Raw genomic sequence first — 115,343 nt, forward strand, 5'->3', positions numbered from 1 at the left:
CCTGGTCGTTGCCGGCGCCGGTACTGCCATGCGCGACGGCGGAGGCGCCGACCTTCTTTACGTGATTGGCCACGGCAATCGCCTGCACCATCCTTTCGGCACTGACGCTCAGCGGGTAAGTTGCGTTCTTCAGCACATTGCCGAATATGAGGTATTTGATGCAGCTCTCATAATATTCCCGGGTCACATCTACGCATTCGAAAGACGCGACACCGAGACTCTTCGCACGTGCTTCGATCTGATCGATCTCCGCCTGGCTGAATCCTCCCGTATTGACCGTAAGGGCATGGATCTCGAGATGCTTGACCTTGTTGAGATAAACGGCACAATAGGTAGTGTCCAATCCGCCGCTGTAGGCTAAGACAACTTTATTGCTCATGGCTGAAAAAATGGATTTTTAATGATTACAGATGAAAGAAATGGAACAGCGACTTGATCATACCGCCGCCTCCATTGCCGCCTTTGTTCGACGGCGCGCCAGGTTCCTCCGCATGGTGCTTGAGAAAAGGCGCCAGCAGCTTCCACTGCTTGATGCGCATGAATCGCTCGTATAGTTTGGAATGCTTTTTAAAGTCCTGGGTCGTCTCTTCGGGCTCATAATGGTCCTTCGGATCGTACAACATGGCCGTGCACATACAGTTCTTCCGCTCCTTGCTCATCAGGATCTCATAGTTGACACAGCTCTTGCAACCAGCCCAGAAGGCATCGTCCTGCGTCAGCTCCGAATAGGTCACCGGCTCATATCCAAGCTCCGAATTGATCTTCATCACGGCAAGACCCGTTGTCAGCCCGAAGATCTTCGCATTGGGATACATCTTGCGGCTCAGCTCGAAGATCTTCTTTTTGATCATCTTGGCCAGCCCGCTCTTCCGGAACGGCGGCGAAACGATAAGCCCCGAGTTGGCGACATACTCGCCATGGCTCCAGGTCTCGATATAGCAGAAACCCGCCCAGATCCCATCTTCCGTAAAGGCGATCACCGCCTTCCCCTCCCGCATCTTCTGCTGGATATAATCCGGGCTGCGCTTGGCGATACCGGTTCCCCGGGCCTTCGCCGAAGACGCCATTTCATCGACTATGATCTGAGCGAAATCCTGGTAGGACTCGTCGGCAATAACTATCTTGAATTGTTGTTGTTCCATTGTTCTTCGGATAAATACTCCCCAATAAAAAACTTGAAAAGACAAAAATAGCCGGGCTGAAGATCAGCGCCGCTATTGCACAGGCTGGCAGGAAAAATAGGTATCAACGTCGTACCCAAAAGGGAATTGGCCGAACAGAAAAAACTGGGCACAAAGGCGCAGCAAAAAACCCACGCTGATTGAAGGCGTGCAATACCACGAGCAGTGATATGGGTGAGTTTTTTTTCATTTCAATAGAAGATGAAATTGGTGTAAAAGCTTTTGCCCCGCAAAAATAGGTAAAATCTCCGTTTTTGGACCCTAATTTATTTTTTTAACGTGAAGTTAAACCACTGGGTCCCAATCCGGGGCAACCTATCCGCCGGTTTCCGCATTTTCCGCCGTATGCGACTCATCTCCACCCGGTTGGCCCTTCGCCGCCTCGCCAGGCGCCTCACCCGGCGATCTCGTCCCGCGGCCGCTTCCGGCCGTCACATCTTAAAAGCCGCCGGATCAAATCCGGCGATCACCTTACGGTAGGCACCGAATGGATGGCCGCCGACATCTCGCGGATCAGCGCAGCATCCTTTTCGATGGCATTGCCGACGACTATGATATCCGCCCCCGCCTTGCAGTTGCGATAGGCCTTCTCCGGATCACGGATGCCCCCGCCGACGACAAGGGGCACCTCGATATGGCTCGCCACACCGGCGATCATCTCTTCACGGATCGGATGCCTCGCGCCGCTGCCGGCATCCATATAGATCAGCTTCATTCCAAGCATCTCCCCCGCCATGGCGGTGCAAAGCGCGATCTCATTCTTGTCGGCAGGGATAGGACTCGCATTGCTGATATACGAGACCGTTGTCGGCGCACCGCCGTCGATGACCATATACCCTGTGGAGATGATCTCCAGCCCGCTCTTGCGGACCGCGGGGGCAGAAATCACATGCTGCCCGATAAGCAGTTCCGGATTACGACCCGAGATAAGGGATAGATATAAGAGCCCGTCCGCAAAACGCGATACCTGGGAGGGCGTACCGGGAAAAAGAATAACCGGAATGGAGCAGTGGGTGCGAATTTGCTGGACCACCTCGTCGAGATGGTTGGAAATGACCAGGCTGCCGCCGACAAACAGGTAATCTACCTCCGCACTCACAGCCAGACCCGTCAGCTCCTCAATTTTTTCCGCATCGACATTGTCTGGATCGATCAGTACGGCGAAGGATTTTTTCCCCTCTCTTTTTTTTGCCGACACGGATTCGTAAATGGTCTGCTTCATTAATTCGCTGTTGCCGTTGGTGATACAAAAATGCGAAAAGTTTCTGGCATTTAAGAGTCGTAAAATCCCCTGATAATCGTGGAATATTTACGAAATTAGCACATTTTTGCGATTGAAATGCAAGCATATAACGTAATAAACAACGAGCAACGGCAACAATTTCAACTTCCGGTAGAAGGAGAGATCGGTTTCCTCGAATATCGCCTCCATGATGGAGCGATCGTTCTTATGCATACGGAAGTGCCGGAAAAGCTTGGGGGACGGGGGATCGGCTCGGCATTAGTCGCCGCCGCATTCGATTACGCAAGAAACCATCAGCTGAAAGTAAAGGTTTATTGCCCCTTTGTCAAAAAGTATCTCAACCATCACCCCGAGCTGAACGATCTCGTCCTGCCGCCCTCATCATAACCGGATATACGTGGCCACCTGCAGAATATGATTGTTGGTGGAGGCGCCGCCGGCGCCGGCGATATACTGGTTCATATAACCCATCTCCAGGTCCAGCTGCCGGCTCATCCGGTAACCCGCGGCTATGTATGCCCGGTTTTGATCAAAGGAACCCCCGTCCGCCGTATGAAAGAAGATCTCATTCTGTATCGCAGCGAACATCCCCTTGTCGGAAGCATTGCCCAGCGGCACAACGCCGCGTGTAAAATACCTTAGTCTTCCCGCGGTCCGGTGTCCATCCTTAACCAGTGAATTCCCCTCGGCATGATGCCGTGGAATAAATCGGTGTTCGAGTCGTGCGCGATGGCTGACCGTCGCCCGCACGGCCTTCACCTTATGCGTAAAGACCAACTGCTCCCAAATCCGGTGTTCAGGCAAATAGCCTGTCACCCCATTGCTTATGCGCTGTTGTGGAATCATCGCGTAACCCGACGTAAACGTAAATGCCGGCGACAAATAAAAATTGACCCCGGGTCTTAGTAATAATTGGTTCAGTTGTTGTAACCGATCGGTCGACCGGTATTGCCCGTCAAAATACAACCCGAACTTATCGTTAACTTTGTAGTTGATAAAGGATGCACCCCAACCCATGAATTGGGTCTGGGCTTTTGCCGACGCCCCGGCAAAAAGAATGATTAACAGTATCTTAATTGGTGTTTTCATGCTTCAAAAAGAATAAATAAAAACTAAAGAAAAAGATAAAATTCTTTTGCACAACCCGGTGGAAAATTTTGCTGCGGCAGGAATGCGGAAATAAGATACTTTTAGTTCCCGACCCTCCCGAAAGCAACCGCCCAAAAAATATTTCTTCAATCAAAAGAACTGACCATGGCCGCCAAAAAGCCAACCACGAAAGGGTTGCATTTTACCCGCCGCTTTACAAAGGAGAACGTCAATGTATTCGATCAGTTCACCTATGACTATCGCACCTCTGTCATCCGGAATCCCAGCGGCGAGGTGGTGTTTGAAATGAACAATGTGGAGGTGCCGGCTCAATGGTCGCAGATCGCCACCGACATCCTCGCTCAAAAATACTTCCGTAAGGCCGGCGTACCCCAGGCGGACGGCTCGCTCGGGCGCGAGACCTCGGTAAAACAGGTCGCCCACCGCATGGCCAACTGCTGGCGCGTATGGGGCGAACGCTATGGCTACTTCGCCTCGGAAAAGGACGCGCAGGTGTTTTATGAAGAGCTGGTTTACAGCATCCTCGACCAGGCCTGCGTCCCCAACTCGCCCCAGTGGTTCAACACGGGCCTCCACGAAAGCTATGGCATCACCGGAAAACCCCAGGGCCATTACTTCGTGGACCAGAACGACGGCGTGCTGAAAAAGTCCACCTCGGCCTACGAACGCCCCCAGCCTCATGCCTGCTTCATCCTCAGCGTTGAGGACGATCTTGTCAACGAAGGCGGCCTCATGGACCTCTGGGTCCGGGAAGCCCGGATCTTTAAATACGGCTCCGGCGTCGGCACCAATTTCTCCCATATCCGCGGGGAAGGCGAAAAGCTAAGCGGCGGCGGCACCTCCAGCGGTTTGATGTCCTTCCTGAAGATCGGCGACCGTGCCGCGGGCGCCATCAAATCCGGCGGCACCACCCGCAGGGCGGCGAAAATGGTCTGCCTCGATCTCGACCATCCCGAAGTGATGGATTTCATCAACTGGAAAGTAGAGGAAGAAAAGAAAGTCGCTGCCCTGATTGCAGCAGGTTACCCCAGCGACTACGAAGGCGAGGCCTATCGCACCGTCTCCGGCCAGAACTCCAACAACTCCGTCCGCATTCCCAACTCCTTCTTCGAAAAATTGCGGAACGACGAAGACTGGGAACTGACGGCCCGCCACGACAACCGCGTCATGAAGCGCATCCCCGCCCGCGAAGTGTGGAACCAAATCTCCTATGCCGCCTGGCGCTGCGCCGATCCCGGCACCCAGTACGATACCACCATCAACGAATGGCATACCTGCCCCGCCGGCGGACCTATCCGGGCCTCCAATCCCTGCTCGGAATACATGTTCCTCGACAATACGGCCTGCAACCTGGCTTCTTTCAATCTTCGCCGCTTCTATAACGAAAAGACCAATACGTTCAGCGTTGATGACTTCGAATATACGGCCCGGTTGTGGACCGTCGTCCTCGAGGTATCGGTGCTCATGGCGCAGTTTCCTTCAAAGGAGGTAGCCCAGCTGTCCTACGACTATCGCACCCTCGGGCTGGGCTATGCAAATCTCGGCTCCATGCTGATGATCATGGGCATCCCTTACGACAGCGAAGAGGCCCGCGGCATCGCCGGGGCCATCACCGCCATCATGACCGGCATCGCTTATAGAACCTCCGCGGAAATGGCCGCTGTCCTCGGCGCCTTCCCCCGCTACGAAGAGAACAGGGAAAGCATGCTCCGCGTCATGCGCAACCACCGGCTGGCTGCCTATGACGCCGACGAATATGAAGGGCTTGCCACAAAACCCCAGGGCCTGAAAGCAAAATATTGTCCCGACTATCTTCTCAAAGCCGCAACGAAAGCCTGGGACGAAGCCGTCCAGCTTGGCGAAAAGTACGGGTATCGCAACGCCCAGTCCACCGTTATCGCACCCACCGGCACCATCGGGCTCGTCATGGACTGCGACACCACCGGCGTAGAACCCGATTTTGCCCTGGTGAAGTTCAAAAAGCTTTCCGGCGGTGGTTATTTCAAGATCATCAACCAGTCCGTTCCCCTCGCCCTGAAGAACCTCAACTACACCGACAAGCAGATCGACACCATCGTCAAATATGCCGTCGGTTCGGGAACCTTCGCCGGCGCGCCCGCGATCAATCACCAATCCCTGAGTGAAAAAGGCTTTATCGCCGAAGAGATAAAGAAGCTTGACAGCGCCGTCGGCTCCGCCTTCGAGATCGGCTTCGTCTTCAATGTCTATACCCTGGGCGAAGAATGCCTGCAACGCCTCGGCTTCAAGCCCGAACAATACTACAACTTCGATTGGAGCCTGCTCGAAGCCCTCGGTTTCTCCGACGACGAGATCGAGGCTGCCAACAACTATGTCTGCGGGACGATGACCGTCGAAGGCGCCCCCTTCCTGAAAGAAGAGCATCTGCCGGTATTCGACTGCGCCAACAAATGCGGGAAGAAAGGCGAACGCTATATCCATGCTCACGGTCACATCCGCATGATGGGCGCCGCCCAACCCTTCATCAGCGGCGCTATCTCGAAAACGATCAATCTTCCCAACGAAGCGTCTGTCGAAGACATCGCCGACGCCTACATGCTCAGCTGGAAGCTGGCCCTCAAAGCCTGCGCCCTTTATCGCGACGGCTCCAAGTTGTCCCAACCGCTCAGCACCAAGTCCGACAAGAAAAAGAAAGACGTCGAAAAGGATGCCGCTCAACCCTCGGAAACCCCGACGGCCGCACCATCCGTCGAATCGACCATCGTCGATCTGGGTAAGCTCACCGTACAGGAGCTCCTCGACGAAGTACATAAACGAGTCCAGGCTTCGCCGGATACCAGCCTCAAGCGCGCCCTGGCGATGATCGTCGAACGCCGTACCCTCCCGGCCAAACGCCGCGGCTTTACCCAGAAGGCAAAGATCAACGGCCAGGCGATCTTCCTGCGCACGGGCGAATACAGCGACGGCACCGTAGGCGAGATCTTTATCGATATGGCCAAAGAAGGCGCCACGATGCGCAGCATGCTCAACTGCTTCGCCATCGCGATCTCTATCGGTCTGCAATATGGGGTCCCGCTCGAAGAATTCGTGGAGAAGTTCGTGTTCACCCGCTTCGAACCTTCCGGAATGGTCGATCACCCGAATATCAAGAGCACGACCTCCATCGTCGACTTCATCTTCCGGTCCCTGGCTTATGAATACCTCGGCCGCACCGATCTGGTACACGTTCTCGACCGGCCCGAGGTCGCCAACACCGGCGCCGACGATTGGGATATGCCCGCGGAGGAAATGGATAAAAAGCCGGAGCTCAGCGATGTCCGCATCGTGGCAAAGGCAGGCGGAAATACCGGGGCTACCCAGCCCCAGGCGGCCCACCGGGCCCCCAGACCCGTCGCGGCGACCCGTGCCGATAATGGCCTGGATGCCATCAACGCGGCAGCCAGGAGCATGCAAAGCGATGCCCCGGCCTGTAACACCTGCGGACATATCACCATCCGCAGCGGCACCTGCTATAAATGCCTCAATTGTGGCAACAGCATGGGCTGTAGTTGATTAAATGGCCCTGTAGACCGCAGGCCTGCAGGGCCACTTGTCTTTTACCCCCGGATCCTCAAAAATTGGATTATTTTTTGCAAGCTTTTCGCCGTATTTTTTCGGTGCTTAAATACAGAGTTACCTCTATCAAAAAATACTAATATCTGTATTTGTGCGTTTTAGAAAAAAGATAAATCCTTTCCAACCCTAAAATGAAAAACATGAAACGTCTTTTCGTAGCACTGGTTCTTCTCGTTCTCTGCAGCACCTTATTGTATTCCTGCGCCCGCAGCGTAACTCCAGGAGAAGCCGCAAGCCACCACTACTCGCGGTGCCGGGATATGCGCTAGCGCAACCTCAAAACATTTTTGAAGCCCCTGCCGCCGGCAGGGGCTCTTTTATTTTTCCTTATTTTTACCGCAAATGACTATTCAATTCGGATACAATAAGAAGCAGGTTCTGGATGGATTACGCGGCCATTTTTTTAGCAAACCGGAGATCCGAATCATGGTCATCATGATCAACGTATTCGCAATATTGTCGGCTATCTTGTTCGCACTCAAGAAGATACAGGCCCTTCCATTCCTGGTCTTCTCGCTCCTCTGGTTTTGTCTCTGGGTCTCGGTCCGGCGCCTTCTCCCGCTCAGCATCTACAAACGCTCGGCGACCTTCCAGGACACCTTCACCCTCAGCCTCGAAGACCGCGGCCTGGTGCTGCAAACAAAGAAAGGTCAGCAACTTTGGGAATGGGAGGACTTTACGGCCTTCAAGGAGACCCTCTATTTCTTTCATGTCTATTTCAGCCCGCGCTCATTTTTTATGATCCCCAAGGATTCTTTTAAGGACATCACCGAGATCCAGGCCGCACGGAAAATGCTCAAGGAAAGGATCGGGAAATAGCTACCTTAGGCGGAAAACCTCTCCTATTTCGGCTTATACTTCGCCTCCTCAAAAATGGTTCGCACAGGAGTGGTCATCACTTGCTCCGGACTCAGCTCCTTATGCCCCGCGACATATTTTTTCACTATCTGCCAGCCAACCCAGGCGCCGATATTCCCCGGGGCCGCATCCGGCATTCCCAGCGTCTTCGGACCCTCGCCGATATAATTCTTGATGATATCGGGATCCACCGTATACAGATCGGTAGCCTGCAAAAAGTAGTTCCATACCGCTGCCTCGTTGCCGGCACACCAGTCGAGTTGCGCTTTCGTATACCCCGTCCGGATGCTGTCCGGCACATCGGGCACGAGCTTACCCGCCAGCCAGAAATATCGACCCTTGATGATCATCTGCTCGATCAGCGGCCGGTTGTCGCTGCTGTCGGGAACGATATCCTGCGCGATCGCATTCATGCAATTCGTGGTGATATACTCCGGTTCAAAACGTCGCGAGACATACTGCGGATAAAGGTCCTGTCCCTTGCTTGTAAGATACCACGGGAAGTTCCGCCCGGCATAGGACTGCAGCCCGATCGCCAACGCAAACGAGGTCACCGCGACACCGGGACCGTCGAACGGCCCGATAAATGCTACTACCTTTTGCGGCAACTTGTACTGCGGAAAATAATATTTCACATGCCGGAACCCGTCCCGCAGCTCCTTCTCCAGCCAGTCCAACACGGCATATTTTTGTTCCAGCGAATCGCTCACGCCAAGATAGGTCACCAGGAACTGCCTCGTCGCAGCAAATGCAAGGCGGCTCGTATCGGACAACGGTTCGGCAGCTCCAAGGATGTTCCCGACAAAATCCGGCGTGAACCAGGGGTATTCCTGATCCAGCCGGCGCAGCCCGTTGACGATATCGTTCGAATCGAGATGGAAGAACGCCGTATCGAACCGTTCGATATGCACCTTTCCCACGTCGACGCCCGAAACATCCGCCTTATCATTGGAATTGTTACAGGAAACCAGGCCCACAGAGGCTACAAGAACAAGCGCAAGAATTCTCATTTCTTTTTTTTAACAACTTTTTTTGAGGCCTTTGCCTCGCTGTTGAAGGCAAGCGCCAGATCCACCCAATATTCAAAATCCTTTTTCTTCTTGATCCCTTCCTGGCTGACAAAGACGAACCCCGTCATCGTCCGCCCATTGTGGATCATCGGCCGGCAATAGTCCATCTCCAGCGCCTCCGCATATTTATGCGGCCCGATCCGGCAAAGCATCTCATCCAACCGCACGCAAAGACACATCTTTCCGTTGACCATGAAGCAGATGCCATGGAACATCTTCTTTTCTTCCACATCGGGGAGATGAGACAACGCCTCCCTGATCCGATGGGCAAGTCGTTCATTGAAAGCCATAGCCAAATATAGCACAAACGGACCTTTTCGTTAACTTTGTACCATGAAGATCGCTCTCGCCCAGCAAAATTATCATATTGGCAATTTTGAAGAGAATACCCGGAAGATCATCGCCGGCATCCACCAGGCAAAAGCCGCCGGAGCCGACCTCGTCGTCTTCACCGAACTATGTGTTTGCGGCTATCCTCCCCGTGATTTCCTTGAGTTCGATGACTTCATCGCACAGTCCTACGCGGCCATCGATCGCATCCGTGAAGAAACCGACACGATCGGTGTCATCATCGGCGCACCGGACCGCAATCCCGTCCGCGAAGGAAAGGACCTGTTTAACGGCGCATGGCTTCTTTATGAAAAGGAGATCAAAGGTGTTGCGCACAAAACCTGCCTGCCCAATTACGATGTCTTTGATGAATACCGGTATTTCGAACCGGCGTATGAATGGAAGGTAATTCCCTTCAAAGGAAAGAAGATCGCTCTCGTGATCTGTGAGGACAGCTGGAACCTCGGCGACAACCCGCTCTACAGGGTCTGCCCGATGGATCAATTGATCCGCCAGCACCCCGATCTGATGATCAATATCTCCGCCTCGCCCTTCGATTACGATCATGACGAGGATCGCAAGGAGGTCGTCCGCCAGAACGTGCTGAAATATCATCTGCCGATGTATTATTGCAACGCGGTAGGCTCGCAGACGGAGATTGTTTTTGATGGCGGCAGCGTGGTCTATGACGCCAACGGCAACCTCATCCATGAGATGAAATATTTCGAGGAAGACTTCGCCGTCGTTCCCCTCCCACATCCCGTCCCGCCCCTGTACGAAGAACTGTTACCCGGTCTCTCCGTCCGCACCGACGTGGACGAGGAAGATAATGACGGGCCTGCCGTTCCCCTCCAAAAGATGGGCTCCTCCACCGCGGTTGCACCCTCGGTATTCGACAAGGACATGCGCGTCTCGAAGCAGAACGATCCCGATCGCGTCCTCGAGTATCTCACCGACGAACGAAATATCGGCCAGATCCGCAAGGCGCTGGTTCTCGGTATCCGCGATTATTTCTCCAAGATGGGTTTTAAAATGGCCATCGTCGCCAGCAGTGGTGGTATCGACAGCGCCGTCACCCTCGCCCTCGCCTGCGAAGCCCTCGGCAAAGAGAATGTCCGGGCCGTCCTCCTGCCCTCCGCTTATTCCACATCGCATTCGGTAAGCGACGCGGAGCAGCTTTCCCGCAACCTGGGGAATCCCTACGACATCATCCCTATCCGGGAAGTATATGACGCCCTTATGCATACGCTCGAACCGGTATTCAAGGACTCCCCCTTCGGTCTCGCCGAAGAGAATCTGCAAAGCCGGGCCAGGGGTAACCTCGTCATGGGCATCGCCAATAAGTTCGGGTACATCATGCTGAACACCTCCAACAAAAGCGAGCTGGCTACCGGCTATGGGACGCTTTATGGCGATATGGCCGGCGGTCTCAGCGTCCTCGGCGATGTATACAAGGGACAGGTCTATGCCCTGGCCCGCGACATCAACAGCAATGGCGAAATCATCCCGCATAATATCCTTGAAAAAGCGCCTTCGGCCGAATTGCGGCCCGGCCAGAAGGACAGCGACAGCCTGCCCGAGTATGATATCCTCGACAAAGTTCTCTATCAATATATCGAGCGGCGCCAGGGACCCGCGGCCATCGCGGCGATGGGGATAGAAAAAGCAATGGTTGCCCGGATCCTCCGGTTGGTAAACACCAGCGAATACAAGCGCAACCAGTTCTGCCCTATTATCAGGGTTAGTTGTAAGGCATTTGGCGTAGGCAGAAGAGTGCCTATCGTAGGAAAATATCTGTCATAACCCGGCGGCCCACCGCGAAGGGTATCAATGTTTCAGTTGAACGATATACCTGTACGTGACCCCCAATACGGTAGAGTCGCGATATACGGCAAAACGCACCGAATCCATCGCCAGCACCGTCACCCCTTCCTGCAGGATCGGGTTGAACGAGGCATGGAGCGTCTTGTTGTCCGAGCTCAGCGACCAGGTAAACGACGAGGTCTGCGCTTCATTGGCCATACAATGCAGGCCGCCGGTATTCCATGACCCGGTAAAGTCAGTGTTGAAAGTGTAGATATCATCCCGCTCGCAGAGCGGAACTACCGTCGTGTCGCCGCCAACGTCGATCTTTCCATCATTATTTGTATCAAGACCCGACGTATCATATTTCCAGGGTTTGGCAGTGATAGCCGTAGTAATAGCAACAGTGCTGTCCTGGTGAGTAGGGGTGGGGGCGGGCGGTTTCGAGCTGTTCTTCGAGCAGGAGATGACGATAACGGTCACCAATAATACGGCCGGAACGTAATGCGACGTGCGGATTAAACTTTTCATGGTTTTATTTAAAGGGTTATGCAAAGCTTACACCAAGGTAAACTTAATCCCCAAAAGCCACCATAGTAGATCTACGATCCATCCAAAATCCCACATGTAAGGGTTACCGTTTAAGGATAATGGTGTACCGGGTCTTCGCACCCCCGAATTTCTGATCCGCATAAATCTCAAGCCGCCGCGAAGTCAGCACCCTGACCTTGTAGTACTGGTCCTGGAAATAGATCGTGCTGTCATTGGAGAATGCCCACATAAAGGGGAAACTATCAGGGCTGCCGGCCCTGTTGCGATGCGCAAATTGGGAATATCCCGTCCCATCCTTACAGAAAATAATGGTGTTGTCCTTTTCATTGCCCGCAATTTGCGGGTTCAGGGCGTCAAAACTCGCGTCCTCATCATTAAAACCCGCCCGCTCATACTTCCACGGACTGTTTGTAAGTAGTTCCACATCCTTCCCGGAGGAACCCCGGCCGGAACAACCGGCGAAACAGACAAACGCTGCCAAGCTCACTATAGTCCAATACTTAGGCATCATTTTCGATTAGAAGGTGCGGAGTCACACAAGTTTAAAACTCAGATTGCCGCAACTTATTGTTAACATATGTAATTAATTTCACATCAAATATCCACAATCGGCCAAAACAGACAAAACGGACCAAGGGTCCGTTGGCCAAAGGCCCATCCTTGGCGTTTTGCGCCAGATGTGCTAATTTCCAAACAGCGCATCTGGCGCACATTCCGTAAATTCGGGCCCCAAAGTTAAATGTACATGCTCTATACAGCAGAGGATATCAGACAGTTAAACACGAAGATCCAATACCAGGCGGCCTTCATCGACCGCCTCCGCGACGAGGTCGGCCGCGTGATCATCGGCCAGCATCAGATGCTCGATCGCCTGCTCATCGGCCTGCTAAGCAACGGCCACGTCCTGCTGGAAGGCGTTCCCGGCCTTGCCAAGACATTGACTATTAAATCACTGTCTCAGGCCGTCCATGCCAAATTCAGCCGTATCCAGTTCACCCCCGATCTTCTTCCCGCCGATGTCATCGGGACTATGATCTACAATCAGCAGAAGCACGAATTCGTCGTTCGCAAAGGCCCCATCTTTGCCAACTTCGTCCTCGCCGATGAGATCAATCGCGCCCCTGCAAAAGTTCAGAGCGCCCTGCTGGAAGCAATGCAGGAACGACAGGTCACCCTCGGAGATACCAGCTATAAGCTCGAAGAACCCTTTCTCGTCCTGGCGACGCAAAATCCCCTGGAACAGGAAGGCACCTATCCGCTTCCTGAAGCGCAGCAGGACAGGTTTATCATGAAGATCATCGTCGACTATCCCACCAAACAGGAAGAACAGCTGATCATTCGCCAGAATGTCCAGGGCGCTCAATCCCCGCAGGTGGAGCAGGTGGTGACCATGCAGGAGATCACCCAGGCAAAGGACCTCTCCCGCCAGATCTATATGGACGAAAAAGTAGAACACTATATCCTCGATATCGTCTTTGCCACTCGTACGCCGGAAAAATACAAGCTGGACAAGCTGAAGCCGCTGATCGCCTATGGCGGTAGCCCTCGCGCCAGCATCAACCTGGCCCTGGCCGCAAAGGCGAACGCCTTCCTCAATAAGCGCGGCTATGTCATCCCCGAGGATGTCCGCTCTATTTCGAAGGACGTACTTCGTCATCGCATCGGGCTCACCTATGAGGCCGAGGCGGAGAACGTCAACGTCGAGAATGTCATTGACGAAGTACTGAAAGTGATTCCCATACCGTAATCCAGGAGGCGCCGCATAAAAGCATGCTCACAACCACCGAAATACTAAAGAAGGTACGGGAGCTGGAGATAAAAAGTAAAAGGCTTACCCGTCATCTTTTCACCGGAGAATACCATAGCGCCTTCAAAGGGCGGGGCATGAGCTTCCGGGAAGTACGGGAGTATGCCGCGGGGGATGATATCCGATTCATCGACTGGAATGTCTCCGCCCGGTTCAACCATCCGTTCAGCAAGCTCTTCGAAGAAGAGCGGGAGCTCACCGTTATGCTGCTGGTTGACGTCAGCGCAAGCTCGGTGTTCGGTACGACCCATGCGCGGAAAAAGGATCTCATCACGGAAGTCTGTGCCGTACTGGCCTTCTCCGCAGTCAATAACAATGATAAGGTCGGCGCCATTTTATTCAGCGATAAGGTAGAAGGCTATATCCCGCCAAAAAAGGGTAGGGAACACGTCCTTTATATTGTCCGGCAGCTGCTTACCACCGAGCCCAAACAGAAAGGCACTAATCTGAGCGAAGCGATCAGATTCTTCAACCGCAGCGCCCGTCAGAAGGCCATCGTCTTTTTCCTCAGTGATTTCCTCGATGGCAACGGCGATCAGCGGATGCGCGCCGGCAAGGCCGAACCCGGCTTCGAGGATGCCCTCAAGGTCGCGGGCAAGAAACACGATATGATCGGGATCAAGGTCTATGACAAGATGGATATGCAGCTGCCCGCCATCGGGATGGTCGAAGCGGAAGACTCGGAAACCGGCAACCGGTATTGGGTGGACACCAACGACTACCTCGTACGGAACAACTACCAACAATATTTCTTTAACCACACCGAACAGTGTAAAAGCATTTTCCAGAAGGCCGGTTGCGATCTCCTGCACCTGCGCACCGACGAAGACTATGTCAAGATCCTCCAGCGATTCTTCGTCGGCCGCCACCGGCCCACATAAGCCGACGGAGGAGGCTTTGTCCGATAGGACAGACATTAGCGTTTGTACATGAGACCTTTTAGATCATATATCATCTTTGCATCCTTATGGCTACCGGCCATGCTTCTTCATGCACAGCACAAACCCGCACCCGCGCCCGCCATCGTAAAGGCAACCATCGACAAGGACAGTATCCTGATCGGTCAGCCCATCCAGTTAATGCTGGAAGCAACCGTTCCCGATAATATCCCCTTTGCCTGGCCCGGCACCGACACCCTGCCGCATTTCGAATGGTTGGAAAAAGGGAAGGTAGACACCACCGTGCGGCCCGGCCAGCGGTATTACCGCCAGTACTTCACCATCACCAGCTTCGACTCCGGCAGCTGGGCTATTCCCCGCCTTACCTTCCTGGCCGGTACAAAAAAAGCGATGACCGATTCGATCCGCGTTTTCGTAGGCTACACAAAGCTCGACCCGTCAAAGGATTTCCATGACATAAAGGACATCATCGACGTGCCCAACCCCTGGGCCCGTTGGATCCCCTGGATCGTGGCAGGCATCACCCTGCTCTCGCTGGCCCTCGTCGTCTGGCTGATCCAACGGCGAAAGGTCATCCGCCAGCTTATCACCCGCCAGACGCCCCGGCTGTCTCCTCTCGAGGAAGCCATGAAGCAGCTGGACGAGCTGGCCAAACAGCAACTTCCCGTCAACGGCGCGATAAAGACCTACTACACTCGCCTCAACGAGATCTTCCGCGTCTATCTCTTCCGGCGGCTCGGTATTCATAGCCTCGCCGAAACCAGCGAAGAGCTGATCACCCAGCTGCGCGGGTCCTTCGCCGCTGCCCAGCAGTTCGACTCCGTGGCCGAAACCTTGCGGATGAGCGACTTTGTGAAATTTGCAAAATATCAACCCGGCATCGCCGACTCCGAACACCATTATGAAGTGATCCGCACCGCCATCCTGACCCTGGAACCGCCGCCGCCAAACCCTCAAACCGCCAAATAAAGCAACGTGCTGTACGACTGGTACCAACATATCTATTTTGCTCAACCGGCGTTCTTCGGGCTGCTGGTCCTCGTGCCCCTGCTCGTCTGGTGGGAACTAAAGCGCAGCGGCAGAAACCAGGCTACCGTGATCGTGTCCACCGTCAACGCTTTTCGCGGCGTCCATTCCTGGAAGAGCTTCCTGCGCCCGGTCCTCTTCGTCCTCCGGCTGCTGACCCTTTGTTGTCTCATCATCGCCCTTGCCCGTCCCCAGACCCGCAACGACGAACAGCTGGTCAACGGTGAGGGCATCGACATTGTCCTTTGCCTCGACATCAGCGGCAGTATGCTCGCCCAGGACTTCACGCCAAACCGGATGGAGGCCGCAAAGAACGTGGCGTCCGAATTCATCGACCATCGCCCGACCGATCGCATCGGCCTGGTCATCTTCTCGGGCGAGAGCTTTACCATGTGTCCCCTCACCACCGATCGGAATGTCCTTAAGACCCAGCTCTTCAATGTGCAAAGCGGCCTGCTCGAAGACGGCACCGCCATCGGGTCCGGACTCGCCACCGGGGTCGACCGCCTTCGCAACTCCCCCTCCAAAAGCAAGGTCATCATCCTGCTCACCGACGGTGAGAACAACGGTGGGCTGATCGATCCCAACACCGCGAAAGAGATCGCCAAATCCGTCGGCGTAAAGGTCTATACCATCGGTATGGGAACCGAAGGATTTGCGCCTGTTCCCGTCCAAACGGCAGCCGGGGTGGTCATGCAACGCGAAAAAGTGAATATCGACGAAAAGCTCCTGACACAGATCGCCACGGAGACGGGCGGCCGCTATTATCGCGCAAAGGACAACGAGAGTCTGAAGGGCATCTACGACGAGATCAACCAGCTGGAGAAGTCCAAGATCGAAGTCTCCAACATTCGCCGGTACACCGAACAATTCTTCCCGTTTGCTCTCGCTGCGGCTATCTGCCTGCTGCTCGAGCTGCTCCTCCGCTGGACGTTGCTGCGAAAGTTTCCCTAACTTCACCTGGCATGCAAGGCAAAGTATACAAATCCACCGGATCATGGTATGTACTGAAGACGTCCGATGGCGACACCTGGAACGGCCGCCTGAAAGGCCTCTTCAAGATCGATGACATCACCTCGACAAACCCGATCGCCGTCGGCGATGACGTCGCCTTCGAGCCCGAGAATGAGGAGGAATCCACCGCGATCATTACAGCCATCCATGACAGGAAGAACTATATCAACCGGCAGTCCCCTTCCCATCGCAACCAGCACCATATCGTTGCCGCCAACATCGATCAGTCCCTGATGGTCGTCACCTTGAAGGAACCCCGCACTTCCCAGGGGTTCATCGACCGCTTTCTCGTCACCAGCGAAGCCTACCACGTACCCGCCGTCCTCCTGTTCAATAAGTCCGATCTCTACCGTGCAAAGGAAGAGGCCCGATTCGAAGAATGGAAGGCAATGTATGAGGCCGTCGGCTATCGCGTCTTCCGCATGAGCGCTCTGACCGGCGAAGGATTGGAGGAAATAAAGACATTGTTGGCAGGAAACATCAGCCTGCTAAGCGGTCATTCGGGGGTAGGGAAGTCCTCTTTCCTCAACGCCCTCTATCCCGAATGGCGGCTGAAAACCCAGAATGTAAGCGGATGGAGCGGCAAGGGAACCCACACGACGACCTTCGCTGAAATGTTCGATCTGCCTGGCGGCGGGCGGGTCATCGATACGCCCGGGATGCGCGAATTCGGCCTGGTGGACATCACCCGGCAGGAGCTCTCCGGTTATTTCCCCGAGATGCGGGCGCTCGCGGGGCATTGCCAGTTCAATGACTGTCTTCACCTCGAGGAACCCGGCTGTAGCGTGAAAAAGGCCGTGCAGGAAGGAAGGATCGCGGCCGATCGGTATGTCAGCTATTGTGCGATCCTGGCGAGCATTTGAGCGGTCCCCAACCGTGCCTGAACCACCCCCTCGGGCGGCCCGTCATTCGGCGCCCTTCTTCTCCGGCGAATTCGTCAGATCATGCCCCTGCTGCTTGATCTCCTCCTTCAGCGGCGGCGGTTCTTTTTCATCCACCTCGTCCCCGAACAAATAGCCCCAGGGCTTCAGCGGCTCGATCCGGTCGAAGACGATCTTGGCGATGGCAATGATCGGAATGGCCAGAAAGGTGCCGGGGATGCCCCACACGGATTCCCCGACGATGACGCCAAGCACCGTGATAAAGGCGTTGATCCGCACTTTCGATCCGACCACCACGGGCAACAGCACGTTCGAATCGATAAGATGGATACCCAGGATGGTGCCGATCACCAGCAAAAGCTTGGTCGCGCCGGCAGTTGCAAACGTCACGAGCACGCTCAGCAGCGTGGCCGTAAAGATGCCGATATAGGGAATGACGTTGAACAGACCCGTGATAAGACCCAGCAGGATCGCGTACTTGACCCCCAGTATCCACAAGGCAAGACAGGTGGCTACCGATACGATCGCCATCTCGAGCAGCAACCCCAGGATATATTGCCGGATTCGCGACTGGATCTGTGCGAGGACATCGTAGACGATGACGGAGTTCTCCTCCTTGAATACCGCGACGAGGAACCGGATGATCAGCCGCCGGTAATACAACAGGAAGAACGTGTCGATAAGAATAAAGACCAGGGTCAGCAGGACCGATGAGAAAGAGACTACGACATCCCCGATCACCGAGCTGCCCGTTTCCAGCAGCTTCGAAGTGGCGTTGTTCACATAGGTCATCTGTTGCTTGATGCGGATGTGGAGCTTCGCCGAGATCCATCGCTGCAGATCGGCCACGCTCGTGCTCACCTGCTCTCTGAACTGCGGCCAATCATCCGCCAGAGTGGTGATCTGCTGTCCGACCAGGTACAACAGTCCCGCCAGTGAAAGGACAAGGATCAGAACCGACATCAGCGCCGCCAGGCTACGTGGGAAATGCAGCCGCCGCTCGAAGAAATTCGCCAGCGGAAGCAGCATGACGGAGAACAACAGGCCAAAGGTGAGAGGCACAAGAATCGTCTTGCCGAGCACCGCGATATAGAATAGGGCGATCAGGCTGATCAGCACCATCGCCAGCTTGGTGTAAAAGGGATTCTGTCGGGGGAAAGCAGCCATACCGCAATATACCCAAAAAAGCGGGTCACAGACCAGTCTTTGAAAAAGCAAGACCCGCGAAAGCGGGTCTTGTAGCAAATATTCAGGAAACAGTCAGGCAAACATTCGTAAGATGTAGACGCCCTCCGATACTATCTAGGACATGTATCTGCGGGCCGTATTGATCAGCAACTTACTTTCGAGGAATTTGGCCACCTCTACAACGGCATCATTTTCCTTCCGGGGAGCCTCGCGGAACTTCCGGGGATAGATGGAGATACCGGTGTAAATGTTGTAGTGTAGGGTCAGGATATGCCCCTTGTAAAGGAAGTCCCACATCAGGGAATCGAAATCGTCCGTCTTTTGGGTGAATTTGATATCGAGGTCGTCGGAGAGGATGTTGGCGACTTCATAGAAACGCTTCAATCCACAGTCGTCGTCGATCACGGCTTCGGTACAGCCGAAATCCGTTCTTAGAGTTAGAGGGCTCATAGTGTAGGGATTTTGTAGTTTATATTAGGGTATCGATTTACGGGGTATTGTTGCTATGACTTGAACTTCGATGCTTTCGGGACCTTCTCTCCGCTCAGGATCCGCTCCGCTCCGACATTCTTCCCGTCGCTGGGACAGCCGTACTTCGGCCCAAAAAGGCTACAGGATGAAAATGTAAGGAGAATGAGACAAATGGAAGAGAGGAGAAATATGGTTTTGGGTACTTTCATGGATCGGAATCTAAACGTGTTTAAACCTACAAATATTATCCTGCATTTGCAAGTATCCGTAAGGGTTTTTACCGATCCGGGTAAATTCGCGCCAAAATGTCGAAATTCTGGATTTTACGGTTTTGGCGCGTCATTGGCGTCCTTAAACCAGCCGGCGTAGATAAGATAATGATTCGCAATCCGATCGATCTGTCCGGAGATAAGATCGGGCGGGACGTCCTTGATCTTTCGCGCCGGACAGCCGCCATAGATGGTCCCCGACTCCACCTTCGTACCCTCCAGGACGACCGCGCCCGCGGCAATGATCGAGTTCTTCCCGATCTCGGCGTTATCCATGATGATCGCGCCCATGCCGACCAGCACCTTCTCCCTTAACGTACAACCATGGATAATGGCATTGTGACCGATAGAGCAGGAATCCTCGATGGTGACACTCGCCTTCTTAAAAGTGCCATGTATCACCACTCCATCCTGGATATTCACTTTGTTGCCGATGCGGATGCTGTTGACATCTCCGCGCACTACTGTGTTGAACCAGACGCTGCATTCATCGCCCATCACGACATCCCCGACCACGGTAGCGTTGGGTGCGACAAAACAATTTTTTCCGAATTGCGGAGACTTGCCTTCGACGGGGAGTATCGTAGCCATAGTAGTTGGAGTTTGAGTTTGAATGGTACAACAATATAAGCAAATTTACGAACTTTGCGCTTCCATGAGCACCGGACAAGATTATCATCGCCTGTTTCATCGCCACGTCGCGCAGACCTCCCCGAATCCGCTGGGCCTCGATATCGTGAAGGCCGAAGGCTGTTATCTCTATGACCGGGACGGCAAGGAATACCTGGACCTCATCGGCGGCATCAGCGTCTGCAATACCGGTCATCGTCATCCCCGCGTGGTCGCGGCGATAAAGGACCAGGCCGATCGCTATCTTCATTTGCTCGTATACGGGGAACTGATCCAGACACCGCAGGTGGAATATGCCGCATTGCTCGCCGGACAACTGCCCGCCACCCTCGACTCCGTCTACTTCACCAACAGCGGCGCCGAAGCCACCGAAGGCGCCATGAAGCTGGCCAAGCGCATCACCGGCCGTACGGAGATCGTCGCCTTCAACCGATCGTATCATGGTTCTACGCAAGGCGCCCTCAGTATAATGGGCGACGAATACTGGCGTAACGCGTTTCGCCCCCTGCTCCCCGGTATCCGTCATGTCGAATACAACACCCCCGAAGCGCTGGCCGCCATCACCGACCGGACGGCCTGCGTGATCGCGGAAACGGTGCAGGCCGAACGAGGCGTCTTCGCACCGCAAGCCGCCTGGCTGCGCCTGCTGAGACAGCGCTGCGACGAAACAGGCGCCTTGCTCGTCCTCGATGAGATCCAAACCGGCTTTGGCAGGACAGGGACCCTCTGGGCCTTCCAGGCCTATGACGTGATCCCGGATATCCTGCTGCTGGGAAAAGCCCTCGGCGGCGGGCTGCCCATGGGCGCGTTTATAGCCCACCGCGAGCGGATGTGGGCGCTCACGGGCGATCCTGTACTCGGGCATATTACGACATTCGGCGGTCATCCGCTGTGCTGTGCCGCCGGCCGCGCTTCCATGGAGGTGCTGCTCGGTTCGGGCTGGATAGACGAGGTAGCCCGTAAGGAAGCGCTTTTTCGCCGCCTGCTGATCCATCCGGCAATAAAGACCGTGCGCAGCCGCGGACTGCTTATCGCCGTCGAATACGACAGCTTCGGGCAGAACAAACGCGTGATCGATGCCTGTATCGCCGCAGGCGTTCTCACCGACTGGTACCTGTTCGCACCACACTGTCTCCGCATTGCCCCGCCGCTGTCCATCACCGAAACACAAATCGAAAAAGCCTGCGCAATAATCCTTTCCTCGAGTGATTTTTTTCCTTAACTTACACCCCACGCCTTTCCCATCTGAAAAGGTTAATACCCGTTTCTCTCTCTCCTGCGGATAAGTGGAGCGTCCGCTTTTACGATCACACATTCGACTCCGGATGCAGCCAAGTATTAACCTTAAAAATCAATTTTATGTCCGTCTTTTTTGAAAGAAAGGAATTGTTCGATCAGGTGTTATTGCTGGCCGAAGAGGAGATGCAGGACCCCATCGGCGTATTCGAACGATTCTTCAGCGATTACCGTCTGCACGAGTGCCGTTATATCCTTTGGGCCATGGTGCAAACTTGTCTCACAACGGATAATACGGAATTTGGGAACCCGGAAGAAAGGGCCGACCTCCTGTTGCGCTACAAAGACATCGAACGTCTGCTCGAGGCCTGCACCCTGGTCATAAAAAATGGTAAAAAATGACCCTTCCCGAAAACCAAAGCCCCACTTTTTTCGTATATAGGGGCAGAATGAGAAGAATAATTTGGCTAGGAATTTGATTAGTATGTCCCTGCTTTTTTAGCAGGGATTTTTTTTAATGCAGTGCCTGGTAAGCTAATGCTGCTAAAATTCCTCCGACCACCGGCCCCACCACCGGCACCCACGCGTACGCCCAATCGCTGTCCCGCTTTCCCGGCAACGGCAGTAACGCATGCATCAACCGCGGACCCAGATCACGGGCCGGATTGATCGCATATCCCGTCGGCCCGCCGGGCCCAAGCCCGATCCCCAGCACAAGCAGGCTCACCGGAAGCGCATCGAGCGCGCCAAGACTGCTCCCCGGCGATGAGATGAATAACGCGCCAAAGACAAGCAGAAAGGTCGCAATCCCTTCCGTCATCAGGTTATCCAACGGACTGCGAATGGCCGGCGCCGTACAGAAGACGGCAAGCTTCGCATTGGCATCTTCCGTCACCCCAAAATGCGGCCGGAAACAAAGCCAGGCCAGCAGCGATCCGGTCATCGCGCCAAGGAATTGCGCCGCCAGGTACACAGGTACGATATCCCAGGAGATCTTCCCGATGGCAGCAAAGGAAAGCGTAATGGCGGGGTTCAGATGGGCCTTGCTCGCCGGCGTCGCGCAATAGACCCCGACGAATACAGCCATCGCCCAGCCAAAGCTGATGACGATCCACCCGCTGTTGAAGCCTTTGGATCTCTGCAACACGACATTGCTGACTACGGTCTGGCCCAGCAGGATGATCAACCCCGTCCCGATAAATTCGCCAAAAAAAGGCGTCATGGTGTATAGTTTAAGATGTTATTCGCGCGGGTGCAAGATAACCTTCGGCTATCTTTTTAAAGGCCGCAACCTGCTCCATCTGCCACTCCCGGTCCCTCCCAAGCTCGGACGCCATCATTGCCGCTACCGGTTCCGCACATTCGATCGCCGCCTGCGCATCCAGCAACAGGCTCCGCGTTCGCCGGCTCAGCGCATCCTCGACCGTCATACAAAGCTCTTCCCGCACGGCCCAGATCATCTCCGCCTTCCAATACGGCAGACGCGGATGCAGCTTACCACTCCATTCGGGTCTCTCGGCCGCCAGCGCCCGGATCTTCGCCGCATCGGTGCCGTGATAATGTTGCGGATCGTCAAAATTCACGGGCATCGCCCCATGTATCCGCAGCGTAGCCGTGACACAGGGCCGGTCGGCGAGCTTTCCCCGCGAAATGGCGGTATTCACCGTATCCTCCGCCATCCTCCTGTATGTTGTCCACTTTCCACCCGTGACGGTCACAAGACCCGACTCCGACACCACGATAAGATGATCCCGCGCCAGCTCCGCCGTCTTCCGGCTGCTGCTCTTCACCAGTGGCCGCAGCCCCGCAAAGATGCTGCGGATGTCCCCCGGTCCCGGCGCGCGGCGAAGATACCGGCCGATCTGCTGCAGGATGAAATCGATCTCCTCCGGCAATGCGCGGGGCTCGATATCTATCTTCGTCACCGGTGTATCGGTAGTTCCGATAATGATCTTATCATGCCAGGGTACGGCGAAAAGCACCCGGCCGTCATCGGTATGCGGCACGAGGATCGCCGCCTCTCCGGGCAGGAAATCCTTGTCCAGCATCAGATGCACACCCTGGCTCGGGGCAATGATGGGTTCGTGCGCCGCATCGTCCATCCGCAGGATGCTGTCGGTAAAGACGCCCGTCGCATTGATCACCACCTTCGCGTGGATCGGCCACTCGCTCCCGCCGATCAGGTCCCTCGCCCTGACTCCCGAAACCGCCCCATTGGTCTTCAACAGCTCCTCCACCTTGCAATAGTTGAGTACCACCGCCCCCTGTTCCGCGGCCGTCTGCGCGAGATGTATCGCCAGCCGCGCGTCGTCGAATTGCCCGTCGTGATACAGCACTCCGCCTCTCAATCCCTCCGTATCGAGGGTCGGAGCCAATTGCAGCGTCTCTTCCCGCGAAAGCAGCCTCGACTTGCCAAGCCCCAGACTCCCCGCCATCCAGTCATATACTTTAAGCCCGATGCCGTAATAAGGACCTTCCCACCATTTGTAGTTGGGCACGATGAAGGACTGATCCTTCACGAGATGAGGCGCGTTCTGCCGGAGGATGCCCCGCTCATGCAATGCCTCGGTCACCAGCTTCACGTTGCCCTGTTGCAGATAGCGGACCCCGCCATGCACCAGTTTCGTCGCCCGCGACGACGTGCCCTTTGAAAAGTCATATTGCTCCAGCAGGATCGTGCTGAAGCCGCGTGACGCGGCATCCACCGCCACGCCAAGGCCCGTGGCCCCGCCGCCGATGACACAGATATCCCATTGCTGCGAACCCCTTGCTTCAAGGGCCGAGATCATTTCGGGTCGTTTCATAAGTTAATCTTCATGGTTGGTCCAGGCAATCGCCGCCTTTACGGCCCGCTGCCAGCCTTTCAACAAATCCTGCGCATGAGCCGCATCCATGCCCGGCATGAATCGCCGGTCTTCCGCCCACTGCTGCCGGATGTCCTCCTCGGACGACCAGTATCCGACGCCAAGCCCCGCCAGGTAGGCAGCTCCCAACGCCGTCGTCTCGGTCACCACCGGCCGGACCACCGGCACCTGCAATATATCGGATTGGAATTGCATCAGCAGATTGTTGGCCGTGGCGCCGCCGTCCACCCTCAGCTCCTTCAGCACGATCCCGCTGTCAGCCTCCATCGCCTTCAATACGTCGTAGGTCTGATAGGCGATGCTCTCCAGCGCGGCCCGCGCAATATGCGTCTGCGTCGTACCCCGGGTCATCCCGAAAAGACTTCCCCGCGCATACTGGTTCCAGTGAGGAGCCCCAAGGCCTGCGAACGCCGGAACCATATAGACGCCGCCCGTGTCGGCCACTTCCGATGCCATCGCCTCTACCTGCTGCGACTGCCGGATGAAATGCAGCCCGTCCCGCAGCCACTGTACCACCGCTCCTGCGATAAAGATGCTTCCCTCCAGCGCATATTCCGTCTTGCCGCCCCTCGTCCAGGCGATAGTGGTGATCAACCGGTTCTTCGAGGCCACGGCCTTCGTCCCGGTATTCATGAGCAGGAAACAACCGGTGCCATACGTGTTCTTCACCATCCCTGGCTGAGTACACAGCTGCCCAAACAACGCCGCCTGCTGATCGCCCGCAATCCCTGCGATCGGTATCCCGACGGACCCCGGCGCCATGATGCTGCCCGTATGGCCATACAGCTCGCTGGAAGGCCGCACCTCCGGCAATATTTCCGCGGGAATGTCGAACAGCCGGAGCAGGTCGGCATCCCATTGCCCCGTATGGATATTGAAGAGAAGCGTGCGCGAAGCGTTGGTCGTGTCGGTGATATGCAGCTTGCCCGTCGTCAGCTTCCACACCAGCCAACTGTCCACGGTGCCGAAGGCCAGCTCTCCCTTTTGCGCCCTCGTCCGCGCCCCCGGAACATGATCCAGTATCCACTTGAGCTTGGTAGCAGAAAAATAGGCGTCGATCACCAACCCCGTCCGTTCCGCGATCAACGGACCCACCCCCCTGGCCTTCAGCTCGTCACAGAACTGCGCCGTGCGCCGGTCCTGCCAGACGATCGCCCGGTGGACCGGCCGGCCCGTCGCCCGCTCCCAGACGACGACGGTCTCCCGCTGGTTGGTGATCCCAATGGCCGCAATGTCCCGGGTGGTCAGATTGCTCTTGGCCAGCACCTCTGCCAGCACCCCGTATTGCGAGCTCCAGATCTCCTCCGCGTCGTGCTCCACCCAGCCCGGCTGCGGATAATACTGGGTAAACTCTTTCTGCGCCATCTGACGGATCTGCCCGTTCCTGTCGAATAAAATGGCCCTCGAGCTGGTCGTGCCCTGGTCCAGGGAAAGGATGTAGGATGCTGACATATAACTCTAATCGTGCACCGTTGACGGTTTTCTACCGAAAGTAACCATCCCCGGTGCACGGTCTAATGATGGGCCTTCGGCCAGCGGACCTGTGGCCCGCAATGTAAGGATTTGGCGGGATACCAAATCCTGTTTATATTTACGTAAGCAGTTACGTAATTAAATACAAACATCATGGACTTTTACGATCGGACAGGCAAAATGGCCCTTGGCAGCCGTCTCCGCCGCCTCAGCGAGCAGATGACCGAACAGGCCGCCGCCATCTACGACCTCTACCAGGTCGATCTCCAGCCCAAGTGGTTCCCTGTCTTCTATTCCCTGTCGCCCACCGAAGAAAAATCCATCACCGACATCGCCCGGGAGATCGGCCACACCCATCCCTCCGTCAGCCAGATCGTCCGCGAGCTGGCAGCCAAAGGCTATATCGTGGAAAAGAAGGGGGAGACGGATGGCCGGAAGAACTTCGTCTGCCTGTCCCCCACAGGCCGGCAAACGCGTGAGAAAATGCAGGCCCAGCTCGACGACGTCACCAGCGCCATCGAAAAAGCGATGAAAGAGACCCACCACGATCTCTGGAAGGCCATCGCCGAATGGGAACACCTCCTCGATCAAAAGACGCTCCTCCGACGGGTACAGGAAGAAAAAAAGCGGCGCGAAAGCGAACAGGTGAAAATTGTTGAATATACCCCCGTTTACCAGGAGGTCTTCCGTCGCCTGAACGAAGAATGGATCACGCGCTTCTTCCGGATGGAAGAGAGCGACTACAAGGCGCTCGACCACCCACAGGAATATATCCTCGACAAAGGCGGTTATATCTATATCGCACTCTACAAAGGCGAGCCCGTCGGCGCCTGCGCCCTCATCGCCATGCCCGACGGTGGCTTCGAGCTGGCCAAGATGGCCGTCTCCCCACAGGCCCAGGGCCTCGGCATCGGCTATCTTATCGGCCGCCATTGTATCGAAAAGGCCCGCTCCCTCGGCGCGCCCCGGGTCTATCTCGAAAGCAACACGACGCTCAAACCCGCGATCAGCCTCTACTACAAGCTCGGCTTCCGCAAAGCCGCCGGCCCCCCATCGCCCTACGAACGGGCAAACATTCAAATGGAATTGATTTTTTCCTAAAAAAGACGCCGCAAGTGCCTTTTTAGGAAAATTTTTCCGCCCCAAACTTGCAAAAACCAAAAATCCCCCATTACTTTGTACTTCAAAGTGCTTTTATGACAGGCCAAACACCAACCGAGCAATCCCTCGAAACCCTGCAGGACATCAAGCGCATGATGGAACGCAGCTCCCGCTTCATCTCCCTCAGCGGCCTGAGCGGGGTCAGCGCAGGTGTTTGCGCCCTCATCGGCGCCTGGATCGCGCATGGCTGGCTCTACCTGGACGGCGACGGCTTCGTACGCACACCTTATCGCGACGCCTCCCTGCTCACCAACATGATCATCCTTGCCCTTGCTGTGCTGATCGCAGCCCTCGCCTCCTCTACCTTCTTCACCTGGCGCAAAGCCCGCCGCAGCAAGCTGCCCATCTGGGACCTCACGGCAAAAAGACTCGCGATCAACATGGCCATCCCCCTTGCCGCCGGCGGCTTCTTCGTGCTGGGACTGCTCGACCACCACGGCTGGCAATACGTCGCACCCGCCTGCCTCGTATTCTATGGACTCGCCCTCGTCAACGCCAGTAAATACACTTTAACGGATATTCGATATCTTGGACTTTTGGAAATAGTGCTCGGCTGCATCAACATGTACTATCCCCACCAGGGATTGTACTTCTGGGCCGCCGGGTTTGGCGTCCTGCACATCGTGTACGGACTGATCATGTGGTGGAAATACGAACGAACATGAAGAATCCGATCGGAAATCTAAATAAAGTATTCGATAGTCGCATCCGCATGGGGGTGATGAGCATCCTGTTGGTCAACGAAGAGATCAGCTTCAACGATCTCAAACAGCTGCTCGAACTCACGGACGGAAACCTTGCCTCCCATCTGACCAACCTCGAAGAGAATGGCTTTATAAAGGTTCACAAAGGATTCATCGGCCGTAAAACGAATACCACCTATTCCATCACAAAGGCCGGCGAAAAAGCCTTTAAAGAACACCTCGAAGCACTCGAGAGCATGATCCGGGGAGTCCATAAAACATAATTTTTTTTACCCAAATACTTTGAAATGCAAAGCGCTTTAAGAAACATCTATGTTCGCCCACTGGTCTCTGGCATCCTCGGCTTCACCTTTATGCTGCCGGCCTGTTACTTTCTCCTGACGATCCTCGTCCGTATCCTCTTCGGGTCGACGTCGATGTACTACGACATCTCTCCGTCCTTCCTTCAGTCTCCTTTTCCTGTTTTTGCGCTTCATAAAGCCCAGTTGATCCTCGGCTGTTTATTGCTGGCTGTACTCTTTAACGTTGCCGCCATCCTAAGGCTACGTCTGCTTCAGGGCCCCAGGGGCCTCGGGATAGGCGTAGCCTACCGGCGGTACTGGCTGAACACCGCCATCGCCATTCAAAGCATTCTGCTTTTGGTGGTGCTCATAGCCTATACCTTTGTCCAACACATCCGGTATTAATATGCAACAAGAGAGATTCTCCGTCCGTAGTCGGCTGCTCAGCTTTACCCATGCCTTCCGTGGCATCCGCCAATTTGTCTGGCATGAGCACAACGCCCGTATCCACCTCGCAGCCACCATTTGCGTCGTCATCGCAGCAGTTGCGCTGAAGATAAAAGGAGCGGAAGCGGCCATCCTCGCGATCGTCACAGGCCTTGTCTGGGTCGCGGAGATCGTCAACACGGCCATTGAACACCTCGCGAATCATATCACAAAAGAGCGACATCCCGAAATAAAGATCATCAAAGACCTCGCGGCCGGCGCGGTTCTCGTCGCGGCCATCATCGCCGTCATCGCGGGTCTGTTCATCTTCATACCCAAGATCATATGACAAGCTTTTCTTTTCCATCCGCAACGCTGAGAAGATCCCCGGCAAAGGATTCCTTTGCCGGACATCACGAGAAAGGAGCGCCTTTACTTTCTCCTAAAAAGCGCGCTCCTTTCTTCCTCCGCACCGAGCTCGATCGGTTGCTTACCGTCAGCATCGCCTTTAGCTGTGTGCTGGTGGTCCTTCGTGCCGTGCATACCGACAGGTTCATCTTCCTGTTCATGATCTGGAACTTGTTTTTAGCGTATATACCCTATGCCTTGTCCAACTGGCTGACTGCATCTCCACGTGCAATGCAGCAGCCTTTTTTCCGATATGCGCTTTTCGGCATCTGGCTCCTCTTTTTGCCGAACACCTTTTATATCCTGACCGACCTCTATCATCTGCACGACACCCGTCACCCCCTTTCCCCCGCCTGGTTCGACCTGGCGCTGATCTTCTCCTGTGCCTGGAACGGCCTGTTCCTCGGTGTGCTCTCAATGCGCCAGATGGAAAAGATTTTCCATTTTCCCACCGCTCCCATTATGGCGCTAAACGCCCTCGGCATCTACGTCGGTCGCTATTTGCGCTATAACAGCTGGGACATCATCAGCAACCCCTTCCAACTGACGGCCGATATCTTCGATATGATCATCCATCCCTTTCGTAACAAATACGCCTGGGATATGATCGCCTGCTATACTATCCTGCTGATCATGATCTACCTGATGATGAAAAAGCTCAGTAAGGCCCTCGGATAACTCCTATCACCATAAAATAAACAAGCATGGAAATCAAATCCAGCTTCTGGAACACCTTCCGCATGTTCTTCAAGGTAGGACTCATCGGCGTCATGATCCTGCTGATGCTGATCCCTACAACTTTTATTCAGCAACTCGTCTCCGAACGGCAACAACGCCAGCAACAGGCCGTCGCAGAGATCAACTCCCGGTGGGCCGCACCCCAAACCGTTACCGGTCCGGTTATCGGCATCCCTTACCTGGAGACCGGTACCGATAACGGGAACAAGGTGGAAGTAAAACGCTGGGCCTATTTTCTGCCCGCGAAACTGGATATCCAAACCCACCTGGTCCCGGAAAGACGCTACCGCGGCATCTACCAGGTCGTCGTCTATACGACGGAACTGGATATCCACAGCGACTTCGACAGCCTCCATCTCGACGAGCTGAATCTCTCCCCGGCCAATATGCTCTGGAAAGAGGCCACGGTCTTCTTCGACATCAGCGACCTCCAGGGTATTAGGGAAGACGTGAGGCTCCACCTGGAGGGCGCCTCATCAAACGCGGATCTGACCCTCGTCCCCGCGCGCCGGCCCACCGATCAATTCAAAACGGCCCTCGCCGCGCCCCTGCCCGACTGGCTGCCGTCGGCTACAAAGGAAAACCTGAAGTTCTCGGCCAAAGTGAAACTAAAAGGATCGGTGAATCTCTCTTTCGTTCCCACCGGCCGCGAAACCAACGCACAGGCGACCTCACCCTGGCCCGACCCAAGTTTCACCGGCGCAGCCCTCCCGGACATCCGCACCGTAAAGGACAGCGGCTTCGTCGCCAACTGGAAAATGCTGTCGCTCAACCGCAAGTTCCCGCAACAATGGAAGGAGGGCAACTACAACCTCGAGGAAGCCGCCTTTGGCGTCAGCCTCATCGTGCCGGTCGATGTCTACCAACAGACCACCCGCAGCGTCAAATATGCGATCCTCATCATCCTGCTCACATTCACCGCCTTTTTGCTCATCGAATGGGTCTACGATCGCCAGATCCATTTGATACAATATGCATTGGTCGGCTTGGCACTCTGCATCTTCTATACGCTGTTGCTTTCACTCTCCGAATATCTCGGGTTCAACGGCGCCTATGCTATCGCGGCAGTCGCGACGATCGGTCTCATCGCCTGGTATATCGGCAGCCTCCTGCGCTCCGGCCGCATGTCGCTCTTCATCACCTTCCTGCTGGTCGTGCAATATGGGTTTGTATTTACCCTGATCCAGCTGCAGGACTATGCACTGCTGATGGGCAGCATCGGGCTCTTTATTACCCTGGCGATCGTCATGTATTTCTCCCGGAAGATAAAATGGGAAAAAATGACCACAACCGGTTAATATTCGCGTTTCGTATCTTTAGGGATGAGGGTAAATTCAATACCCATAATCCCATAAATGAAAATAACGGCGGTAAGAACAAAACTATATCAGTGGACAGGACCTGTCACCACCGGTGACACCATCTTCGCCACGCCCGTAAGCCGTCTGCCCTTCCAAAAGGATGCGCAGGCGGCTTACCGGTTCTTTAGCTGGCTGGTCGTCGAGATCACGACGGACGAAGGCTATACCGGCATCGGCAACGCAGGCCTCTGCCCGGACATCACAAAAGCCATCATCGATAGCAAACTAAGATCCCTTCTCGTCGGCGAGAACCCGCTCAACACGGAATATCTCTATGAGAAGATGTACCGCAGCACGGTTGCCTTCGGCCGCAAGGGCGCCGTCCTGGCCGCCATCAGCGCCGTCGATATCGCCCTCTGGGATATCAAGGGCCTCGCGACCAACCAGCCGGTGTTCATGCTGCTCGGCGGAAGAACAAAGGAACATATCGACACCTACTACAGCCGTCTTTACACCCGCAATCTCGACAGCCTCCAAAAGGAGGCGGCCCAATACAAGGCTGAAGGTTTCACGGGAATGAAGCTCCGCTGCGGTTACCCGCTGACGGAGGGGAAGGCCGGGATGAAAAAGAACGTGGAGATGGTCCGGCTCGTCCGCGAAACGGTCGGCGATGACGTCGATATCATGCTCGAAGCTTACATGGGCTTCGACTTCCCCTACGCGAAACAACTGCTCAAAGCGCTGGAGCCCTATAACCTTCGCTGGGCGGAAGAGCTGCTCCTCCCCGACGAGATCCACAACTTTGCAAGACTGAAACAATATACGGATATCCCGCTCTCAGGCGGCGAACATGAGTACACCCGGTTTGGGTTTTACGATCTGATCCAGGCGGACGCCCTCGACATTTTTCAGTTCGACACCAATCGTGTCGGCGGCTTCACGGAAGCGCAGAAGATCTGCACCCTGGCTTACCAACACGGGGTCGAGGTCATTCCTCATGGCGGCCAGATGCACAATCTCCATGTCGTAATGAGCAGCTTTGCCTCACCCATGGCCGAGTATTTTCCAAAGACGGGGATCGAGGTCGGCAACGAGATGTTCTGGTACATTTTTGACGGCGAGGCCGTTGCCCATAAGGGAAAATTACAGCTCGACGACCGCCTCCCCGGCGTAGGCCTGACCCTGAAAAAAGATCCCGAACATTTCACCATCATCGAATAGCACCCATGAGCATCCTCCACCAATTCGATCTGCACGGAAAGACGGCGCTGATAGTAGGCGGCAATCGCGGCCTCGGCCTTTCCATGGCAAAGGCCCTCGCGGAAGCAGGCGCCGGCATCGCCATCGCCGCCCGCGACGACCAAAAGAACAAGGAAGCGCAGGAGACCATCCAGCAGACGACGGAGTCCCGCTGCATCACGGTCGCCATGGACGTCTGCGACGAGAAAAGCGTGGCCACCGGTGTTGAGTCCGTTGCCGCTCAACTGGGCCGGATCGATATCCTCATCAACTCGGCGGGAATCAACATTCGGGGACCCATCGAAAAGCTCTCGCTGGATGACTTTAACAAGGTGCAGCAGGTGAATGTTACCGGCTCCTGGCTCGCCTCCCGGGCCGTCGTTCCCCTGATGAAGCAACAACGCTATGGCCGCATCATCAATCTCGGCTCGATGTTATCCATCACGGCGATCCCCGAACGGACCCCCTACACGACCAGCAAGGGCGCAGTGATCCAGCTGACGCGGGCGCTGGCCATCGAGCTCGCACCTGACTGCATCAACGTAAACGCCCTTCTCCCCGGTCCCTTCGGTACGGAAATGAACCTGCCGCTTTTGAATGATCCCGTCAAATATCAATCCTTCATCTCCCGCATCCCCTTGGGCCGCTGGGGAGAGCTCGATGAGATCGCCGGCATCGCCCTCTATCTCGCAAGCCCGGCCTCGAGCTTCATGACTGGGGCCTGTATTTCCATCGACGGCGGCTGGGTCAGCCAATAAAACGTATTGCTATGTCCAAATCCATCCGACTCGTCCAATTGTTCCACCCCACGCTCCAACGCCGGGTGGCCCTTGTCGAAGAACCCAAACTCCGGCTGCTCGACGGCCCCTCATCGGTATACCAACTGGCATTGCAGGCGATCACTAATAACGTCTCGCTGGTCCAGCTTATCACAACGCTTGCTTCCCAGCGGCTCCTCGACTACGACCCCATCTATGCCGGAACAGCAGAATGGCAGCTGCTGCCTTCCTTCGATCATCCCGAAAACCCTGCCGCCTGCATTGTCTCGGGCACCGGCCTTACGCATAAAAACAGCGCGCTGGGCCGCCAGATGATGCACCAGGCGGCCCCAGCCCTCACCAGCCCGCCTACGGATAGCCTTCGCATGTACCAATGGGGCGTGGAAGGCGGCTCGCCAAAACCGGGCTCCATCGGCACGCAGCCGGAATGGTTCTACAAAGGGACAGGCCATTCGATTAGGGCGCATGGCCGGCCACTGGAGATACCCTCATTTGGAGAGGACGGCGGCGAAGAACCGGAGATCGCGGGGGTCTATATCGTCGACGCGACCGGCAATCCCTGGCGCATCGGCCTTACCACCGCAAATGAATTCTCCGACCATCTCATGGAAAAGCAGAACTATCTCTACCTGGCTCCTTCCAAGCTTCGCACCTGCGCTATCGGCCCCGAACTGGTCATCGGCGGCGAATTCGCCGGTATCGACGGGACGGTCGGCATCCGGCGAAAGCAGGAATTAATCTGGACGAGCCCCATCCACACCGGCGCAAAGAATATGGCGCACAGCCTCGAGAACCTCGAGCATCATCATTTCAAATATCCCGGTCATCGCATCCCCTTCCAGGCGCATATTCATTTCTTCGGCGCAGACGCCTTCAGCTTCAGCAAAGGATTTCCCTTACAGCCGGGAGACGTGATGGAGATCGAATGGAAGGGCATGGGCCGCCCGTTGCACAACCCATTGGAAAAACACCCGCAACCCCAAACCCTGATAAAACCGGGCGTGCTATGAGGTCCAGGATGCGTTGGGTAATGATCAGCCTGGCTTTCCTGGCAACGGTCCTGAACTATGTCCATCGCCTCGCCTTTAACTATCTCAGCGCGGACGGACACCTGCGCGATCTCATCCCCGACGATGTCTTCGGCTACCTGGGCACCGCCTTTTTTATCGCCTACATGATCTCCAACGTATTCTCCGGCTACGTCATCGACAGGCTCGGCGCGAGACTGGGATATATATGCTGTATGCTGTTCTGGACCACCGCGGGACTCTTCCACGCCTTCGCCCGCACCCCGCTGCAATTCGGCATCTGCCGTTTCTTCCTGGGTATCGGCGAAGCGGGCAACTGGCCCGCCGGGCTAAAGCTCACCAGCGAATGGTTCCGTCCGCACGAACGATCCACCGCCTCCGGTATCTTCAACAGCGGATCGGCCCTCGGCGCGATCATCGTGCCGCCGCTGGTAGCCTTTATCGGTTCCCGATATGGCTGGCAGTCCACCTTCGTCATCCTGAGCATCTTTGGTTATATCTGGGTGATCGCCTACCGGCTGATCTATTATACGCCGGCCTCCGCCACTACCGAAAAACCCCAGGAGCGGCGTATTCCACCCCTGACACTTCTTCGCACGCGCTTCGTCTCCACCTTCCTGCTGGCAAAGATCTTCCTCGAACCAGTCTGGTACTTCGTCACCTTCTGGCTCGGCCGCTACCTCGTCGACGTATTTCACTGGGATCTGAAAAAGATCGGCTGGTATGCCGTCCTTCCCTTTCTTATTGCCGACATCGGCAACATCATCGGTGGCTACTTCACCCAACATATTATCCGGCGGGGAATGCCGGTCCCACAGGCGCGAAAACTGTCGATGGTCCTCTCGGCAAGCATCATGTGCGTCTCTCTGCTGGCTGGCCCCTTCCTCATCCACTCGCCCGTCTCGGCGTTGATCGTATTCGGCATGGTTGGATTTGGTTATACCTCCTACACGGCAAACGGCCTCGCCCTTCCCGCCGACGTCGTTCCAAAAAGCGCCACGGCCTCGGCCTGGGGACTGGCCTGTATCGGTAATGGCCTCGGCGGCGCCATCTTCCAATCGGCCTCGGGCATCACCCTGAAATCGTTGTCGGTAACGCATGGCTATACGATGGCCTACAATACACTCTTCTTTGGATTTGGCATCTCCGCACTGATCGGCGTAGCGATCTTTCTCTTCGCCATGGGCCCCATCGCAAAAGACGAGGCCCTGCAGCGCTATGTAGCTACAGGGCCCGAAATAGTTGAGCCGGCTTAGAAATCTACGCCCATCGACACATTCAACACCGGCTTCTGCTGGAAGAACGTGTTCATTTCCCATCCTGCGTCGAACCGCAGGAAATAACCCAGCAGCGTGCTTCTCACCCCAAAACCGTATCCACCGGCAAAAGGTCCGAGACCCCCCGCTTTGACAAATACGGTAAGTCCGCCGTATTGATCGCTCGGATAGGGTATGGTTGGTCTCTTTAGCCCATTATACTTTCCGTTCCAGGCCGTCCCCAGGTCGAAGAACTGGACAAGCGAGAGGTTACGCAGGAAAGCATTATTGATAGGCTTGTTGAACAAGGTCGTGAAAATGGGCAGACGCAGCTCGCTGTTGATCACAAAGGCGTTATTCCCATTGGTCAGATTCTGGTTGAAGCCGCGCAGATTTACCGCCAGCGACTGGAACGCATAGCTCGGGTCCACCGGCTGAGGTTGCTGATTGGCCTTCGGGAACAGCCATCCATCCGTTCCGCCCAGATAGTAGACGATCTTCTTATTCCCCCAGGAGAAGTCCCCGGCCGCCCGCACGGCCCAGATAAAGTTGCGATAAATGGGCAGGTAATGCCTTGCATCAAAGCCGAAATTGTAGGTGTACCTGCCTGCACCGGAGGCGCTGTTCAACTGCGTATTCCAGTCCATATAGACCTTATACCGCAACCCGTTCCAGATATCGGTAGCCTTCAGCAGGGTGTTGTCATAGACATACTCCAGGTGCACAAGCCCGTAGTTCTGCTTGTCCTGCGGCGGGGCCTTCAGTCCCACGGAGTCGATAACGTTCAGCGGCGGGAACCCGGTGATATCCGGCCGCACGATCACCTTGTCCATCCGGTAGCCCACCGAAAGGCGGAGACTCCTCACCTTGTCGAAAGGATACTTGAGCACACCCTGCCACAGGTTCGTATAGGCCTTCGAATCATAGGGATACGCCGTCCCGAGGTCCGGATCGATATAATTCCCCGTCTGGGTTTCGCGATAATAGATCAGGGAGTAATCGAACAGGTGCTTCAGGTAGTCCACCCGAAGGAAATATTCGCTGCTGCCGTCAAAAAAAGAAGAGTTGCCGGGAATAAAAGTCGCCCGTTCGTTCGTGTTGACGATCGGCGACTGGTTCGACCCGCTGCCAAAGAAGGGAAGCCGGATGGCGCCGGTAAACCGGATGTCTTCGAACAGATCGAAGATGGAGGCCTTCAGCATGCCGCTGAACGCATCCTGGCCGCTCAGGTTGATCGGCAGCGACCCGGTGAATGGCTGGTATTTACTCACCAGCACATCATTGTTGAAACCCGCGGTGAAATTGTCCACCGAGAACTTCAGGTTGTAATTGAAAAGCTTCGCCTTTTGCAGCATGGGCACCTCCTGTCTCGCCGCCTGCGCGGGGCGCAGCGCAAAAGGATTGGTATTGTTTGGCCTCCGGTTGGTGCTCGTATCCTTGGACCGGTCGAACTCGCTTTGAAAGAAATCATTGCTCGGCTGGCGATGAAGACTGTCGTTCTTCGGCGGTGCAACGGGTCTCAGCACATTGGCGCCCGCGATCTGCGCCTCGGCCACCGTCTTCTTGCGGTAATCCGTCATCCGTGCGATGACATTGCGCTTTTTTAGTGCGGCTTCATCCACCTTGAGCTTGTACAGGAACTTGATATCCCCCTCCTGGCGCACTTCGCTCACCTGGCCGTTATCCCCCGCACTCCTGGTCTCTGCAAGGCCGCTTTGATAATTGGTGATCGGAAAGACATACGCCGAATCATTGGACAACGACACATAATAGGACGTGTCGGCCTGCGGCTTGTTATAGGCCTTGAGCGTGGAATCCAGGTCGGCGGGAGTCGGGTTGTGCAGAAGTTCGTCACCGATCTTATATACGGTGTCCAGACCGGCGCGCTGCGTATGGAAGAAACCGGCATACCGGTTCGCGATCCCATTCTCGTCACTGACAAAGGTGAAGTGGTTGCTGTTATACTGCATCGGGTAACGGGCATTGCCGTACTTCAGATAGGTCAGTTGCGAGATCTGCTTCTCCTCGTTGTCATTCCAATTGTCGACAAGGAAGATATTGTAGTGATAGTTCGAGGGTAATACGGTGTCCTTCGTGACCGCCCTGGCAGAAGGCCGGTTGGAGGAGTAAATGATCCCCGTCTTGCCCGGGAAGGCGATGAAGGTAGCGTCGAGATCGTCATAGACATCGTTCGTGATCTGCCGGTAGGTCTGCTTGTCGGTGTCGTAAACGTAGATATCCGACTGCCCGTTCCGAACGGCGCTCATGATCATCGTATGATCGTTCAGCATATACTTGAAATCCTGCACCTGCTGAAAGTCAGGCAACTCCTGAACGATCGGCTTGTATTTCCGGACAACATCATAGACGAACAGCCTCGTCTTACCCCGGTCCCAATAGATGCAGGCCAGCCGCGTTCCCTTGGGGTCCCAGGCCAGCAGCGGATAATGCGGGTTGATCTGCTCCTGCAGCGACCGCACCCCGTTCTTCAGCAACACCTTTTCGTTGATGTAATTGTCATACAATATCACCGTATACTTCCCACGATTGTACTTCACCACCGCATAGGTCTGGCTCTTCGGCAGGGGATTCGGCGAAAAATGGAAGAAATCCTTGTGATCGTTGATGTCCTCGGTCACCGATACGGTTCCCTTGGGGAAATTGCGCCGGCCCCGGAGATCCTTTTCATATTTCTCCTCTTCCTCGGCCATAAAATCCTTCAGCACCTCTTTGAATTTCTTCTTGCAAATGCGCATCGACGCATTATTCAGGTTGCGGTATACCCGCGCCAGGTAAAGGAAATAGGTGACGTTTTCTTTTTTATACTTGTCCGCCAGGTAATACCAGAAGGCATGACCCGCAAGATTGGGCCGCTCATAGGCAAACTGGTAGAAGTTCTTGTACCGCCCGGAAAGCATCGCGGATTTCAGCTGATCGTCGAGGAGTGTATTCCAGTTCTCACCTGCATACTCGATATAGCCGTCCGTAAGCCACTGCGGCAGGTCGAGCAGGGCCTGGTTGGCCGCGAATTCTCCAAGGTCATCCCCGAAAAGGATATTTTCAACCAGGATACGGGCAATCCCCTGGCGGATCTGGATGCGGAGATTGTTGTGGTCGCCGTTGAAATACACCACCATCTTGTTATTCACCAGCTTGGTGATCCCCCCCGTCGTCTGCCAGTCCAGGTTGAGCCCGATATTGGACTGCTCCATGTCATTGTAACTGTTGTAAATGACGATATTGGCCCGGCGTTGCAGTCCATATTCCACAAATTTCTCGATGCCCGGAAGCTCTTTTTCAGCCAGCTGCAGGACGAATTTCGCGATGTCCTGCCCACCCTGGTTAAAATACGTGTTGAAATTGGGAGTCTGATAGTATTGCCATTTGAATTTCTTGAATTGCAGGCGGTTTTTACCGAATTCCACCGTGTTCACCTGGGCCTGGAGCGATCCCGAAAAAAAGAAAAAACCAATAAAAATCCAAAGAAAATAGTGGGACTTCAACCTGAACTGATGAAATTGCATACCTGCTATCCTTTAAAGGTTTTAAAGTTATAACAATCCAACCTAAATCCAACCTGCCGGTGAAATTGATTTATATATTAAATTGGGGCCTATGCTTACCGTAAAGTCATTCGCATTCAATCCCGTGCAAGAGAACACATACGTGTTATCCGATCAAAAGGATGCCTGTTGCATCGTCGATCCCGGCTGTTATTTCCCGGGTGAGCGGGCGGCTCTAAAGGAATATATTGAGCAGCAGGGATTAAGCCCAAAGATACTGCTCAACACACATTGTCACCTCGATCATGTTTTTGGGAATAAATTCGTCAGCGAGACCTGGGACTTACCCCTCCATCTCCACGAAAAGGAGGAGGCGCTGCTGGCAGCGGCCCCCGAATGGGGTCAGGCATGGGATATGCCTTTCGAAAATTACCGTGGGGAGCTGATCTTTCTTGTCCCGGGCACCCCCCTCCACCTCGGAGACCAACGCCTCGATATCCTTTTCCTCCCGGGGCACTCCCCAGGTAGTCTCGGGTTCTATTGCGCCGCGGAAGGCTTCCTCATCGGCGGCGACGTCCTTTTCCGCGGAAGCATCGGCCGCACCGACCTTCCTGGCGGCGACCACAAGACCCTGCTCGACAGCATCCGCCGGCAGCTTTGGCCCCTTCCGGACGAAACCGTCGTCTACCCCGGACATGGCGACCCCACTACTATCGGCTGGGAGAAGAAACATAACCCATTCCTGAAGGCACACTAGGCCGCCGCAGGCGGCCGCCCACCCAGGTACTTCCCGATCACCGGCAGCCGCCGGAATTCCTTCCGTTCCACCCGGAGGATGAAGAGACCATAGGCCGCCAGCAAAACCGTGCCCACAATCAAATGAAAGGCCAGGTTGCTCCATAAAGCCGCCAATCCAAGGTAAACGAAATACAGCAGCAGCACGATCACCATATAGGCAATCAGCTTCTTCCAGGCATAGGGCACCGGATATACCTTCTGCCCCCAGACGAATGAGATCACCATCATGCTGCAATAGCAAAGGAAGGTGGCCCAGGCGGAAGCCATAAATCCAAAGGCCGGAATGAACGCATAATTCACGATCAGGGTGATCCCCGCGCCGATCAGCGTAATATAGGCTCCCGGACGGGTGGAGACGGAGATCTTATACCAGATGGAGAGGTTGTAATAAACACCCAGGAATATGTTGGCAAAAAGCAGGATCGGCACGACCTTCAGCCCCACATACATGGACGGGTCCTGCACGAACAGCTTCAGCACGTCCAGATACACCATCACAAAAAGGAAGATCCCGCACACCAGGATCACAAAGAATTTCATCACGCGGGCATAGGTCCGTTGCGCCGACTCCTCCGAACTCTGCCGGAAAAAGAAAGGCTCCGCCCCCATCCGGAATGCCTGTACGAAAACGGTAACCAACAGGGAAAGCCTGTAGCAGGCGCTATAGATCCCTACCTGATAGGTAGCGTAGTCGTTGGTATGCGGGAGCCTCCATTCCAGCATGATCCGGTCAAAGGTCTCGTTGATCATCCCGCCTACGCCCGCAATCGTCAGCGGCAGGGCATAGATCATCAATTCCCGCCATAACGGAACATTGAAGGCCCATCGCTTTACCTTGATCAGGGGACTCAGCAGCAACAGCTGAAATGCATTCTGGATCACATTGGCCAACAGCACATACCCCACATATCCATACCGGGGCTGATAGATCAGGGCGATAATGCTGTTGGGATGCGTCTTCAGCAGCCTGGGACATACCGACAAAAAGAAGAATACCAGCCCGACATAAACGAAAATGCCCGAAACCCGCACAAATGCATACTTCCGGGGCCTTCCCTCGAGCCTCAACCGGGCAAACGGCAGGGCCGACAGCGCATCGAAGGCAATGATCAGCGCACTCAATATGATGTAAAAGGGGTGATTGCCGACATCGAGCGCCCGGGCGATCGGCGTGTGGAAAAGGACAAGGAGCGTCGTGATCACCGTAGTACTACAGATCAGCGAGATCAGCAGGGTCGAATAAAGATCGTCGCTCCGCACCTCTTTTTTGGAGAAGTACCGGAAATAGGCATAATCCAGCCCAAATAACACCGCGATGCTGATAAAGGGAGTGGCAGAATAGACCAGGTTCATCTGGCCGAATTCGGGCGTTCCCCGAAACTTGGCGGTCAGGTAAGGGGTCAGCAGCTGAACGAAGAACTTGGCGAAAATAGAAGTCGCGCCATACCAGACGGTCTCTCCCGCTAATTTTTTTATACTGCTCAAAGGATCTCTTCTTCTTTTATAATGCTGTGCTTCAGCGCAAAAATAACCACTCCGGCCGTATTCTTCACATCCATCTTCTCCAATATCCTTGTCCGGTACCCCTCCACCGTCCGCTTGCTCAGGAACAACAGATTCCCGATCTCCTGCGCCGTATGCTGCCGGCAGATCAGCCTGATGATCTCGCGCTCGCGGTCGGTGAACAGCGGCCCGACGGCTTTCTTATGCGAGTCGAACTTGCTCTTGACGATCAACGACGCCAGATGCGCCGTAGTATGTTTGCAATAGAAGATATTCCCCTCATTGACGGTCAGAATAGCCTCAAGGATCTCCCGCTTGTCGGCGTTTTTCAACAGATAACCCTTGGCGCCCGCCTCCAGCATCTCCACGATAAGGTCTTCCTCCTCGAACATCGATAGGGCGATGATCTTTGTGTCGGGATACCGTTTCAGAATAAGCTTCGCAGCGCCGATCCCATCCAGCCGGGGCATTTTGATATCGGTCAGGACCATATCGGGCCGCGTCGCGTCCACCAGCCGGAGAAGCTCCTCCCCATCACCGGCCTGCCCGGCCAGAGTAACAGCCTCCTGTTTGGATAACATAAGGGCCAGACCATCCCGAAATATCTCATGGTCATCGGCAATGACCAGGCTGATTCTGTTTTTCATCCCGATAAAATTAGGGATTTTTTACGGGAGCATGGGCATGCCCGATGCCCCTCGTCATACCGGGATCTTAATAAAATAGTTCGTTCCTCCGCCTGGCGAGGAATCCAGCGTCAGCACCCCGTTCAGGATCTCGCACCGGCTCTCGAGACTGCGAAGACCCAACCCATGACTGCTCGAAAGCACCTTTTCCTTATCAAACCCTTCCCCGTCATCTTTTGTCAGACAAAGCAGATGCCCGCCCTCTTCGCTGAAGCCGATCTGCAGATTATGGGCATGCGCGTGCTTGATGGTATTGTGCACGATCTCCTGGATCATCCTGAAGATATGTATCTCCTTTTCTTTCGGAACCGTGATCTCCTTGACGACATATAGCTGGATATTCACCGATTGCTTGTTCTTCACCTGCAACAGGAATTCTCGGATAGCCTCCAGCAGTCCTTTGCGCTCGAGCGTGCTGGGCAGCAGATCATGACTGATCCGGCGCATGCTCCCGATGATCTCATCGAGATATCTCCCCGTTTTTTCAAGCACCTCCCGGTCCGCGGCGGACTCTACCTCCACACTGCTGATGTTCAATTTTACCGCCGACAAAAGCGGCCCCAGGCTATCATGGAGATCGCCCGCGATCCTCTTTCGCTCATTTTCCCGGATCGTGATCTCCGCAAAGATCTTCTCTCGCTGCAGCTTCACATACCGCCGGTGATAACGGATGATGGATACAAAGAAATAAACGATGATGATCCCCAGGATTAGAGATACGAAGAGAGTGATATTCAGGACCTTAGCTTCCATGATATAAATATTTCCGAATACGGTCCACACCCTTATTTAAGGGTAAATTTCTGGGGCGGGGGTATGCAAAGCAACGCAATAGCAAAAATAATATTTGTAAGGGCATTTACGTAGCCATGCAGCATTATTATGAACGTGGTGGTGTCTGTTTTACCGCTCCGGCTGGTCTGATACGCCCAGTTGAAGAGGATCGTATAAACAAAATAGATGATAAAGGCAAGGCAGATCAGGAAGGTGGGATTCTTGAACAGCTGGCGATAATCGTGCGTGATCATGAAATTGATGGTGTTTACACTGAAGATCACGATCAGGAAGCAGTACAGCACCTGGAAGTACGGCATGAAATAATCCGCATCCCAGAAGACCACGCGCTCGACCAGCCAGACCAGACAGGGAAGGGCGACAAGAATAGAATACAGCTTCTTTCTGTTCCGCAGCAACCCCCACTCGCGAAACTGCCAGGCGATCAGCAGCCATTCAAAAACCATATAGATGATAATGACCAGGATATTGTGCATCCCCAGTATCACCTGAACGAATGGGTTGATCAGTTCGGTGAATCCTGCCAACAGCATCAGAATAAAAAAGGGCTGATAACCGCCCTTTTTTATTCGGTGCAGATGCGCCAGTCCCGCAATAACGGGAAAATAGACGGATGCGCTAAGAAGAAATAATAGGATGGAGGAGCTCTTCATATCGGTCTGGTTAAAGCCCGCTGGAACCATTGGGACAGGCCGTCGGACATACGCTGCCTACCTCGAATCCCTGACCGCCGTCCGTTGTCAGCTTTAGCGCCTTGGCCCCGCCCGGAAGAGACGTCCCATTCTGATCGACGAGATGATTGATGATATCGTTGCCCAGGCTGTCGACAGGCACCAGCACCATCCTCAGCTGACCGCCGGGATCCCGCCCAAGATAGATGCGGATCCCCTTCGCCTGACCCTGCTTGGGATTGGCCTGCGCAAGAAGATCGTAAAAGATATCCGCCGGGAATTCCTCCGCGCGATCGAGCTTCAGCGAATCGATCTGCTTGGGATCGATACGCCAGGTGTTCGTGTCCAGCACTGACCGGAAAGCCTTCGTATACTGTATCGCCAGATCGATCGGGATAACGTGATTCCGCAGCGTATCCTGGTTGATGGTGGGCTTCCCTCCATCCCCGCCACCGTCGCCATGATGGGGACCGCAACCGGAAACACCTGAAAGAAATAAACAGCCGGCGGCAATGATAAGCGCGCCCGGGATAAGCCGCAGGGACTTCGGGAACTTGTTCATAAATGGATGTTTTTGATTGAGCAACAATATACTGCTTCCGGCGATAGGCCGTATCAGGTAATACCCCCTGAATAAAATAGGTATAACTACGCACGATCTTTACGTAGCTCTTCGCTAGGGGGTCTGCAAAGGAGGACGGACATTTGTGCTACCTGTCAGATAAGAATGTTGAAATAATTTGCAAACCCCTACCCCCGGTCACCGTCTGATCATATACCATTTGCACCATTAAACACTCGTGAGGTTACCAATAGCAATCCCGTCGGCAGGTCGGGATTTGCTTTTTTTTTTGGTATTCGCCAGTGGGCTCAAGGTAAAACTTAGCCCCTGGCGGATACCCTCTTTTTGTCTGGCCTTCGGCCACTGGGCCCGTGGCCCAGTCTGGAACCCGGCCCTGCCGGGTCCGTATTATTCGTCTCCCCGAAACCGCTTCCGCCCGGCCTTTATCTCGCTCTGCCGCTTCTTCTCACCGATACGCCGCTCCTTTGACGCCTTCGAAGGCTTCGTGGCAATCCGCCGCTTCTCCTTCTTCAACCCCGCCTCGATAAGGGCATGCATCTTCCGGATCACTTCCGCCTTATTCCCCAACTGCGTCCTGTGCGTCTGCGATCGCACCCGCAAATAGCCGTCCGCGTTGATCCGCGAAGCCAGCTTCCGCTCCAGCACCGCCTTTTCATCCTCCGAGAGCAGGGCCGAACCCCGGATCGAAAAATAGCCTTCCACCATGGTCTCTACCTTGTTCACGTTCTGCCCACCCTTGCCGCCGCTCCGGGCCGTCCGGAAAATAATTTCTTTTGTAAGTTCGATCTTCATGTTATTTTACGCCTTCATGGCACGTCGCGGGCCGGTATGGTCCGCGTTTTGCAAATATCCTAATTACCTTGCTTGCCGGCACCCTTCATCATTCATGAAAAAATTCAGTCAGGATCTCTTAAGAAGCGCCATTCCGCACTTCATCGCCATCATCGTGTTCGCCGTGGTGGCGTATGTCTACTGCCGTCCCGCCTTCGAGAATAAGGTCCTGGAGCAGGAAGATGTCCTGCAATGGCAGGCTATGGCTCATAACTCCTTTAAATACAAGGAGAAACACGGGCATTTCCCACTTTGGAGCAACGGCATGTTCAGCGGCATGCCCGCCTACCAGATCGCCATGGACTCCCAGTCGGTCAACATCCCCAACCTGTTCTACGGCCTGCTCACCCTCTTCCTGGTAAAGCCGGCCAGCTTCTTCTTCCTCGCCTGCCTCTGCTTCTATTTCCTGGCCGGAGTGCTCCGGGTAAAGCCCTTTGTCGCCATTATCGGGGCGTTGGCCTACGCCTATGGCACTTACAACGCCGTCATCATCTCCGTCGGTCACGATACAAAGATGCAATCCATCGCCCTCATGCCCGGCGTCATTGGCGCGCTCATTCTCATCTGCGAACGAAAATACTGGTTGGGCATGGTCCTGACCAGTCTCTTCACCGCGCTGATGGTCTCGTTCAACCATATACAGATCGTCTACTATACGATGATCATCGCCGGCGGTCTCCTGCTGGGTTATGGTATCCCCTGGCTTCGCAGGGGCGAAGGCCGGCTGCTGGTCCGCACCCTCCTGCTCGTGCTCGGTGCTTCCCTCATCGGCATCCTGAGTAATGCGGTGAACCTGTTCACTTCTTACGACTCTTCAAAGGAGTCTATCCGCGGCGGCAGCGAGCTGGCCGACGCTAAAAGCAATTACACCAAGGACGGCCTGAGCGAACACGCGGCTTTCGACTTCAGCATGTACAAGACGGAACCCTTCGTCCTTTTCATCCCGGATATCTATGGCGGCAGCAGCGACCTCCAGCTTCCCGCCAACCGGTCTCAAGCCACCCGCGTGTATCAGAAGATGCCCCGCACCCTGGCCGACCAGGTTGGAATGGAAGGCCCCAAATATTATTGGGGCGGGGTGGGGGTGCTCTTTTCCGGACCTCCCTATATCGGCGCCGTGATCATCCTGCTGGCGCTGACAGGCTTCTTCCTCCTCGATAACAGGCACAAATGGTGGATCCTCGCCGTCACCCTCCTCACCATCGTCATGAGCTGGGGCGGCTACTTTCAGGGTTTTAACAGCTTCCTGTTGAAATACCTACCCATGTACAACAAGTTCCGGGCGCCCAGCATGATCCTCGTCGTCCCTTCCTTCCTGCTTTGTGTCATGGCGACCCTCACCCTCCAGCAGCTGGCTGCCGCAGAACATCGGGAACGGCTCTGGCGCCGATACGGTAAAGGGCTGCTGCTCATCGCAGGCATCTTCGGGATACTGATCCTTTTCTATTTCCGGTTCAACTACTCCAGCCCGAACGACGTCGAGCTGATGATAAAGGCCCGCTCCTTTGGTAAGCCGGGAATGAAAATGATGGCGTCCTTCATCGAAGGACTCCAGGCCGACCGCCGGCACCTCTTCGCCGAAAGCATCCTTCGCTCCGGCATCATCGTTCTGATGGCCGCCGGACTCATCGCCATCTATATCCGGAAAAAATTTCCGGCGGCCATTTTCCTGGCCCTTCTCGGCGTTCTCGCGTTTGCCGACCTCATCAGCATCGATCTGAAATACCTCAACGACGACAACTATAAAGAGCGGGAAGCCTATGAACTCAACTTTGCCGGCACCCGGGCAGACAGTACGATCCTCGCTGACAAAGGCTACTACCGGGTCTTCGACATCCGCGACAGCGTCGCGAACGCACTTACCTATGGCGCGATGACCGCCTATTTCCATCAATCCATCGGCGGTTATCACGCGGCAAGACTAAAGATCTATGAAGATCTGATCAACCGGCAGCTGTATAATTATCCCAATTGCTCGCCCGTGCTGGACATGCTGAATGCAAAGTACATCATCCGCGCGGTCCGGGGCGGCGGCGACACCGTTATTCTGAATAAAGACAACCTCGGACCCGTTTGGTTTGCAGACAGCATCCGCTTCGAACCCACAGCGAAGGAAGTAATGGACGATCTCACCTGGTTCGACCCGAAACACGCGGCCATCCTCTTTAGCGCCGACAGCGCAAAGGTCATCCCGCCCGATACCGCAAGAACGAAGACCGATACCGCGATGATCACGCTGGTATCGAATGACAATGACGAGGCCAGCTATCTGGCTCAATCCAATCACCGTCAGTTCGCAGTCTTCAGCGAGGTCTTCTATAAACGGGGCTGGCGGGCCTGGATCGACGACAAGGAAGTCCCGATCATCCGGACCAACTACGTGCTTCGCGGGATTTCTGTTCCGGCCGGCCGCCATGTCATCCGCTTTTTCTTCCGGCCCCTTTCGTACTACCTCGGCCGCCAGATCCAATGGATGGCCTCGATCATCTTCCTGCTGATGGTCGCGGGCGCCATCATCGTCGGTCTCCGCGAGTACCCGTTCCCATTTCGGAAAGTAGTATCTTCCGCCGAAAAATGCGAGCCGTTATCCAGCGCGTATCCCATGCCTCAGTCACCATTGAAGGAATAGTCAGATCCGCCATCGGCAATGGCCTCCTCGTCCTCCTCGGTATCGAAGATGCCGACACCGCCGAAGATATCGAATGGCTCTGCGGCAAACTCGTCAATCTGCGCATATTCAACGACCTTGAAGGGGTGATGAACCTATCGGTCAAGGATACCGGCGGCGAGATCCTGCTCGTAAGCCAGTTCACCCTCCATGCCTCCACAAAGAAAGGCAACCGCCCCTCGTACATCCGGGCCAGTAAACCCGATATCGCGATCCCGCTTTACGAGCAAACCATCCGGACACTCACCGCCCAGCTGGGAAAGCCCATCGGGACCGGCGTATTCGGCGCAGATATGAAAGTGGAATTGTTGAACGACGGACCGGTAACGATCCTGTTCGACACGAAAAATAAAGAGTAGGCCACCTACCGAACCTCGAACAGGGCGGGCCACGGGCCCGCCGGCCGAAGGCCCATCATCAGACAGTTCGAGGGAGGAGCTATTTTCCCCCATAGCTACCGAACCTCGAACTTGTATCCCATGCCGTAAAGGCTCCGGATATAATCCCCACACCCCGCCTGATGCAGCTTCCGCTTCAGGTTCTTCATATGGGAATAAATAAAATCCAGGTTATCATAGCTCATCGCCTGCTCCCCCGAAAGGTGCTCGGCGATCGCATTCTTGGAAATAACCCGGTTCTTGTTGGAAGCGAGGTAAAGCAACAGGTCGTATTCCTTTCGGGTAAGATCGACCGGCTCGTTTCCGACCATTACGGTCTTGCCGATCAAATCAATAGTTAATTCGTTTAAAACCAATGTCTTATTGCCATCGAAACGCCGCCGGCGGATCACCGCCGCTATCCGCGCATTCAACTCCGGCAGGTGGAAGGGCTTGCTCAGGTAATCATCCGCCCCAAGGTTCAGTCCATCGATCTTGTCATCGATGGAGTTCCGGGCCGACAAAATAATGACCCCATCCGTCTTATTGTTGGCTTTCAGTTCTTTCAGCACCGTCAATCCATTCCCATCCGAGAGGGAAATGTCCAGCAGGATACAATCGTAATCGAATAATTCTATCTTTTCCAGTGCCGTACGACAATCGGGCGCCAGCTCGCAAAGATAATTCTCCCCCTTCAGATAGGTCGCCATGCTCTGAGCGAGATCGATCTCGTCTTCGACGATCAGGATTTTCATGGGCGAAAATAAAGAAGAGATTCTGTAGGGATACTGGAATTGTATATTTGCCGGACGGGCGACACGCCCGGCGGCCGAAGGCCCGACGTTAGCGGTAAGCCGCGTTGGGCTACTTTTGAGCAAAGCCCATAAGCGCGATAATTATGCATATATATCAAGTTGAGATGGTTGCAACCGAACTCATCCGAAGGTATCCAACCGCCGTCATTCCCCTCACCGAATGGCTCCCCGACCCGGAACTGCAGGGTATCGCCATGGAAAACAACCTCCCCGAGACCGCGTTCTTCATTCCAGAAGATAACGCGTACAGTATCCGCTGGTTTTCCCCTATTGCGGAAATATTTCTTTGCGGCTATGCCACCCTGGCCGCCGGTCATGTTCTCTTCCATCATCTCGGCCATCAGAAGGACCGCGTCCTCTTCCATACGCGCCGCGCCGGCGACCTCGAGGTCATCAAAAGCGAGACACCCGGAACCCTGACCCTCCAGGGCCGCGTATCCATCAGCGGAAACGTCCATACCCTGCAGGAGGGAACCCTCACCCAACCGCCGGCTTCCATCACCCTTCGCGAAGCTCAAAAAAATATCGATGATTGGATCCGCACCACCGGTGTCCGCTACTTCAGCGAACTGACCAATATGGCGATCCTCACCGAAGAGGTCGGCGAAGTGGCCCGGTTGATGAGCCGCCTGTATGGAGACCAGTCCTTCAAGGAATCCGACAAAGACAAACAGCTCGCCGACGAGCTGGCCGATGTCCTGTGGGTACTTTGCTGCATCGCCAACCAGACCGGTGTCGATCTCACCACCGCCCTGCAAAATAACTTCATTAAGAAGAACGTCCGCGATAGCCAGCGGCACAAAGCCAACGAAAAACTAATTTAGTCTATATTTGCCGGCATGGCGAACGACACGAACAGGTTTCAGGCGATCATTTCGCATTGCAAAGAATACGGCTTTATTTTCCCATCCAGCGAGATCTATGACGGCCTCAGCGCTGTTTACGACTACGGTCAATGGGGTAGCGAACTGAAAAAGAACATCAAGGACCACTGGTGGAAAAGCATGACCCAGCTGAACGAAAATATCGTCGGTATCGACGCCGCCATCTTCATGCACCCAACCACCTGGAAGGCCAGCGGCCATGTGGACAACTTCAGCGACCCGATGATCGACAATAAGGACAGCAAAAAACGCTACCGCGTCGACCATCTTATCGAAGGCCGCATCGAAGAGCTGGAAAAAGAAGGCAAAAAGACCGATGCCGATGCCCTGCAGGCAGAGATGGACCGGCTCCTGGCCGCCAGCGACTTTGCCGGCCTCAAACAGCTCATCGAGACCCAGAAGATAAAATGCGGCGTCAGCGGAACGGCCAATTGGACCGAGGTGCGTCAGTTCAACCTCATGTTCTCCACGCAACTCGGCAGCGTATCCGAAGACGCCAACGAGATCTATCTCCGGCCCGAGACCGCACAGGGGATTTTCGTCAACTTCCTCAACGTGCAGAAGACGGGCAGGATGAAGATCCCCTTCGGCATCGCCCAGATCGGCAAGGCCTTCCGCAACGAGATCGTCGCCCGGCAGTTCATCTTCCGTATGCGCGAGTTCGAGCAAATGGAAATGCAATTCTTCATCCGTCCCGGCACGCAAAAGGAATGGTATGAGTACTGGAAGGATGCGCGCATGAAATGGCATCTCGGTCTGGGCATCCCCGCCGCAAAATATCGCTTCCATGACCATGTCAAGTTGGCCCACTACGCCGACGCCGCCTGCGATATTGAATATGATTTCCCCATCGGCTTCAAAGAGGTGGAGGGTATCCATTCCCGTACGGATTTCGATCTGAAGAATCACCAGGAATACAGCAAAAAGAAGATCCAGTACTTCGATCCCGAGATCAACCAAAACTATATCCCTTACGTCATCGAGACCTCCATCGGCCTCGACCGCACCGTCCTCATGGTCCTCAGCGAAGCCTATGCGGAGGAAGACCTGAGCACCCCTGAAAAGCCCGATTCCCGCGTGGTCCTGCGATTCCCGCCCCGCCTCGCCCCCATCAAGCTGGCCGTACTCCCGCTCACCAAAAAGGACGGCCTGCCCGAAATAGCCCGGGAGATCATGGATAAGTGTAAACCCCAGTTCAGATGCTTTTACGAAGAGAAGGATGCTATCGGTAAGCGGTATCGCCGCATGGACGCCATCGGTACTCCCTTTTGTGTTACGGTCGACCACCAATCGAAGGAAGACCAGACCGTGACTATCCGCTACCGGGACACCATGCAGCAGACACGGATTCCCATATCCGAGGTTGCCGCCATTGTTAATCAACATCTGGTGTGAAAAAATAAAAAAATATTGAGACCGGTTTGTTGAAATAATCCATTTTTTTGTTGCTATATTTGTTTGGTGGTAAGGGTCTTAGCCGCTTACCATTATCCCCTGAAGAGCATGTCGTTCACCCCTTAATGATGATCCTGACGGAATAGCCTGAAGGAAGTGCCGGTCTTTGTATCTTTAGAATTTTAAACTTTTTAAGTACAATGTCATTTACATTAGAACCTATCATCAATCCAATCGTCGTTGTCCTGGCGGTTGTTGGTGGCGCGCTGGCAGGTTTTGTGCTCGGAAAGGGGAAATTGTTGAAAGCTCGATCGGCAATTCGCAGACTCGAAAGCGACCTGGTGCTGAGCAATGCGGAAACACTGGAAGCACAAAAAGCCCTGGTCGCACTCGAAGCCCACGTTCAGGAGCAACAGGCCATCCCGGTGATCCCCATGAAAATTTCCGGCAAAAAAGACAACGGCTCCATAGAAAAGGCCTCCAAGTAATTCTTTAGGGAAGTCGCCCCGATTATTTAGCCATATAACTCTTGGTGTATCGACTTCCGGTCGTAACCAAGCGCCTGTATACGCTGCTTGGCCTCATCGATCATATTCTTCCATCCACAGAGAAAGAAATTGGCGGGCCGCAAGCTCCCATTGGCCCGGCACAGCTCCTCATAAATAGCATGCACATACCCCGTCCGTAACAACGGATTGGCAGCATCGGCCTTCTCCCGCGAGAAGGTGGGGATATAATGGAAAGCAGGGATCTTTTCCGCCAGATCGGTTAATTCCTGACGGTACAGGCAATCCTCGAAATGCCGGCAGCCAAAGATCAGGTAAATATCGCGGTGTGGGATATTACAGTTGAGGATATGATGGCTCATGCTTCGGAATGGCGCGATCCCGGTACCGGTACAGATAAAGAAGAGATCCTTGTCGATCGGCTCCGGTAACGTGAACACCCCCTGCGGCCCCCGCAGCGTCAGCTCGCTCCCAACCGTTACCTCATTGAAGAGATAGTTGGTGCCTGCTCCTCCCTCCAGTAACACGATCACCAGCTCGATCACATTTGTGCCGTTCGGCCAGGAGGCGATCGAATAACTACGGACACGCTTGTTGATCTTTTCGTGGATCGGCAGGTCCAGCGTCACGAATTGCCCCGGCTTGAAGTCGAACGAATCCATCGCCGGGATCTGGATATAGAACCTTCTGGTCTGTGACGCCTCCTGCTCGATACGGATGACGGTACCGGTTTGCCAGGGTTGCGGCATGATTAAATCCTCCTTACGCTAATATATTCCTTTTTTTAATGATGCACCACCAATTTCTGTTTGTACACCGTATTGCCATGAACGATCTGTAGCGTATACATACCCGATGCCAGGTAGCCTGCACTGATCTCTCCGGAGAACTGGCCCTGGAAGCCCGGCAGCTGTTTCTCATACACCCGTTGCCCCACCATGTCTACTATCTGGATCGTCGTGTTGGCGGCATCCGGCATATAAAACGCAAGCTGGAACTGACCGGTATTGTAGTTCTCCATCCGCAACCCGATCCGGCTGTTTGCATCCCCGGTTGTCGGCGTATAAACGATGCTATTGGACTTCAGCACGCAACCGGTCGTCTCGTCGTTCGTGATCACATAGTAGACGCCCGGATATTTGGGCTGTATCTGTTGCGCGGTTGAATCCACCAGCAGGCTGTCATTCAGATACCATTGATTGTTGTCGGTGGCGCTGCTGACCAGCTTGTTGCCGCTCTGCGTGATCGTCGTCGAAGGCTGCGTGCCCGCCGTCACCGCCGTTCGCGGCCCCGGGCATCCCGGCAGACGAATGCCGATATTGTAGAAAGGATAATAGAATTTATGCGAGAAACTGACGCTGTCTGCCTTGCCGATGTCCCGGAAATCATTACCCGTCACTGAGAAGATACCCGGCAATGTGATCGGGTAGGGGTCCTTGCTGATATTCGCATTCAGGAAGGCCGTCGCATAATTGAGACAGTCGAAGATGATGATATAGTTGCCCGGGGTCGGCACGGGAATGTTCAACAGATAGGTAGCCCCCGTATCGGTGTTGTCTCCCGCCGGTACGTTCACTTGCGCCGCCGTATCAGGCTTCGCCGCCGTCGCATAGACATCGATAGTCGTATTGTACATCGGGAAATAGGAGTATTCACCCGTGGTGTTATTGAAGCTGGCCAGTTGTGCCAGCGTAAAGCTCATCTGACCGGAATGCCCGATATACATCTTTGCACTTTCGATGGTCAGCGGCACCTGCGTCGTGAACATGACGAAATTGCCGCCAAACCGGAAATAGGCGCCCCCCTGGTTGGCGCTCGTGCTCGGGAGTGCCAGCTTGTTGGCGACCCCGGCCTTGGCCTTGAGGTCGTTCAGTGCAACATAATAGGTCTTGTTGCTCGTGATAACCGTGGAGCTGCTGTTGGTGCCGGCCCCGATCGGCGTGGAAGAGGTCGGGTTTTCATACCAGACGGCCACATCATCCCCCGTAGTCGTGGCATGCAGCACTACCGAGGTCGCATTGTCTCCGCAAAGCGTGGCCGCCGCATTGGGAACCGCGCCGGCTGCCGTGCCCGTCGTGATGGAAGCCGTATCGGCGTCATTTGCCGGGTTGGGATCGGCGCCAAGCCCCGTTTTGCTGATGAAGGTATAGCTGCTGCCCGCCGTGGTGGCGATCGGCGTATTGTAAGTGAAGACGACCTCCGCGCCCGCCGGGATGCTGTCCATGCAAGTCGCACTGAGGGTGACGATCGGTGTTCCCCCTTTGCTGACGACCGTGGTCACCGGTATTCCCTTGCTCTGAAAGGCCGTGCCGTAATTATGAATGCGGATAGACACCAGTTGCGAATCATTGGCGCAGCTGGTCAGTGTCGGATATTCCAGCGATCGCACCCCGACATCATTCGCGGGATGGGCAAAAGCGACCCGGTAATCCTGGGTCTCGCCGGCAACATTCGGCCCGCAGGCCGTGATCGTGGAAGGATCGTTCGTCGCCGCGACGACGACCCGCATCAGGGCATAATTGCCTACCGTGACCGCGGTCGGAACCGCAATGGTCGCGGCAATGGCGCTCCCCGTCGAGGTCCCGCTGGCCACCTGCTCCCCGGCAGAAAAAGTTCCGTCCCCGTTAAAGTCAATCCACGCTACGATCGACCGGGTCGGCGTCGAGCCGTCACAGCTGCTGTTGGCAAAGCTGGCAGCAACGGAAGAACCTACCGGCAGCGGGAAAGCGGTGTCTGCCGTATGGTCCGTGTATTTACGGCCGCAGGCTGCCGCCGCCGTCGAAATGCTGACGCCGTTGACGGTAACCTCGTCGATGGTGGGACCGGTCCCGGCCGAGTTGGCCGCACAGGCTGCCGTACCGCCGCCGCCGCTGATCAGTAGCGAATAGGCCTGCTGCCCGCGTTGCAACGTACCCTTATGCGTTACGTTGATGGTGTAGCTCCTGCCGGGAACCAGGGTGTCACCCAGCTCGACCTTTTCGACGTTGTCCCGGATATTATCCATCTTCTTTGCCGCCGCACCGGGCTTGGTGCGATCCAGCGTCCAAGGGAAAAAGACCTTGCCGGTCGTGTTATCGACGATCCGCAGATCGAGGTCATTGATGAGCTTGCGGCCCGTGTCGATATAGTTATGCATGCTGGCCGTGACATTCACCGGTATGCCGGGAGGATCGGTCCAGCAAAGCGTAGCCACCACCGGTGACTTTCCGGAGGCCGTTATGCTATAGCTCGCCGAAGCGGTCGTTCCGTTCAGGGTCGCTTCGATCACCTGCTGACTGTGATCGGTATTGTCCGAAGTGATGACGGAGGCGGCCCGATTCATATTGATAAGCCCCCAGCCGAATGCATAGTCCGGTCCCGGCGCAGGACCAGCCTCGTCGGCGGTGTGTATCAGCAGACCCTTCAGCGTCGCGCTCCGCATAAATGTACCCCCATGCAGCTTTTGGTAATATTCCTGCAGCAGGAACGACGACCCGGCCGAGGCCGGCGTCGACATCGAAGTGCCGCTATAGATATCGTAGGCATTGTCGGCCGTACTGATCGAGGACAGGACATTCACCCCGTCGGCAACCACGTCGGGCTTGATCCGGCCGTCACCCGCAGGACCGAGACTGCTGAAATCGGCGAGCACGACATCCGAAGGTTTGGTGTAACCGCCGGGAATGGGACTGACTGCCCCCAGCGTCAGGATATTCTTCGAGTTCCCATAGGTGGCGATGGTATTGTAGCCGGAGTTATCGCTGATCCCCGCCGGCCGGTTTCCCGAATTGACAAAGGTCCCGGAGGAGTTCATCCGCCAATAAGGCTTCCCCACATCCGGTCCGGTCTCACCGCGGTTATTCCCGCCCGCCTTCGCGATCAGGTAAAACGGGGCATTGTAAGCAATGGAATCCCAGATCTGCGCATCCTGGTCATAGAGCCCGAATTTATTATCGACCGTGTCGCCTGGCGCACCCCAGAACTCCCAGCGGTTCTGGGAGTCATCAAAATACCACCCGGCGATATCGGCGTAGCTGTGGCTCGACACCAGCAGGCCTTTCCCCGCCGCCGTCGCCATCTCCGACTCATCGTTATCGAAATCATAGCAGTTCAACAGCTGCGCACCGTAGGACATCCCCCTGGCAAACGGGTTTACCCCCGCCGCGATCATGGTGCCGGAAACGTGCGTGGAATGGTCGCTCAGTGTGGTCGATCCATCGGCCTGGGTCACCCTTCCCACCAACTCCACATGGGTCGGCCGCACCAGGCCTTCGTCCCAAACCGCGATCTTACCCTTCATATTGGCGCTGCTTCCGCTTAAATTCAAACCCGTGCTCCCTCCGGCCCAAAGCGTGTTGGTCTGGATCGTGGCGGCGGATATAATATTTTCGGTAGTTGTGACGTAATAGGGAAGACCCCGGCTATCGATCCCCCGCAAATAGGCAAGCCGCCCCTTCTTATTGCGCATGGTCAGCGGCCAACCCTTTTCAAGCGCCGTCTGCGTCAATATCTTTTGTAAGGCAAGGTGTTGACTGGCAAGCTGTTGGCTGGATTTTTGCAAGGCTGCCTGGTTGGTCGTTACCTGGGCTTGAACAGCAGTTCCGGATAATACGAATAGGAGTAGGAGGGCGGATAGATAGTAGGACGGGATCCTGCTTTTATTCATAATATTTTTTTAAATCTTTCTAAAATTACAGTTTTTATGGACTTTCAAGCGCTTATTATGATCAGCTGCCTGGCCTTCGTCCTGCAGGTCCAGGGTATCGAAGGCATCGCCCGCCGCCCCTCCGGTAATCATATGCCTTCTCCCAAAATTCACCGCGCCCTACCCGCTGGCGCTAAAACCACCATCTGCGTCTTTTCTCTCACAAACCTCAGCCAGGTCAAAAAAGTAGACGACGCCGGCCGCTTCTCAGCCGTACAAACCCGGCTCGTCCGGCAACTCGACACCGACGACTCGGGCCGCTTTCGCATCGAGCTGCCACCCGGGACCTACTCTGTCTTCACTAAGAAAGGCAATGTTTTCTACGCCACCCGCCGGGATGAGAAAAACAACATCGCGCCTGTAGAAGTGCTACCCGGGAAGATGACCCGGGTGGAATGCAGTGTAGAATCCAGTCATGCGGCCGTGTATTGAGTACAATTAAAGATTTACGGCAAATTTTAATGTTCGGTTGCCCGAACCTCGTAACTTTGCGTCCCGAATGAACAATGAGGCTCTTATTGGATCATTTTTACATTCACCCCGCCTTTTTCAATTGGCGGACAAGATCCTTTTGTCCACCCCGCAACGGGTGGCCTGCAAAAACCTCCAGGGCAGCTCCCCCGCCTTCCTCATCAGCGCTGTTTTTCAACACGAAAGCACCAGCCAGCTCAACCACCTGATCGTCTGCGAAGACAGCGAGTCCGCAGCCTATCTCCACAATACCCTCGAAAGCCTTACCGCCGCCCTCGACCTGTTCTACTTCCCCTCTTCCTTTAAGAATAAGAAGAACTACCGCCTCCTCAACAGCAGCCACGTCATGCTCCGGACCGAGGCATTGACCCGCCTGTCGGCCGCCATCGCCAACCCCGCCCGGGACGCGGCAAAAAAGCTGATCGTCACCTACCCCGAGGCCCTCTTCGAAAAGGTAGTGCTGCCCTCGGCCCTCTCGGGAAACATCATTTCCCTCAAATCCGGCGATACCCTCGACCTTAACGGCCTGCTGGGAAAACTGGTCGATAAAGGATTCGAACGCACCGACTTTGTCTATGAACCCGGACAGTTCGCGCTTCGCGGCGGCATTCTCGATATCTACTCCTTTGGAAATGAGAAACCTTACCGCGTCGAACTCTTTGGCAATGACGTCGATTCCATCCGCATCTTCGACCCGGAGACCCAGCTCTCCGAACGCAAGCTGCTCCAGGTGAATATCATCCCCAATGTCGAGAACCGGCCCGACACCGGCGAAAAGATCTCCCTGCTCGAGTTCCTGCCCGACAATACCGTTATCTGGATGCAGGACTGGGCCTTTACCCGCGATCGGTTGACGATACAGGAAGAAGATCTGGGCCTCTTCCTGGAACTGCCCCGTCCCGCACCGGCGGCAAAGAACATCGAAGACGAGGATAAGATGGAAAAGACCGACGTGACGGTCGGCGATTTCGTCACGGCCGCCGAAGTGGAGACCCAGCTCCGGCGCTTCCATCTCGTCGAGTTCGGACCATCGGCCGGCTCGCCGCTCGATAACCCCTTTGTCATCGAATTCCACACCCGGCCACAACCATCCTTCAACCGCCAGTTCGATCTCCTGATCCGGGACCTCAAAACCCTCGAAGCTAAAAAATTCACCCTCTTTCTCTTTGCCGAGAATCCAAGACAGCTCGAACGTCTCCACACTATCTTCGAAGACCTCAAGGCCGAGATCCCCTTCACGCCCATCGCCCATAGCATACACGAAGGATTCATCGACGAAGATCTGAAGATAGCCTGCTTCACCGACCACCAGATCTTCCAACGCTACCATAAATACAAGGTCAAACAGGCGTACAACAAGAACAAGGCGATCACCCTCCGCACTCTCCGGGAACTACAGCCCGGCGACTACGTCACCCATATCGATCATGGGGTAGGGGTCTACAGCGGCTTGCAAAAGATAGAGGCCAACGGCCGTCTGCAGGAGGCCGTGCGGATCATCTATAAGGATAGCGACATCCTCTATGTCAACATCAACTCCCTGCATAAGATATCGAAATATACAGGGAAAGAAGGGACTGTGCCGAAAGTCAACAAGTTGGGCAGCGATGCCTGGCAGAAGCTAAAGGAAAAGACGAAGACAAAGGTCAAGGAGATCGCATTCGACCTGATAAAGCTCTACGCGCAACGAAAAGCCGAAAAAGGTTTTCAACACAGCCCGGACAACTACATGCAAACCGAGCTGGAAGCTTCGTTTATCTATGAGGACACCCCCGATCAAAGCAAGGCGACCGCCGATGTCAAAAAAGATATGGAACAGCCCTCGCCCATGGATCGCCTCGTCTGCGGCGATGTCGGATTCGGAAAGACCGAGGTAGCGATCCGGGCGGCTTTCAAGACCTGTCTCGACGGCAAACAGGCCGCCATCCTCGTTCCGACGACGATCCTGGCCTTCCAGCACTATAAGACATTCGGTGACCGGCTGAAGGATTTCCCCGTCAAGGTGGATTTTATCAACCGGTTCAAGTCGTCAAAGGAAAAGAAAGAGACTTTAAAGGACCTCGAGGCCGGCAAGATCGACATCATCATCGGCACCCACGCCATTCTGGGAAAAGAGGTAAAATTCAAGGATCTCGGGCTCCTCGTCATCGACGAGGAACAGAAATTCGGCGTCGCACATAAGGAGAAGATAAAGACCCTCCGCACGCATGTGGACTGCCTTACCCTCACCGCTACGCCGATCCCGCGGACCCTCCAGTTCAGTCTCATGGGCGCCCGCGACCTCAGCATCATCAATACTCCGCCGCCCAACCGGCAGCCCATCCAGACCGAGCTTCACGGCTACAACGAGGATTTCATCCGCGACGCGATATATTATGAGACGGAACGCGGCGGCCAGGTATTCTTTATACACAACCGCGTACAGGGGCTGGCGGAAATGACCGCGATGATCCAGGGCCTCTGCCCCGACCTCAGCATCGGCTATGCCCACGGCCAGATGGAAGGCAATGAACTGGAGGACCGCATCCTCAGCTTTATAGACCGGAAATATGACGTCCTCGTATGCACGAATATCGTGGAGAGCGGCGTGGACATCCCCAATGTCAACACCATCGTCGTCAACAACGCCCATCATTTCGGGCTCAGCGACCTCCACCAGCTGCGCGGCAGGGTAGGACGCAGCAACAAAAAAGCATTCTGTTATCTGCTGGCTCCTTCCCTGGCAACCCTCCCCGACGACTCCCGCAAGCGGCTCCAGACCCTCGAGCAGCACAGCGATCTCGGCAGCGGATTCCAGATCGCCATGCGTGACCTCGATATCCGCGGCGCCGGCAATATGCTGGGCGGCGAACAAAGCGGCTTCATGGTGGACATCGGTTTCGAGACCTATCAGAAGATCCTCGACGAGGCCATCAAGGAATTGAAGCGGACGGAATTCCGCGATCTCTTCAGGGAAGAGATCTCCAAACAGGAAGACTACGTCCAGGACTGCACCATCGATACCGATCTGGAGATCCTCATCCCCGACAGTTATGTGGAAAGTATTACTGAAAGGCTGTCCCTGTACACCCGCCTCGACAATTGCGATAATGAGGACCAACTGCAGCAATTCCACACCGAGCTGATCGATCGGTTCGGTCCGATCCCTCCGCAGGTCGAAGACCTGTTCGATACCGTTCGCATCCGGAAACTGTCCGTAAACCTGGGCTTCGAAAAGCTGATCCTCAAGGAGGATACGATGCGCTGCTATTTCATCGACCGGCCCGATTCCCCCTACTTCGAGTCCGACACCTTCCATCTTATCCTCGAATACCTGCAAAAGCACACCAACAAGGCCCGGCTCAAACAGGCCGGGAAACACTTCCTGCTCGTGGTCGACCACATCCGGTCCATGGCCGATCTTCTCGACTTCCTCCGGCGGATGAGCAAATTTGTCCTCGCTTCCCCGGCGGTGAGCCGCTAAAAAATGGTATATTTAATTACTAAAACTACTACCATGCCGGAAGAATATCCCCTCTCCACCCCAACGAGCGACGAGCGGACGTTGGGCATACTTTCTCACATTCTGGCCATCGTGCCGGGCATCGGCATCTTCGGCCCCCTGGTGATCTGGCTGATAAAAAAAGACGAGTCGCAATTCGTAAACGTAACCGCAAAAGAGTCCCTCAATTTCCAGATCACGCTATGGATCATCGCCGTCATCCTGATCATAACGGTCATCGGCTTGTTCCTGCTCTGGATCCTGGGTATCCTAAACGTCATCCTCGTGATCATCGCGACCATCAAGACCAGCGAGAACAAGATCTACCGCTACCCCTTTAATTTCAGGTTGATTAAATAAGAGGCCCTACAACGCCTTCTCCATAATATAGTGTGGGATCGTCACCTCGACGAATTCATCGCCGGAGATGCCATAGCCGAGCTTCTGATAAAAGCCGACGGCCGTCTTCCGGGCATGCATACAAAGTTTCTTGTATCCGAGATCGCGGGCGATGTTCTCGGCGAAGATCATCAGCGCTCGCCCGACACCCTTCCCCTGCATGCTGTTGGGAACGGCCATCTGCCGGAGGCGAACCGTCTTCGCATCCATGCGGGTCAGCAGACAACAGCCAAGCAGCTTGTCATCCTCGAACGCCCCCATCAGTATATCGTCTTTTTCATGCTCCAGCTCTTCCTTTGTAAAGGATAACCCCAGCGGTTTACGCAATATTTCATTGCGCAGATTCACCATCTGCTGATATTCTTTTGTCCCGTGATCTATCATCCTAAGCGCCATGCTGTTGTTGTATTTTGCGTGCCCCTGGCCGGTAATCGGCCTGCCCCGGTCCGGGGAGGCCGAAGTTATTAAAATTACTAAATCCGGGCTGGAAATCTGTTTTTTGTTCTGTTAGTGGGAAAATAATACTTTTGCATCCGTATAACTAAAATTTAATCAAAATGTCAGACATCGCTACAAGGGTTAAGAAGATTATCGTCGACAAACTGGGGGTTGAAGAAGCCGAGGTTACTAATGAGGCTTCCTTCACCAATGATCTGGGGGCAGACTCCCTGGATACCGTCGAGCTGATAATGGAATTCGAGAAAGAGTTCAACATCTCCATTCCGGACGAACAAGCCGAGACCATCACTACCGTCGGTCAGGCAATCGCTTACCTGGAAGAGCACGCAAAATAAGCATTGGCTGTATATTTGATGTTGATTTGGGTTGTTCTGGGTTTCACCGCAATAAACTCGTTTGATCCGCCTTTTCAAGCATTTGGGCTTAGAAGGCGGATTTTATCCTTAAATTACCGGAGCCTCTGAAAGGGTTCCCACGAGCACAAAAATCCTTGGAAATTCCACTATGCAATTGAAAAGAGTTGTTGTAACGGGCATTGGTGCCCTCACACCACTGGGTAACAATACACAAGATTACTGGAAGGGATTGCTAAATGGCGTTTCCGGCGCTGGTCCTATCACCCTGTTCGATGCTTCAAAATTCAAAACGAAATTTGCCTGTGAACTGAAGGGTTTCGATCCCCTGCAATATCTTGACAAAAAGGAGTCCCGCAAGGTGGACCGCTATACACAGATAGCGCTCGCTGCCAGCGACGAAGCCGTCAGGGATTCCGGCATCGACAAAGAAAAGATGAACCCCGACCGTATCGGCGTCGTCTTTGCCAGCGGCATCGGCGGCCTCATCTCCTTTCAGGATGAAGTGATCAACTTCGCCAAAGGCGACGGGACACCCCGCTTCAATCCTTTCTTCATTCCCAAGATGATCCTCGATATCGCCGCCGGTCAGATCTCGATGCGGCACGGGTTCCGGGGACCTAACTTCGCAGTGACAAGCGCATGCGCCTCCTCCACCAACGCCATCATGGAAGCCTTTAACCTGATCCGTCTCGGCATGGCCGACGTCCTGGTCAGCGGCGGCTCCGAAGCGGTCGTCAGCGAGGCCGGGGTCGGCGGATTCAACGCCATGAAGGCATTAAGCGAACGCAACGACGATCCGGCGACCGCCAGCCGGCCTTATGATAAGGACCGCGATGGATTCGTCATGGGCGAAGCCGCCGGCGTAGTCATCCTCGAAGAGCTCGAACACGCAAAGGCCCGCGGCGCCCATATCTATTGCGAAATCGCCGGTTGCGGCGCGACGGCCGACGCCTATCACCTCACCGCCCCCCATCCGGAAGGCCTCGGGGCCAAGAACGTAATGCTCGCCGCCCTGCAGGACGCACAGATGAAGCCGGAAGACATCGATTATATCAATACCCACGGCACCTCCACTCCGCTCGGCGACGTTGCGGAAATGAAGGCGATCATGAATGTCTTCGGCGACCGCGCCTTCGATATCAATATCAGCAGCACCAAATCGATGACCGGCCATTGCCTCGGCGCCGCGGGCGTCATCGAAGCCATCGCCTGTATGCTCGGTGTCGTCAACGACCAGATCCCGCCGACGATCAATCACTTTACCGACGACCCTGAGCTGGACCCAAGGCTGAACTTCACTTTCTGGAAACCACAACAAAAGACCGTTCGGGCCGCTTTGAGCAACACGTTTGGCTTTGGTGGTCATAATGCCTGCGTTATTGTTAAGAAGTACCAATAGGGACAAATGTTTTTTTATTGGATGAAAAAACCGTAGATTGTTATAGTGGGAATTCTGGAACGCATCATAAAAGGCGATGCCGCCGTTAATTCGTTCAAAAAGCAACTTCGAAATGTGCTCGGGTTTACCCCGGGCAAGGCTGTCCTGTATAAAACAGCCCTTACCCATCGCTCCGTAAAAGATGGGGCCGACGAAAACAACGAACGTCTCGAATACCTCGGCGACGCCATCCTCAGCGCCATCATCGCGGATTTTCTCTTCAAAAAATACCCGTATAAGGAAGAAGGCTTCCTGACCGAAATGCGAAGCAAGATGGTCAACCGCAACCAGCTCAATGAGATCGCCATCAAGATGGGACTCAAGAAGATCAGCAATTTCAACAAGTTCGACAGCAGCCTCAAGATGAGCCAGATCTTCGGCAACACCCTCGAGGCCATCGTAGGCGCCATCTATCTCGACAAAGGATTCGACAAGACCCGCCAGTGGGTCATCGAACGCGTGATCCAGCCCTATCTCTTCCTCGACGACCTCGAAAACCTCGAGATCAATCATAAGAACAAGCTCTACGGTTGGGCCAACAAGAACGGCAAGAACCTCGAATTCGAAACCCTCGACGAACGGATCGAAGGCGGTCGGCGGCTCTTCACCGTTGGAGCCGTTGTAGACGGAGAATTACTATCCTCCGGCAAAGCCTATAATAAGAAGGATGCTAGCCAGATAGCCGCGCAGCTGGCGCTTGACAAATTGGGCCTCAGTAAGTTAGATGCAGGTGACGACGTCGCCTAACCGCCCCGCTTCCCTCCCCCGGAGTCTGGGTAGTTACCAATGAATTATTTTTGAGCGTTTCCTTGCACAATCATAGTATTTGTACTAATTTTAACGCCTACTTACCTCCGTCCACGAGAGAAGCGTTATTCCTGAACGCACAACACCCAATCATCCTTTTTAAAGTCAAAGACCAAACTCAAGCCTCCAGCAAGAGCAGAAGAATCCATTATTGTCTATGTGAGTTGAAATCCACTATTGTCTATGGTTTACCCCTGACGAACAGGACTATGCGTAGTCCTGGGCCGCAGAAATGCAACCACAATTTTTAATTCAACCACTTGTGAACATGAAAAAGTTTTACACTCTAGTTTGTGCTGGATTCTTATTTTCTTTCTCGGCTTCGGCCCAGGGGACCCCGGTCCCCGGCTTTACCGGAGGTAAATTCACAGCCGTAGCGCCCACAGACTTCAGAACGACTGCCGGTTGGGTAGGCGGCGTTCTCCCCCCCTCGACGTTTAATCCCGGTTCCAATAACGGCCAATGCAATAACTGCCAGATCGACCTCGAAGTCGTCGGCGGTGGAACGGTAACCCTGAATGCGGGACTGCTGCTGACCGGGGGATCGGAACTGCTGATCGGCCCCGGCACGACCCTGCTGCTCCCTCCCTCCGGCGCCACCAACCCTCTTAACGGCAACGGGATCGATCTTACCGATCAAAACCCCGGCGGCCAGGTCAACCGCATCGTTTGGGCAGACGGTACCGCAAAACTGGATGCTTCGCAGCTGACCAGCACCGACATATATGATGGAGTCTACACCTCCATCATGAGCGCCCCGGGCGTCACCCCGCAGACCTTCGACCTGACCAAGCAGATCGGCGTAGCTCCGAACGGGTTCCATGCCATCGCCGGAGGCGCCGTCACCCAGACCAGCAGCGGCACCCCCCAGTACGGCAACGGCCTCGGCATCAATGGCCCCATTACACTGGCCAATACCAACGGCATCATCTCGCTGCCCATCATCGTCTCTTCTTTCACAGCTAACCTCATCGACCAGAATGTCGTCAACCTGGCCTGGACTACCGCCCTCGAATCCAATGCCGACCATTTCGCCATCCAGCGTAGTGCCGACGCCGGCGCCCACTGGGCGACCCTGGGTACGGTATCCGCCAAAGGCGGCACCACCGCAACGGACTACACCTATTCCGACAGCAAACCCGCCAACGGGACAAGCGAATATCGCCTTCAACTGGTGGACAAGGACGGTACCTACAAATATTCCGAAGTAAGGACCATCCGCAATGGCCTGATCAACGCGGTAAGCGTATTCCCCAACCCGGCTCATGACTATGTCAACGTCGCGCTTGGCGGCAAAGCCACCGAGAACATCCTCATCCGCCTCTATAACCAGAACGGCCAGCTGATACAGCTGAAAAATGTCGCAAACGCCGGCGGATCGACCGTTCCCCTGTCAGTCAGCGGTTACTCCGAAGGCACCTATTTCATCGTCGTAAACGGTGCAGATGGTAGCAAACAAGTCTCTAAGTTCTTGATCTCAAAGTAAGTACGAAAAACCTACATATAAGCCGCCCCCGCAAGGGCGGCTTTTTTTGTCTTCAAATGGAAAATAAATATTCTGTGTTTGCAGTTATTGAGACAAATCCATTATCCGTCTACTATGGGACGCCCCGATCCATTCCTGTTGAAAAACCTGTGCCTCTCCATATGCATAGGAATGCTGATCCATAGCCGCAGCTACGGCCAATGCCAGAATTACCAGGCGACAAAGTCCTACGACACTACGCTGAGCAACACGGGATTTGCCGTTTACACCCTTCCCTTCCCGCAGTTCGACCCCGACTCGGGCCTGCTCATCTCCGTAAAACTCTCCGCCAACGTCACCTCCAGTTACGGCTTCAACCTGACCAATCTCAATCCCACTCCGGCTACCTACGATCTCACCGTCGGCCAGGAAGATATGTATATGGTTTCCGGCCGCCCCTCCGTCGTAAGGATGACGCCGAAGCCTATCGGAACCTACACCCTGGGCACCGGTGAATCCGAATCTCAGGCTCTCTTCCCCTTAATCACCAACAACGTCACCGTCGACAGTATCACTGACGCCACCGGACCCTTCATGGGCAAAGGCAACGTCAGCGTCAGATACATGTCCTTTACATACACCAGCCTCCTGGCGTATAACAGCCCCGCCTACACATTCAGCAGCTCGACAATCAGCGCGACAAAGTTCTCCATGTCCTACCTGTATTGCCGCACCGGCATCGTCCTCGCCACCGACCTGACCCGCTTCACCGCCACGCTCGCCGCACCATCCACCGTACAGCTGGACTGGTCCACGGTCAACGAAACAGCCGCCCGCCAGTACGAGATCCAACGCAGCGAAGACGGACACAGCTTCACGACCACCGCTACGATGAACGCCAACGGCGATCTCAGCTCTGCCAACTATACGTACAACGATGTCCTGCCTCACGGCGCCAATGGGAATGTCTTCTACCGCCTGCAAATGAACGACAACGGGAAATTCACCTGGTCCCCCGTAAAACAAGTGTCGGTCGGGTCGTCGGGGAAAAACCTGCGCATTTATCCAAACCCCGCAACGGATCATATCGACATCGCCACCGGCACGCCAAACGGCGACTGGCAGGTGGACATCCTCTCTGCCTCCGGCGGCCTCGTACAACACGCGGCCTTCCTTCAATCCAATCTTCTTCATCTCCCTTTCAGCAACCATCTGTCCGCCGGACCATACTTTGTACGTATCACGGACCTTCGCGGCCAACGGGTATCCATATCCTCTTTCATCGTCCGCGATCCCGGGTGATCGATAAGGGAAACCTTTAGAGCGCAACAATCGCACAAAATAAAAATCGATTATTCGAAGTTATTAGCGCGGAATCCAAAAGAAAGATCCCTATGAAACCGTGCAGAATCCAATATCCCGGGGTGTCCATACCCCTGTTGCTGTTCCTGTTGATCAGTGCTTCATTTCTCTTTCCCCTTCGTCTTTCCGCACAAGGGTGCGGCGGTACGCTCGGCTCCTATGTCTATGACACCGTTGTCATCCGAACGGATCCGCAAGACCCGCCTTCTTTCGATTACACGATACCGCTCTTCCCGCAAAGCCAGACCTCGTTGTATGCAATGACGATCGAATCACAAGTGTCGGTCAACCCGAGGCTGGTGATCCAAAATCAAAAGGGGTCTCCGGCCGGTGCTTCAACCATCGCCCTTTACCGATCGGATGACGTTCTCAACAATGCAACGGGCGAAGATCTCTTCGGCGCCAATACCTTCAGCAGGCTATGGACCATCCCCGCGCTTGCGGACCAACAGCAGGCTGCCCTGACCGCGGCTCACCCGGTCATCGGCTACCCCCTCGTTTACGATTCGCTCACCACGGCCGACCGAACGCTCGACAACGGATCGTATTCGGGCACGGGATCACAGAAATACACCTACAGCACCACCACGGCGCTCAACATGCCCAATTACTATTCGGTAGTCTCCTATTCGGATACCGTCCGTTTCAAGGTCTCCTATTTCTATTGCAGCCCCGGCGTCCTGGCCAATGATATACTGACCTTTGCGGCAGTGAAACAGAACGACGGCACCGTACTGCTCGGCTGGAGCACGACCAACGAAAAAGCCGGGCGGCAATACCAGGTGCAGGTGAGCAGCGACGGCTCGAACTATACCGGCTACACAACCGTCGATTCCGATCCGGTCGCCGCCGATGCCTCGTATACGTATTCCTATCCCGTCGATCCCACCGCCGCCGGGAGACTGTATTTCCGGCTTCGGATCGTTGATCAGTCGGGCGCCGTGAGCTTTTCGATCATCCGGATCATCGACCTCGATCGCGGGATGCAGGCAGTGAAAAATGACTTTTACCTCTACCCAAACCCCGCCGTCGACTATATCAGCATGAACATCCCCGGTAGCCCCCAACCCTGGCAGGTGGATATCATCGCCGCTGATGGCCGGCTGATACAACGCAGCCGGTTTACCAACACAAGTGCGCCGCGCATCGCCTTTACCCGCCAACTTCCCGCTGGAACCTATTTCGTTCGGGCAGTGAGCGCCAAACCCGGCCAGCGTTATACGCGTTCCTTCGTGGTGCGCTGATAACTTCTTATCGGACGATCATGCCATCAAGCTCGGCCGCCGGCCAGTCGGCCAGACAGCGCCGGATGGCCGTTGCATTGCCGGAGAGATGGACGGTGATGGTCTCGATCTGATCACATTTTATCTTTTTACCGGTCGGCCTGTATCCCCCGCCAAGCGGCGACTTTTTCCAGTCTCCCTGCAACAACAGCACGCAGTTGTGCGAACGATTGATCAGGTCTGCGGCGATCGGATCGGGCGCCGGGTTGCTCATCCAAATCGGTCCAGGACTGACCGCCGGCACGGCAACCTCGCCGGGCGTCTTGGCAAAGTCCATATTGAACCCGATCTCTGCGACGAGCACGGAGGCATCGCGGAAATGCACCCGCTGACTTTTTCGCTCGGCCTCAAAGCCGGCATCGGACCTTCCCGCACGGGCATTATCCAAACGCCGTTGAGCAAAACTCTGCTGCCAATTATCCCAGGCCCGCAACGAATCGGTATTGATGATGAACTGGAATCGAAAGACCATCCAGTGTGGCGGACGCTGCGGGTAGGCAAGGACGTTCCCGTTGGCGTCCCTCTCGCCCGATGCAAGATCCTCCGAGAGCTCGACGTACTCCCAACCTTCCTTTTGAGCCACCCGCTCCATCCATCCGAGCAGCTTCGCCCTCAACCGGTTTTCCATCGTGACCTCCCGCGGAAGCACCGGGTTGTCAAGCCGGCTGATACTATCCTCCGGCGATCCATAAGGGTCTGGCCGCGTCGTCGGACAATCGGCCGGGGCATAAGGACATTTCTGAGCGATAGCGCCGTTCGCCGCGAACAAAAGCAAAAAAAGAATTCGTCTCATTGAATTATGGTTTGCCGCCGCATGGAATGGAAGCCCCGCTCTGCGCGTTCACCAGCTTTGCATATTCTTCCGCCGCATCCTTCCACACATCACCGGAAAGACTCAGCATCGATGTCACACTCCCAAACCCCTGATGTTGGATACTTACCACCATCTGGCGAAAAGCGGGATTGCTTACCCCCTCGCCATACTTTGCTTTGGCCTCCATTTGATCGATGATGACCGCCTCGGCCTTCATCTTCGGCAGGTATTCGTTAAACAACGCCGCCATTTGCTCGACATAACTGTTCAGGGCCGCTACCCGGCGGGTCCGGTAGTCCACCTCATGTCCACGCAGACAGGCGCAGGTCGGTCCGGCATACCCGCCCTGCTGCACTTCGGGACAGTTGGGCGGCATATGTACCGAATCGAGGTTCTTGTTGATCTTTCCCCTTTTCTGCGCCATTTCAAGGCTGAGCCGGTTGATATTTCCCGCCGCTGTCTGGGCCTGGCCGATCAGCTTCATCACCGCCATATCGTCCGCCGATGGGGCGCCGCTGCTGCTTCGGTATTGTTGTGCCATCTGCTGGGGATTCGACGATTGAGCCGCCGCTGCCCGCTGCATGGCCTGCTGCTGCATCTGGGCGACCTGGTCGGCACTGGGTGGCGCCGTCGCCTGCGCCTTTGATGCGGACATGGCGGCCTTCATGATATTCTCCAGCCGGGCCTCAAGCCCGGTAAATGCCGGACCATTATCCTTTATGCTCACGATTTTCGTATCCGGGTCGATCAGCTTCGTGCTCTGGCCATAACAGGAAGCGCCGGAACCGGGAACGGGGATTTCAGTCAGCATGGTCGTGATACTGCCCTGCCAGGCGTTCTGGCCATGGACAAGGGACATGCATCCAAGCGACAAAACAGGTAAAAAGATCCTTTTCAAATACATATTATTTGATTTTTGGGTTGGCTTCATTTGTGATATTGATCCGATAGTAGCCGTAGATGACGGCATTTGCCTCTTGCGGGTTGATCTTTTTTGCGTCGAATTCCGCTTTGACCAACTGGGTCGAGTTGTTCTGGACAGGTAGTAGGAAATAGAGATAGACTATTTTCGCCAGGATCGGGGCGGAGACCCTGGACAACGCCTGCTGTTTGAATTCCATCATCTTTTCATAGGCGGCGCCGGGCGGCGCATTTCCCTGCGAGGCGGTCATCTGCGCCTTGAGGGCCTCCATCTGGACCCTGAGTTGTTCCGTCTGGCTTTTCAGTTCGTCCTTTGCCTTTTTTGCCTCGCCATCGGCGGCGAATTTCTTTTTGTTGCTGATATCCTCGAAATATTGTTCCATACCGATCTGGCCTTCCTGGGTCGTGGCGCCGCCGGGCCATACCCAGGTACCCGCTTGGGGTGGATTGGCGGTGAAGCCGGTGAGATTGATGGTATCGTTGCCGGGGTGACAGAAATCCATGGCGAGATTCGCGAGATGCACGGTATATTTTTTTGTACCGGTATATTTCGGCATCGGCCCGGGGGCGACGACCTGGGCCGCCAGGAGGGTCGCATCAAAATCCTGGAGTTCCTTCGCCATGTACCAGCCATTCCCATCGAAACCTGCCGTCTTTCGATTCTCATCCGCAACGACCCATTTATAACATTGTTTCTCGTCGTCCTGGAAGGAGGGGATAACGTGACATTCGCCTTTCAGATGCGCCAGTTTGTAGCCGTCTTTGACACCGATCTTGATATCCATATCGACCGTCATCTTGAAGCCGTTCACGATATTCGCCAGGCTTAGATAGAATTGATCGCTCACATCGCTGCTTTTGCCCCCCATCAACGCGGCGTCACGAACGATCGACAACATCAGGGGGATATTGCTGATCTGCCGCCAGTCATTCTTTTTAAGCTTGTCGACATATTGTGTCACGGATTTTTCCACCAGGTTTGACAAAACCGGCAATACGCTTGCGTCGTTATCCTGACCGCCGATCATCCGCCACTCCCTGTTGACCCGAAGAAAAGCGCGGACTATCGCCGGCGCAGCCTTATAGTTGTTCTTATTGTCGTACATCATTTTTTCCGCCCGCATATAGATATGATGCGCGATGGCATAAGTGGCATCCGAAAGCGCCCCGATGTCCATAAAGGCACAGGCGCCGGATTTGGACGGATCCTTTTTGTTCTTCGAGAAAAGATCGCCAAGCCCTTCAGGATAGGAGACCATATTCGTATTGATGCCCACGAGACCCAGATCGTGCAACAGGCCGAAGCCTTTTTTTGCGATAGCGACCTCCTCTTTGGCAAAATCGCGGGCATAGTTCCGATTTGTCGTGTCATACTGTTTCCGGAGATTGGAATCACAGCTGTAACAGTCGTAATCGGTTTCCGGCGGCTTAGGGTATTTCAGATCGTTCTTATGACCCTTCACCTGCGTATTATAATAGTCCATAACCTCATCGTAAATGGGTTTGACGGCTTTACATCCATCCGCGACGGCGTCGGCCAGGCTTCGGCCGGGGGCGGGAGAGGAGGACTTGTTCCCCGTACCCAACATATCCGCCGAGGGGTCGATCTTATATGCCTGTATGTCCTGCACCCGCTGTTCCGCATCGGGGATCAACAACTGATTGAGATGATGGGTCGTCGGGTCAAGGTTATCGCCAGGGTTCTGCAGACCTTTTAGATATTTTTGTTCATTGTCAAGGGCCTGGTCCATCCGCTTATTCCAGTCGTCTACGCTGCCGTTAGCCAGACTGACCGAGCCGTCGGGATTGAACGTGATGGTACCCCCGCCCGGCGGATTACCGGGAGGATCGTCCGGATCGGACGGGGCAGCGGGGGTAGACGGGGCGCCTGGGGTCGGGGTGCCTTTATCAATGATGAAAGTATGTTTGTTACCGTTCTTCCCCCAATGACCGGTGAACCAGAGGAAGTGATTGGCGTCCCAGAGGCCGGCCCCGCCGGAAGGGGATGTTTGCGCGTGAAGGACAAGAATTGTACAACAGAGCATCCCGGAAAAAAATACACTTTTAATCATATTTTTACGAATTCGATGCGTCGGTTATTGGCCTTTCCTTCAGGGGTGTTGTTGTCCGAAATGGGTTTGGTGTCGCCAAAGGCCTTCGTCGTGAGCCGGGAGGCGTCGATGCCCATGGTGACCAACTGGGCCTTGACGGCGTCCGCCCGCTGTTGAGACAGATCGAGGTTGTGGGCGGCAGCGCCGCTGTTGTCGGTATGTCCGTCGATCTCGAATTTCAGGTCCGGGTTGTCCTTCATTACTCCGGCGACCATATTCAACGTACCCATACCCTCCGGACGGATGGTCGCCTTGTCCACATCGAAGTTGATCCCATGCGTGACGATCTTGTTCTCGGTAAATTTCTTACCGATCATATTCATATTGCCGCCCGCCGCAATGCGAAAGTTCTTAAAGACGATCGGTGCTTCGGTGCCACCGATACCGCCGACATTTAAACGGGTAAGCTTGACTCCGGAGACATCGGGCATCACCAGCACCCTGTACTGATCCACATAGCATTTGATCTGATTTCCCTTACGGATCATCGCGGCATGGTGCCATTTGCCCTCGAAATGCTCCCCATCCCCCGGATAAGCGGCGCTGAAATCTTTGCCGAAATAACTTGTACTGACCTCCTTTCCAAAAAAGATCTGGCCCGTGCCGTCGTCACCACTGCCAAACAACAAGCCAGGTGTATAGGATCCATTGTTCGGAAAGAAATCGAATTCGATGGTGAAATTGTCCGGCAGATAGTTGTCCGGTGTTTTCATCCTTGGTGCGACCTGGACATAATTGCCTTCCGTCAGGCAGAAGGCCTGGACGCCCGCAACCTTATTGACCACCGCCTGGCCTTTCTCGAGCGACCAGTGGGTGGGAAATTCCCCGTCGGCGTCATCGGCGAAATTGTCGTCGAAGATGACCTGGTCGCCGGGGACAAAATCATAGTTGGAATAGGTCTTCAACGAGACCGGTGCATTGCCGCCTGCATCCTCCGCAGCTGCCGTCGCCCCCGCCGCCCCGGACACACCCGCGGCGCTTGCCTTGCTGCCGTCCGCCTTGGCGCCTTTATTCTTTTTCTTGAAAAGACCCTTTATCCCGTTCTCGGCCTTGTCGAGACTATTATTGATGCCGTTGGAGACATTGTTGTTGACGTGATCGCTGGCGCTTTGGCCTGCCGTCGTTTTGGGATCCGTGACCTGGGCCTGTACGGCTGCGGCAAAGCCGAAGGACAGGCAGGTTACCAGGAGGGGAAATGCAATGCTTTTTTTCATGGCTTGTCTATTTGGACAAATAGACAATAAAAGCAGGCACGGGTCAATCGGATGAATATATGATTTTGGATGGCGGCATCCGGTCGCGGATCACCGCCTTGGCCCAAGCACCCGGGCCACCGCTTCCGCCTTGGAGTTGACGTGAAGCTTATTGTAGATGTTGCAGATATGCGTCCGGATGGTACTGATGCTTACACAGTATTTGTCGGCGATCTTCTTATAGCTAAGTCCGTCGACAAGGGAATAAAGGATCTCATTCTCCCGCACCGTCAGCTGATAGTCCTGCACGATCGTCGTCGGCGCGGCCTGGAACGACTGGATGACCCGGCGGGCAATGCTCGAGGTCATCGGCGCGCCGCCCTGGTAGAGGTCGCGAACGGCCTGGATGATCTCCGCCGGCGGGGTCTTCTTCAAAAGATAGCCGCTCGCGCCGGCGCGGATGGCGTCGAAGATTTTTTCATCGTCATCGAAGACAGTGAACATCAAGATCTGGATGTTGGGGAAATGGGTCTTAACAGTCCGCACCCCTTCGATGCCGGAGATGTTGGGGAGACCGATATCCATAAGGATGATCTCTGGATTGGCCGCCCCCACCTCGCTGATGACATTCAGCAGGTTGCTCAGGGACGCCACGCACCGCATGCCTTCGGTCCGGTTGAACAGGCTCTCGAGGCTGGAACGCAACGTATTGTTGTCTTCTACGATGGCGATCTTGATCATTGCTCCAAATATGCAAAGGATTTGGCAGGATTCCAATCGGATGTTTATAGGATATTCAGGCGATATCGACCTGCAGCCGGACGGAACTACCCTGTCCGGGCGCCGAAACGATCTCCACCCTGGCATTCATTAACCCCGCCCGGCGCTGCATGCCGGTAAGTCCGTTACCCTTGCCAACCCGCGAAGAATCAAAACCCTTGCCGTTATCCCGAACGGCCAGAACCAAATGTCGCTCGTCGAACCGCACCTCCAGCCAGGCCTGCGTGGCATCGGCATATTTGACGAGATTGTTGATCGCCTCCTTGAGAATGAGATAGATATGCTGCCGGTAGTCCATCGGCAGCCGAACCTCGTTGATGTTCCTCTGGATATCGATGACATAGTCCACCCCCCTGGCCTCGAAGAGCGTGGTGGCGAAATGCCGCACCCGCATCAACAGGTTCTCCAGCGAATCATTGCGGGGATTGATACTCCAGACGATATCATCCATCCGCTCCATCAGCAGGATGGAGCTGTCCTTGATCTCGTTCATGGTCTCCATCGTCTGGCTGCCGGAATTCTCCCGGAGCGCCAGGTCGCTCAGGATAGAGATGCTGCTGAGGGTTGAGCCGATATCGTCATGCAGGTCCTGCGCGATCTTATTACGGATATGCTGCATCCGTTGCTGTAGCAGCTCATTGGCTTTTAATTGCTCGATCAGTTTTTCCTGGCTGCTGAGCTTTTCCCTCTCCGTCATCAGGCTCTTGTAGCTCAGACCCGCCGTGAAGCAAAGCACTTCCAGGACGATACCGGCCTGGGGAAAGACAAAGATGTCGGGAACGCCCAGGTCGATATGCCGGTTGATCTCCAGGTAACTGAAGATCAGGCCGAGGATATGCCCCGTAGCCACGCAAAGACTGCCGGAGATGATATAGAAGATCAGCGCCTGCCGGCGCCGGTACATATAGATCATAAATCCCAGCGTAAGCAGGAACACACCCGCAAAGACGACGGTGTAAACCAGGGTCTGAAACCCCCGGTCAAAGGTGGCGACGATGAAGATAAAGTCGAAGGCGGCATATCCAAGCAGGAAGACCTCGAGCCGGACGATCCATCGGTTGAGCCGGGGATGGTCGCGCGGGATCTCGAGAAAGCTTCGGATGAACCGGAAATAGACATAATAGGGGAGTATCAGCAGGGTCTTGCCGAGATAGATCTTCAGCACGGGCCAGCGGGTGAAGAGGACGTCCGTGCCAAAGAGGCCTTCCTGCTTGCTCAGGAAATAGAGACCGATCAACAGCATGTACAGGAAATAATACAGGTATTCCGGACGACGGACCATCAGCCATTGGAAGAAGGCATACAGCAGCTGACAGAGGAGAAAACCCTGAAAAAGCATTTGGAGGATGAGAAAGCCGTTGCTCGCCGGCAGATCGTGAACAAAGGCCGCGTTGAGGGAGTTTTCATCATAAAGGGCGATACCGTCGAAGGAATACTCGTCGGTGCGTTGACGGATCGTAACGCTGAGCCATTGGGTGGCATGAGGCGACAGTCGTAGCGGTAACGCCCCGGTTTGACGTTGAAGATAGCTGGCGCCCGCCGGCGTCCGGCGCAAGGTGCCGCCTTGCACCCGCTGGGATCCCATTCGCGCATCGATATAATCCAGCTCGCCGTAGCCAAGGGAGAACGGAACCGCGGAATCGCTGTTATTGTGCAGCATCGCACCGATCATAAAGACATGGTTACGGACACTGCGTCCCATCTCCCGGAAAAGGACGGTGTCGGTAACCGCCGCCGAATCGACGCGGCAAACAACGCTGTCGACCGAAAGCTTCGCCGCAAAATTGGCCACCGCCTGCCCGTGGCAAAGCCCGGCGATCAGCAGGCAATAGAATAGCAAAAGGACGCGTCTCACGGTCGGGTTATTTTTAGACTAAGGGTCACCGTAGTTCCTTCGCCGGGCGCGGTCCGGATGGCCAGATCGGCCTTCATCGCTCCGGCCCGGTTCTGCATATTGATGATGCCGTTTCCCGTGGCCATCGCCTCGGCGGGAAAGCCCCTGCCGTCATCGCTGATCTCGACCACAAGGTGATGCCGCTGGTAGCGGGCCCGGATATGCGCCCGCGCGGCATCCGAATATTTGACGAGGTTGTTGATCGCTTCTTTCATGATGAGGTAAAGATTCTGGCGATGGTCCATCAGCAGCCGCAGCCGGCGGATCTCCGGCTCGATATCTATCTCATACTCTATGCCCCGGGCTTCGAAAAGTTGAGCGGCAAAGCGCTTGACCCGAAGCATAAGGCTTTCCAGGGTGTCGTTGCGCGGGTTGATACTCCATACAATATCGTCCATTTTTTCCAGCAGCGAAAGAGAGTTGTCCCGGATCTCTTTCAGCATCGGCGTCAGCAGTGTGCCGTTGCCGCCGCCGCCCTTTGCCTCCTCCTCCTGTAAGGCCATATCGCTGAGGATCGAGATGCTGCTAAGAGTCGAACCGGTGTCATCATGCAGATCGGTGGAGATGCGGGCACGCAATCTTTCGATGGCGAGAGCCTGGTGCAGGCGATAACGATAAAGCCCATAGACGAGGCTGAGAACCGCAAGCGTCGTAAGCGTGAGGAACCAGGGCGTTCGCCAGAAGGGGGCGGCGATGGAGAACGCAATAACGGCCGGTTCCCGGCTCAGCAGCCCATCGGCGTTGCGGGCCTGGACAAGGAAGCGGTAGTCGCCCGGCGCAAGGTTCATGTAGTTGACATAGCGTCTGTCGGTAAAGGCATTCCAGCCGGTATCGAGACCTTCGAGGCGATAGCGGTAGCGAACCCGGTCTTCATCGCGAAAGCTGAGGGCGGCAAAGTCCACCGAGACATTATTCTGGTTATAGGCAAGCCGCCGCAGGCGGGTGCCGCCCGTGAAGAGGCGGAAGTTGCTGTCCGCCTGCCCATTGACCGCCAGTTTCAGCAGCCGTACGGGCGGGGCGAGGCTGTCGGGTTGCTGGCCGTGGAGGCTGTATTCCAGCACACCCCGGGATGTTCCCAGCCAAAGGGTGTCCGATTGCAGCAGCGCCGTATTGAATTCCACCGGCACGCGGTCGTCGTTAAAGGTGATATGCCGCGGCGGTGTATGATAGGCGCCTGCCTCGAGTTCGTCGAGGCCGTTGTTGGTGGCCAGGAACACCTGACGGCCGTCGATGATGACATCCTTTATCCAGTTGCCGCTGAGCCCCTGGTCGCGGGTGATATTGATCACGGAGTCGCCGGTTCGGCTGATGATGAAGAGACCCCCGGTCCGCGTGCCCACTAATAAATGTCCCGTGCCGTCGTCGAGCAGGCTGCGTACCAACAGGCGGGGAGAGCCATTTTCTGCCGACCAGCTGCGAATGGTCCGCAAGCTGTCATCCATCCACTTCAACTTCCGCAATCCGGCCAGCGCGTAACCGACCCAAAGGGATCCGTCCTCATCCCGCCCAATGCCCGTGATCCGCTGGTCGACCAAATGATCGAACACCGGCGAATGCAATTGATCGTTCTCGACATAATGCACCCGGCCGTCTGTTCCGCCCAGCCAAAGGATGCCGCTATGATCTTCATATATACTGCTGATGACGGAAGCACTGCGCAATCGCGCGACCCCCTTATCCACGCAATAAAGCCCGCTGGACGTGCAGAGCCAGATGCGCCGCCTTCTGTCTTTCCTCATCGCATAGACGAAACCATAGCGCCTGCCCCCTGACGTATGCTCTTCGTGTGCGTCGCCGCCGTCGAACCGGAAGACGTTTTCATAGCTTCCCGCCCAAAGGCGTTGATTCTCGTCCTTGGCCAGCGCGGTGATGGTCGCGCCCTCGTCGCCCTCCCGCACCGGGAAGAAACGGTAGCCCGCCGGCGTCAGCTTCGCAAGGCCATTCTCCGTACCCAGCCACACGATACCTTCCAGGTCCGAGCAGCCACAATGGACCTCGTTCGAGGGCAAACCGTTGTCGCGGGTGAAATGTTCGGGAACGCGTCCGGGCTGCTGCCGCCAGATGCCGCTGCCGGCGCCGGTATACCAGCGGGTGTGGTTTCGATCGAAAAAGATATTGCCGACGGGACCGGCAACAACAGCCACAGGCGCCTGCCCGATGCCCGTCTGATAATAGAGTCCTTTACTCGTCGCGATCCAGACCGTATCCCTCGAAACCACCAGCTTTGTGACTTCTATACCCTTTAAAACGCGAGTGGCAAACCTCCATCCATCTTTTTCCCGCCTGTATAATTCGAGCCCATTTGAAAGCCCGATGAAAATATCTCCCTTGGAGCAGCATGCCGTTGCCGTGATCTGCCGGTCCAGATCCTTATTCGCAGAATCAAAGACTGCGAATCGGGTCCCGTCGAAAACGTACGCATTATGATCGGTCCCGCAAAACATCCGCCCGTCCGGCAGCTCGGTCAGATGAAGGATACTGTTGGATTGCGACCCAATATTCACCGTATCGGGAAGCCAGTTGGAAAACACCCCGTCGGCATAGCGGTAAAGCCCGCTGTACCAACTCCCGATCCACACCTGGCGCCGCCGGTCTTCACAGAATTGATTCACAAAGATCTGGCCGCTGCGCGTGCTCATCGCCGGCTGCTGGAACCGGCTGCCGTCATACCAATTCACGCCGTTATAGGTTCCCACCCAAAGCATACCCCTGGAATCCCGCAATACCGCGCTGATGCTCGCCGCGTTGAGGCCCTCCCGCGTGCCATAATTACGCACCGGCAGTACCTGCGCGTGGACAGCGCTCAGCCCGAAGCCAAAGAGTAAAAGGGGTATCAGCAGTCTTCTCATGTTATCGGCTTGCTTTAAAGATATTATTAATTTTGTCAAATGAACCTACCCATCTATCTCGACTACAACTCCACCACCCCGGTCGATCCCCGGGTGTTGGAAGCAATGCTGCCGTATTTCACGCAGAAGTTTGGCAACGCGGCCAGCCGTAGCCACGCCTTTGGCTGGGAAGGGGAGGAGGCCGTGGATATCGCGCGCGAACAGGTGGCCCGGCTCCTGGGCGCGGAGACAAAGGAGATCGTCTTCACTTCCGGCGCAACCGAAGGCGACAACCTGGCCCTAAAAGGAGTCTTCGAGGCCTACGCCTCGAAAGGCAATCATTTCATCACCGTCGTCACCGAGCACAAGGCGGTGCTTGACACGGCGCATCATATCGAACGGCTGGGCGGGGAAGTCACCTTCCTGCCGGTAAACCCCGAAGGTTTCATCGATCTGGGTCAGCTGGAGGCGGCCATCCGCCCAACGACGGTGCTCATCGCCGTCATGTATGCCAATAACGAGATCGGGGTGATCCAGCCGATACCTGCCATTAGCGCCATCGCCCGGCGACACGGTATTCCTTTTTTCACCGATGCCACCCAGGCGGTGGGAAAGGTCCCCATCGACGTCAATGCCGACGGCATCGATCTGCTCACGCTCAGCGCCCATAAGATGTATGGCCCCAAAGGCATCGGCGCCATCTATGTGCGGCGCCGCGACCCCCGGGTGCGGCTGACGGCGCAAATGGATGGAGGCGGCCACGAACGGGGGATGCGCAGCGGGACGCTAAATGTCCCCGCCATCGTCGGCCTTGGCATGGCCTGTGAAATCTGCGAACGGGAGATGATCGCGGAAGCAGCAAGGGTGGCAAAGCTGCGCGACAGACTGGAGACGGGCCTTCTGGCCATCGATGGCGCCCGGGTCAATGGAAGCCGCGAATTCCGGCTGCCGCATACGACCAACCTCTCCTTCCCCGGCGTCGATGGCGAGGCACTGCTCGCCGGTCTCGGCAAGGACGTAGCACTGTCCTCGGGCTCCGCCTGTACTTCGGCCTCCATGGAACCCAGCTACGTGCTAAAAGCGCTCGGCGTTGAAGACCAACTGGCACACAGTTCCTTACGTCTCGGGCTGGGCCGCTTCACCACGGAAGAAGAAGTGGACTATGCCATCGGCCGGATCAGGGAAACCGTCACCAGGCTGCGGGAAAGGGCGCTCCAATAAATATTAAAAATTATTTACATTATTAGATTATAATAAATACTAATATTTTTGCCTGATCCAAAAAGACCGCCGGCCAATGGCCCTGTTCATGATCACTTTAAATGGGAAAATAGGGAGCGGGATCCAAAATTGTGAATGCCCTAAAACAAAAAACCCGCCTGACTAAGGGCGGATTTTTTCATGCAGTTGGTTTCGGTTGAATGTCTTTATTGACTCTTCACAAATATGTCATTTCGAAGGATCGGCTTGGCTACAAGAGTATGCGAATATAGGGATTCCTTTTAATCTACCCAGTTTTCTATACTCTATTTTGAAAAAGTTTTTTCACATTTTATTTTTTTCAATGTAATGATTCCGCTCCTAAGCAGCAGGCTCACTGGGGAAAATCCAATACGAAACACAGTTTCGTCGGCCGAAGGCCAATGATTATTGATTTGCGCCGAGGGGCCAATTTCCTTGGAGGCTCCGAGGCGCAAATCAAATTATAACATACTTTCGCACCTATGTGGGCTGTATGCAAAAAAGAACTCCGCCAATTCTTTAGTAGTCTTACCGGTTACATTGCCATCATCGCATTTCTGCTCCTCAACGGGCTCCTGCTTTTCGTCTTTCCCGATACGGATATCCTCACCTTCGGCTACGCCACGCTGGACAAATTCTTCGAGCTGGCGCCCTGGATCCTTTTGTTGCTGACGCCCGCAATAACGATGCGCAGCTTCTCCGATGAGTTCCGGATGGGCACCTTCGAGACCCTGCAAACCGTGCCGCTGACCCGTAGCCGCCTCGTACTGGGCAAGTACCTGGCAAGCCTCATCGTCGTGCTGATCGCAGTATTGCCCACCCTCGTCTATTTCCTTTGCATTCAGCGTCTTTCGGGCCAGGGTGGCATCGATACCGGCGCCACCATCGGCAGCTACCTCGGTCTCATCTGCCTGGCGGGCGTATTCACGGCGATCGGCATCTGGTGCAGCAGCTGGACAACCAACGCCGTCGTTGCCTTTATCGTCGCGGCCTTCGCCTGCTTCCTGGTCTATAGCGGCTTTGGCGCCATCAGCGCGCTGCCGGTGTTCACCGCCGGTCCCGACTACTACATCAGCATGCTCGGTATTGATTTCCACTATCGCAGCATCAGCCGCGGCGTCGTCGATGCCCGGGATGTCATCTATGTCGTCAGCATTATCTCTCTTTTTCTTTACCTGACCGGCCGACACCTGGAAGCCAGGCGTCTCGCAGGGCAACGCAAGCGCGCCTGGATGCAGCCGCTAGTGGTGGTGTTGGTGCTCGCGCTGGTCAACCTCTCGGTTGCTCATGTTCACTATAGCCTCGACCTCACCCAGGAACATCGATATACCCTCAGCCCCAACACCAAGCAAATGCTGACCCGCGTGGACGATAATATCCAGGTGGATTTCTACCTCGCAGGCAACCTGAAGGCCGGCCTCCGCAAATTCGCCCGCAGCACCGACGATCTCCTGCAGGAATTCAACGACTACTGCGACGGCCGCATCCGCGTCCACACCTTCGACCCGTTGTCGAATCTCGATGACAGCGCCAAAGTCCATTTTATCGATTCCCTGCGCCAGATGGGCATCCAGACGATGACACAGGTGGCCCAGGCGAAACGCGGCGACGAAGAAAGCCAGCGGCTGGTGATCCCCGCGGCCATCATAAGATATAAGGATCGTAGCTACCCGGTCAATCTGCTGCAGGGCGTGAAGCTGCCCACCGACCAGGCGACCGACCAGCTTTACACAAATGCCGAGACCCTGCTGGAGTATAAATTCGGCAGCGCGATCGACAAGGTGACCACGAAAGAAGTCCCCCGGGTCGGCTATGTCCTGGGTAACGGCGAGCCATTGGACTACCGCGTGTACGATGTCATCGAAGACCTTCGCCATAACTACCGCTTCGGCATTGTCCCCCTGGATAGCGTCGCGATCATCCCTACCGACTATAAGGCGCTGGTGATCGTCAAGCCGACGGAGAAGTTTACCGAACGCGAGAAGCTCACCCTCGATCAATACTTAATGCATGGCGGGCAGATCATCTGGGCCATCGATAATCTCCACGCCGAAAAGGATAGCCTCCGCCAGGAACAGGGGACTATCGCTTATGACCGCAACCTCGACCTGGAAGATCTCTTTTTCCGCTACGGCGTCCGGGTCAACAAGGACCTGGTCGAAGACGCCGGACAATGCGCCAGCATCTCGCTCGTGGTGGGAATGCAGGGCAACAAGCCACAGATCGAAGCACTGAAATGGCCCTATTACCCATTGCTCAACGGAAGTCTCACGAACCCCATCTCCAAAAACCTCGATCCGGTTCTCGCGGAGTTTGCCAATTCCATCGACACGGTGAAGGCGCCGGGGATCAAAAAGACGGTATTGTTGCAAACCTCCGCCAATTCCCGCCGGGTAAGCACGCCGGCATTGATCACCTTCGATGTGCTGAAGTACAAGGATGACATGCGGATGTTCCCGGAATCGAATATCCCCGTTGCCGTGTTGCTGGAAGGCAAGTTCCGCTCACTGTTCGCCAACAGGTTGTCCTCCTCGCTCGCCGATAGCTTATCCAATGTCTTTCATACTCCCTTCCTGCCCGAGGCGACCGCCCCGACCCGGGTGATCGTAGTGGGCGACGGAGATATTTTTATCAACGAGGTGACCGAGCGCGGCCCCCTTCCGCTGGGCCTCAGCGAGGCCAACGGCGGTTACACGTTTGCCAACAAGGATTTTGTAGACAACTGCGTCGAATACCTCGTCAATCCCTCCCGCATCCTCGAGACGCGATCCAAGGACTTCACCCTCCGGCTGCTCGATCCCGCAAAGGTCGAGACCGACAGAGCCTTCTGGCAATTCATCAACATCGGCCTGCCTGTCCTGCTGGTGGTCCTTGGTGGTTATGTCTACCAGATCATCCGCCGTCGCCGGTTCACCCGGGTATAAAAAATCCGGCTTCGGTCAAATCGTCCGTTTCTCAGCCAACCGCAACCTTTCGAAATGCGTTTGCTCAGGGCAAAACCCAAAATGCAACCATGAAAGTCTACCTTTTTACTCTGTTGTGCGTATTGCTGGCTTCGGCCTGCAGTCGAAGTTCCGACGGCAATTCCATGATGCCGGCAGGTCTGCCGGCCATGATGACCGGCAAATGGACCATCAACACCGTCACCCTTTATTATTTCGATTCCACCGGAGCCCCCTTCGGCACAGGGAAATTTGTCGACCAGGTTCCTTTAGGATACTATTACCAGTTCAACAGTAACAGCACCTGGACCGAGATACTTGCCGATTCTCTCTCGATCAACGGCATGGGCGGAACCTATTCCGTCGCGGGTGACAGCAGCTTCACCCTGGTGAACCCCGCGGCGCCGGCGCCCGAGCCCTGCCGCATGGACACCCTGACCGCGAGCACCTTTGTCTTTCACCACGAGCGGGCCACGCATTATAACGGGGTTACGCCCGGCTACATCCGCTATCTCTTCCATATGACACGCGGGAATTGAGGGGGTTAGCGTATCTTTAGGGCCGAGCCGGATGAAATCCGGTTCCCGACATGGCATGAGCCCACTCACAGTAACGTATCTTACCTTTGGCGTTGTTCTTTTACTGGCTATCATTTTCGATCTGGGTCTGCTGAGCAGGAGGGAAGCCACCATTTCGATAAAGAAGGCAATGATCCAAACGCTCTTCTGGGTTGGCCTGGCGATGGCCTTCTTTGTCTTTCTCTGGTTTGAGGACGGACACAAGGTAGCCCTCGAATATTTCAGCGCCTACCTGATGGAGTGGAGCCTCAGCATCGACAATATCTTCGTCTTTATCCTTATCTTTTCTTTCTTCCGTGTCAAATCTATCTACTATGCCCGAGTGTTGCTGATCGGGATCATGATGGCGATCATCCTGCGGATCATCTTCATCACCGTGGGGATCGCACTGGTGACCCGCTTTCATTGGCTGCTCTATGTCTTTGGCGCCGTTCTCGTCTATACGGGCCTGACGATGTTCTTCACCAGGCACGATGAAGAAATGGACATCGAGGATAACGTGGTCTATAAGTTCCTGAAGCGGTTGTTGCCGCTGACGAGCAGCGACGGCGGCGGGAAGTTCCGGGTGATGATCGATGGCAGGCAGCGGTGGACCACGGTGTTCGTCGTCGTCGTGCTGCTGGCGACAACCGATATCGTTTTTGCCGTGGACAGCATCCCGGCGGTCTTCGGGATCACCCAGGAGAAGATCGTCATCTACACTTCGAATATCTTTGCCGTATTGGGTCTCCGTTCGCTGTTCTTCCTGTTGCGGGGGGCCGTGGATCAGTTCAGTCATCTCCAGCAGGGCATTGCCGTCGTGCTGGTCTTTGTCGGACTCAAGATGCTGGTGGAATATTTCGACGTGGTGATACCCGTGTACGTGTCCCTGCTGGTGATCCTGGTATGTATCGCGGGCGGCATCCTGTATTCCCTATGGGTAAACAAGCACAACAAGCAAAAAGATGGGGTATAGCATTACCGATATCAATGATATTGTCGGGGGCCGTCTGGTGAGCGGCGGGGCCGATGGAACCATCGAACACCTCTTGCTCGACAGCCGTCGCCTGATCTTCCCCGCCACCTCCCTTTTTTTCGCATTGAAAGGTCCCCGTCGCACGGGCGATCAATTCGCAAAAGAACTGTATAAACGCGGGGTCCGCAACTTCGTCCTGGAACAGGAGACCGTCCTGCCCGGCGCCAATCAGGTCATCGTCAAAGATACCCTGGCCGCCCTGCAACGCCTCGTCGCGGAACATCGCCGCCGGTTCCCGATCCCGGTGATCGGGATCACGGGCAGCAACGGCAAGACCATCATCAAAGAATGGCTGAACCAGCTCCTCGAAGCGGATTATCACATCGTCCGCAGCCCCAAAAGCTATAACTCCCAGACCGGCGTTCCGCTAAGCGTCTGGCAAATGGGGCCCCGGCATCAGCTGGCTATTTTCGAAGCTGGCATCTCCCGCCGTGGCGAAATGGAACGCCTCGAGCCGGTAATCCGCCCGACCATCGGCGTATTCACCAATATCGGCGAGGCGCATAGCGAGGGATTCGGCAGCCTCGAAGAAAAGGCGGCGGAGAAGCTTCGCCTGTTTGGTCATGCGGAAATACTGGTCTATTGCAGCGATCAGCCCGAGACGGAAAAGGCGGTTCGATCCTGGGCGAAACAGATAGGTGGCGGCCCGCATACCTGGTCCTGGGGGCACCATATCGATGACCTTGTTCGTATCGAATCCATGCATAAGCTGGATGGCTGGACTACCATCGCGGTTGCGAACCAAGGCCGGGAGATCACGTTCTCGATTCCTTTTACGGATGAAGCTTCCATAGAGAATGCGATGCATTGCCTGACAGTGATGATCTATCTGAATATTCCGGACGAAAGGATCATCGCGCGCCTTGCGCGCCTTGCCCCGATCGCGATGCGGCTGGAACTGAAAAGCGGGATCAACCACTGCTCGATCATCAACGACAGCTATAGCGCCGACCTGAACTCCCTGTCCATCGCACTGGACTTTCTCTCTCAACAACAACAGCACGACAAACATACGGTCATCCTTTCCGATTTCCTCGAGAGCGGCCGGGAGGAGAACCAACTCTACGAGACCATCGCCCAAACCCTCGGACAAAAACAGGTAGACCGGCTGATCGGTATCGGCCCGCGCATCGGCGCTCACGCGTCGGCTTTCAGCCAGTGGTTTCCGGGCGAGACGGTATTCTTTCCTACCGTGGAGGCCTTTCGCGCCGATTGGGCCCGGCTGCATTTCCGCGACGAGACGATCCTCATCAAAGGAGCTCGCGTTTTCGAGTTCGAGGAGATCGACCGGCTCCTGACGGAACAGATCCATCAAACGGTGATGGAGGTCGATCTGAACGCGATGGCGCAAAATTTGCGGCAATTCCGGCAGTTGCTTCAGCCCGGGACAAGGGTAATGGCAATGGTGAAGGCTTTTGGTTACGGCAGCGGCAGCTTCGAGATAGCAAACCTGCTCCAATTTCATGGGATCGACTGGCTGGGCGTCGCCTATGCCGACGAAGGAGTGGTGCTGCGCAAGGGAGGGATTCGCGTACCCATTATGGTGATGAATACGGAGAACAGTAGTTTTGATTGGCTGGTAGAATACAATCTTCAACCCGTCATCTATTCCTTCCCGCTGCTGCACACCTTCGACCGTTGGCTAAAAAAGGAAGGGGTTCCCGCCTTCCCCGTTCATATCGAGCTGGAGACAGGGATGAACCGCCTGGGTTTTCCCGGCCAGGACATCGGGGAACTGCTGCGGGTACTGCCCGGCACGGCATTTACGGTGGTGAGCGTCTTCAGCCATTTTGCCGCGAGCGAAGAAGCCCAACAGGATGCATTTACCCGGCAGCAGGCGGAGTTATACACGACGACGGCGGACCGGATCGCGAAGACCCTGGGATATCCCTTTCTCCGGCATATCGCGAATTCGGCGGGCATCATCCGGCATCCGGACCTGCAGATGGATATGGTGCGGCTGGGTATCGGGCTTTACGGCATCGACCCTGCCCCTTCTGGGCAGGTCGAACTGCAGGAAGTGTCGACCTTGAAGACCACGATCGCACAGATCAAACACCTGCATCCAGGCGACACCATTGGGTATGGCCGCAAAGGCATTGCAGCGGCGGGAACGGTCACGGCCACAGTCCGCATCGGGTATGCCGACGGCTATGCGCGGAGTCTCGGTAACGGCGTGGGCAAGATGTGGGTCAAAGGGCGGCTGGCGCCGACGATCGGCATCGTCGCCATGGACATGACGATGATCGATATCACCGGCATTCCGGACGTAAAGGAGGGCGATGAGGTGATCGTTTTTGGCAAAGAGTTGTCCGTCAGCCAGTTGGCGGCGTGGTCAAACACGATCCCGTATGAGATTTTAACAAGTGTATCACAGCGGGTAAAACGAATCTATTTTGAGGAGTAGCCACAGGATAAGTATATTTGAACCTAATTTAATTTGGAGTAAGTGAAGGCCAGAACCATCTTTCTAATAGTACTATTGATCATAGTCGCCGATCAGTCCCTTAAGATTTGGGTAAAAACACATATGCCGCTGAGCCATCCGGCCGATTTCTACCGGGACCCGGTGTCCCCCTATGACAACGGGATCAAGCTGCTGGGTGACAAGGCGCAGATCTATTTTGTAGAGAACGAGGGGATGGCCTGGGGCTGGAAATTTGGCGGCAGCTGGGGGAAAATGGCGTTGACCCTGTTTCGCCTGGTAGCCGTGGTGTTCGGGGTCTACTATATCCAGACGATCATCAAAAAGAAATACCACCGGGGATTTATCATTTGCGCCGGCCTCATCTTCGCGGGGGCGCTCGGCAATCTCCTCGATAGTATGTTCTATGGGCTCATCTTCGAGCATAGCACCTACGACCATGTGGCGAAGATATTTCCCAGGCATGGATATACCACCTTCCTGCACGGGCGCGTGGTCGACATGCTCTACTTCCCGATCATAAAAACACATTACCCAGGCTGGTTCCCCTTTGTCGGCGGCGACGATTTCGAATTCTTCAGTCCCGTCTTCAACCTGGCAGACGCCTCCATCTCAGTAGGCGTTATCGCCATCCTCCTCTTTCAAAAACGCTTTTTTCACAAACGCCCCGGCGCCCACGCACATTCCCTCGAAGAGCAGACAAAGGTGGACGCGGTGCAGGCCTAGGGGCATAAATAGGCTCGTATGGCAAGTTCGGAACCGGACGGTTACATTATTGATCCAACGGGATCGATTGAAAAGTCAGGGGCTGGCATCGTCCTGACCTATCGGCGGGATTCAAAGCAGTATATTGTTGAAAATGCTACCATCCGCCGGTTTGGCTACTTGACCATGGGGGTCGATGATATCGACATGCCAAACGGCTTTGGGCTGCTGCATAAACCACCCCGGAAACCTGTTTTGTTCATTGATATATACAATGAGAAACGGGCGGGCAATGAAACAGCAATGGTCAGCCGCTTTGTGGATGCGTTTATGGACAATCTCCAGGTTTTTTCCGGGAAAACCATTTGGGTCGGGCTACTGAATGACGTACAGGGACAGGAAGTGCTTGACTGGCTGCATACGATCGTTATCGATGCAATAGAACGACTCTCCGAGCCCGTCATAAAACTGGGCATTTCCTTTTTGGTTGCGCTCCCTGACGTTCCCGTGGAGCCGCTGCGCCAGGGCGACCTCGATCGGGTAGCCGGTATCCTCAGCGACTCGGAAAAGGGAAACGATCGTCTCGGGATCATGCAGGATGTTTCGGCCTTTGCCCGGGTGATGGCGGCAAAGAGCTTCGAACCACCGCTTGCCATCGCACTCTTCGGTCAATGGGGCTCGGGCAAGAGCTTTTTTATGCGAATGCTTCAGCAGTCCATCGGAGCTCTTTCGACGGACAATCCCGATGGAAAATATTGCGAAGGCGTCGTGCATATCCGCTTCAACGCATGGTCTTATCTCGACGCCAATCTTTGGGCCAGCATCATGACCCGCATCTTCGAAGGACTGAACGAGTATATCCACGACAATATCCCGGAAGAAGCCCTTGGCAGGATTGGCGAAGAATTGACTAAACAGCTGAATATCTCCAAAAAGGAAGTCGCCGGCCTGGAAGAGCAAAAAGATTCGATCCAGGGGCAGATCGATATCCTGGAAAAGCAGAAGAAGAGCCTGGATGCGGATATAAAGAAGAACATTGGCGCGATAAAGGCCCGGACGGCCTGGCAAGTGGTGCAGGAGGTCGAAGTACAGTTCGACGTTCAGCGGCACATAGAAAAGGTTTTGGAGGAGAATGTCTCCTACGTCAGGACAAAGGAGGAATTAAAGGCGATCGTACCGGAAAAATATTGGGAAGATCCGGATGCTGCCTACCAGGAGGCAAAGTCGAAAGCTGCGTTTGTGCGGGAGTTCTTCCGGCGGGATACGCTCAAAGGGAATCTATTCTGGCTGGTGCTTATACTCGCGTTGATCTTCCTGGTGCCGGTGTTTTTGCAAACCTTCGTTCCCCGCTTGCGGGCTATCAATTTTACGCTAAGCCAGACGGGACTTTCGCTGTTGATCGCGGCGGGAAGCATCCGGCGGCGTGCGGAGACTGCTTATAACACCTTGCGGCCCATTGCGGCATCGTTTTGGAAAATAAAAGAGGATCACGAGAAACAGGTGAAGGCGGCACTGGCCCGATTCGAACAGGACGAAAAAGCGCTGCGGCTGGAGATCGAAAAGTCGAAGGCCGAGCTGGTTGTCGTCGAACAACAGATCCACCAGAATAAGGCTATACGGATTCAGCTGCAGTTCAAGATCAGCAACGCATTGAATACGGAAGCCCTCTACTCCTTCATCGAGAAGCGCTCGAAGAGCGAAGACTACTCCAAACACTTGGGGCTCATCTCAATCATCCGGAAGGATTTCGAAATGCTAAGCTATCTTTTTGCCGGTCACAAGGCGGAAATAGCGAATATCAAAAAGGCGGAGGAACTGAAGGCGCAGTTCAAGGCTAATTTCCGTAAGCCGCTGGAACGGATCGTCCTCTACATCGACGATCTGGACCGCTGTCCCAATGAGAATGTCGTACAGGTGTTGGAGGCCGTCAACTTGCTGATGGCCTATCCCTTGTTCGTCGTTGTCGTAGGCGTGGACCTTTCCTGGATCCGGAATGCGTTGCTCAAGCGGCATACGACACAATTTGCAGGTATAGATGCGATAGACCCGGCACGATACCTGGAGAAGATCATCCAGGTGCCATTTTATTTACAGGAGGCTGACGACGATCGGGTGAAAGGGATGCTGAGCTGGCTGGCGCTATGGCAGTTCGAGGCCGATGTCGTGGAGAAGTCTGCTCACAAGGCGGCGATGGAGAATGGCAGGCCGGCGACAGGGGCGAATGCCGGTGTAGCGGGGACAACGGGGGAAGCCAGGGAAGCATCCGCCGCGGGGGAAGCCGAGGGCTCAGTCGCTGACGGGACAGGATCGGAGAATGTGAACGCGAAGGCATTCGAATTGCACAGGATCGTCACTTTTATCGATGACGACGAGATAAAATGTATGAGGGCGCTATCCCGAGTCGTTGGCCCCAACCCGCGGGCGATCAAACGATTTGTCAATAGCTACCGGATCATCAAGTGTCATGAAGGATTCGAGTACAAGGACAGCGAGATCATCGGCGTCCTGTTCCTGCTGGCATTGCCGATCGGCCCCTACAGAGAATTGCTGCATCATTTCGAGGGATATATTGCGGAACCCATCAACGAACAACGGACCTTCGGAGATTGGCTGGCCTCGCCCCACGGACAGAGCGAGGAACAGGAGGTCCTCGCCGGCCTGCGCGATCATCTCCGGGAGGACCTGGAGTTAGAAGATGTGCAGTACGGAAAGCTGGCCGGAATGCCCGTTCGGGTGTTGATGGACTACAATGAATTTGTCAGCCGGTTTACATTTAAAGGTTCGCGTTAAAACCTACCGGGTTCCTGGTGCGCCTTTTACCAATTTCCTCGACACCACCTGATCCCCGCATTGTATCTGCATCGCATAAGTCCCCGCAGGCAAGCCCCCAAGATCGTACAGCGCAAAGCTATTCAATCCCACCGACAAGGCCTGGCGCCAACGCCGCAGATACCGTCCATACATATCCACAAGCCCGATATTGGCAACCCCGCTAGTAGGGGCCGTCAGCTCGACGCTGATATGATCGGTGAACGGATTCTGCACATTCCGCACTTCAAATGACAGGCTGCTGTTGCTAAGGAGTACAAGACCACTGTTTCTTCGGGCCGAACCATTGATCATATCGATCCGGTACCAGGTCTGAAGACCTACAGGATTCGGGTCGGCGAAGGTATAGGCCGCACTGCCGCCCCCAACGCCTCCACCGATCGCCGGCAACATCACCAGCTGGTTAAAATGCACGCCATCGTCACTGCGCATTACAGCATAGAATAGATTGTCGACTTCATTCGAGGTCGTCCACTGCAGATTACCCAGGCCGTCCTTCACCTTTCCACTAAAGGACAGGATCGTGGTGGGCAGAGCGATCATACAGTTGACGCCATATACATATTTGGGTTGGTTCGTGGTAAAGGAACAGCCGGTGGTGTTCAGGTTCGAGTCGGTGCTGGCGACGATAAGCCGGTAAATGGTGACGGTGTTGGTCGCAGAGATGCGGTAGTAACGGGTCACCGTACCGACGTACCGCCCGGTAGAGGCATCGTACGTAGGCGTCACGCTGCCGCTGGCGCCGCGTCCCAGCGTGTCCAATGGAGGAGTCACCCAGGTGGCGCCATTGTCATCGCTCTGCTGCATCTTCCATTGCGTGTAGTTATTGACGTAGGCAGAGATATTGAATTTGATGGAGTCGTCGGAACCCTGACAAAGCGTATCGGGCTTATTGGGGGTCAGCAGCAGATCGGGCGGACAGGTCGCCAGGGCAATATCGTCCAGCGCCCAGTCATTACCCCCGCCGCCGGAAGCATTGTTCCGGATGGAGATGGTAATGGAGGACTGACTCGGACCGGTCAAAAACACAAAGCCACGTTGTTGCCAACCCACGGTGTCGAGCTGACCGGTACTCATCCGGTCGACGCCGTCAACTACCAGGGTCAGGTTGGGCAATACGCCGGGCGTATATTCAGGAATGCTGGCGGTGTCGATACCACAGTTGGGACAGACATTCTTAAACCAGGCGGAGAACTGATAGTAGGTGTTCGGACAGAGCCCGCTGATGGTCTGGCGATACGCCTCGCTGGTAGCGAGGTCGGCGTTGACGAGCAGCATATAACCCGCATTCGTATTGTTATCGGGCGGCGCGTTACCCGCGGCAGTCGTGGTGCCTGTATGGTCGCCGGCGATATACCAGAATCCATTGAACTCGCGGTTGCTACAAGCCGCCACACCGGTGCCCGTACAATTAGGCTGGTAGCTGGCGTTGGTGTAGGTGGAGCTGACAGGACTAACGTTATTGACGATGGCATAATAACCGTCGTTGATGGTGGTACTGCTGCTGCTGGTCGGCAGATACGTATAGCCGGGGATCAGGTAGGTCGGCGCAGTGCTACGGTTGCGTCCGACCCCTTGCCCAAAGGTACCCCCGGACTCGGCGGCGAAGTTGGCGCTGGAGCCGTTGGCGCAGAGGGTGCTGGGTTTTTGTATCAGTATCTTGTACGGTTGTCCATAGAGGAAGCTGTCGACTGTCATGGAGCTGCTGATCCGGTACGCGAGCACCGGCGTCGAAAGGGTGACGGTATCCCCATAATTACCTGTGACCACTACACGGAAAGCAGTGGTGGTAAGGGTACCGGCCGAGAATTTCGGAAAGCTGGTGTTGCCGGTAATCGTGCCCGCATTGGTAGAGTTGCCCGTGGCCATGTACTGGATGCCACCGGGAGCAGCCGCACCCGTACCGAGATTGATCCGGACCTGGTAACCACCGGCATAAGTGGGAGAAGCCATATACGTTCCCGGATCGGAATCGCTGTAGTACGTGTAACGCCGCATCACCAGGCCTTCATTGCTGATCAAATGCAACCCATTGGGGGTATCGGCAAGGATGATCTGGGTATTGCTGGGAACACTGTCGTAATACCGGACCTTGTACATTTTACCGGTGCCGCGGTAGCTCTGGTTGACGTAAAAATTAAATCGGATCTCGAGGGAATCACCTGGTTCGACGGGACCGCCGACCGTTTTCTTGCTGAGGTTGACATAGCTATTGCCCCATTTGAGCATGGCTGTAGCCTGCGCATGTGTATTGGCGCGGAAGAGAAGGATCGGTAGCAACGTCCACGCAAGCCTCCGAAGCAGCGGGCCTGCGGGTATAATTGTTTTCATGGATACATTTTTCAAGGGTTATCGGACTAATCGGAAAACAACGTCTTATAAAGGTAGTACTTACATCGGTGTTCCACAATCGTATAATTACTCGACTTCAGGGGAAATATACTATTTCGCTTATTGACAATAATGTATTATTTTGTTATCGTGCGGGAAAGACCGATTGTCCGGTCCATTTCAATATCCTTTCATGAAAAACAGCTATACGTCGTTATATCGCCTGTTTACATACTTGTGCCTGTGCGCATCTCTGAACCTTTCCGCGCAAACTACGCTTACCTGGTACGATCAAACTTTCCGGATCGATACACTCTATCCGGCCACCGGCTCGACGGGGATGAGCTCACCCTGGGAGGTCCTGTATGGCCCTGACGACTCTTTGTGGGTCACGGAATCCCATGGCTATAAGCTCTATAAGATCCATCCCGGCAACAAAGGAAGCCGGGTAGTGCTCAACCTGAATAGCCTGAAAGATTTCACGGCTGCCAACGCCAATCCCTGGCCGCAGGGCGGCCTGATGGGGCTTGCCATCCATCCCGGATTCTACACCGGCAAACCCTGGGTCTATATCGCCTATGTATACCACCTGATCGGCTGCAGCGATGACGGCGCGGGTACCCATTGCAGCTATAATACAAAGATTGCCCGGTTTGTCTACAGCTTTTCCGACGGCTCGCTCACCTATTTGGACGATGTAATCGCGGGACTGCACGGCAGCAACGACCACAACTCCGGCCGGATAAGGCTGAGCCCGGTCCCCGAAAGCGACGGCCGCTATCACCTCTACTACACCATCGGCGACCAGGGGGCCGGAAACCTGACCAATAAATATCGCACCAACTATGCGCAGGATACCACGGTCATCGAAGGGAAGGTGCTGCGGCTGAACACGGAACCCGATCTCAGCCAGCCCGCGGGCTCGGAATGGATCCCCAAGGATAACCCCTGGCCCGGCAGCCCGATCTATACCTTTGGCCACCGCAACCCGCAGGGCCTCGACTTCGGGTCGGTGGACGGCGGCGCCTCGTATATCCTCTACAGCAGCGAACACGGCGACCAGTCGGACGATGAAGTGAATATCATCGTTCCCCACACAAACTACGGATGGCCCAGGATTGCCGGACTCTGCGATGACAACTATACCTCCAGCTTCGGCGACAGCATGTATCTCGCCAACAAATCGGTCGTCAGCGAACACGGATTTTGCGACACTACGCACACGACGCTCGCCGAACCGATCTTTTCGTTTTACAACTGGGGCCGCAATGCCAACAAGACCTCCGGTGCAATGGGCAATATGCACTGGCCGACCATCGCCCCATCCGCGATCCGCTTCTACGGTCAGGGCGCCATACCCGGATGGAATAACTCGCTGCTGATCCCCTCCCTCAAGAACGGCCTGTTCCGCCTGAAGCTGAATGCAGATGGATTGAGCATCGACAGTACGGTGAATCCCAGCGACACGATGCACTATCTCGCCGGCTACCGGCTCCGCAACATAACCCTGTCACCGGGGGGAGACACCCTGTTCGTCGCGGTGGATAACAGCTGCTGCACGCTGGGGACAAGCGGAACCATCGGCAATTCGGTGGCCTCCCCCAACCTGGGATTTATCCTGAGGATGGTCTATCTGACGACCCTGGCCCTTCCCGATACGGCCCATAAGTCTCCTCCGCCAAGACCGGGTCGCCTGCCACGGGTCTATCCCAATCCGGCCCACGGGGAATTGTTCATCGACGCCCCCGCCAACGGACTGAAGCCGTTCACCGTGCAGTTGTACGGCATCGCCGGCCAGCTCCTCCGCTCGCAAAGCGGCGGCGCAGGCCCCATCACAATGGATATCCGCGGTGTCCAGCCCGGGGTCTACGTTCTGCGGCTGGTCTCCGCCACCGAAGCGGCTGTATTGATTAACAAGGTGTTAATAGAGTAGAAGACGGCCATTGCCAAGCGGTTAGGTTTTGCGGAGGCATTGTAATATTTTTGGTGGATACGCGACCAAAAAAGTAAAAGAATGTCGTCACACCAGGTATTCGTCCTCATTGTCATCCAGCTCCTCCTCCTCCTAACCCCTTCGATCGGTCTTTATAAATTATTCGAAAAAGCCGGCGTCGCCGGCTGGAAAGCCTTCATCCCTTTCTACAACACCTGGGTCATGATCAAGCTCTCTGGCAGAAAGGAGCATTGGGTCTTCTGGCAGCTGATCCCTGTGGCGGGCTGGTTCATTACGATGGGCCTCTACGTGGAGTTCGTCAAAATATATGGCAAGTTCCATTTTTGGGAGCATGCGCTCGCGGCGCTGGTGCCGCTGGCTTATTTCCCCTATCTGGGCTGGGATGCAAAGACCAAATACATCGGCATAAACGAAGCGCGCAAGCATAAGAAAAGCAAAACCCGTGAATGGATCGACGCCGGCGTTTTTGCCGTGGTGGCGGCGACGCTGATCCGGACCTTCGTGTTCGAGGCCTATGTGATCCCCACCGGATCCATGGAAAAGACCCTGCTGGTCAACGACTACCTCTTCGTATCCAAATTCGCCTACGGCCCGCGCATCCCGATGACGCCGCTGTCGATCCCCTTTGTCCACAATACGCTCCCCCTGTTCAACCGCAAGTCTTATGTCGAATGGATCACGCTCCCCTATATCCGCTGGTTCCAAAGCCCGGTGAAACGCGGCGATGTGGTGGTCTTCAACTTTCCCGAAGGCGATACCCTGATCAATCTTCCCGACTACCAGTCGGCACATCCTTATTATGATGTCATCCGCGAGCTGGGCAACGGGAATGCGGATTCAGGCCGCCAGATCGTGCTGAGCAATCCCGATCAGTACCCGCTGATCATGCACCCCCCCGACAAGCAGGAGAACTATATAAAACGTTGTGTGGCCATTCCTGGCGATACCATCCAGCTGAAAAACCAGGTCGTGTTCATCAACGGCCAGGCTCAGCCGCTGCCGCCGTTCTCGGAGACACGTTGCATGGTAAAGACACACGGCCAGCCCCTCGACGAGACAGTGATGCAGGAAGAATACAACATCGACGTGAGCGATCCCTCCGAACTTTCGCCAACCAACAATCCCAACGAATATTCGATGCTGCTGACCGCCGGGGCAAGAGAAAAAATGCTGAAGAACGGGGTAGCCGTAAGCATCTCACCGGTGATCGACAGCACGCAGCCCGTATGGCCCTATTCGCCGCTGGCCTCCTGGCAGCTGGATAACTACGGTCCGCTGTTCATCCCCCGCCGCGGCAGTACGATCAACCTGGACCCGACCACCTATGCGATCTACAATCGCGCGATCCGCGTCTACGAAGGCAATAAGTTCGAGCGGCGCGAAGGAAAATATTATCTCAATGACCAGGAAGTGCACAGCTACACCTTCCATTACAACTATTACTGGATGATGGGCGACAACCGCCACGAAAGTCAGGACTCCCGCCTATGGGGCATGGTCCCCGAGACGATGATCGTCGGCGAGGCCTCGCTCATCTGGATGAGTTGGGGCAAGGGGGTCCGATGGAGCCGTTTGTTCCGCCGCATCAAATAAAAAAACCCGCCGGCAGGCGGGTTTTTTGCTATAGTGGTTTTTCCTAGTTCTTGTCCCAGAATAATTTCGTCTCTACCTTGTCCCCGCCGATGGCCGACGCCGCCTGCGTATAATTGGTTCCATTCACGGTCTGCTCGTTTTGCGGATAGTACAGCCGGTTCGGGAAACCCGATACCGCACCTACCGGCGCCGGCAGCGCAGGCCAATCCAGTCTTCGGATATCGATCCATTCGTGATCGGGATGATTATACAACGAGATCCACTTCTGAAGGGCGATCTTCTGAAGATCCGTACCGGCCGCCGTCGCATAAGCAACCGACGGATCGGCAAGATAACGCGTTACCGAACTATCGGCGCCGCCCCAATACTTGATGCTTTGACGGATGCCTTCATCATAATGGCTCTCCACGGTGCCGCCTACATTATAGCCTCTGGCGACGGCCTCCGCACGGAGAAATTCCATCTCGGAATAATCCAGCACGACATACGGAAGATTGGAGGCGCTGTCTTTTGTTGAAGGCCCCGACACCGTCGAATAGGTTGTCTGGACGCCCATAACGGCGCCTACGTACTTTCCGGTGGAGCTGGCCTTGCCGTAATAGGAGGTCAGACGCGGGTCCGCGTTGGAGAGCAACTGGTCCATCAGGGTTTTGGGCGCGACATAATCATTGCGCTTGGCCACGACAAAGTTTGCGTACATGGGATTGTTGCTCGGCTGGGAGCCATATTTCATGATACAATTCTGCGCGACGGAAGTAATGGCGTTAGGACTTGCCGCTTCCACCACACTCTTTGCCGTGGTGGGATCGACGTCCGCCAGCGTCATTCCCATCACCACTTTCAGCGAATTGGCGAAGGTTATCCAGTTGGGGATATTGCCGCCGAACCAAAGATCCTCGGACAGTGCAAAGCCACTCCCTCCGGTGCTCAGCTTCGACAGATCGTTGTCGAGGCGTTTGAGCAGGTCCATATAGATCGCCTGTTGGTCATCGTATTTCGGGAACAGGTTGTCTGGATTCAGCGCCTGGCTATAGGGAATATTACCATAAGAGGTCACCAGGATATACCAGGCATACACCGCCGTGATGTCGACGCAGGCTCGTCGATTGGCGAGGGTCGCGGCTGAATTGGTCGCATCCGGAATAGTGGTGCTGAGGATGCTGTCCGCTCTTTTCAAGTTGTTGAGACAACCTTCGTATAGGGTATTCCACTGCGTATTGGGCATGCCGGCGGTTTGGAAATTATACTGTGCATTGTCCTCGATGATCGCCTGGGCCATATATCCCACGATATGCAGCGTAATATTGCCGCCTCCGTTGGCGGCCAGCTGATTCGTCAGGCTTAGGGTGCCATCGGTGAACAGCGGAGCGGCGGGCACGACAGCGGCTTTTTTTGTCTGATTATTGTAGGAGGAGATATCCTTCGTACAGGCCCCGAGGAGCAGTACGGCCGGGAGTATATACAGGATTGATTTCTTCATGTTGCTGATTTTAGAATTGCATTTTTAGGTTTAAACCAAGGGAGCGTAAAGTAGGATAGCTGCCGAATTGAAGACCCTGGTTACTATTACCGGCGGAAGCGCCATCCTCGGGATCGGCCATCGGGAGTTTCTTGTGGATGATCCAGAGATTACGGCCGAGCAACTGGATGTCCACGCCTTTTATCACTTTTGATGCATTTCCGAACCGGGAGCCGGGAATATGATAGCCAAAGGATAGCTCACGCAGTTTTACGTAACTGGCGTCGTAGGCTTCATCCGGAGGAGGCAACAGCAAGCTGTTTCCGGATGTGAGTGCCGTACGGGTCGTATTAGGTGTACCATCGGCCTTTACCCCCTTCAGGATGATGCCGCCGCCTTGCGCAACAGGCAGCCGCTTGTCGTTGCCAAGGTCGTTTTTGCCGGTGCTGGCAAACAGGATGCCCGACTGCTCGGCATAATACTGGTCCAGCGACCAGACCGTACCCCCCTTGCGGACGTCGACCAGGAAACTTAGGCTGAAGCCCTTATATTTGAATGTATTCGTGATACCGCCGATCCAGTCCGGGTTGAAGTTTCCAAGGACATTTGTAGTCGTTGCGCTGAGCACATAGGCGCTCCCGTCGTTGCTGACCACCTTCTGTCCTTTGACATAGGTATAGGTCTGGCCCTCGATCTGACCGTAGGGCTTGCCTACAGTGGCGTTTGTAGAAATGCTGGCCTGGAAGGTCGCTAGCTGCAGATTGGAGGCGCCATTGTTCAGCGAGATCAACTTGTTCCTGTTGCGCGTCCAGTTGGCGGTGACTTCCCAGGAGAAATTGCGGGTTTTTACCGGCGTGCCGTAAACCGTCACCTCGAAGCCCTGGTTCTGCAGATTCCCGGCATTGACATATTTGGATGCATATCCCGTGGAAGTCGATATGGCAATCGGCAGGATCTGATCGACCGTATTGGTGTGATAAAAGGTCGCGTCGAAACCGACACGGCTCTTAAGGAAGCTCATTTCCAGACCGATCTCCTTGCTGTTCGTCCTTTCGGGCTTGAGCGCATCGTTGTTCTTGACGGTCGGCAGCGCGAAGAGTATACTGGAAGTAGTACCGGCTACAAAGGGATTGGGCTGGTTATAAACGTCCTGGATGCTGCCCCAGTTGGCATCATTGCCCACCGTAGCGTAGTTGGCGCGGAGCTTGCCGGAAGACAGCCAGGTAACATCCTTCAAATGCTCGTAGAACTGCCAACTGCCGGAAATAGCATAGTAGTTGTAAGCGTTGGCGCTGACGGGAAGGGTGGATGAGCGGTCCCGGCGGAAGCTTCCGTCAAGGCTGAGGAAATCGCGATAGGTCAGCGTAGCCCCGGCGAAATATCCGTCGACGGCCTTGGGGGTGCTGGTTTCTGCGGGTGCAGAGATCGCCCCTACCGAGTTGGAGATCGCATAGAGATTGGGGATGATCAGCCCGCCCGTTGTGGCCTGATAGATGGAAGAAATGACGTCCCTGCGCATGTTGACGCCTAAGAGCCCGTTGAATTTAAAATCCTTGTTGATATCCTTATTCACCGTTGCGATGAGGTCGTAGTTCAGCTCGCGGAACGCGGAGTTGAACCGGCTGTAACTGGGTGTACCGATGCTGGTGACGGCGACGCGTTCTTCCTGGAACTGATTGTAGGTATCCAGCGATATACGGCCCATAAGGTTAAGCCAGGATAGCACCTGATAGTTCAACTGTACATTCCCATACGTCCGGTTACGGGTATCGTTTTCGTAATTCTGGTACGCGGTGAAATAGGGGTTATTGTACGAGAAAGGCGTGAGTCCGGCCGTGGTAGTGGGATCGTTCCAGTTCCAGGTGATATTTTTATGGGCTCTGTTATAGGCCGCCTCCTGCTCTTTGTAGTCCACGTTCACCTGGCCATATTCACGAAACTGGGGCATCACGCTGCGGGTGCCGTCATAGCCGGTGGCGTTGCGACCCACCGCCGCCTCTTGTACGTAGTTGGCCGAAGCCGCGAAAGTGATCTGGTCGGTCAGCTTGTAAGTAGCCCCGAAATTGATGGTATTGCGACTGTCATTCTGGTTGGGCATATCCCCCTTTTCATTGATCCGGCTGAAACCCAGTTTAAAAGCCCCTTTTTCGTTGGCGCCATCCAGAAAAGCGCTTTCATTGTTCGTGATCGCGGTCTTGAAAAAATACTCCGGTCCGTGCTTGGGCGCTACCCAGGGAGTCGGTTTCTTGTAATTCGGGCTCAGCGGATCGAAGGCGTCCCACTGGTAGACGTTGATGGTCTTGTCGAACTTGGGACCCCAGGAACGGGGGGCATTCGTGTTGACGATGAGGTCCGGCACACCGTCGCCGGTGATATCCTTGGATATGAAACCCCCGGTAGCCAGGTTATCCGACCGGCCGGCCCCATACAGATTTTGCCTTGTGACAAAGGTGGACCGGTCGATCCGGCCGACGGTCACACCGGCGTTGGCCGTGACGTTTGCTCCGCTCCGGCCTTTCCTGGTCGTGATCATGATCACCCCGTTGGCAGCGCGCGACCCGTAGAGGGCGGTTGCCGCAGCGCCCTTCAGGACGTTGATGCTTAGAATATCGTCGGGATTGATATCCGAGGCGGCATTGCCCATATCATAACCGCCGGCGCTGCCCAGGCCGGCGTTTGAAGCGCCACTGCTGGACGCGCTTCCCGACACGAGGATGGAATTGTCCAGGGGCGCCCCATCGACGACAAACAATGCCTGGTTGTTGAAGCCAAGCGATTTTATCCCGCGGATGACCACGTTCACCGAGCCGCCAAGGGAATTGTTTTGACGTATCTCCAATCCGGAAACCTTGCCGGAAAGACCATCGGCAATATTCGAGACCCGGACCTTGTTGGCGTCATCGCCGCTGATCTGCTGGGCCGCATAGGGGAGGGTGTTCTTGGAACGACGAATGCCCATAGCCGTGACAACGACCTGGTCCAGCTCCTTATTGGCCTTGACGAGCGTTACGGTGACGGAAGTTTGCCCGGTAATGTCGACCGTTTTATCGCCATAGCCGAGCATCGTGATGATAAGCGTGCCTTTCAGGGATGATTTGATGGTAAACGTCCCATCGTCCTTTGTGACAACACCTCCTTTCGATCCTTGCAGGCGGACCGTGGCGCCTGCGACAGGATCGCCATTTTCATCCAATACTTTTCCGGGAAGATTGATTGTTTGGGCGTTCGCTTTCTGGCCGATGAGGCCTAGAGCCAACACCGCAATGAGCATAACCAGGATGCATCTCATAGCAGTTGTTTTGAAAATTTGAAGTAATACAGGTAGTCTGGCCAAATTTGCCTGATTCTCAAAACTAAGTGTTTATTGTTTTTACCCGGTACTATCCGGATATTAACATGGCTTACTAAGTTTTTTAATAGTAGGTATCCTGCGGCGATCAACGGTCGCCGCACCTCATATCAGATGTTCATGCCGGGCGGCGACGCCACCAGCCGCTTCGCAAAGGTCGCGGCATACTTGCCATACATTGTACCGAGGTTGGTATTGGGATGCCAGGATGGCGGGCTTCCGTCAGCACCTGGCTGACGTCAAGGCCGGCTACTCCGCTGGTAGCCGCCTCTATACGGCCCGGAAGGAAAACATCGGCCATAAGGATGAAGTTTAAGTAGCTTTAAGTGACAGCCGTATTACCTCCCGGAACACCGTATAAATACCCTATTGGAAGACTATAGTTTAATAAACTCCACCCTGCGATTTTGCGCCTTGGCGGTGGGTGTCGTATTGGGCGCGACAGGCTGCGTGGCGCCCTTCCCATCGGTTTGCAACCGCCCCGCATCGATACCGAATTCGCGGACCAATGCATCCTTGACGGCGGCGGCTCGCTTTTGTGAGAGCGATAGATTGGCCGCAGCGTCGCCGTCACTGTCAGTATGGCCGACAATGTTCAGTCGAAGCGTGGTATTCTCCTTCAGGACATCCGCTATATCCTTCAGCGCACCAAAAGACTCCCCTTTCACCGATGCGGAATTGACGTCGAAGAGAATGCCCGTGGTGGAGAACCGCCCTTCGGTGAGCAGCTTGCTACGGGTGTCCGGCTCGCCCACGGCGAGCCGGATATTGCCAAAAAGATAATGACCGTTCTGAAGGATATCGTCGGAAAGCCGGAACAGAACGGTATTGTAATTCTTCCCGTTCTCGAAGGCCCGGGGAATATCCCATACCTTCTCCTCGTTCATATAAACTCTCAACCGCTGCCGCTGCCGCCAGAAGGACAATTTAACCAGCCGCTTCTGAGCGTTGCCGGCGATCCAGTCGGCTTCCTCCACCTCGTTGTTCATCGTTTGCAGATCATCGGCAAACGCCTCGTACCGCGTGTTCGACAACCCGCCACGCGCCACCGGCTGGAACCAGACTGCCACCTCATTCCGGTTGACGCCCCGCCCCAGCTGGGTGAACTGTTTGGACGCATTGGGGATGACATCGAAGCTGACGCCGAAATTTCCCGAGCCATAACCGGTATTGTCACTGCACAGTAGATCCAGCTGCAGCGTGAAATTATCCGGGAGACTATTGATGAATTCCGGTAAAAAGATACCCCGTTTGGTGACCGAAAGCCATTTCCCGTCAATCCCCTGGATGCCCTGGATCTCCCCCGTGCTGTTGGTATTCCATTTGTCGGGAAAATCCCCAATAGCTCCGGTGTTGAAGTCCTCGACGACCAGGATCTTATCGCCGGGAACAAAGTCGAATTTACTATAGGTGGAAAGATCCTGCGAAGGCGAAGTTTTCGCAGAATCTTTCACCGGATCCTCCTTCGGATCCGCCTTCCCATTCTTGGGCTTCTTATTGAACAACTTGTTCAACAGCCGGTTGGAAACATTATTAGCGGCCTGCTCCGTCGCAACCGCAGCCCCGGTCTTCACGCCTTGCCCGGCTTGCTGCTTCACCACATCACCCACCGACTGGCTCCGGACAGCCAGTGTCATGTCCAGTAAAAGGACGATAAGAACGATCGGTTTCATAACATTCATTTTTCATGGAAGACGAAAATACCACCTACTTCGCCGGGATAGGGGCCGACTCCGTATCCGGCGGGCGCGGGTAAATTTCTGGCGCGGTGAAGCCGCGCCCTTTGTGTAACTTGGGGTATGGCAAAGGTCCTCCTTTCCATACTGCTTATTTCAATGGGCCTCCGCCTGGACGCCCAGTCCTTTCCCACCCTGCGCTGGTCACCGCTCACGGAGAAAGAAGGGCTCTCCTGCGATAAAGCGAACACGATCGCCCAGGATGCGGACGGCATCATCTGGATCGCCACCAGCAATGGCCTCAACCGATGGGACGGTTATGGCTTCGCCAAATATTTCTCCAGGCTGGAGGATACGGCCAGCCTGCCCGATAATGACATCGAAAAGATCTATTCCGACCGGAATGATCACCTCTGGCTGGAGACCGGGTCGGGCATCTGTTGCTTCAATACGCACACACACAAGACGATCCGGTTTCAAACCGGGACTGCCGCCCCTGTTCCCTTCAGGACCTATGACAACTCACAAGTCTGGTTCGATGAAAAAGAGGCGCCCTATGTCGTTTCGCCGATGGCAGGCCTCTTCCGGTTCACGGACGACAGACATTATATTTCGCAGGACGAAGGGGTCGCTCCGATCCTGTTTCAGGAAAACACCTTTCAACACTACGAGCATCTCGTGCGCGACTCCCATGGAATGTTATGGGCCTTTCAGCAGAACCGGCTTTTCCGTATCGACCCTGTCTCCAAGAAAGTGATCCGGACCTTTTTGTGCAAGACGCCGGCCTCCATCTATGACGTCGTTTTTGACAGCCATAACAGGGCCTGGGTCAGCACCTGGCTACACGGGGTATATCGCTTCGACCCGGCCGATGAAACCTGGGCCCGGCTCCCCGCGGCTCTCGACGGCGTGTTGGTCAAGAACGGAGTGGAATGGAGCCTGGAGGGGCGACGCTACATCGTTTTTTCTACCAACAAGGCCGATCTTCTTTTCTTTGATGAGGAGACAGATTCGGCTCACAGCTATCTTCCGGTAAACGGCGCGGAATACGGTACCCCCTTTGTAGACCGGCAGAATATCCTCTGGATACCTACCACGAAAGGGGTATACTATGTCAACTCCTATGGCCGGCTTTTCGATCTTCGGCCGGTGAATCCCTCCGGCCGCCTGACGGACTCGATCAATTGGGCGACCCCGTACAATATGCGGGAGGAAAAGAGCGGTTACTGGATCTCCTGTCGATACCGTGGCGGCCTGTACTGGTATGATCGCCAGTGGCGGCTTCGCCATTTCTGGCCTGACGTAGTCGATAGCCTGAATCCTGCCATGAATGAAGAAGTGGCTACCCTACAGGAAGCGTATGATTTCAAACAGTTGGGCGGAGAGCTGTTCATTACCACCGAATGGGGCATGCTCATCCTCCATCTGAAAAACTTTCACCGAACCCTCGTGCGCTATCCCGCCACAAAGCCCGTTATGCGTCTTCGCACGATCGTCGATGGAGGCGATGGAAAATGGTGGATCCGCAGCTTTGACCAGGGAGTATTTTTATTCGACACGGCGACCCGCCGGTTTACCCGTCACTATCTGTTGGCCAAATGTGCCGGCTGCGAGCTGCCGCAGGTGAATTTCCTGCTGAGAGATCGTCGGGGCCGGATATTTGCCACGACGACGGACGGGCTGTTCCGCTATGACGTACGAACCGACAGCTTCCTGCACCTTACGCCGCTGGGACCACCGGTGGGCAATACGTTGATCGGCATGGCGGAGGATCGCGATGGCCGGGTCTGGATCGGAAATGAGAACGGCATCAGCGCATATGACCCCGACTCCAATACCATCGTTCATACGGTTTTGGAACACAACAGCATCGGCGCCGTCTTCCGCATCAGCATCGACTCGCAGCAGAACGCCTGGTTTAGAAGTGCCGCCGGCTACTGGTGCTGGCTGCGAAAGCAGGACAAGGCTATTCCCTTCAAGTTCAGCCTGGGCCTGCCGGATAACGATGAAGGACTTTTCTATACGGCATCGGATGGAACTGTCTTTGCCGGAGGCACCGGCACGCTTATTCGCTGGCACCCGGAATGGCTGATGAACTACCACGTATCCTGCCGGACAACGCTCGTGGACGCTACCGTCAACAACACGCTGGTAGCATTCGGGACCGGACCCAGCGGAGAAAAAATGCTGCATCTGCGGCCGGACGAGAACAGCTTACGGATAGGCTTTGACGTTACCAATTACGATATCCCCGAGAACAACCTGTACTTCTATCAGTTGAAGCCGGGACAGGGTAACTGGCAGCAGCTGGAGAACGGCCGCCTGTCCTTTAACGACCTCCCGGCCGGGGAATACCAACTGCTCGTCAGAGGCGCCAACAAGCTGACCGGCGAATATACTCCCCCGGACAAGCTACTGTTCACGATCGATCCCTATTGGTATCAATCCTCCTGGTTCAGGGTGCTCGTAATAGTAACCGTCATAGTCCTCATCGCTGCGGCGGTTCGCAAACGGATCGCGGATATCCGGCGCGAATCGGCCTTCCGGGAGAAGATCGCCGACACCGAGATGCAGGCCTTACGGGCGCAGATGAATCCCCACTTCCTGTTCAACAGCCTGAACAGCATCGAAAATTTTATGATGAAAAATGAGAAATGGCTGGCAAGCGACTATCTCAACAAATTCGCCCGGCTCATCCGGATGATCCTGAGCAGCAGCCGGAACGAACTCGTGCCCTTTTCAAAAGATATGGAGGCGCTCCAGCTATACGTGGACCTCGAATTGCTTCGGTACAACCGGAAATTTGGTTATAAGACACAGATCGATCCGGCGCTGGCCGGAGGAGACTACCGCGTCCCTTCGCTGCTGATCCAGCCCTATGTAGAGAACGCCATTATCCATGGCGTAGGCCTTAGCGACAAGCCGGAACTTTATGTCCGGGTGACGGCTTTTCTCCGGGGCGAATATATCCACTATCTTATCGAGGACAACGGCATCGGCAGGGCAGGGGCCCGGGCGCATAAGGAAAGGAACCGGCCCCATCACAAAAGCATCGGCCTTACCATCACCGAAGATCGTATCCATATCTTCAGCCACCAGCACGGCAGCGAAGGACGCGTGACCATCACCGATGAGGTCAACGCAGACGGACAACCGGCAGGAACAAAGGTGGAAGTAGTGATAAAAGCCGTTTGACGGCAACGAAATAAAAAAGCACCGACACATGGAACCGATAAAGACGATCCTCATCGATGACGAACGCAGCAGTCTCGAAAATCTCGAGCAGAAGATCCGCGAGTTCTGCCCCGAGCTGAAGATCCTCGCGACGGTGGAGCAGCCGAAAGAGGCGCTCCTGCTGATCCGTCATCATAAGCCGGATGTGATCTTCCTCGATATCGAAATGCCGCACCTCAACGGCTTCCGGATGCTCGACGAGCTGGGAAATTACAGCTCGGAAATAGTCTTTACGACGGCGTATAATCACTACGCGGTCGAGGCCATCCGCATCAGCGCCTTTGATTACCTGATGAAGCCGGTTTCCATCGTCGATCTGAAAGCGACCGTGTCGCGGCTCTCCACGCAGCTGGCAAAGTCGACACAACAGCGGTTGGATGTGCTGCGTCAGTCTCTCAACAACACCGCCAATCCCGATCAGAAGATCGCCGTGCCGACCTGGGAAGGGCTCGAATTCATCCTGATCCGGAATGTGGTCCGGATCGAGTCGAGTTCCAATTACTCGCGGCTCTTCTTTGTAAATGGCGAATCCCTGCTCGTCACCAGGCAGCTGAAAGAGTTCGAGGAGATGCTGACGCCCTTCCGGTTCTGCCGGGTGCATAATATCCACCTGATCAATCTCCAGTATGTAAAGAAATATATCCGCGGCGAGGGCGGCAGCGTGATCATGGAAAATGGGGATGAGATCGATGTCAGCCGCAGAAAAAAGGATGATTTCCTCCGCCAGATATAGCGGCGTCGCGGCGCACCGGTAATGGTGCAGGTCCAACCAAAAATGGGTTCACTCCTGCCGGAAATGGAGCGGGGGTTGCCTTCACGGCAAGCAGCGGCTATTTTCGTTCGTGCAAAAACAACTGGCATGAACACTCCTAAGCTCCCGACCGCCGCTGCCTTGTTATTACTGGTAAGCAGCTCCTGCTCCAAATTAGGTCAACTTATCCCCGTGCCGCCGCCCGTGGGCGTTATTCAAAATCTCGAACAAACCCCATTCAAGACCTATACGGACAGCCTTTTTGCATTGACTTCCACCGGGACCATTCTGACCATCTCCGGGGTGGCGCTGAACGACAATAGCCTTCCGGGCAACTCCGGAGAATACATTGGCCAGGCTGAGATCGGCTATGCATTTCGCTCGTCCGTAGACGGAGCCGTCACTTCGCTGGGTGTCCTGCTGCCGACGGGTGGTTTCAAACACACGGTTACGCTATGGGATTCTGCCACCGGCCAGGTACTGGCGCAGGCCGATGTACCGACCCTCAACGGCGGCAAGTGGACTTATGTCAGCCTTGCAGTGGCGGGACAGGCGGTGCCGATTGAGGCCGGCCACGGCTATATCGTCGGCTTCAATTCCCTGGCAGCGGGCAATTCTATTGGGACATACAGCACCGGTAACAGCATCTATATCCTGGATGGGATTTACACCCTCGGCGGCGGTGGTCCCAAGATACCGATCGTCCCTTTTACAAAAGGACCGGTCACCTTCGAGAATTACTATTTCGTTGCGTATGATACACCCATCAGCAATCCGATCTTTCCACCGGCGGGTTCGAGCGCAAACTTCTCCGCCTTCGATGTCCCGGGCGTTTGCGATATCGGGTTCATCCCCGCACCATAACAGGAGGTGCGGGGAGGGGTGTCATTCGCTGCGCAATGCGGCCACCGGATTGCCCATCGCGGCCTTAAGCGCCTGAAAGCTGACGGTAAACAGCGTCAGGCCGATGGCGCCCACCGCCGTCACCCCAAAAATCCACCAGGAAAGCGGCGCATGATAAGCATAGTTACTCAGCCAGGCATGCATGATCAGCCAGGCGATGGGTACCCCCGCCAACAGCGAGATGCTCACCAGCCAGACGAATTCCCCCGACAGGAGGTTCCACAGGTTCAACACCGAAGCCCCCAACACCTTGCGGATGCCCACCTCGCGCGTCCGCTGCTCGGCGACAAAGGCAGACAGACCCAATAGTCCGAGACAGGAAATGAATATGGCCAGCACCGTCAGGAAGCCCGCCAGCCGGCTGGTCCGCTCGTCGTCGTCGAATTTCTGCGCGTAGCTTTGATCGGCGAACACATATTCAAAAGGGTCTTCCGGATCAAAACGTTTGAATATCCCCTGGATGGCTGCGAGCGCCCGGGCCATACCGGCCTGCGGCTTCAGTCGGATATCGATGGTATGGATCCTCGAAAAAGAAAGATACGAGCTGATATAGAAGATCATCGGCGCGACGCGCTGACCGGGTAGTTGCGAGATCATATCCTTTACGACCCCAATGACGGTATAGCGGCCGTTAAGGCCCCATTGCACGATCTCGCCGACGGGGTTTTTGAGCCCCATGTATTGAACGGCCGTCTCATTGATAATGATATTACCCGAATCCGTCGCCCTGTTCGGAAGAAAATCCCTCCCCTCCAGCAACTGCCAGCCGGTGACCTTCCCGAACTCCGCGGTGACCCCATTGGTGACGAACTCTTCCTGCATCCCGGGGTCCTTCCCCTTCCAGTTAAATCCCATATTGGTGGTATAGGTGTCGGTGATCTGGCTCTCCGAAGCGGCGACGCCGTCGACAACACCCGTCTCCATCAACGCCGCGGTCAACGCCTGCGAATGGGCATTCCAATCCAGGTTATGCGGTGGAATGAACAGCAACCCGGCACGATCATAGCCCACCGGCCGGTCTTTGACATACTGGATCTGCCTCAGCACAACGAGGGTAGCCACGATCAGGATGACGCTGACCGTAAACTGGACGACCACCAGGACCTTTCTGGGCAGCGCCGCAAGTCTGCCGGCCTTGAAGGTGCCTTTCAGCACCCTCACCGGCTTGAAGGAAGAAAGATACAACGCGGGATAGCTGCCGGCCAGCAAGCCGGTAAAAATGGTAAAGGCCAGCCCGGCCAACCAGAACCCGGCCGATGCATAAGGAATATGCAGTTGCTTCTCCGCCACATCATTGAAGAATGGGAGAAACAATTGCGCCAACCCTATCGCGAAAAGAAAGGAAAAAAAGGCGACGACCAGCGACTCGCTGTAGAACTGACCCACCAACTGCCCACGCATGGACCCGATCGCCTTGCGGATACCCACTTCTTTCGCCCGCTTCTCACTCCGGGCCGTACTGAGGTTCATAAAATTGATACAGGCAAGGATCAGCACGATCAACCCGATCAGGGCATATAGCCGGACATAGCTGATCCGGCCACCGACGCTGACGCCATCCTTGAATTCGGAGTAGAGATGCCAGCGGTTCATAGGATGAAGAAAGAGCTCGGGTTTGAACCGGCGGTCGCCCGGCGAATTATCCCGCTTGACGTATTTGATGGCATTGGAGGCTTGCGCCAGGTCCATGCCATCGTTCAGCTGCACATACACATTGAACCAGCTGTTGCCCCAGCTTATCTTCGTTTTCTGGTCTTCCCGGATCAGCGCAAAGGGCCGGATATATTGGGTACTCGAGAACGAGGAGTTGGCCGGGAGATCCGCATAGATTCCGGTAACCTTCGCAGGCTCCTTTGTGTCGAAGACGATCGTCTTTCCCATCGGGTCTTTATCCCCGAAAAGGCTCCTTGCCGCCGATTCGGAAAGGATCACCGAGGTGGGATCGTTCAATGACCCGTTATTGCCCCTGATCATCCGAAGAGAGAACATGTCGATCACCTCGCCATCGAGGTAGTTTCCCATGATCTTCAGCTTCTTATCGCCATAGGCGAGTAACTGCTGCCGGTCGCCGCCCGAGGTCACGATATATTTGAAATATTGACCGTAGTCCTTTCGCAACGCCGGCGCCAGTTGCAGCGCCTCCCCCCACCAGGTCTGGCGGCCACCGCTAAGGTCCTGGTTTTGCAGGACGGCGGCGATCCGGCCATGATTGCGATGCACCCGGTCAAAGGAAAGCTCATCATAGATCCAAAGCCCGATGAGGATGGCAACGGCCATGCCAATGGCCAGGCCACCGACATTGATGGCGGTGGTGAAACGGTTCCGTGCCAGACCGCGCAAGGCGACACGGAGATAGTTCTTTATCATGAGGATGCGATTTGTTTTTAATAATACTCCGGAATGAGAAAATAGTTACTCGCTGCGCAAAGCAAAAGCCGCGAAGCGGCTCACTCGCTACGCAAAGCATTTATGGGGTTAGCGACAGCCGCCTTCGCCGCCTGGAAACTGATCGTCAAAATGGCGATAACGAGCGCAGCCACGCCGGCCAGCGGGAAGATCCACCAGCTTACCGGAGTCCGGTACGCGAACTCGCGCAACCACTGCGACATGGCCCACCAGGTCACGGGTACGGCAATAAGAAAGGCCAGCCCCACCAGCAGCAGGAATTCCTTCGACACAAGGAGCAACACCGAGCCGACGGTGGCGCCCAGCACCTTGCGGATACCGATCTCCTTGGTCCGCTGTTGGGCCATATAAGCGGCAAGCCCAAAAAGCCCCAGTCCGGCGATAAGGATCGCAATGAACGTAAAACCCGTAAAGAGCCGTCCCGTCCGTTGTTCGGCGGTGTACATATGTGCGAACCGGTCGTCCAGGAAATAATAACCGAAAGGCCCCTTTGGATGGAAGCCGGCCCAGCGCTGCCGGATATCCGACAGGAAGCTGCTCATATCCGCGGTATTCACCTTTACCAGCATCCCTCCCTGGTTATTCCCCAGCAGAAGCATCAACGGAGCGATCTTTTGCTTCACGGAGAGATAGTGGAAATCCTTGAGTACGCCTACGACCCTATATTCTTTCTGGCCCGACCGAACGATGACCTTTCCGATCGGGTCGGTATTCCCCCACCCAAGGTCGGCCGCCGCCGTCTCATTGATCAGCACCCCACCCGCGGTGTCGGTCGGGAAATCCCGGGAGAAGTTTCGCCCCTTCACCACCTGCAACCCCAGCGTGGAGACATAATCGTAGTCGATATTGTAAATATTGGTATGGATCTCCCCCCGGCCATCGCCCGCGGCCGACTTGGGGTATATCTCCGTACCCCCCATCGACCCCGAACCCGGCACGCACCAGCTGAGGCTGGCATTGACGACCCGTTTGTCGCTCAGCAGCTCCTGCCGGAAAGCCTCCTGGTTTTTGTCAAGCAGTGACAGGTCCTGGATATAGACCACCTGGTTCTTGTCATAACCCAGCCGCTTATCCTGCATATAATGCAGCTGCCGGTAGACTATCAGCGTGGCCACAATGAGGGCGATCGACACGACGAATTGAAACACAACGAGGCCGCTGCGCAAAAGGCTGCGACGCCCGCCGGGTAGCGTACCTTTTAGGACCTTTATCGGCTCGAACGATGACAGGAAAAAGGCCGGGTAGATACCTGCCGCCGCACCGACAAGCAGGATCAGCACGATAGCGGCAACGAGGGCAGGAACGTTGAAGAATACCAGATAGCTAAAATGCTTCCCCGACACCTGGTTGAACCAGGGCAGGATCAACAACGCGATTCCAACGGCGAGGATCATCGAGAAGGCCGTAAGGAGGACCGACTCGGTAAGAAACTGCGCGATCAGTTGTTTTTTCACCGAACCCATCACTTTGCGGATACCCACCTCCTTGCTCCTTGCAGCGGCGCCGGCGGTGGACAGGTTCGTGAAATTGGCACAGGCCAGCAGCAGGATGAAAAGGGCCAGCGCGCTGAATATAAGGACATAGAGCCGGCTGCCATTGGCCTCGAGTTCGTACTTGGTGTTGGAAGAAAGATGGATATCGGTGAGCGGCGTCAGCGAAAAGACAAAAGTCTTAACGGCTTTACGGGCTTCCGAAAGGGGAATGCCCATATCGCGGGAGATCTCGGAAACACAGTATTTCTCCACCAGCTCCGGGAACCGCGCCTGCAATTTTTCAGGATTGGCGTCCGGGCGGAGCCGGAGATAGGTATAGAATCCGATATTGGTCCAACTGTGGTAGGTGAAATGCTTCGTCGCCCAGCTGAGAAAGGCCTCGAAATGGAAATGCGCATCGTCGGGTATCTTATCGATGACCCCGGTGATGGTGCAGACTCCGTAGTTGGACAGGGTGACCGTCTTGCCCAGCGCCGGAGCCGTGCCGAAGTATTTGGTGGCAAACGCTTTGGTGATCACGAGGCTGTTGGGCCGGACGAGGGCCGTATGAACATCGCCTTCGAGGAAGGGAAGGGTGAAGACCTCGAAGAAATTGCTGTCGACATAGACAAGGTCGGGTTCCTTGAACTGCCGGGTGCCGGACTGGATGTAGGTGTCACCGAGATGACCAAGCCGGGTAAAGGTCTCGATCTCCGGGAAGGCAGCCGCCATCCCCGGGCCGACTGCGATATCCACCATGGGGTAGTCGGACTGCGTGGTGCCGCCGACACCCAGGTTCACCCGGTAGATGTCCTTCGACCGGTGAGCATAGCGGTCATACGAACCCTCGTCCCTCACCCAGGCGGCGATAAGCAGGCAGGCGGCGAGTCCTACGGAAAGCCCGAGGATGTTAATGGCCGCAAAGACGGTGTTCCGCCGGAGATTGCGGAGCGCAAGCTTGATATAGTTTTTTAGCATGGCAAATGATTTGCATAGTGAAGGTACCAATTACATGGGACGCAGGAACCCGGGTTAATGTTGCATTAAGCCTCTAAAAAGGCCGAACCGGCCGGGGTCCGGTCCGGAAATTTCGGTAACTTACCCAAAACACTTTTTTATGTCAACAACAACTGAGGTCATGTCAACGACAGAGATCGCCAACCGCCTGGTCGAACTCTGCGGCAAGGGCGAGTTCGAAACCGCTCAAAAAGAACTGTACGCGGATGACGCGGTCAGCATCGAGCCCCATGCTTCACCGGCTTTTGAGCAGGAAACAAAAGGGTTGGCCGCCATCATCGAAAAAGGCAAGAAATGGTCCGGGATGGTGGAAGAGTATCACGGGATGAAAGTGTCACAGCCGGTAGTAGGCGGCCAGTCTTTCGCCTGCACCATGTACATGGATGTGACGATGAAAGGACAGGGACGCATGCAGATGACGGAACTGTGCGTGTACAACGTAAAGGATGGCAAGATAGTTTCCGAGCAATTCTTTATGTAAATTGATGTAAAATTTAACGATGCGGTCGCCCACGATCTTTCTGTCCTCGATTTTTTCGGTCACCATCTTACCGGCGATGCTCACCTGCATCGCCTTTTTTTGTGCCCTTTCCGGTAATGCCCAGAAGTTCGAAGGACTCGCCCAAACGCCGCCAATGGGGTGGAACAGCTGGAACAAGTTCGCCTGTGACGGTGTCAATGAGACGGTCCTGAGAGAGACCGCCGATGCGATGGCCGCCAATGGGATGCAGCAGGTGGGTTACCAGTACATCGTCATCGACGACTGCTGGCAGACCGGCCGCGACAGCGCAGGGAACATTATCGTGGACGCCTCGAAATTTCCGCATGGCATCAGGGCCCTGGCGGACTATATACATTCCAAAGGGCTGAAGTTCGGCATCTATACCTGCGCCGGGACAAAAACCTGCGCCGGCCGGCCCGCAAGCCTGGGCTATGAATTCCAGGACGCCCGCCAATACGCCGCCTGGGGCGTCGATTATCTGAAAGAGGACTGGTGCAACGTCCTGCCGAACCAGAACGCCGAGGCCTCCTATACCCTGATGCGGGACGCCCTCTACAAGGCCGGCAGACCCGTAGTCTTGAGCCTTTGCGAATGGGGCTCCCATAAACCCTGGCATTGGGCGACGAACATCGGTCATCTCTGGCGCAGCTGCGGCGATATCGGCAACAACTGGAGCTATCAGGAAGCAGGCGACGGCGGTATCTACGGCGGCAGCGTGATATCCAATCTCGATCTACAACGCGGGTTGGAGCAATATGCCGGGCCGGGTCACTGGAACGACCCCGATATGCTGGAGGTAGGCAACGGCGTGCTAAGCCCCGATGAAGAACGCTCTCACTTTACGCTGTGGTGCATGCTCGCCGCGCCGCTGATGGCAGGGAATGATCTCCGTACCATGTCCGCTGCGACAAAGGCGATCCTCACCAACAAGGACGTGATCGCCATCGATCAGGACCCGCTTGGAAAGCAAGGATACGATGTGTATTATAGGGACGATCTCGAAGTTTTCGTAAAACCCTTGCAGCATGGTGATACTGCCGTCTGCCTGTTCAATCGCGGCGATGAGCCAAAAAAGGTTGACCTTCCCTGGAGCACCTTCCATATCGGCAGCGGCAGGACCATCCGCGATGTCTGGAGGGGACAGGCGCAGGGCACCACCTCCTCGTCATTCCGGGGCGAGATCGCAAAGCATGCGGTGATCCTGTTACGGCTTTCAAAATGATTATTTTATTGACGTGATTGCCGTCCCTCCATACTTCCCCTCCGTCTTAATAACACATACCGTTTGGATAATCGATAAAATTACCTTGTCCGCTCACTTCGGTCTCGCTTAAATTGGCCTGCTCCGCCTGCTGCTGCGGCAGCAGCATTCGCATGTCGATGGAAAAGACGCCACCGGTGCGCCCCGCTTTGCGGGGAGTATGATTAGCCCAATTTTCCAACCATATCCTCCGGCCGCACCCACTCATCGAATTGCTCGGGCGTCAGATAGCCCAGCCTGACAGCCATCTCCTTCAGTGTCGTACCCTCCTTATGCGCCTTCTGCGCTATCTCCGCGGCCTTATAGTAGCCGATCTTCGTGTTGAGCGCGGTGACGAGCATCAGCGAATTGTCGACATGTTTTTTGATATTGGCTTCGATGGGCTCGATGCCTTTGGCGCAGTGGTCATTGAAGCTGTTGCAGCCGTCGCCGATAAGCCGGGCGCTGTGCAGGAAGTTATAGATCATCACCGGCTTGAAGACATTCAGCTCGAAATGACCCGTGGCCCCGCCGATATTAATGGCGACATCGTTGCCGAGCACCTGCGCGGCGATCATCGTCAGAGCCTCACACTGCGTAGGATTGACCTTGCCGGGCATGATGGACGAACCGGGCTCATTATCCGGGATATGTAATTCGCCGATGCCGCTCCGCGGACCGGAGCTGAGCATCCGGATGTCATTGGCGATCTTCATCAGACTCACGGCGACGGTCTTCAGCGCGCCATGGGCTTCGACAATGGCGTCGTGTGCCGCCAGAGCCTCGAATTTATTGGCCGCGGTCACAAAGGGCAGGCCGGTGAGCTCGGCAATCTTTTTGGCAACATTCTCCGCATAGCCCGGAGGGGTATTTATCCCCGTCCCCACAGCGGTACCGCCAAGGGCAAGCTCCGAAAGGTGCGCCAGCGTATTCTTTATCGCCCGGACTCCATGGTCCAACTGCGAGACATATCCGCTCAGCTCCTGACCTACCGTGAGGGGCGTAGCATCCATAAAATGCGTACGGCCGATCTTTACCACCTTCATGTATTTCTTACTCTTTTCGGCCAGCGTGTTACGCAAGGCCTCGATACCCGGGATTGTCGTCTCCAGCAGGATCTTATAGGCCGCAATATGCATGGCCGTCGGAAAAGTATCATTGGAAGACTGAGACTTGTTGACATCGTCATTCGGCGCAAGGAACTTCTCTTTGTCGGTAAGCTTCCCACCGTTGATCACATGCCCACGATAGGCGATGACCTCGTTGACATTCATATTGCTCTGCGTGCCGCTGCCTGTCTGCCAGACGACAAGGGGGAACCAGGCGTCGAGACTGCCGCTGAGGATCTCATCGCAAACCTTGCCGATGAGATCGGCCTTATCCTTGGGCAATACACCCGCTTCAAGATTAGTCAACGCCGCTGCCTTCTTCAAATAGGCAAAGGCGCGAATGATCTCCTTCGGCATTTTGTTGATATCCTGGGCGATGGGGAAGTTGAGCACACTACGCTGGGTCTGAGCCCCGTAATAGGCATCGATGGGGACCTGTACTTCGCCCATCGTATCTTTTTCGATCCTGTATTCCATAATCCTGTTTTTTGCGGACCCAAAGGTAGGGCTCCCGGGGCGGAAATTTACAAGCGGTTTGGGTTAAATGACCAAAAATCCCGTCATTTGTTATATGACATTAACCAAATTCTCCTTTTTACTTCTGGCAGGCCTCCTGTCTGCCTATACGGCGGTCCACGCCCAGGACACCAACCCGAAATACGAATGGAAAGAAGGCAGTTCCGGTGGCTACACCTATAAGTATGTCACCAACGATCCGTTGCAGACCCGGTTGTACACCCTGCCCAACGGACTGACCGTACTGTTGAGCCCCAACCATAAGGAGCCCCGCGTAGCGGTTCGTATCGCGGTGCGGGCAGGCAGCAACACCGATCCGCGCGATCATACAGGGCTGGCCCACTACCTCGAACACCTGCTGTTCAAAGGGACGGAACAGTACGGTTCCCTGGACTGGAACAAGGAAAAGCCCTATCTGGACCAGATCGACGGCCTGTATGAGCAATACAATTCCACAAAGGATCCCGCGGCGCGAAAGAAGATCTATCACCGCATCGACAGCGTCTCGGGCGTG

General features: G+C 55.2%; 93 protein-coding genes (2 of these 93 running past the window's edge). 53 read left to right on the forward strand and 40 right to left on the reverse strand.

All coding sequences use genetic code 11. The annotated features are described in order from the left end of the window. The 3 genes from VHE34_RS20215 to VHE34_RS20225 form a co-directional block, all read right to left on the reverse strand. On the reverse strand, positions 1-379 hold the start of the coding sequence (locus VHE34_RS20215; protein WP_325591056.1) for an argininosuccinate synthase. Its footprint begins 818 nt before the window's first position; the window shows 379 of its 1,197 coding nt (coding positions 1-379); it begins with the start codon at positions 377-379; the stop codon falls past the left edge of the window. A gap of 25 nt (positions 380-404) precedes the next feature. Continuing rightward, a complete protein-coding gene (locus tag VHE34_RS20220) occupies positions 405-1,142 on the reverse strand; it encodes a GNAT family N-acetyltransferase (protein ID WP_325591058.1) in 738 nt (245 codons plus the stop codon). Positions 1,143-1,647: 505 nt separating this feature from the next. Beyond that, entirely contained in the window at positions 1,648-2,403 is a 756-nt protein-coding gene (locus tag VHE34_RS20225; RefSeq protein WP_325591060.1) for a geranylgeranylglyceryl/heptaprenylglyceryl phosphate synthase, read from the reverse strand. Between the two features lie 117 nt (positions 2,404-2,520). On the opposite strand from VHE34_RS20225, the gene VHE34_RS20230 reads away from it, so the two are divergent. Beyond that, on the forward strand, positions 2,521-2,811 hold the full coding sequence (locus VHE34_RS20230) for a GNAT family N-acetyltransferase (RefSeq protein ID WP_325591063.1): 291 nt from the start codon (positions 2,521-2,523) through the stop codon (positions 2,809-2,811). On the opposite strand, the gene VHE34_RS20235 is transcribed toward VHE34_RS20230, so the two are convergent. Beyond that, positions 2,806-3,513 (reverse strand): DUF2490 domain-containing protein, encoded by a 708-nt coding sequence (locus VHE34_RS20235; RefSeq protein WP_325591065.1) that lies wholly within the window; start codon positions 3,511-3,513, stop codon positions 2,806-2,808. The two genes, VHE34_RS20230 and VHE34_RS20235, sit on opposite strands and share 6 nt — an antisense overlap. Positions 3,514-3,678: 165 nt before the next feature. Between VHE34_RS20235 and VHE34_RS20240 the strand changes: the two genes are divergently transcribed. The 3 genes from VHE34_RS20240 (at position 3,679) to VHE34_RS20250 (ending at position 7,947) form a co-directional block, all read left to right on the forward strand. Continuing rightward, a complete protein-coding gene (locus VHE34_RS20240; protein WP_414709911.1) occupies positions 3,679-7,065 on the forward strand; it encodes a vitamin B12-dependent ribonucleotide reductase in 3,387 nt (1,128 codons plus the stop codon). Positions 7,066-7,268: 203 nt separating this feature from the next. After that, entirely contained in the window at positions 7,269-7,397 is a 129-nt protein-coding gene (locus VHE34_RS20245) for a hypothetical protein (RefSeq protein WP_325591067.1), read from the forward strand. Between the two features lie 73 nt (positions 7,398-7,470). Next, entirely contained in the window at positions 7,471-7,947 is a 477-nt protein-coding gene (locus tag VHE34_RS20250) for a YcxB family protein (protein ID WP_325591069.1), read from the forward strand. A 23-nt stretch (positions 7,948-7,970) separates the two neighbouring features. Here VHE34_RS20250 and VHE34_RS20255 read toward each other — a convergent pair whose 3' ends face one another. After that, the gene (locus tag VHE34_RS20255; protein ID WP_325591071.1) at positions 7,971-8,996 is read right to left on the reverse strand and encodes a hypothetical protein; all 1,026 of its coding nucleotides are present in this window, start codon (positions 8,994-8,996) and stop codon (positions 7,971-7,973) included. Beyond that, a complete protein-coding gene (locus VHE34_RS20260; RefSeq protein ID WP_325591075.1) occupies positions 8,993-9,346 on the reverse strand; it encodes a TfoX/Sxy family protein in 354 nt (117 codons plus the stop codon). Before VHE34_RS20260 ends, VHE34_RS20255 begins: the two co-directional genes overlap by 4 nt. A 43-nt stretch (positions 9,347-9,389) precedes the next feature. Between VHE34_RS20260 and VHE34_RS20265 the strand changes: the two genes are divergently transcribed. Then, positions 9,390-11,189 (forward strand): NAD+ synthase, encoded by a 1,800-nt coding sequence (locus VHE34_RS20265; RefSeq protein WP_325591077.1) that lies wholly within the window; start codon positions 9,390-9,392, stop codon positions 11,187-11,189. Positions 11,190-11,213: 24 nt separating this feature from the next. Here VHE34_RS20265 and VHE34_RS20270 read toward each other — a convergent pair whose 3' ends face one another. Both VHE34_RS20270 and VHE34_RS20275 read right to left on the reverse strand, forming a co-directional pair. After that, on the reverse strand, positions 11,214-11,720 hold the full coding sequence (locus VHE34_RS20270; RefSeq protein ID WP_325591081.1) for a hypothetical protein: 507 nt from the start codon (positions 11,718-11,720) through the stop codon (positions 11,214-11,216). A 103-nt stretch (positions 11,721-11,823) separates the two neighbouring features. Continuing rightward, positions 11,824-12,165, reverse strand: a complete 342-nt coding sequence (locus tag VHE34_RS20275; RefSeq protein ID WP_325591083.1) for a hypothetical protein — start codon at positions 12,163-12,165, stop codon at positions 11,824-11,826. Between the two features lie 363 nt (positions 12,166-12,528). On the opposite strand from VHE34_RS20275, the gene VHE34_RS20280 reads away from it, so the two are divergent. The 5 genes from VHE34_RS20280 (at position 12,529) to rsgA (ending at position 17,350) form a co-directional block, all read left to right on the forward strand. Then, positions 12,529-13,488 carry a MoxR family ATPase gene (locus VHE34_RS20280; protein ID WP_349255692.1) on the forward strand — a complete coding sequence of 320 codons (960 nt, stop codon included), beginning with the start codon at positions 12,529-12,531 and terminating at the stop codon, positions 13,486-13,488. A 23-nt stretch (positions 13,489-13,511) separates the two neighbouring features. Further along, complete coding sequence (locus VHE34_RS20285) at positions 13,512-14,429, forward strand: DUF58 domain-containing protein (RefSeq protein WP_325591088.1); 918 nt, start codon at positions 13,512-13,514, stop codon at positions 14,427-14,429. Between the two features lie 99 nt (positions 14,430-14,528). Next, positions 14,529-15,416, forward strand: coding sequence for a hypothetical protein (locus VHE34_RS20290; RefSeq protein ID WP_325591090.1), 888 nt, complete (start codon positions 14,529-14,531; stop codon positions 15,414-15,416). Between the two features lie 6 nt (positions 15,417-15,422). Then, positions 15,423-16,427, forward strand: a complete 1,005-nt coding sequence (locus tag VHE34_RS20295) for a VWA domain-containing protein (RefSeq protein WP_325591092.1) — start codon at positions 15,423-15,425, stop codon at positions 16,425-16,427. Positions 16,428-16,438: 11 nt separating this feature from the next. Further along, on the forward strand, positions 16,439-17,350 hold the full coding sequence (rsgA, locus tag VHE34_RS20300; RefSeq protein ID WP_325591095.1) for a ribosome small subunit-dependent GTPase A: 912 nt from the start codon (positions 16,439-16,441) through the stop codon (positions 17,348-17,350). Between the two features lie 42 nt (positions 17,351-17,392). Here the strand turns inward: rsgA and VHE34_RS20305 are convergent, their stop codons facing one another. The 4 genes from VHE34_RS20305 to VHE34_RS20320 form a co-directional block, all read right to left on the reverse strand. Further along, positions 17,393-18,535 (reverse strand): AI-2E family transporter, encoded by a 1,143-nt coding sequence (locus tag VHE34_RS20305; protein ID WP_325591097.1) that lies wholly within the window; start codon positions 18,533-18,535, stop codon positions 17,393-17,395. Between the two features lie 135 nt (positions 18,536-18,670). Then, positions 18,671-19,006: a hypothetical protein gene (locus VHE34_RS20310; RefSeq protein ID WP_325591100.1), complete on the reverse strand. Its 336-nt coding sequence runs from the start codon at positions 19,004-19,006 to the stop codon at positions 18,671-18,673. Between the two features lie 53 nt (positions 19,007-19,059). Beyond that, the gene (locus VHE34_RS20315; protein ID WP_325591103.1) at positions 19,060-19,236 is read right to left on the reverse strand and encodes a hypothetical protein; all 177 of its coding nucleotides are present in this window, start codon (positions 19,234-19,236) and stop codon (positions 19,060-19,062) included. A gap of 114 nt (positions 19,237-19,350) precedes the next feature. Next, on the reverse strand, positions 19,351-19,887 hold the full coding sequence (locus VHE34_RS20320; protein WP_325591108.1) for a gamma carbonic anhydrase family protein: 537 nt from the start codon (positions 19,885-19,887) through the stop codon (positions 19,351-19,353). A gap of 64 nt (positions 19,888-19,951) precedes the next feature. Between VHE34_RS20320 and VHE34_RS20325 the strand changes: the two genes are divergently transcribed. Further along, the gene (locus tag VHE34_RS20325) at positions 19,952-21,148 is read left to right on the forward strand and encodes an aspartate aminotransferase family protein (protein ID WP_325591113.1); all 1,197 of its coding nucleotides are present in this window, start codon (positions 19,952-19,954) and stop codon (positions 21,146-21,148) included. Between the two features lie 137 nt (positions 21,149-21,285). Then, positions 21,286-21,564 carry a hypothetical protein gene (locus VHE34_RS20330; RefSeq protein WP_325591117.1) on the forward strand — a complete coding sequence of 93 codons (279 nt, stop codon included), beginning with the start codon at positions 21,286-21,288 and terminating at the stop codon, positions 21,562-21,564. A 112-nt stretch (positions 21,565-21,676) separates the two neighbouring features. On the opposite strand, the gene VHE34_RS20335 is transcribed toward VHE34_RS20330, so the two are convergent. Genes VHE34_RS20335 through glpK form a run of 3 tightly spaced genes read right to left on the reverse strand, consistent with a single transcriptional unit; the run spans position 21,677 to position 25,478 of the window. Next, the gene (locus VHE34_RS20335; RefSeq protein WP_325591118.1) at positions 21,677-22,384 is read right to left on the reverse strand and encodes an MIP/aquaporin family protein; all 708 of its coding nucleotides are present in this window, start codon (positions 22,382-22,384) and stop codon (positions 21,677-21,679) included. Positions 22,385-22,394: 10 nt separating this feature from the next. Then, positions 22,395-23,966 (reverse strand): glycerol-3-phosphate dehydrogenase/oxidase, encoded by a 1,572-nt coding sequence (locus tag VHE34_RS20340; RefSeq protein WP_325591121.1) that lies wholly within the window; start codon positions 23,964-23,966, stop codon positions 22,395-22,397. Between the two features lie 3 nt (positions 23,967-23,969). Then, positions 23,970-25,478 carry a glycerol kinase GlpK gene (gene glpK, locus VHE34_RS20345; protein WP_325591125.1) on the reverse strand — a complete coding sequence of 503 codons (1,509 nt, stop codon included), beginning with the start codon at positions 25,476-25,478 and terminating at the stop codon, positions 23,970-23,972. Positions 25,479-25,652: 174 nt separating this feature from the next. Between glpK and VHE34_RS20350 the strand changes: the two genes are divergently transcribed. From VHE34_RS20350 to VHE34_RS20400, 11 genes are all read left to right on the forward strand, one after another. Then, entirely contained in the window at positions 25,653-26,600 is a 948-nt protein-coding gene (locus tag VHE34_RS20350) for a bifunctional helix-turn-helix transcriptional regulator/GNAT family N-acetyltransferase (RefSeq protein WP_325591128.1), read from the forward strand. 95 nt (positions 26,601-26,695) lie between these two features. Continuing rightward, complete coding sequence (locus VHE34_RS20355) at positions 26,696-27,325, forward strand: hypothetical protein (protein ID WP_325591131.1); 630 nt, start codon at positions 26,696-26,698, stop codon at positions 27,323-27,325. Next, a complete protein-coding gene (locus VHE34_RS20360) occupies positions 27,322-27,627 on the forward strand; it encodes a transcriptional regulator (protein WP_325591135.1) in 306 nt (101 codons plus the stop codon). The genes VHE34_RS20355 and VHE34_RS20360 overlap by 4 nt, the downstream gene beginning before the upstream one ends. Positions 27,628-27,651: 24 nt before the next feature. Beyond that, the gene (locus tag VHE34_RS20365; protein WP_325591138.1) at positions 27,652-28,050 is read left to right on the forward strand and encodes a hypothetical protein; all 399 of its coding nucleotides are present in this window, start codon (positions 27,652-27,654) and stop codon (positions 28,048-28,050) included. 1 nt (position 28,051) lies between these two features. Then, positions 28,052-28,420 carry a diacylglycerol kinase family protein gene (locus VHE34_RS20370; protein ID WP_325591141.1) on the forward strand — a complete coding sequence of 123 codons (369 nt, stop codon included), beginning with the start codon at positions 28,052-28,054 and terminating at the stop codon, positions 28,418-28,420. Then, entirely contained in the window at positions 28,417-29,157 is a 741-nt protein-coding gene (locus VHE34_RS20375; protein WP_325591143.1) for a DUF1361 domain-containing protein, read from the forward strand. The genes VHE34_RS20370 and VHE34_RS20375 overlap by 4 nt, the downstream gene beginning before the upstream one ends. Before the next feature lie 26 nt (positions 29,158-29,183). Then, entirely contained in the window at positions 29,184-30,515 is a 1,332-nt protein-coding gene (gene creD, locus VHE34_RS20380) for a cell envelope integrity protein CreD (protein ID WP_325591147.1), read from the forward strand. Positions 30,516-30,572: 57 nt separating this feature from the next. Further along, on the forward strand, positions 30,573-31,739 hold the full coding sequence (locus VHE34_RS20385) for an enolase C-terminal domain-like protein (protein WP_325591150.1): 1,167 nt from the start codon (positions 30,573-30,575) through the stop codon (positions 31,737-31,739). A 5-nt stretch (positions 31,740-31,744) separates the two neighbouring features. Next, positions 31,745-32,515, forward strand: a complete 771-nt coding sequence (locus tag VHE34_RS20390; RefSeq protein WP_325591152.1) for a glucose 1-dehydrogenase — start codon at positions 31,745-31,747, stop codon at positions 32,513-32,515. 11 nt (positions 32,516-32,526) lie between these two features. Further along, complete coding sequence (gene araD1, locus VHE34_RS20395) at positions 32,527-33,546, forward strand: AraD1 family protein (RefSeq protein ID WP_325591156.1); 1,020 nt, start codon at positions 32,527-32,529, stop codon at positions 33,544-33,546. Beyond that, positions 33,543-34,820: an MFS transporter gene (locus VHE34_RS20400; protein WP_325591158.1), complete on the forward strand. Its 1,278-nt coding sequence runs from the start codon at positions 33,543-33,545 to the stop codon at positions 34,818-34,820. Before araD1 ends, VHE34_RS20400 begins: the two co-directional genes overlap by 4 nt. Here VHE34_RS20400 and VHE34_RS20405 read toward each other — a convergent pair. Beyond that, entirely contained in the window at positions 34,817-38,344 is a 3,528-nt protein-coding gene (locus VHE34_RS20405; protein WP_325591160.1) for a hypothetical protein, read from the reverse strand. The two genes, VHE34_RS20400 and VHE34_RS20405, sit on opposite strands and share 4 nt — an antisense overlap. A gap of 91 nt (positions 38,345-38,435) precedes the next feature. Between VHE34_RS20405 and VHE34_RS20410 the strand changes: the two genes are divergently transcribed. Continuing rightward, positions 38,436-39,080, forward strand: a complete 645-nt coding sequence (locus VHE34_RS20410; protein WP_325591163.1) for an MBL fold metallo-hydrolase — start codon at positions 38,436-38,438, stop codon at positions 39,078-39,080. Here the strand turns inward: VHE34_RS20410 and VHE34_RS20415 are convergent. From VHE34_RS20415 to arfB, 6 genes are all read right to left on the reverse strand, one after another. Then, positions 39,077-40,606, reverse strand: coding sequence for an oligosaccharide flippase family protein (locus VHE34_RS20415; RefSeq protein ID WP_325591166.1), 1,530 nt, complete (start codon positions 40,604-40,606; stop codon positions 39,077-39,079). The genes VHE34_RS20410 and VHE34_RS20415 overlap by 4 nt on opposite strands. Further along, entirely contained in the window at positions 40,603-41,271 is a 669-nt protein-coding gene (locus VHE34_RS20420) for a response regulator transcription factor (RefSeq protein WP_325591169.1), read from the reverse strand. Before VHE34_RS20420 ends, VHE34_RS20415 begins: the two co-directional genes overlap by 4 nt. Positions 41,272-41,325: 54 nt before the next feature. Then, on the reverse strand, positions 41,326-42,063 hold the full coding sequence (locus tag VHE34_RS20425; protein WP_325591171.1) for a sensor histidine kinase: 738 nt from the start codon (positions 42,061-42,063) through the stop codon (positions 41,326-41,328). Between the two features lie 32 nt (positions 42,064-42,095). Further along, a complete protein-coding gene (locus VHE34_RS20430) occupies positions 42,096-42,758 on the reverse strand; it encodes a hypothetical protein (RefSeq protein WP_325591173.1) in 663 nt (220 codons plus the stop codon). A gap of 10 nt (positions 42,759-42,768) precedes the next feature. After that, complete coding sequence (locus VHE34_RS20435) at positions 42,769-43,338, reverse strand: hypothetical protein (RefSeq protein WP_325591175.1); 570 nt, start codon at positions 43,336-43,338, stop codon at positions 42,769-42,771. A 408-nt stretch (positions 43,339-43,746) separates the two neighbouring features. After that, a complete protein-coding gene (gene arfB, locus VHE34_RS20440; RefSeq protein ID WP_325591177.1) occupies positions 43,747-44,151 on the reverse strand; it encodes an alternative ribosome rescue aminoacyl-tRNA hydrolase ArfB in 405 nt (134 codons plus the stop codon). Between the two features lie 94 nt (positions 44,152-44,245). Here arfB and VHE34_RS20445 point away from each other — a divergent pair, with 94 nt between their 5' ends. Both VHE34_RS20445 and dtd read left to right on the forward strand, forming a co-directional pair. Next, positions 44,246-46,819, forward strand: a complete 2,574-nt coding sequence (locus tag VHE34_RS20445) for a YfhO family protein (protein ID WP_325591179.1) — start codon at positions 44,246-44,248, stop codon at positions 46,817-46,819. Beyond that, on the forward strand, positions 46,765-47,217 hold the full coding sequence (gene dtd, locus VHE34_RS20450; protein ID WP_325591183.1) for a D-aminoacyl-tRNA deacylase: 453 nt from the start codon (positions 46,765-46,767) through the stop codon (positions 47,215-47,217). Before VHE34_RS20445 ends, dtd begins: the two co-directional genes overlap by 55 nt. A gap of 95 nt (positions 47,218-47,312) precedes the next feature. Here dtd and VHE34_RS20455 read toward each other — a convergent pair whose 3' ends face one another. Then, on the reverse strand, positions 47,313-47,990 hold the full coding sequence (locus VHE34_RS20455; protein WP_325591186.1) for a response regulator transcription factor: 678 nt from the start codon (positions 47,988-47,990) through the stop codon (positions 47,313-47,315). A 164-nt stretch (positions 47,991-48,154) separates the two neighbouring features. Between VHE34_RS20455 and VHE34_RS20460 the strand changes: the two genes are divergently transcribed. From VHE34_RS20460 to VHE34_RS20470, 3 genes are all read left to right on the forward strand, one after another. Beyond that, on the forward strand, positions 48,155-48,874 hold the full coding sequence (locus VHE34_RS20460) for a PhzF family phenazine biosynthesis protein (RefSeq protein WP_325591189.1): 720 nt from the start codon (positions 48,155-48,157) through the stop codon (positions 48,872-48,874). 15 nt (positions 48,875-48,889) lie between these two features. Then, positions 48,890-50,329: a glycine--tRNA ligase gene (locus VHE34_RS20465; protein WP_325591192.1), complete on the forward strand. Its 1,440-nt coding sequence runs from the start codon at positions 48,890-48,892 to the stop codon at positions 50,327-50,329. A 200-nt stretch (positions 50,330-50,529) separates the two neighbouring features. Continuing rightward, the gene (locus VHE34_RS20470; RefSeq protein WP_325591195.1) at positions 50,530-50,817 is read left to right on the forward strand and encodes a hypothetical protein; all 288 of its coding nucleotides are present in this window, start codon (positions 50,530-50,532) and stop codon (positions 50,815-50,817) included. 26 nt (positions 50,818-50,843) lie between these two features. Here VHE34_RS20470 and VHE34_RS20475 read toward each other — a convergent pair whose 3' ends face one another. Further along, a complete protein-coding gene (locus VHE34_RS20475) occupies positions 50,844-51,584 on the reverse strand; it encodes a ferredoxin--NADP reductase (RefSeq protein WP_325591197.1) in 741 nt (246 codons plus the stop codon). 35 nt (positions 51,585-51,619) lie between these two features. Next, positions 51,620-55,480 (reverse strand): S8 family serine peptidase, encoded by a 3,861-nt coding sequence (locus VHE34_RS20480; RefSeq protein ID WP_325591200.1) that lies wholly within the window; start codon positions 55,478-55,480, stop codon positions 51,620-51,622. 36 nt (positions 55,481-55,516) lie between these two features. Between VHE34_RS20480 and VHE34_RS20485 the strand changes: the two genes are divergently transcribed. The 3 genes from VHE34_RS20485 to VHE34_RS20495 all read left to right on the forward strand — a co-directional run bounded on the left by VHE34_RS20485 (position 55,517) and on the right by VHE34_RS20495 (position 59,831). After that, positions 55,517-55,951, forward strand: a complete 435-nt coding sequence (locus VHE34_RS20485; RefSeq protein ID WP_325591202.1) for a carboxypeptidase-like regulatory domain-containing protein — start codon at positions 55,517-55,519, stop codon at positions 55,949-55,951. 67 nt (positions 55,952-56,018) lie between these two features. Then, positions 56,019-59,453 carry a transcription-repair coupling factor gene (mfd, locus tag VHE34_RS20490; protein WP_325591205.1) on the forward strand — a complete coding sequence of 1,145 codons (3,435 nt, stop codon included), beginning with the start codon at positions 56,019-56,021 and terminating at the stop codon, positions 59,451-59,453. Between the two features lie 33 nt (positions 59,454-59,486). Then, the gene (locus VHE34_RS20495; protein ID WP_325591208.1) at positions 59,487-59,831 is read left to right on the forward strand and encodes a DUF4870 domain-containing protein; all 345 of its coding nucleotides are present in this window, start codon (positions 59,487-59,489) and stop codon (positions 59,829-59,831) included. A 6-nt stretch (positions 59,832-59,837) separates the two neighbouring features. On the opposite strand, the gene VHE34_RS20500 is transcribed toward VHE34_RS20495, so the two are convergent. After that, positions 59,838-60,266 carry a GNAT family N-acetyltransferase gene (locus tag VHE34_RS20500; protein ID WP_325591212.1) on the reverse strand — a complete coding sequence of 143 codons (429 nt, stop codon included), beginning with the start codon at positions 60,264-60,266 and terminating at the stop codon, positions 59,838-59,840. A 161-nt stretch (positions 60,267-60,427) separates the two neighbouring features. Between VHE34_RS20500 and VHE34_RS20505 the strand changes: the two genes are divergently transcribed. From VHE34_RS20505 to VHE34_RS20530, 6 genes are all read left to right on the forward strand, one after another. Beyond that, positions 60,428-60,664 carry an acyl carrier protein gene (locus VHE34_RS20505; protein ID WP_038103191.1) on the forward strand — a complete coding sequence of 79 codons (237 nt, stop codon included), beginning with the start codon at positions 60,428-60,430 and terminating at the stop codon, positions 60,662-60,664. Between the two features lie 169 nt (positions 60,665-60,833). Further along, a complete protein-coding gene (gene fabF, locus VHE34_RS20510; protein ID WP_325591218.1) occupies positions 60,834-62,084 on the forward strand; it encodes a beta-ketoacyl-ACP synthase II in 1,251 nt (416 codons plus the stop codon). Between the two features lie 45 nt (positions 62,085-62,129). Continuing rightward, a complete protein-coding gene (gene rnc / locus VHE34_RS20515; protein WP_325591220.1) occupies positions 62,130-62,870 on the forward strand; it encodes a ribonuclease III in 741 nt (246 codons plus the stop codon). Positions 62,871-63,198: 328 nt separating this feature from the next. Next, a complete protein-coding gene (locus VHE34_RS20520; RefSeq protein ID WP_325591222.1) occupies positions 63,199-64,416 on the forward strand; it encodes a T9SS type A sorting domain-containing protein in 1,218 nt (405 codons plus the stop codon). Positions 64,417-64,530: 114 nt separating this feature from the next. Continuing rightward, the gene (locus tag VHE34_RS20525) at positions 64,531-65,697 is read left to right on the forward strand and encodes a T9SS type A sorting domain-containing protein (RefSeq protein ID WP_325591226.1); all 1,167 of its coding nucleotides are present in this window, start codon (positions 64,531-64,533) and stop codon (positions 65,695-65,697) included. A gap of 92 nt (positions 65,698-65,789) precedes the next feature. Further along, positions 65,790-67,001, forward strand: a complete 1,212-nt coding sequence (locus tag VHE34_RS20530; protein ID WP_325591229.1) for a T9SS type A sorting domain-containing protein — start codon at positions 65,790-65,792, stop codon at positions 66,999-67,001. Positions 67,002-67,008: 7 nt separating this feature from the next. On the opposite strand, the gene VHE34_RS20535 is transcribed toward VHE34_RS20530, so the two are convergent. From VHE34_RS20535 to VHE34_RS20565, 7 genes are all read right to left on the reverse strand, one after another. Then, complete coding sequence (locus VHE34_RS20535) at positions 67,009-67,833, reverse strand: hypothetical protein (RefSeq protein WP_325591235.1); 825 nt, start codon at positions 67,831-67,833, stop codon at positions 67,009-67,011. A 4-nt stretch (positions 67,834-67,837) separates the two neighbouring features. Next, the gene (locus VHE34_RS20540; protein ID WP_325591238.1) at positions 67,838-68,758 is read right to left on the reverse strand and encodes a hypothetical protein; all 921 of its coding nucleotides are present in this window, start codon (positions 68,756-68,758) and stop codon (positions 67,838-67,840) included. A gap of 1 nt (position 68,759) precedes the next feature. Continuing rightward, entirely contained in the window at positions 68,760-70,820 is a 2,061-nt protein-coding gene (locus VHE34_RS20545; protein WP_325591240.1) for a hypothetical protein, read from the reverse strand. Positions 70,821-70,843: 23 nt separating this feature from the next. Beyond that, positions 70,844-72,100 carry an OmpA family protein gene (locus VHE34_RS20550; RefSeq protein ID WP_325591242.1) on the reverse strand — a complete coding sequence of 419 codons (1,257 nt, stop codon included), beginning with the start codon at positions 72,098-72,100 and terminating at the stop codon, positions 70,844-70,846. Positions 72,101-72,190: 90 nt separating this feature from the next. Next, positions 72,191-72,820 carry a response regulator transcription factor gene (locus VHE34_RS20555; protein ID WP_325591245.1) on the reverse strand — a complete coding sequence of 210 codons (630 nt, stop codon included), beginning with the start codon at positions 72,818-72,820 and terminating at the stop codon, positions 72,191-72,193. Between the two features lie 55 nt (positions 72,821-72,875). After that, positions 72,876-74,714 (reverse strand): sensor histidine kinase, encoded by a 1,839-nt coding sequence (locus VHE34_RS20560; protein WP_325591248.1) that lies wholly within the window; start codon positions 74,712-74,714, stop codon positions 72,876-72,878. Beyond that, positions 74,711-77,602, reverse strand: coding sequence for a sensor histidine kinase (locus VHE34_RS20565; RefSeq protein WP_325591251.1), 2,892 nt, complete (start codon positions 77,600-77,602; stop codon positions 74,711-74,713). The genes VHE34_RS20560 and VHE34_RS20565 overlap by 4 nt, the downstream gene beginning before the upstream one ends. Positions 77,603-77,641: 39 nt before the next feature. Between VHE34_RS20565 and VHE34_RS20570 the strand changes: the two genes are divergently transcribed. From VHE34_RS20570 to VHE34_RS20600, 7 genes are all read left to right on the forward strand, one after another. Then, complete coding sequence (locus tag VHE34_RS20570) at positions 77,642-78,802, forward strand: IscS subfamily cysteine desulfurase (RefSeq protein ID WP_325591253.1); 1,161 nt, start codon at positions 77,642-77,644, stop codon at positions 78,800-78,802. 503 nt (positions 78,803-79,305) lie between these two features. Continuing rightward, positions 79,306-81,747 carry a gliding motility-associated ABC transporter substrate-binding protein GldG gene (gldG, locus tag VHE34_RS20575; RefSeq protein WP_325591255.1) on the forward strand — a complete coding sequence of 814 codons (2,442 nt, stop codon included), beginning with the start codon at positions 79,306-79,308 and terminating at the stop codon, positions 81,745-81,747. Positions 81,748-81,836: 89 nt separating this feature from the next. Continuing rightward, the gene (locus tag VHE34_RS20580) at positions 81,837-82,304 is read left to right on the forward strand and encodes a hypothetical protein (RefSeq protein ID WP_325591257.1); all 468 of its coding nucleotides are present in this window, start codon (positions 81,837-81,839) and stop codon (positions 82,302-82,304) included. A 55-nt stretch (positions 82,305-82,359) separates the two neighbouring features. Beyond that, a complete protein-coding gene (locus tag VHE34_RS20585) occupies positions 82,360-83,298 on the forward strand; it encodes a TerC/Alx family metal homeostasis membrane protein (RefSeq protein WP_325591259.1) in 939 nt (312 codons plus the stop codon). After that, positions 83,288-85,765, forward strand: coding sequence for a bifunctional UDP-N-acetylmuramoyl-tripeptide:D-alanyl-D-alanine ligase/alanine racemase (locus tag VHE34_RS20590; RefSeq protein ID WP_325591261.1), 2,478 nt, complete (start codon positions 83,288-83,290; stop codon positions 85,763-85,765). Before VHE34_RS20585 ends, VHE34_RS20590 begins: the two co-directional genes overlap by 11 nt. Before the next feature lie 42 nt (positions 85,766-85,807). Beyond that, the gene (locus VHE34_RS20595; protein WP_325591263.1) at positions 85,808-86,509 is read left to right on the forward strand and encodes a lipoprotein signal peptidase; all 702 of its coding nucleotides are present in this window, start codon (positions 85,808-85,810) and stop codon (positions 86,507-86,509) included. 18 nt (positions 86,510-86,527) lie between these two features. Further along, complete coding sequence (locus tag VHE34_RS20600; RefSeq protein ID WP_325591265.1) at positions 86,528-89,278, forward strand: P-loop NTPase fold protein; 2,751 nt, start codon at positions 86,528-86,530, stop codon at positions 89,276-89,278. 3 nt (positions 89,279-89,281) lie between these two features. On the opposite strand, the gene VHE34_RS20605 is transcribed toward VHE34_RS20600, so the two are convergent. After that, the gene (locus VHE34_RS20605; protein ID WP_325591267.1) at positions 89,282-91,648 is read right to left on the reverse strand and encodes a T9SS type A sorting domain-containing protein; all 2,367 of its coding nucleotides are present in this window, start codon (positions 91,646-91,648) and stop codon (positions 89,282-89,284) included. Between the two features lie 193 nt (positions 91,649-91,841). On the opposite strand from VHE34_RS20605, the gene VHE34_RS20610 reads away from it, so the two are divergent. Together VHE34_RS20610 and lepB are read left to right on the forward strand one after the other, a co-directional pair. Further along, complete coding sequence (locus VHE34_RS20610) at positions 91,842-93,581, forward strand: PQQ-dependent sugar dehydrogenase (protein WP_325591268.1); 1,740 nt, start codon at positions 91,842-91,844, stop codon at positions 93,579-93,581. Positions 93,582-93,662: 81 nt separating this feature from the next. Then, entirely contained in the window at positions 93,663-95,195 is a 1,533-nt protein-coding gene (gene lepB, locus VHE34_RS20615) for a signal peptidase I (protein ID WP_325591270.1), read from the forward strand. 43 nt (positions 95,196-95,238) lie between these two features. Here the strand turns inward: lepB and VHE34_RS20620 are convergent, their stop codons facing one another. The 3 genes from VHE34_RS20620 to VHE34_RS20630 all read right to left on the reverse strand — a co-directional run bounded on the left by VHE34_RS20620 (position 95,239) and on the right by VHE34_RS20630 (position 101,676). Then, on the reverse strand, positions 95,239-96,675 hold the full coding sequence (locus VHE34_RS20620) for a SusD/RagB family nutrient-binding outer membrane lipoprotein (RefSeq protein ID WP_325591272.1): 1,437 nt from the start codon (positions 96,673-96,675) through the stop codon (positions 95,239-95,241). Positions 96,676-96,685: 10 nt separating this feature from the next. Next, on the reverse strand, positions 96,686-99,943 hold the full coding sequence (locus VHE34_RS20625) for a SusC/RagA family TonB-linked outer membrane protein (RefSeq protein WP_325591274.1): 3,258 nt from the start codon (positions 99,941-99,943) through the stop codon (positions 96,686-96,688). Positions 99,944-100,380: 437 nt separating this feature from the next. Beyond that, positions 100,381-101,676: an OmpA family protein gene (locus VHE34_RS20630; RefSeq protein WP_325591276.1), complete on the reverse strand. Its 1,296-nt coding sequence runs from the start codon at positions 101,674-101,676 to the stop codon at positions 100,381-100,383. Between the two features lie 126 nt (positions 101,677-101,802). Here VHE34_RS20630 and VHE34_RS20635 point away from each other — a divergent pair, with 126 nt between their 5' ends. The 3 genes from VHE34_RS20635 to VHE34_RS20645 all read left to right on the forward strand — a co-directional run bounded on the left by VHE34_RS20635 (position 101,803) and on the right by VHE34_RS20645 (position 106,528). Then, complete coding sequence (locus VHE34_RS20635; RefSeq protein WP_325591280.1) at positions 101,803-104,874, forward strand: ligand-binding sensor domain-containing protein; 3,072 nt, start codon at positions 101,803-101,805, stop codon at positions 104,872-104,874. 28 nt (positions 104,875-104,902) lie between these two features. Then, positions 104,903-105,646: a LytTR family DNA-binding domain-containing protein gene (locus VHE34_RS20640; protein ID WP_325591283.1), complete on the forward strand. Its 744-nt coding sequence runs from the start codon at positions 104,903-104,905 to the stop codon at positions 105,644-105,646. A 126-nt stretch (positions 105,647-105,772) separates the two neighbouring features. Next, a complete protein-coding gene (locus tag VHE34_RS20645) occupies positions 105,773-106,528 on the forward strand; it encodes a DUF4082 domain-containing protein (RefSeq protein ID WP_325591285.1) in 756 nt (251 codons plus the stop codon). A gap of 21 nt (positions 106,529-106,549) precedes the next feature. Here the strand turns inward: VHE34_RS20645 and VHE34_RS20650 are convergent, their stop codons facing one another. Both VHE34_RS20650 and VHE34_RS20655 read right to left on the reverse strand, forming a co-directional pair. Continuing rightward, positions 106,550-108,934: an ABC transporter permease gene (locus VHE34_RS20650; RefSeq protein WP_325591287.1), complete on the reverse strand. Its 2,385-nt coding sequence runs from the start codon at positions 108,932-108,934 to the stop codon at positions 106,550-106,552. Positions 108,935-109,014: 80 nt separating this feature from the next. Continuing rightward, positions 109,015-111,423, reverse strand: a complete 2,409-nt coding sequence (locus tag VHE34_RS20655; protein WP_325591291.1) for an ABC transporter permease — start codon at positions 111,421-111,423, stop codon at positions 109,015-109,017. A gap of 139 nt (positions 111,424-111,562) precedes the next feature. Here VHE34_RS20655 and VHE34_RS20660 point away from each other — a divergent pair, with 139 nt between their 5' ends. Next, positions 111,563-111,943 carry a SnoaL-like domain-containing protein gene (locus tag VHE34_RS20660; RefSeq protein WP_325591295.1) on the forward strand — a complete coding sequence of 127 codons (381 nt, stop codon included), beginning with the start codon at positions 111,563-111,565 and terminating at the stop codon, positions 111,941-111,943. A 19-nt stretch (positions 111,944-111,962) separates the two neighbouring features. Then, a complete protein-coding gene (locus tag VHE34_RS20665; protein WP_325591299.1) occupies positions 111,963-113,186 on the forward strand; it encodes a glycoside hydrolase family 27 protein in 1,224 nt (407 codons plus the stop codon). Positions 113,187-113,389: 203 nt separating this feature from the next. On the opposite strand, the gene fumC is transcribed toward VHE34_RS20665, so the two are convergent. Further along, on the reverse strand, positions 113,390-114,790 hold the full coding sequence (fumC, locus tag VHE34_RS20670; RefSeq protein ID WP_325591301.1) for a class II fumarate hydratase: 1,401 nt from the start codon (positions 114,788-114,790) through the stop codon (positions 113,390-113,392). Between the two features lie 94 nt (positions 114,791-114,884). Here fumC and VHE34_RS20675 point away from each other — a divergent pair, with 94 nt between their 5' ends. Then, positions 114,885-115,343, forward strand: the 5' portion of a protein-coding gene (locus VHE34_RS20675) for a M16 family metallopeptidase (RefSeq protein ID WP_325591303.1). Its footprint extends 2,493 nt past the window's final position; only the first 459 of its 2,952 coding nucleotides appear in the window; its start codon is at positions 114,885-114,887; the stop codon falls past the right edge of the window.

The organism is Puia sp. (assembly GCF_035546395.1).
Taxonomy (GTDB): domain Bacteria; phylum Bacteroidota; class Bacteroidia; order Chitinophagales; family Chitinophagaceae; genus Puia.

Coding starts and splice junctions, on each gene's coding strand:
- VHE34_RS20625 (WP_325591274.1), bottom strand. CDS start 99,943: ATGAGATGCATCCTGGTTATGCTCATTGCGGTGTTGGCTCTAGGCCTC.
- VHE34_RS20365 (WP_325591138.1), top strand. CDS start 27,652: ATGCAAAGCGCTTTAAGAAACATCTATGTTCGCCCACTGGTCTCTGGC.
- VHE34_RS20535 (WP_325591235.1), bottom strand. CDS start 67,833: ATGAGACGAATTCTTTTTTTGCTTTTGTTCGCGGCGAACGGCGCTATC.
- VHE34_RS20550 (WP_325591242.1), bottom strand. CDS start 72,100: ATGAAAAAAAGCATTGCATTTCCCCTCCTGGTAACCTGCCTGTCCTTC.
- VHE34_RS20310 (WP_325591100.1), bottom strand. CDS start 19,006: ATGAGCCCTCTAACTCTAAGAACGGATTTCGGCTGTACCGAAGCCGTG.
- VHE34_RS20255 (WP_325591071.1), bottom strand. CDS start 8,996: ATGAGAATTCTTGCGCTTGTTCTTGTAGCCTCTGTGGGCCTGGTTTCC.
- VHE34_RS20580 (WP_325591257.1), top strand. CDS start 81,837: ATGAAAGTCTACCTTTTTACTCTGTTGTGCGTATTGCTGGCTTCGGCC.
- VHE34_RS20600 (WP_325591265.1), top strand. CDS start 86,528: ATGGCAAGTTCGGAACCGGACGGTTACATTATTGATCCAACGGGATCG.
- VHE34_RS20565 (WP_325591251.1), bottom strand. CDS start 77,602: ATGAGAAGACTGCTGATACCCCTTTTACTCTTTGGCTTCGGGCTGAGC.
- glpK (WP_325591125.1), bottom strand. CDS start 25,478: ATGTCAGCATCCTACATCCTTTCCCTGGACCAGGGCACGACCAGCTCG.
- VHE34_RS20430 (WP_325591173.1), bottom strand. CDS start 42,758: ATGAAGAGCTCCTCCATCCTATTATTTCTTCTTAGCGCATCCGTCTAT.
- VHE34_RS20260 (WP_325591075.1), bottom strand. CDS start 9,346: ATGGCTTTCAATGAACGACTTGCCCATCGGATCAGGGAGGCGTTGTCT.
- VHE34_RS20460 (WP_325591189.1), top strand. CDS start 48,155: ATGGTTGCAACCGAACTCATCCGAAGGTATCCAACCGCCGTCATTCCC.
- VHE34_RS20445 (WP_325591179.1), top strand. CDS start 44,246: ATGAAAAAATTCAGTCAGGATCTCTTAAGAAGCGCCATTCCGCACTTC.
- VHE34_RS20250 (WP_325591069.1), top strand. CDS start 7,471: ATGACTATTCAATTCGGATACAATAAGAAGCAGGTTCTGGATGGATTA.
- VHE34_RS20375 (WP_325591143.1), top strand. CDS start 28,417: ATGACAAGCTTTTCTTTTCCATCCGCAACGCTGAGAAGATCCCCGGCA.
- VHE34_RS20265 (WP_325591077.1), top strand. CDS start 9,390: ATGAAGATCGCTCTCGCCCAGCAAAATTATCATATTGGCAATTTTGAA.
- VHE34_RS20350 (WP_325591128.1), top strand. CDS start 25,653: ATGGACTTTTACGATCGGACAGGCAAAATGGCCCTTGGCAGCCGTCTC.
- VHE34_RS20545 (WP_325591240.1), bottom strand. CDS start 70,820: ATGCTCTGTTGTACAATTCTTGTCCTTCACGCGCAAACATCCCCTTCC.
- VHE34_RS20650 (WP_325591287.1), bottom strand. CDS start 108,934: ATGATAAAGAACTATCTCCGTGTCGCCTTGCGCGGTCTGGCACGGAAC.
- VHE34_RS20420 (WP_325591169.1), bottom strand. CDS start 41,271: ATGAAAAACAGAATCAGCCTGGTCATTGCCGATGACCATGAGATATTT.
- VHE34_RS20355 (WP_325591131.1), top strand. CDS start 26,696: ATGACAGGCCAAACACCAACCGAGCAATCCCTCGAAACCCTGCAGGAC.
- dtd (WP_325591183.1), top strand. CDS start 46,765: ATGCGAGCCGTTATCCAGCGCGTATCCCATGCCTCAGTCACCATTGAA.
- VHE34_RS20465 (WP_325591192.1), top strand. CDS start 48,890: ATGGCGAACGACACGAACAGGTTTCAGGCGATCATTTCGCATTGCAAA.
- VHE34_RS20235 (WP_325591065.1), bottom strand. CDS start 3,513: ATGAAAACACCAATTAAGATACTGTTAATCATTCTTTTTGCCGGGGCG.
- VHE34_RS20585 (WP_325591259.1), top strand. CDS start 82,360: ATGAGCCCACTCACAGTAACGTATCTTACCTTTGGCGTTGTTCTTTTA.
- VHE34_RS20240 (WP_414709911.1), top strand. CDS start 3,679: ATGGCCGCCAAAAAGCCAACCACGAAAGGGTTGCATTTTACCCGCCGC.
- VHE34_RS20390 (WP_325591152.1), top strand. CDS start 31,745: ATGAGCATCCTCCACCAATTCGATCTGCACGGAAAGACGGCGCTGATA.
- VHE34_RS20400 (WP_325591158.1), top strand. CDS start 33,543: ATGAGGTCCAGGATGCGTTGGGTAATGATCAGCCTGGCTTTCCTGGCA.
- VHE34_RS20505 (WP_038103191.1), top strand. CDS start 60,428: ATGTCAGACATCGCTACAAGGGTTAAGAAGATTATCGTCGACAAACTG.
- VHE34_RS20305 (WP_325591097.1), bottom strand. CDS start 18,535: ATGGCTGCTTTCCCCCGACAGAATCCCTTTTACACCAAGCTGGCGATG.
- VHE34_RS20610 (WP_325591268.1), top strand. CDS start 91,842: ATGAAAAACAGCTATACGTCGTTATATCGCCTGTTTACATACTTGTGC.
- VHE34_RS20370 (WP_325591141.1), top strand. CDS start 28,052: ATGCAACAAGAGAGATTCTCCGTCCGTAGTCGGCTGCTCAGCTTTACC.
- VHE34_RS20285 (WP_325591088.1), top strand. CDS start 13,512: ATGCTCACAACCACCGAAATACTAAAGAAGGTACGGGAGCTGGAGATA.
- VHE34_RS20405 (WP_325591160.1), bottom strand. CDS start 38,344: ATGCAATTTCATCAGTTCAGGTTGAAGTCCCACTATTTTCTTTGGATT.
- fumC (WP_325591301.1), bottom strand. CDS start 114,790: ATGGAATACAGGATCGAAAAAGATACGATGGGCGAAGTACAGGTCCCC.
- VHE34_RS20540 (WP_325591238.1), bottom strand. CDS start 68,758: ATGTATTTGAAAAGGATCTTTTTACCTGTTTTGTCGCTTGGATGCATG.
- VHE34_RS20590 (WP_325591261.1), top strand. CDS start 83,288: ATGGGGTATAGCATTACCGATATCAATGATATTGTCGGGGGCCGTCTG.
- VHE34_RS20315 (WP_325591103.1), bottom strand. CDS start 19,236: ATGAAAGTACCCAAAACCATATTTCTCCTCTCTTCCATTTGTCTCATT.
- VHE34_RS20495 (WP_325591208.1), top strand. CDS start 59,487: ATGCCGGAAGAATATCCCCTCTCCACCCCAACGAGCGACGAGCGGACG.
- VHE34_RS20320 (WP_325591108.1), bottom strand. CDS start 19,887: ATGGCTACGATACTCCCCGTCGAAGGCAAGTCTCCGCAATTCGGAAAA.
- VHE34_RS20245 (WP_325591067.1), top strand. CDS start 7,269: ATGAAACGTCTTTTCGTAGCACTGGTTCTTCTCGTTCTCTGCAGCACC.
- VHE34_RS20290 (WP_325591090.1), top strand. CDS start 14,529: ATGCTTCTTCATGCACAGCACAAACCCGCACCCGCGCCCGCCATCGTA.
- lepB (WP_325591270.1), top strand. CDS start 93,663: ATGTCGTCACACCAGGTATTCGTCCTCATTGTCATCCAGCTCCTCCTC.
- VHE34_RS20230 (WP_325591063.1), top strand. CDS start 2,521: ATGCAAGCATATAACGTAATAAACAACGAGCAACGGCAACAATTTCAA.
- VHE34_RS20340 (WP_325591121.1), bottom strand. CDS start 23,966: ATGAAACGACCCGAAATGATCTCGGCCCTTGAAGCAAGGGGTTCGCAG.
- VHE34_RS20555 (WP_325591245.1), bottom strand. CDS start 72,820: ATGATCAAGATCGCCATCGTAGAAGACAACAATACGTTGCGTTCCAGC.
- VHE34_RS20470 (WP_325591195.1), top strand. CDS start 50,530: ATGTCATTTACATTAGAACCTATCATCAATCCAATCGTCGTTGTCCTG.
- VHE34_RS20570 (WP_325591253.1), top strand. CDS start 77,642: ATGAACCTACCCATCTATCTCGACTACAACTCCACCACCCCGGTCGAT.
- VHE34_RS20660 (WP_325591295.1), top strand. CDS start 111,563: ATGTCAACAACAACTGAGGTCATGTCAACGACAGAGATCGCCAACCGC.
- VHE34_RS20480 (WP_325591200.1), bottom strand. CDS start 55,480: ATGAATAAAAGCAGGATCCCGTCCTACTATCTATCCGCCCTCCTACTC.
- VHE34_RS20330 (WP_325591117.1), top strand. CDS start 21,286: ATGTCCGTCTTTTTTGAAAGAAAGGAATTGTTCGATCAGGTGTTATTG.
- VHE34_RS20455 (WP_325591186.1), bottom strand. CDS start 47,990: ATGAAAATCCTGATCGTCGAAGACGAGATCGATCTCGCTCAGAGCATG.
- VHE34_RS20620 (WP_325591272.1), bottom strand. CDS start 96,675: ATGAAGAAATCAATCCTGTATATACTCCCGGCCGTACTGCTCCTCGGG.
- VHE34_RS20640 (WP_325591283.1), top strand. CDS start 104,903: ATGGAACCGATAAAGACGATCCTCATCGATGACGAACGCAGCAGTCTC.
- VHE34_RS20220 (WP_325591058.1), bottom strand. CDS start 1,142: ATGGAACAACAACAATTCAAGATAGTTATTGCCGACGAGTCCTACCAG.
- fabF (WP_325591218.1), top strand. CDS start 60,834: ATGCAATTGAAAAGAGTTGTTGTAACGGGCATTGGTGCCCTCACACCA.
- VHE34_RS20435 (WP_325591175.1), bottom strand. CDS start 43,338: ATGAACAAGTTCCCGAAGTCCCTGCGGCTTATCCCGGGCGCGCTTATC.
- VHE34_RS20360 (WP_325591135.1), top strand. CDS start 27,322: ATGAAGAATCCGATCGGAAATCTAAATAAAGTATTCGATAGTCGCATC.
- VHE34_RS20635 (WP_325591280.1), top strand. CDS start 101,803: ATGGCAAAGGTCCTCCTTTCCATACTGCTTATTTCAATGGGCCTCCGC.
- VHE34_RS20385 (WP_325591150.1), top strand. CDS start 30,573: ATGAAAATAACGGCGGTAAGAACAAAACTATATCAGTGGACAGGACCT.
- VHE34_RS20630 (WP_325591276.1), bottom strand. CDS start 101,676: ATGAAACCGATCGTTCTTATCGTCCTTTTACTGGACATGACACTGGCT.
- VHE34_RS20475 (WP_325591197.1), bottom strand. CDS start 51,584: ATGCCGCAACCCTGGCAAACCGGTACCGTCATCCGTATCGAGCAGGAG.
- VHE34_RS20485 (WP_325591202.1), top strand. CDS start 55,517: ATGGACTTTCAAGCGCTTATTATGATCAGCTGCCTGGCCTTCGTCCTG.
- VHE34_RS20410 (WP_325591163.1), top strand. CDS start 38,436: ATGCTTACCGTAAAGTCATTCGCATTCAATCCCGTGCAAGAGAACACA.
- VHE34_RS20500 (WP_325591212.1), bottom strand. CDS start 60,266: ATGGCGCTTAGGATGATAGATCACGGGACAAAAGAATATCAGCAGATG.
- creD (WP_325591147.1), top strand. CDS start 29,184: ATGGAAATCAAATCCAGCTTCTGGAACACCTTCCGCATGTTCTTCAAG.
- VHE34_RS20530 (WP_325591229.1), top strand. CDS start 65,790: ATGAAACCGTGCAGAATCCAATATCCCGGGGTGTCCATACCCCTGTTG.
- VHE34_RS20665 (WP_325591299.1), top strand. CDS start 111,963: ATGCGGTCGCCCACGATCTTTCTGTCCTCGATTTTTTCGGTCACCATC.
- VHE34_RS20645 (WP_325591285.1), top strand. CDS start 105,773: ATGAACACTCCTAAGCTCCCGACCGCCGCTGCCTTGTTATTACTGGTA.
- gldG (WP_325591255.1), top strand. CDS start 79,306: ATGTGGGCTGTATGCAAAAAAGAACTCCGCCAATTCTTTAGTAGTCTT.
- VHE34_RS20325 (WP_325591113.1), top strand. CDS start 19,952: ATGAGCACCGGACAAGATTATCATCGCCTGTTTCATCGCCACGTCGCG.
- VHE34_RS20605 (WP_325591267.1), bottom strand. CDS start 91,648: ATGAAAACAATTATACCCGCAGGCCCGCTGCTTCGGAGGCTTGCGTGG.
- VHE34_RS20525 (WP_325591226.1), top strand. CDS start 64,531: ATGGGACGCCCCGATCCATTCCTGTTGAAAAACCTGTGCCTCTCCATA.
- VHE34_RS20655 (WP_325591291.1), bottom strand. CDS start 111,423: ATGCTAAAAAACTATATCAAGCTTGCGCTCCGCAATCTCCGGCGGAAC.
- VHE34_RS20225 (WP_325591060.1), bottom strand. CDS start 2,403: ATGAAGCAGACCATTTACGAATCCGTGTCGGCAAAAAAAAGAGAGGGG.
- araD1 (WP_325591156.1), top strand. CDS start 32,527: ATGTCCAAATCCATCCGACTCGTCCAATTGTTCCACCCCACGCTCCAA.
- VHE34_RS20335 (WP_325591118.1), bottom strand. CDS start 22,384: ATGACGCCTTTTTTTGGCGAATTTATCGGGACGGGGTTGATCATCCTG.
- mfd (WP_325591205.1), top strand. CDS start 56,019: ATGAACAATGAGGCTCTTATTGGATCATTTTTACATTCACCCCGCCTT.
- VHE34_RS20270 (WP_325591081.1), bottom strand. CDS start 11,720: ATGAAAAGTTTAATCCGCACGTCGCATTACGTTCCGGCCGTATTATTG.
- VHE34_RS20425 (WP_325591171.1), bottom strand. CDS start 42,063: ATGGAAGCTAAGGTCCTGAATATCACTCTCTTCGTATCTCTAATCCTG.
- rsgA (WP_325591095.1), top strand. CDS start 16,439: ATGCAAGGCAAAGTATACAAATCCACCGGATCATGGTATGTACTGAAG.
- VHE34_RS20520 (WP_325591222.1), top strand. CDS start 63,199: ATGAAAAAGTTTTACACTCTAGTTTGTGCTGGATTCTTATTTTCTTTC.
- arfB (WP_325591177.1), bottom strand. CDS start 44,151: ATGAAGATCGAACTTACAAAAGAAATTATTTTCCGGACGGCCCGGAGC.